At 69.8% G+C, this 115,343-nt stretch carries 82 protein-coding genes, 3 rRNA genes and 1 pseudogene (2 of these 86 running past the window's edge); 53 read left to right on the top strand and 33 right to left on the bottom strand.

Annotation, left to right across the window (positions count from 1 at the left end; all coding sequences use genetic code 11):
• From O7601_RS05775 to O7601_RS05745, 7 genes are all read right to left on the bottom strand, one after another.
• A protein-coding gene (locus tag O7601_RS05775) for a roadblock/LC7 domain-containing protein (protein ID WP_093410703.1) crosses the window boundary here: on the bottom strand, positions 1–204 show its 5' portion. The gene continues 207 nt to the left of window position 1, outside the view; 204 of the gene's 411 nt are visible here — the first part of the coding sequence; it begins with the start codon at positions 202–204; the stop codon falls past the left edge of the window.
• 17 nt (positions 205–221) lie between these two features.
• Positions 222–2,612: a nitrate- and nitrite sensing domain-containing protein gene (locus O7601_RS05770; protein ID WP_281565200.1), complete on the bottom strand. Its 2,391-nt coding sequence runs from the start codon at positions 2,610–2,612 to the stop codon at positions 222–224.
• Between the two features lie 186 nt (positions 2,613–2,798).
• A complete protein-coding gene (locus O7601_RS05765; RefSeq protein WP_281565199.1) occupies positions 2,799–4,394 on the bottom strand; it encodes a prenyltransferase/squalene oxidase repeat-containing protein in 1,596 nt (531 codons plus the stop codon).
• Complete coding sequence (locus tag O7601_RS05760) at positions 4,391–5,290, bottom strand: terpene synthase family protein (protein ID WP_281565198.1); 900 nt, start codon at positions 5,288–5,290, stop codon at positions 4,391–4,393. The genes O7601_RS05765 and O7601_RS05760 overlap by 4 nt, the downstream gene beginning before the upstream one ends.
• A complete protein-coding gene (locus O7601_RS05755; RefSeq protein WP_281566807.1) occupies positions 5,290–6,642 on the bottom strand; it encodes a cytochrome P450 in 1,353 nt (450 codons plus the stop codon). Before O7601_RS05755 ends, O7601_RS05760 begins: the two co-directional genes overlap by 1 nt.
• 232 nt (positions 6,643–6,874) lie before the next feature.
• Positions 6,875–7,747, bottom strand: coding sequence for a trypsin-like peptidase domain-containing protein (locus O7601_RS05750; protein ID WP_281565197.1), 873 nt, complete (start codon positions 7,745–7,747; stop codon positions 6,875–6,877).
• Between the two features lie 294 nt (positions 7,748–8,041).
• Entirely contained in the window at positions 8,042–8,215 is a 174-nt protein-coding gene (locus O7601_RS05745; protein WP_281565196.1) for a hypothetical protein, read from the bottom strand.
• A gap of 21 nt (positions 8,216–8,236) precedes the next feature.
• Between O7601_RS05745 and O7601_RS05740 the strand changes: the two genes are divergently transcribed.
• From O7601_RS05740 to O7601_RS05715, 6 genes are all read left to right on the top strand, one after another.
• Positions 8,237–8,947 carry an alpha/beta hydrolase gene (locus O7601_RS05740; RefSeq protein ID WP_281565195.1) on the top strand — a complete coding sequence of 237 codons (711 nt, stop codon included), beginning with the start codon at positions 8,237–8,239 and terminating at the stop codon, positions 8,945–8,947.
• A gap of 301 nt (positions 8,948–9,248) precedes the next feature.
• Complete coding sequence (locus O7601_RS05735; protein WP_281565194.1) at positions 9,249–10,145, top strand: hypothetical protein; 897 nt, start codon at positions 9,249–9,251, stop codon at positions 10,143–10,145.
• A gap of 107 nt (positions 10,146–10,252) precedes the next feature.
• Positions 10,253–10,804, top strand: a complete 552-nt coding sequence (locus O7601_RS05730; protein ID WP_281566806.1) for a hypothetical protein — start codon at positions 10,253–10,255, stop codon at positions 10,802–10,804.
• A gap of 202 nt (positions 10,805–11,006) precedes the next feature.
• The gene (locus O7601_RS05725; RefSeq protein WP_281565193.1) at positions 11,007–11,192 is read left to right on the top strand and encodes a hypothetical protein; all 186 of its coding nucleotides are present in this window, start codon (positions 11,007–11,009) and stop codon (positions 11,190–11,192) included.
• A 175-nt stretch (positions 11,193–11,367) separates the two neighbouring features.
• On the top strand, positions 11,368–13,155 hold the full coding sequence (locus O7601_RS05720; RefSeq protein WP_281566805.1) for a glycoside hydrolase family 15 protein: 1,788 nt from the start codon (positions 11,368–11,370) through the stop codon (positions 13,153–13,155).
• Between the two features lie 99 nt (positions 13,156–13,254).
• Positions 13,255–14,034 (top strand): SDR family oxidoreductase, encoded by a 780-nt coding sequence (locus tag O7601_RS05715; protein ID WP_093411377.1) that lies wholly within the window; start codon positions 13,255–13,257, stop codon positions 14,032–14,034.
• A 249-nt stretch (positions 14,035–14,283) separates the two neighbouring features.
• Here the strand turns inward: O7601_RS05715 and O7601_RS05710 are convergent, their stop codons facing one another.
• Together O7601_RS05710 and O7601_RS05705 are read right to left on the bottom strand one after the other, a co-directional pair.
• Positions 14,284–14,949, bottom strand: a complete 666-nt coding sequence (locus O7601_RS05710; protein ID WP_281565192.1) for a response regulator transcription factor — start codon at positions 14,947–14,949, stop codon at positions 14,284–14,286.
• Positions 14,946–16,121 (bottom strand): sensor histidine kinase, encoded by a 1,176-nt coding sequence (locus O7601_RS05705; protein ID WP_281565191.1) that lies wholly within the window; start codon positions 16,119–16,121, stop codon positions 14,946–14,948. Before O7601_RS05705 ends, O7601_RS05710 begins: the two co-directional genes overlap by 4 nt.
• 200 nt (positions 16,122–16,321) lie before the next feature.
• Here O7601_RS05705 and O7601_RS05700 point away from each other — a divergent pair.
• The 12 genes and pseudogenes from O7601_RS05700 (at position 16,322) to O7601_RS05645 (ending at position 29,251) form a co-directional block, all read left to right on the top strand.
• Positions 16,322–17,337, top strand: a pseudogene (locus tag O7601_RS05700) (NAD(P)-dependent alcohol dehydrogenase).
• A gap of 44 nt (positions 17,338–17,381) precedes the next feature.
• The gene (locus tag O7601_RS05695; protein WP_093411352.1) at positions 17,382–17,753 is read left to right on the top strand and encodes a metalloregulator ArsR/SmtB family transcription factor; all 372 of its coding nucleotides are present in this window, start codon (positions 17,382–17,384) and stop codon (positions 17,751–17,753) included.
• Between the two features lie 265 nt (positions 17,754–18,018).
• Complete coding sequence (locus O7601_RS05690) at positions 18,019–19,290, top strand: CehA/McbA family metallohydrolase (protein WP_281565190.1); 1,272 nt, start codon at positions 18,019–18,021, stop codon at positions 19,288–19,290.
• A 421-nt stretch (positions 19,291–19,711) separates the two neighbouring features.
• On the top strand, positions 19,712–19,837 hold the full coding sequence (locus O7601_RS05685) for a hypothetical protein (protein WP_281565189.1): 126 nt from the start codon (positions 19,712–19,714) through the stop codon (positions 19,835–19,837).
• On the top strand, positions 19,834–19,923 hold the full coding sequence (kdpF, locus tag O7601_RS05680; RefSeq protein WP_281565188.1) for a K(+)-transporting ATPase subunit F: 90 nt from the start codon (positions 19,834–19,836) through the stop codon (positions 19,921–19,923). The genes O7601_RS05685 and kdpF overlap by 4 nt, the downstream gene beginning before the upstream one ends.
• The gene (kdpA, locus tag O7601_RS05675) at positions 19,923–21,578 is read left to right on the top strand and encodes a potassium-transporting ATPase subunit KdpA (RefSeq protein WP_281565187.1); all 1,656 of its coding nucleotides are present in this window, start codon (positions 19,923–19,925) and stop codon (positions 21,576–21,578) included. The genes kdpF and kdpA overlap by 1 nt, the downstream gene beginning before the upstream one ends.
• Before the next feature lie 20 nt (positions 21,579–21,598).
• Positions 21,599–23,791 carry a potassium-transporting ATPase subunit KdpB gene (gene kdpB / locus O7601_RS05670; protein ID WP_281566804.1) on the top strand — a complete coding sequence of 731 codons (2,193 nt, stop codon included), beginning with the start codon at positions 21,599–21,601 and terminating at the stop codon, positions 23,789–23,791.
• On the top strand, positions 23,791–24,672 hold the full coding sequence (locus O7601_RS05665) for a potassium-transporting ATPase subunit C (RefSeq protein WP_281565186.1): 882 nt from the start codon (positions 23,791–23,793) through the stop codon (positions 24,670–24,672). The genes kdpB and O7601_RS05665 overlap by 1 nt, the downstream gene beginning before the upstream one ends.
• A gap of 72 nt (positions 24,673–24,744) precedes the next feature.
• Complete coding sequence (locus O7601_RS05660) at positions 24,745–27,300, top strand: DUF4118 domain-containing protein (RefSeq protein WP_281565185.1); 2,556 nt, start codon at positions 24,745–24,747, stop codon at positions 27,298–27,300.
• Entirely contained in the window at positions 27,297–27,977 is a 681-nt protein-coding gene (locus tag O7601_RS05655; RefSeq protein ID WP_281565184.1) for a response regulator, read from the top strand. Before O7601_RS05660 ends, O7601_RS05655 begins: the two co-directional genes overlap by 4 nt.
• A gap of 125 nt (positions 27,978–28,102) precedes the next feature.
• Entirely contained in the window at positions 28,103–28,774 is a 672-nt protein-coding gene (locus O7601_RS05650) for a lytic polysaccharide monooxygenase (protein ID WP_281565183.1), read from the top strand.
• Between the two features lie 144 nt (positions 28,775–28,918).
• Entirely contained in the window at positions 28,919–29,251 is a 333-nt protein-coding gene (locus tag O7601_RS05645) for a hypothetical protein (RefSeq protein WP_281565182.1), read from the top strand.
• A gap of 34 nt (positions 29,252–29,285) precedes the next feature.
• Here O7601_RS05645 and O7601_RS05640 read toward each other — a convergent pair whose 3' ends face one another.
• Both O7601_RS05640 and O7601_RS05635 read right to left on the bottom strand, forming a co-directional pair.
• A complete protein-coding gene (locus O7601_RS05640) occupies positions 29,286–29,801 on the bottom strand; it encodes a YetF domain-containing protein (protein ID WP_281565181.1) in 516 nt (171 codons plus the stop codon).
• Positions 29,802–29,859: 58 nt separating this feature from the next.
• Entirely contained in the window at positions 29,860–30,135 is a 276-nt protein-coding gene (locus O7601_RS05635; protein ID WP_281565180.1) for a BON domain-containing protein, read from the bottom strand.
• Positions 30,136–30,503: 368 nt separating this feature from the next.
• On the opposite strand from O7601_RS05635, the gene O7601_RS05630 reads away from it, so the two are divergent.
• Together O7601_RS05630 and O7601_RS05625 are read left to right on the top strand one after the other, a co-directional pair.
• On the top strand, positions 30,504–30,740 hold the full coding sequence (locus O7601_RS05630; RefSeq protein ID WP_281565179.1) for a hypothetical protein: 237 nt from the start codon (positions 30,504–30,506) through the stop codon (positions 30,738–30,740).
• Positions 30,737–31,927 (top strand): DUF2254 domain-containing protein, encoded by a 1,191-nt coding sequence (locus O7601_RS05625; RefSeq protein WP_281565178.1) that lies wholly within the window; start codon positions 30,737–30,739, stop codon positions 31,925–31,927. Before O7601_RS05630 ends, O7601_RS05625 begins: the two co-directional genes overlap by 4 nt.
• Before the next feature lie 130 nt (positions 31,928–32,057).
• On the opposite strand, the gene O7601_RS05620 is transcribed toward O7601_RS05625, so the two are convergent.
• The gene (locus tag O7601_RS05620) at positions 32,058–32,927 is read right to left on the bottom strand and encodes an NAD(P)H-binding protein (protein WP_281565177.1); all 870 of its coding nucleotides are present in this window, start codon (positions 32,925–32,927) and stop codon (positions 32,058–32,060) included.
• Between the two features lie 84 nt (positions 32,928–33,011).
• Between O7601_RS05620 and O7601_RS05615 the strand changes: the two genes are divergently transcribed.
• The 3 genes from O7601_RS05615 (at position 33,012) to O7601_RS05605 (ending at position 36,774) form a co-directional block, all read left to right on the top strand.
• Positions 33,012–33,428: a MarR family transcriptional regulator gene (locus tag O7601_RS05615; RefSeq protein ID WP_281565176.1), complete on the top strand. Its 417-nt coding sequence runs from the start codon at positions 33,012–33,014 to the stop codon at positions 33,426–33,428.
• A gap of 512 nt (positions 33,429–33,940) precedes the next feature.
• Entirely contained in the window at positions 33,941–35,470 is a 1,530-nt protein-coding gene (locus O7601_RS05610) for a non-reducing end alpha-L-arabinofuranosidase family hydrolase (protein WP_281565175.1), read from the top strand.
• Between the two features lie 158 nt (positions 35,471–35,628).
• Positions 35,629–36,774: a glutamate--cysteine ligase gene (locus O7601_RS05605; RefSeq protein WP_281566803.1), complete on the top strand. Its 1,146-nt coding sequence runs from the start codon at positions 35,629–35,631 to the stop codon at positions 36,772–36,774.
• Positions 36,775–36,786: 12 nt separating this feature from the next.
• Here O7601_RS05605 and O7601_RS05600 read toward each other — a convergent pair whose 3' ends face one another.
• The gene (locus O7601_RS05600) at positions 36,787–38,571 is read right to left on the bottom strand and encodes an N-acetylglutaminylglutamine amidotransferase (protein ID WP_281565174.1); all 1,785 of its coding nucleotides are present in this window, start codon (positions 38,569–38,571) and stop codon (positions 36,787–36,789) included.
• Positions 38,572–38,791: 220 nt separating this feature from the next.
• Positions 38,792–39,604, bottom strand: coding sequence for a pyridoxamine 5'-phosphate oxidase family protein (locus tag O7601_RS05595; protein ID WP_281565173.1), 813 nt, complete (start codon positions 39,602–39,604; stop codon positions 38,792–38,794).
• A 110-nt stretch (positions 39,605–39,714) separates the two neighbouring features.
• Between O7601_RS05595 and O7601_RS05590 the strand changes: the two genes are divergently transcribed.
• Together O7601_RS05590 and O7601_RS05585 are read left to right on the top strand one after the other, a co-directional pair.
• Positions 39,715–41,535 (top strand): carbon starvation protein A, encoded by a 1,821-nt coding sequence (locus tag O7601_RS05590; protein ID WP_281565172.1) that lies wholly within the window; start codon positions 39,715–39,717, stop codon positions 41,533–41,535.
• Positions 41,535–41,987, top strand: coding sequence for a hypothetical protein (locus O7601_RS05585; protein WP_281565171.1), 453 nt, complete (start codon positions 41,535–41,537; stop codon positions 41,985–41,987). Before O7601_RS05590 ends, O7601_RS05585 begins: the two co-directional genes overlap by 1 nt.
• Here O7601_RS05585 and O7601_RS05580 read toward each other — a convergent pair.
• Positions 41,953–43,359, bottom strand: a complete 1,407-nt coding sequence (locus tag O7601_RS05580) for an NAD(P)-binding domain-containing protein (RefSeq protein WP_281565170.1) — start codon at positions 43,357–43,359, stop codon at positions 41,953–41,955. The genes O7601_RS05585 and O7601_RS05580 overlap by 35 nt on opposite strands.
• Before the next feature lie 145 nt (positions 43,360–43,504).
• On the opposite strand from O7601_RS05580, the gene O7601_RS05575 reads away from it, so the two are divergent.
• Together O7601_RS05575 and O7601_RS05570 are read left to right on the top strand one after the other, a co-directional pair.
• A complete protein-coding gene (locus O7601_RS05575; protein ID WP_281565169.1) occupies positions 43,505–43,897 on the top strand; it encodes a metalloregulator ArsR/SmtB family transcription factor in 393 nt (130 codons plus the stop codon).
• A 130-nt stretch (positions 43,898–44,027) separates the two neighbouring features.
• Positions 44,028–44,150, top strand: a complete 123-nt coding sequence (locus tag O7601_RS05570; RefSeq protein ID WP_099848783.1) for a 50S ribosomal protein L36 — start codon at positions 44,028–44,030, stop codon at positions 44,148–44,150.
• Here the strand turns inward: O7601_RS05570 and O7601_RS05565 are convergent.
• Positions 44,110–45,114: a DUF817 domain-containing protein gene (locus O7601_RS05565; protein ID WP_348650229.1), complete on the bottom strand. Its 1,005-nt coding sequence runs from the start codon at positions 45,112–45,114 to the stop codon at positions 44,110–44,112. The genes O7601_RS05570 and O7601_RS05565 overlap by 41 nt on opposite strands.
• A 138-nt stretch (positions 45,115–45,252) precedes the next feature.
• On the opposite strand from O7601_RS05565, the gene O7601_RS05560 reads away from it, so the two are divergent.
• From O7601_RS05560 to O7601_RS05540, 5 genes are all read left to right on the top strand, one after another.
• Positions 45,253–46,419 (top strand): low temperature requirement protein A, encoded by a 1,167-nt coding sequence (locus O7601_RS05560; RefSeq protein WP_281565168.1) that lies wholly within the window; start codon positions 45,253–45,255, stop codon positions 46,417–46,419.
• 248 nt (positions 46,420–46,667) lie between these two features.
• Positions 46,668–47,246: a GNAT family N-acetyltransferase gene (locus O7601_RS05555; RefSeq protein ID WP_281565167.1), complete on the top strand. Its 579-nt coding sequence runs from the start codon at positions 46,668–46,670 to the stop codon at positions 47,244–47,246.
• A gap of 109 nt (positions 47,247–47,355) precedes the next feature.
• Positions 47,356–47,691 (top strand): YciI family protein, encoded by a 336-nt coding sequence (locus tag O7601_RS05550; RefSeq protein ID WP_281565166.1) that lies wholly within the window; start codon positions 47,356–47,358, stop codon positions 47,689–47,691.
• Positions 47,688–49,013, top strand: a complete 1,326-nt coding sequence (locus O7601_RS05545) for a sigma-70 family RNA polymerase sigma factor (RefSeq protein WP_281565165.1) — start codon at positions 47,688–47,690, stop codon at positions 49,011–49,013. The genes O7601_RS05550 and O7601_RS05545 overlap by 4 nt, the downstream gene beginning before the upstream one ends.
• 63 nt (positions 49,014–49,076) lie before the next feature.
• Positions 49,077–49,436, top strand: coding sequence for a hypothetical protein (locus tag O7601_RS05540; protein ID WP_281565164.1), 360 nt, complete (start codon positions 49,077–49,079; stop codon positions 49,434–49,436).
• Between the two features lie 66 nt (positions 49,437–49,502).
• On the opposite strand, the gene O7601_RS05535 is transcribed toward O7601_RS05540, so the two are convergent.
• Positions 49,503–50,429: an SDR family NAD(P)-dependent oxidoreductase gene (locus O7601_RS05535; RefSeq protein WP_281565163.1), complete on the bottom strand. Its 927-nt coding sequence runs from the start codon at positions 50,427–50,429 to the stop codon at positions 49,503–49,505.
• A gap of 110 nt (positions 50,430–50,539) precedes the next feature.
• Between O7601_RS05535 and O7601_RS05530 the strand changes: the two genes are divergently transcribed.
• From O7601_RS05530 to O7601_RS05520, 3 genes are all read left to right on the top strand, one after another.
• Positions 50,540–51,103 carry a TetR/AcrR family transcriptional regulator gene (locus tag O7601_RS05530; RefSeq protein ID WP_281565162.1) on the top strand — a complete coding sequence of 188 codons (564 nt, stop codon included), beginning with the start codon at positions 50,540–50,542 and terminating at the stop codon, positions 51,101–51,103.
• A gap of 137 nt (positions 51,104–51,240) precedes the next feature.
• Positions 51,241–52,899: an FAD-dependent oxidoreductase gene (locus O7601_RS05525; RefSeq protein WP_281565161.1), complete on the top strand. Its 1,659-nt coding sequence runs from the start codon at positions 51,241–51,243 to the stop codon at positions 52,897–52,899.
• Positions 52,896–54,347 (top strand): ATP-binding protein, encoded by a 1,452-nt coding sequence (locus O7601_RS05520; protein ID WP_281565160.1) that lies wholly within the window; start codon positions 52,896–52,898, stop codon positions 54,345–54,347. Before O7601_RS05525 ends, O7601_RS05520 begins: the two co-directional genes overlap by 4 nt.
• A gap of 34 nt (positions 54,348–54,381) precedes the next feature.
• Here O7601_RS05520 and O7601_RS05515 read toward each other — a convergent pair whose 3' ends face one another.
• From O7601_RS05515 to O7601_RS05495, 5 genes are all read right to left on the bottom strand, one after another.
• The gene (locus tag O7601_RS05515; protein WP_281565159.1) at positions 54,382–55,782 is read right to left on the bottom strand and encodes an MBL fold metallo-hydrolase; all 1,401 of its coding nucleotides are present in this window, start codon (positions 55,780–55,782) and stop codon (positions 54,382–54,384) included.
• Positions 55,783–55,979: 197 nt separating this feature from the next.
• A complete protein-coding gene (locus O7601_RS05510; protein WP_281565158.1) occupies positions 55,980–60,353 on the bottom strand; it encodes an ExeM/NucH family extracellular endonuclease in 4,374 nt (1,457 codons plus the stop codon).
• Positions 60,354–60,576: 223 nt separating this feature from the next.
• Positions 60,577–61,269: a hypothetical protein gene (locus O7601_RS05505; RefSeq protein ID WP_281565157.1), complete on the bottom strand. Its 693-nt coding sequence runs from the start codon at positions 61,267–61,269 to the stop codon at positions 60,577–60,579.
• The gene (eccE, locus tag O7601_RS05500; RefSeq protein ID WP_281565156.1) at positions 61,266–62,747 is read right to left on the bottom strand and encodes a type VII secretion protein EccE; all 1,482 of its coding nucleotides are present in this window, start codon (positions 62,745–62,747) and stop codon (positions 61,266–61,268) included. Before eccE ends, O7601_RS05505 begins: the two co-directional genes overlap by 4 nt.
• 31 nt (positions 62,748–62,778) lie before the next feature.
• Complete coding sequence (locus tag O7601_RS05495) at positions 62,779–64,458, bottom strand: right-handed parallel beta-helix repeat-containing protein (protein WP_281565155.1); 1,680 nt, start codon at positions 64,456–64,458, stop codon at positions 62,779–62,781.
• A 188-nt stretch (positions 64,459–64,646) separates the two neighbouring features.
• Between O7601_RS05495 and O7601_RS05490 the strand changes: the two genes are divergently transcribed.
• Genes O7601_RS05490 through O7601_RS05480 form a run of 3 tightly spaced genes read left to right on the top strand, consistent with a single transcriptional unit; the run spans position 64,647 to position 66,765 of the window.
• Entirely contained in the window at positions 64,647–65,030 is a 384-nt protein-coding gene (locus O7601_RS05490) for a YwqJ-related putative deaminase (RefSeq protein WP_281565154.1), read from the top strand.
• The gene (locus O7601_RS05485) at positions 65,027–65,512 is read left to right on the top strand and encodes an SUKH-3 domain-containing protein (protein WP_281565153.1); all 486 of its coding nucleotides are present in this window, start codon (positions 65,027–65,029) and stop codon (positions 65,510–65,512) included. Before O7601_RS05490 ends, O7601_RS05485 begins: the two co-directional genes overlap by 4 nt.
• A complete protein-coding gene (locus O7601_RS05480; protein ID WP_348650256.1) occupies positions 65,506–66,765 on the top strand; it encodes an SseB family protein in 1,260 nt (419 codons plus the stop codon). Before O7601_RS05485 ends, O7601_RS05480 begins: the two co-directional genes overlap by 7 nt.
• A gap of 44 nt (positions 66,766–66,809) precedes the next feature.
• On the opposite strand, the gene O7601_RS05475 is transcribed toward O7601_RS05480, so the two are convergent.
• The 5 genes from O7601_RS05475 to eccCa form a co-directional block, all read right to left on the bottom strand.
• On the bottom strand, positions 66,810–67,316 hold the full coding sequence (locus O7601_RS05475; protein ID WP_281565151.1) for a hypothetical protein: 507 nt from the start codon (positions 67,314–67,316) through the stop codon (positions 66,810–66,812).
• A gap of 24 nt (positions 67,317–67,340) precedes the next feature.
• Positions 67,341–68,633, bottom strand: a complete 1,293-nt coding sequence (gene mycP, locus O7601_RS05470; protein ID WP_281565150.1) for a type VII secretion-associated serine protease mycosin — start codon at positions 68,631–68,633, stop codon at positions 67,341–67,343.
• Between the two features lie 106 nt (positions 68,634–68,739).
• Positions 68,740–70,485: a hypothetical protein gene (locus O7601_RS05465; protein ID WP_281565149.1), complete on the bottom strand. Its 1,746-nt coding sequence runs from the start codon at positions 70,483–70,485 to the stop codon at positions 68,740–68,742.
• Between the two features lie 31 nt (positions 70,486–70,516).
• Complete coding sequence (locus tag O7601_RS05460) at positions 70,517–71,137, bottom strand: hypothetical protein (protein WP_281565148.1); 621 nt, start codon at positions 71,135–71,137, stop codon at positions 70,517–70,519.
• 131 nt (positions 71,138–71,268) lie between these two features.
• Entirely contained in the window at positions 71,269–75,231 is a 3,963-nt protein-coding gene (eccCa, locus tag O7601_RS05455) for a type VII secretion protein EccCa (RefSeq protein WP_281565147.1), read from the bottom strand.
• A gap of 140 nt (positions 75,232–75,371) precedes the next feature.
• Here eccCa and eccD point away from each other — a divergent pair, with 140 nt between their 5' ends.
• Positions 75,372–76,760 carry a type VII secretion integral membrane protein EccD gene (gene eccD, locus O7601_RS05450; RefSeq protein ID WP_281565146.1) on the top strand — a complete coding sequence of 463 codons (1,389 nt, stop codon included), beginning with the start codon at positions 75,372–75,374 and terminating at the stop codon, positions 76,758–76,760.
• 8 nt (positions 76,761–76,768) lie between these two features.
• Here the strand turns inward: eccD and O7601_RS05445 are convergent, their stop codons facing one another.
• Complete coding sequence (locus O7601_RS05445) at positions 76,769–77,509, bottom strand: SUKH-3 domain-containing protein (protein ID WP_281565145.1); 741 nt, start codon at positions 77,507–77,509, stop codon at positions 76,769–76,771.
• 141 nt (positions 77,510–77,650) lie between these two features.
• On the opposite strand from O7601_RS05445, the gene eccB reads away from it, so the two are divergent.
• From eccB to O7601_RS05430, 3 genes are all read left to right on the top strand, one after another.
• The gene (gene eccB / locus O7601_RS05440; RefSeq protein ID WP_281565144.1) at positions 77,651–79,078 is read left to right on the top strand and encodes a type VII secretion protein EccB; all 1,428 of its coding nucleotides are present in this window, start codon (positions 77,651–77,653) and stop codon (positions 79,076–79,078) included.
• A gap of 156 nt (positions 79,079–79,234) precedes the next feature.
• Positions 79,235–79,564, top strand: coding sequence for a WXG100 family type VII secretion target (locus O7601_RS05435; RefSeq protein ID WP_093411131.1), 330 nt, complete (start codon positions 79,235–79,237; stop codon positions 79,562–79,564).
• Positions 79,565–79,578: 14 nt separating this feature from the next.
• Positions 79,579–79,869 (top strand): WXG100 family type VII secretion target, encoded by a 291-nt coding sequence (locus tag O7601_RS05430; RefSeq protein ID WP_281565143.1) that lies wholly within the window; start codon positions 79,579–79,581, stop codon positions 79,867–79,869.
• A gap of 98 nt (positions 79,870–79,967) precedes the next feature.
• On the opposite strand, the gene mycP (O7601_RS05425) is transcribed toward O7601_RS05430, so the two are convergent.
• Positions 79,968–81,230 carry a type VII secretion-associated serine protease mycosin gene (gene mycP, locus O7601_RS05425; RefSeq protein WP_281565142.1) on the bottom strand — a complete coding sequence of 421 codons (1,263 nt, stop codon included), beginning with the start codon at positions 81,228–81,230 and terminating at the stop codon, positions 79,968–79,970.
• Between the two features lie 186 nt (positions 81,231–81,416).
• Here mycP (O7601_RS05425) and O7601_RS05420 point away from each other — a divergent pair, with 186 nt between their 5' ends.
• Genes O7601_RS05420 through O7601_RS05400 form a run of 5 tightly spaced genes read left to right on the top strand, consistent with a single transcriptional unit; the run spans position 81,417 to position 100,897 of the window.
• On the top strand, positions 81,417–81,809 hold the full coding sequence (locus tag O7601_RS05420) for a YbaB/EbfC family nucleoid-associated protein (protein ID WP_281565141.1): 393 nt from the start codon (positions 81,417–81,419) through the stop codon (positions 81,807–81,809).
• Positions 81,806–82,147, top strand: a complete 342-nt coding sequence (locus O7601_RS05415) for a hypothetical protein (protein WP_281565140.1) — start codon at positions 81,806–81,808, stop codon at positions 82,145–82,147. Before O7601_RS05420 ends, O7601_RS05415 begins: the two co-directional genes overlap by 4 nt.
• A 45-nt stretch (positions 82,148–82,192) precedes the next feature.
• Positions 82,193–99,148 carry a toxin glutamine deamidase domain-containing protein gene (locus O7601_RS05410; RefSeq protein ID WP_281565139.1) on the top strand — a complete coding sequence of 5,652 codons (16,956 nt, stop codon included), beginning with the start codon at positions 82,193–82,195 and terminating at the stop codon, positions 99,146–99,148.
• A 31-nt stretch (positions 99,149–99,179) separates the two neighbouring features.
• Positions 99,180–100,022 (top strand): DUF6406 domain-containing protein, encoded by an 843-nt coding sequence (locus tag O7601_RS05405; RefSeq protein WP_281565138.1) that lies wholly within the window; start codon positions 99,180–99,182, stop codon positions 100,020–100,022.
• A gap of 47 nt (positions 100,023–100,069) precedes the next feature.
• Positions 100,070–100,897: a DUF6406 domain-containing protein gene (locus tag O7601_RS05400; RefSeq protein WP_281565137.1), complete on the top strand. Its 828-nt coding sequence runs from the start codon at positions 100,070–100,072 to the stop codon at positions 100,895–100,897.
• Between the two features lie 35 nt (positions 100,898–100,932).
• Here the strand turns inward: O7601_RS05400 and O7601_RS05395 are convergent, their stop codons facing one another.
• Complete coding sequence (locus O7601_RS05395; RefSeq protein ID WP_281565136.1) at positions 100,933–101,475, bottom strand: hypothetical protein; 543 nt, start codon at positions 101,473–101,475, stop codon at positions 100,933–100,935.
• 1,021 nt (positions 101,476–102,496) lie between these two features.
• On the opposite strand from O7601_RS05395, the gene O7601_RS05390 reads away from it, so the two are divergent.
• From O7601_RS05390 to O7601_RS05375, 4 genes are all read left to right on the top strand, one after another.
• Positions 102,497–104,011, top strand: a 16S ribosomal RNA gene (locus O7601_RS05390).
• A gap of 373 nt (positions 104,012–104,384) precedes the next feature.
• Positions 104,385–107,495, top strand: a 23S ribosomal RNA gene (locus O7601_RS05385).
• Between the two features lie 101 nt (positions 107,496–107,596).
• Positions 107,597–107,713 (top strand): 5S ribosomal RNA (gene rrf, locus O7601_RS05380).
• The 16S, 23S and 5S rRNA genes sit together here, the layout of an rRNA operon.
• Before the next feature lie 102 nt (positions 107,714–107,815).
• Positions 107,816–108,085 carry a hypothetical protein gene (locus tag O7601_RS05375; protein WP_281565135.1) on the top strand — a complete coding sequence of 90 codons (270 nt, stop codon included), beginning with the start codon at positions 107,816–107,818 and terminating at the stop codon, positions 108,083–108,085.
• A gap of 71 nt (positions 108,086–108,156) precedes the next feature.
• Here the strand turns inward: O7601_RS05375 and O7601_RS05370 are convergent, their stop codons facing one another.
• The gene (locus O7601_RS05370; protein WP_281565134.1) at positions 108,157–109,971 is read right to left on the bottom strand and encodes a VanW family protein; all 1,815 of its coding nucleotides are present in this window, start codon (positions 109,969–109,971) and stop codon (positions 108,157–108,159) included.
• Positions 109,972–110,150: 179 nt separating this feature from the next.
• Positions 110,151–111,401, bottom strand: coding sequence for a polysaccharide biosynthesis protein (locus tag O7601_RS05365; protein WP_281565133.1), 1,251 nt, complete (start codon positions 111,399–111,401; stop codon positions 110,151–110,153).
• A 173-nt stretch (positions 111,402–111,574) separates the two neighbouring features.
• On the opposite strand from O7601_RS05365, the gene O7601_RS05360 reads away from it, so the two are divergent.
• Complete coding sequence (locus O7601_RS05360) at positions 111,575–112,330, top strand: FkbM family methyltransferase (RefSeq protein ID WP_281565132.1); 756 nt, start codon at positions 111,575–111,577, stop codon at positions 112,328–112,330.
• A 72-nt stretch (positions 112,331–112,402) separates the two neighbouring features.
• On the opposite strand, the gene O7601_RS05355 is transcribed toward O7601_RS05360, so the two are convergent.
• Positions 112,403–114,751: a hypothetical protein gene (locus O7601_RS05355; RefSeq protein WP_281565131.1), complete on the bottom strand. Its 2,349-nt coding sequence runs from the start codon at positions 114,749–114,751 to the stop codon at positions 112,403–112,405.
• 236 nt (positions 114,752–114,987) lie between these two features.
• Here O7601_RS05355 and O7601_RS05350 point away from each other — a divergent pair, with 236 nt between their 5' ends.
• A protein-coding gene (locus O7601_RS05350; RefSeq protein WP_281565130.1) for a hypothetical protein crosses the window boundary here: on the top strand, positions 114,988–115,343 show its beginning. It continues 1,363 nt past the right edge of the window; 356 of the gene's 1,719 nt are visible here — the first part of the coding sequence; its start codon is at positions 114,988–114,990; the stop codon falls past the right edge of the window.

Raw genomic sequence — 115,343 nt, 5'->3', positions numbered from 1 at the left:
GAACCTCTTGCTGGCACCTTTCGCGAGGCTCTGGATGCCCGATGCCATCGCGGCCAGATGTTCCGCGTCGTCTCGGCTGAGCTGGGCGGAGGAAGCCATGAGCAGTCCGTCAGCGGAGAGCACGATGGCATGCTCAGCCTGTTTGACGCGCCCGACCAGGTCGTCGAGCAGCCAGGCCAGATCGCCCGTGGAATTCTGCTGCACTTGCCCGTTCCTCTTTCTTACCGGTCGGTTTCGGCCGCGGACGTGTTGTCGGCGGCGTTGCGTGGCTCGTCATCGTCGGCGTCGACGAGACGTGCGGCGTCATCGCGCCCTCGGCGTGTGCCGGACTGGTACGAGGCCATCATCCGGCGAATGTCATCCGGGGATCGCCCCGCCTCGTCGTCGTCCGGCGGCTGTGTTTCGCCTGGTGACGAGTCGCGTAGTTGTCGCGCGATGTTGGCCTGACGGACTCTCATCGGCAGGCCGTGCTCAGTGTGCTCGGTGTGTTCGGCAGCAGGCTCGGGCCGTTGCCGTACGCTCGGCGCGCTCTTGACCGGTCCTTCGGCGACGGTCGCGGCGGCGTCAGCGGCCGCGCGCAGTGGGCGCACTGCCGGCAGTTCCATCGTTTCGCCGTGCACAGGTGCGGGCTCGGCGACGGCCAGTGCGGCCGGCCGCGTGGTGGTGACGCGCTGGGCGTCACCGGCGGCAACTGCGTCCCTGGACATGCCCGCTGTCGGTGACGACGTCGCGCCGATCGGGTCGGCGGTGGTGACCAGGTCCTTGGGAATGAGCACGACTGCCGTCGTTCCGCCGTACGGTGACGGCTTCAGCCGCACCGCGAGGTGGTGTTTCGCGGCCAGCCTGCTGACGACGAACAGGCCCAGCTTCTTGGCATCGGCGAGGTTGAACTCGGCGGCGGTGGCGAGATCGGCGTTGGCGGCGGCGAGATCGTCCTCGGCCATGCCGAGACCTCTGTCCTCGATCTCGATGGCGAAGCCGTTTGCGACGAGTTGCCCACGCACTTCGACGGGGGTGCTCTTCGGCGAGAAGGTCAGGGCGTTCTCGATGAGTTCGGCGAGCAGATGGATGATGTCACCGGCGGCCCGACCGGCTAGCGCGACCGACCCGAATGGCATCACCTTCACCCGCGTGTAGTCCTCCACCTCCTGCACGGCGGCGCGGGCAACGTCGACCATGGGCACGTTGCGGCGCCAGCCACGGCCGGGCGTCGCACCCGAGAGAACGATGAGGTTCTCGGCGTTTCGCCGCATCCGGGTGGCGAGGTGGTCGACGCGGAAGAGGTCTTCGAGCTCGTCGGCATCCTCCTGCCGGCGCTCCATCTCGTCCAGGAGGGTCACCTGCCGGTGGACGAGGGCCTGGGTACGCCGAGCCAGGTTCAGGAATACGTCGCGTACGTTGCGGCGTAGCTCTGCCTGCTCGACGGCCGTACGGACAGCCGTCTCCTGGACCGCGTTGAAAGCCTGGCCGACCTGCCCGATCTCGTCGGCGCCGAAGTCGAGCGGCGGTGCCTCGGCGGCGACGTCCACCTTCTCACCGCGCTGTAGGCGCTCCACCACTGCGGGGAGCCGTTCGTCGGCGAGCTTGTGGGCCGCATCACGGAGTCGCTGTAGCTGAGCCACGAGAGCACGCGCGGTGGTGATGGAGACGACGATCGACGCGATGACCGCCAGCAGACCGAGGCCAGCGGCCAGGACCAGCCGAAGGATCACCCCGACCACGACAGGCACGGCGCGTTGCACCAGACTGTCACCGCTGCCGAGGACCATCTCCTGCAGATGGGTCAACGCCGCGGGTGCGACCTCGTTCCATTCCTCGGCGGTGACATCCGGACGGGCGGATCCCCGAGTGCTGATCACCCGGTCCTCAAGCTGGCGCAGGCTCCGGAACGCATCCCCGTTGAGGACCTGGTTGAAAGCGGCCTGGTCGGAATCGTTCAGCTGGGTGCGATCCGCGACGAAGCGTTGCGCGATGACCAACTCGGTGAACCGGAACTGTTCACCGGCGGTGATCCGTTCGGCGGCGAGAGCGCCGGTGAGCAGGGCGTCCTCCTGCGAGATGAGTTCGCGGAGCCGGTACAGCTCGATCAGATTCCGGGTGTCCTGCTGAATCTCCGGATCATCGAGCGTGCCGACGACATCGTAGACGGCGAACATCGACTCGACGAGGTCGCTGTAGGTGCCGATGGTGCTTGCCCGGTCGACCGACCGATCGTCGATGGACTCACGGACTTCCGGCAGTCGATCGAGCTCGGCGATCGCCTCACTCACGCGTTGTTCGGCCTCGCTACTGGAGGCCACACGGGCTAGCCAGCTACGCGCGGTGGACTTGAAGGCGGTGGCGTTCTTGTCGACAGCCAGCCGGGCGTCGTCGAGGGCGTCCTTCCGGTCGGCACTGGGATCAGCGAGGTAGACCACGGCCAGGCGTCGTTCGACCTGGAGGTCCAGCAGCAGCGGCTCACTCGGAGAGACGATCTGGCTGTCGATCGCTTGAACGCCAAGGAGGTCCACACCGTCTCGGAGGGTAACCCAGGCGGCGAATGCCCAGAGGGCGACGAGTGAGGCGAGGAGCGCGATGACCTTGGTGCGCAGATTGGCGCTGCGAGACCGCATTGAACCGTCCGATGCCGTGCAGAGGAACTTGTCGGCAGAGGCATGCCGACCAAGCCGCCGGTGTAGGCAGACCGACGCACGCTAGCAGTTGTCTGACTATTGACTCAAGACCGTCACTAAGTGTCACGTCCACAAGGGACTGTGTTTGTTCCGAGTCGAATGCTGTCGGTCATGACCACCGGGCAGCTACGCGCATTCGGACCGGAAGGTAAGCAGACTCCCGGCACTGTGCTGGGCTGCCAGAACTGTGGCGCGGACGATCAGGGTGGGCTGATACAGATCCTTGTCATGCCACAGCGCCGGCCCGGTCGTGCCGTCGTGTCGACACAGGTAGGCGTACCCGCGCCGGACCGCGTCAATTACCTTGGGTGTCCGGGTACCGCCGGCCACCAGGATGTGCAGTGCGTAGGCCGTCTCCTCCGCGGTGGCTGACCAGGTGCCCCAGGCCCCGTCGGTCCGTTGGGCGGCAAGTGCCCACTCGACCGCGCGGTTCAGCGGTCTTGCCACCGTCGCCGGGTCACCGAACTCTGCCAGGGCCTGCACACAGCAGGCAGTCGCGTAGTAGTGGGACGCATGCCACCTGTCGGCCCAGCTCCCCTGGAGTTCCTGACGATCCAGCAGGGCCGTCACCAGCCGTCGGACAGCAGCGCGATGGCGCGGCTGTGCGCCGGGCTGGTCCGCCAGTCGCTGGCCGAAAGCATCGAGCACGTGGGCGTTGGTCGTGGTGCTGAAGCCATCCTCACCGGGCCACGTGGCGAATCCCTCGGGTGTCTCGTATGACCACAGACAGTCGGTTGACGCCGAGACGCCGAGGTGACCGAGCGCGGTCAGGGTCACTGCCGTGGTGTCAGCGTCGGTCGGTAGCCCAGGGCCGGTCGGCGTGCCAGTCGCGCCCAGGTCGGCGGTCAGACTCTCCACCAGCCCCGGGGGGCCGGTCAGATCGATGCCGGCGCGAGCCAGGATGGTGGTCACCCAGGCCCGTTCGAAGACGGTGATCGGGGCTGCGCACGGCACGGGGCCGCCGTAGCGACCGACGGTGCCTTCCAGGTATGCCAACGCATCGTGGCCGCCGGGACGGTCGGGCCCGCCGAGCCACGCGGCGGTGGCTGCCGGCGAGGCACCCACCGTGCCGGAGGCGTTCGGTGTGACGCCGCCGGCTGCGGGGGCGAGGTCGGCCACGACCTCCAGCGCGTGCAGCAGCTTGTCGGGGATTGGTGCGCCGGTGGACACCAGGTGACGTACGGCGGTGAGTCGCCTCCGGGTCACGCCACGTGGCAGGCCCAATGAAGTGGAGTGTCGCCACCGCTCCGAACCGGCCGGCGGCGACCCGGTCGGGCGGTGAAGGTGGTCATTGATGCGGTCCGTGAGCGCGGGGACGATCATGTCGAGAGCCGGGGTGTCGGGTAGCGCACCGGTGTCGCTCACGAGCCCGGTCAGGGCGCGCAGAGCACGATCGACGGCGTGCACGAGCCGCGCCTGATCCGCCGGCGGATCGGACCGTAGGACCGTCAGCAGTGCCTCTGTCGCGCTCAGGGTGGGCACGAGACCGTAGCCCCCAGGAGGACCCCAGCCGCCGTCCGGCCGCTGGGCGTCGAGCAGGTAACGCACCCGGTCGCGGTGTCCGATCAGCCAGGGGGCGAGGCTCACCAGCCGGGCGGTCTCGTACGGTGAGGGCGACGTACGGCCAGCCGGATCGCGCATCATCTCCGCGACGAGGTCGCGGACCTGCTCGCGTACGCCTGCGGTCTTGCCGGTCGGTCTCCGTCCGTCGACGGTTGTCACCGGGACGCCCAGAAGTCGGTCCCGTGGTAGAAGCCGGCCGTGAATCCGAGCACGCGCCGTAGGTATGTCACCTGCTGCGGGCTTACCTCGGCCAGCGGGTCGAGCAGCTTCTGGCAGCGGTCGGCCAGGTCGCCAGCCTGCTGGCGCACCTCGTGTTCGTCGACGCCCAACATCAGGATGTTCAGATCGCCGGCCTTTACGTCCCGGTGGTAGCTGGCCAGGTCGTTGACCAGCCGCACAACCTTCTCCACCTCGTGGCTCGCGGTAACCAGCGCGGCCAGGTGCTCCTCGGTGTCCACCGCCTCCGTGGCGATCCAGTGGGAGAGGTTGACCCAGGTGGCGCCGTAGCCGGCGGCGTTGGCCAGATAGTCACCGGCAGACGGAAGGTCGGCCAGCTTCGTGTTCCGGTCCGTCCTCCACTGCCACTCCCGCAGCTCAGCGTCGAGCATGCGGCGCAACTCGTCCCGCCACAGGTGACCCAGGCGTGGGAACAGCGGCGTAGCTGCGAGATCGTCGCGGATATCGGCCAGGAACTGGGTGAGTTGGTCACCGTCGACTGGCGCGGAGCCCGCTGCCACCGCGATACAGGCGGTCACGGTGGCGCTGGCTTCCTCCAGGGAGCTGATCTCCGAGTCGATCCGCCAATCCTCTGCCGTCACCCACAGCGATGTGCGGTTCGCGGTACGAAGTTCGGCGGCGGTGCACCACGGGGCGATGAATGCGGTGGACAACGCCAGAGCGCTCAGCATGGCGGCATCGACGGGCGGGTCGGGAAAGAGAGCGGGATAGGTGGCGACCCGGTCCTGTAGGTCGCGTTGCCCTCGCGCGGCCACGGAGCAGACTCGTCCCTGCTCGGCGCTCTGTTCAAGCGTGGCGGCAAGGGTGTCTGGCGGCATCAGTGGCTCCTGCTGGCGACGGAGTGCTCGCGACGCGACGGGATCAGCTCGACTCGCCGCCGGGGGCGCAGCGACGCGGCGACTCGCGGTGCGGGCACTGTGGGATCAGTGAGTGTGAAGCGGAACTTACTGATCAAGGTCGCCACGATCAACAGAGCCTCCACGTTGAACAGATGTTCCCCGAGGCATCTGTGCATGCCGAGCCCGAAAGGGTAGTAGGCCTGGTGGCGACGCGGGTCCGCCTCGGCGCGGCCGGGTGCGAAGCGATCCGGGTCGAAGGATTCAGCGGTGGAACCCCAGTAAGTCCTCATCCGCTGGGTGGCGTACGGAGACAGGATGATGGTGGCGCCCGGGTCTATCCGCACCCCACCGAGCACGTCGGCGGCCAACGCGCGCCGGGGGACGATCCAACCCGCAGGGTACAAGCGAAGGAGTTCGTTGAGCACCATCTGGGTGTAGGTGAGCTGAGGCAGGTGCTCTGCCCGCACCGGCCCGGCACCGACAACCTGATCGACCTCCGCCCGGAGCCGATCCGCGACGTCGGTGTGGTTGGCGAGGACCGGCCAGAGCCACGTCAACACCACGTAGCTCGTCTCCGTGGTGACAGCCACCATCGACACCAGGTCGTCGCGCATCTGCCGCTCGGACAGCGGCTGGCCGTCACGTTTGGCCCGAGCCAGAGTCGACAACACGTCGTCGCCGTCGCCGGGCTGACGCACCGCAGCACGGAGGACCGGCAGCAGGATGTCGTCGATGGTCTGCACGGAGCGGCGGAAGCGGCGGTCTCCCGGCATCGGGACCCACCACGGTGCGAAGGGAGCGAGCAGACGCGGTGCCATGGAGGTGACGATGTCCTCCTGGGCCGCCATGATGCGCAGCGCGTCGTCAACCGAGACCCGGGAGTCGAAGAACACCCGCATGATGGCGGCGCAGACGAGGCGGGACAGTTCTGTGCCGATGTCGACGACGGTCCCCGCCGCCGCCGCCGTATCCAGCCGATCGGTCGCCTCGTCGATGGCCTGTGCCATTGTGTCGACAAGCGCGTCGAGGCGGCCTCGCCGGAAGAGCGGGGCCAGTGTCCTACGTGACGCCAGCCAGGTGTCGCCCTCGGCGAGGATTCCGTCGCCGACCAGTTTGCGGACCGAGCGCCAGAGTGCGGTGTCATCGCCTCGGGGGTAGTTGGCAGCCCGGTCCTGCAACACCTGCCGAACGTGATCGGGATGGGTCACCAGGTACGGACTGGAAACTCCGAGCCCGAGACGTACGACCTCGCCGCCGGCGGCCTCGCCGGCATCCACCAGGGACTGATGTGCGTCGCGGAGGAAGCCGGGCAACGCCTTCCAGGCCGGCACAGACATGGGTTTGCCGGTGGCTCCTGCCTTCGGTGCCCCCATCGTGGACCCCTCCCTGTGGCTCGCCTCGAAGTTGCCAAGCACGCAACTTCCAGGACTTAATGCAGCCTCAGTGTGCAATTTGTGAAGGCGGTCTCGCAACGGGTGACCGGGTTTGTCACTCGGCCTTGCGTCATCGCATCCGGTCTGTAGCCTCGCTGGGGTTGTGCCATAGCGCTCAGGGCGTGCTCGGTCAGCGGGTGGCGGCGGTCGGTACGACCCGGATCTGCCGGGTGTCGCCGTCGCGCAGGTAGGTCACCGACAGGGGCTGGCCGGGCTCGACCGACCGCAACGCGCCGATGAACGCCTCCAGCGTGTCGGTGCGCTCATCGGCCACCTGCGTGACGATGTCCCCCGGGCGCAGGCCGGCCGCGGCCGACGGACCGTTGCCGTCGACATCGCGAACCAGGACCCCCCGGTCGGTGCCGGCATTCAGCGACTGGGCGATCTGCGGGGTCAGGCGCGCCACCGCCACCCCGAGGTACGGCTGGGTGACCCGCCCGTCGTCGAGGAGGTCGTCGGCGATGTCCAGGGCGGTGGCGGCGGGGATCGCGAAGCCGATGGACACCGCGCCGGTCTGCGGCGGCAGGTAGGCGTCGTTGATGCCGATCACACGGCCCGAGTGATCGACGAGCGCGCCGCCTGAGTTGCCGGGCGAGATCGCCGCATCGGTCTGGATCAGGTCCACCAGAGCGTTGCCCTGCCCCGCCGAACCGGGGATCTCCCGACCGACGCCGGAGACGATGCCGGCGGTGACGCTGTTGAGGAAGCCCAGCGGGCTGCCGAGAGCGAGGACGGGCTCCCCCGGGGCGGGAAGCTCGGTGCGGAACGGCGCGGGCGGTAGGTCGGCGCGCTCGGCGCGGAGTACGGCGAGGTCGGTGACGGCGTCGGCGGCGACCACCCGGGCCGACACGCGGGTGCCGTCGGCGAGGGCGACCTCCACGTTCTCCTGCTCGCCCACGACGTGCTCGTTGGTGAGGATCAGCCCGCTACCCGAACCTCCCGCCGGCAAACCCCGGACCGCCACCGAGGTCGGAACGTCACGGTGCCGGGCAGCAACCGTCATCCATTCGTCGTGCCGACCGCCGAGCACTCGGCGATTCGCGCGGTTCGGAGTCGGCTCGGCCACGACGTGTCGCGCCCGGTGACGGTACGCGCGGTGCGCGTTGCGCGTGATCGGGGCGGACTCGGCGTGCTGCCGGGCCCGCCCGATCTGTTGGTTGCGTGGGTGGTGTTGGTTATGCGAGGGGTGCGAGTCGTGCGAGCGAGCGGCGTGCTCGGATGGGCAGTCCCAGTCTTCGGAGACGTGCACCAGAGCGCGGGTCAAGAAGGGTTCGGCGCCGGGCAGGACGGGGTGCAACTACTCCATGAGCCAGGCGAAGGCGTAGCCGGCGGTGTACGGGACGCTGAACCAGGGGCGCGGGGACCCGGTCTCGTCGGACATCCGGTCGCGCTGCTGGGCCTGCCGGCCGGTTTCACCGTTGCCTGGCGGGTATTCAGGCCCACCGTCGAGGCCGGCGGTGGACAACGTCACGGAGTGAGGGAGCACAGCGTCATGGCCGATTCTCAGCCCACCATCGTCCTCGTGCACGGCGCGTTCGCCGAGTCGGCGAGTTGGAACGGCGTGATCGAGCGGCTCGGCGCCGCCTACGACGTGGTGGCGGTCGCCAATCCGCTGCGGAGCGTCGCGGGCGACGCCGCGTACGTGCGAGACGTGATGCGGGGGATCGGCGGGCCGGTCATTCTCGTCGGCCACTCGTACGGCGGGATGGTGATCACGCAGGCTGCCGCTGACGAGACGTCGGTGCGTGCCCTCGTGTACGTCAACGCCTTCGCTCCGGAAACCGGTGAGTCGGCGCTGTCGCTGTCCGGAAAGTTCCCGGGTAGCACGCTCGCCGACACGCTGGTGCAGTACCCGGTGTCGACCGGCGGTAACGAGGTGTCGATCGGCCAGGACGCCTACCACGCGCAGTTCGCCGCCGACGTGCCGCCCGATCTTGCCGCGCTCATGGCCCGGACCCAGCGGCCGATCACCGAACAGGCCCTGGGCGACGGGCTTTCCGGAGCCGCCGCCTGGCGATCGCTGCCCAGCTGGTTCGTGTTCGGGGACGCCGACCGGAACATCCCGGTCGCCGCGCACCGGTTCATGGCCGAGCGAGCCGAGCCACGGGGCCAGCGGGAGATCGTCGGCGGCTCGCACGCGATGGCGGTGGCCCAGCCGGGCGAGATCGCCGAGACGATCATCGAGGCGGTCCGCGGGTCGTGAACCGATCCTGCTGCTGATCGAACGCCTCTGTCCGTAGAGGAGTATGCCGATCTCGTCGGACAGGTCCCTGGTGGGCATCCGGTCTCGGACGATCTGCTCAAGCGCCAGCAATGGCTCCGGGCTGAAATCCAACTCGTCATGGCGGCCGGTGGCGGCGGACCACTCGGCAAACCACGGGCCGGTGTCGGTGCCCTATACGCCAGATGTGCGGGGATTGTGCGGGTACCGCCGTATGGTTCGGCGGTCCGGATTCCTATCCGAGTGCCCGCCTGCGGCGCATGATCTGGAGGATCTGTCCCCCATGCCTAAATCCATCGCGGCTGCCGCGACGGCGTTGACCGTTCTCGCGACCGGCCTCGCTGTCGCCGGAGTCGTCGGGTCAGCCCGGCCGGCTGACGCGGCGCTCAGTGACGTCCCGGCGGACTGCAGTGCCTTCACCGCGGCGTACCGCTCCGACGGGCAGCGTCTGAGCTATGGCTACTCAGGCGGCGAGACCAGCACCGAGGCCTACACCGACGACGTTCTCGGCTGGGTGCCGTTGGCCCACCAGCAGCTTGGCGGCTCCGGTGACGACACCACCTTCCGCAGCACCGAATACGCCGTTCACCCGACCGACGGCTGGCTCTACCTGGTCCGACGCCAGGGTGAGCTGATCGACGGTGAGTGGCGAGTCACGGCGAAGAGCGCCACCCGCTTCAAGAGCGGGTTCGCCGACACCCGCATCCTGGCGACGGCGTCGCCGTATCTCTACCGGATGGCGGGCAAGGCGCTCTACCGCTACACCGAGACCTACGTGGACGGTGAGTTCACGCTTTCGGCTCCGGTGAAGCTCGCCAGCACCGGCTGGCACACCATCAACACTCTTGTCTACGAGCGCAGCGGCGGCACCGGCAACGCCGCGGTGGACGTCCTGATCGGCACCAAGAACAACGGAGAGCTGAAGGAGTGGCGCGTCAACCGGGCCACCCCGACGACAATCAGCTCGAAGGTGCTGCGGTCGGTTGGTTGGGCGCCCTTCACCAGTCTCAGCACGGGCTACTGTGCGGAGCACCCCAATGGTCGGCCGCTGCTCGGGATCAAGGCCGACGGTTCGGTTTCCGTGCACTTCGACGCCAACAAGACCGACGGAGTCGGCACGGACATCAGTGGCGGTCCGATCGGTTCGCTCGGCTGGACCGAGAAGGCCTACGGTCAGTAGACGTTGATCCTCCGCGAGTCCGTCCGATGCGCAGCTGCGCATCGGACGGACTCGTCCGGAGCCTGGCTCCGGTGCGTACCGAGCGCGGCCGCGGGTACCCAGCGCTCATGGCACGGTATACAAAGCCTGAGCTGCGAGAACAGCTCAAGGAAGAGATCAAGGCGTCCGACCGGGGCGGCCGTCCCGGACAGTGGTCGGCGCGCAAGTCGCAGCTGCTCACCAAGGAGTACCAGAAACGCGGTGGCGGCTATCAGGGCCCGAAGGACGAGCGGCAGAAGTCGTTGCAGCAGTGGGGCGACCAGAAGTGGCGGACCAGGGAGGGCGGCACGCGGGCGCGGCATGGTGGCGAGACCGACCGTTACCTGCCTGACCAGGCTTGGAACCAGCTCTCCGCGGAGGAGCGACGCGCGACCGACGCGAAGAAGCGGAAGGCGTCGAAGTCCGGCAAGCAGTATGTCGCCAATACCGGCCCGGCCAAGCGCGCGCGCCGGAACGCCGCGTCGTCCGTGTCGCTCACCGAACTGCCGGTCGCCGAGGCGACCCGACAGGTTCGTGACCTCGACACCGGTCAGCTCAAGGCGGCACTCCGCGAAGAACGCGCCGGCAAGGGCCGCAAGACGCTCATCCAACGGCTACAGTCGGCGCTCGACCGCCGCTGACCGTCGCCAGCAGGCGGGCGGATCGGGTTGGGATCCGTCCCGGGAGAGTGCGGACGCCGGAGGCGGTACTGTCGATGCTGGCGGACGTCGGTCCGCGACCGGGAGGCCGCAGTCCGGCTCGTGACGGACGTCGGATTTTACGACGTCGCCCCTCCGGTTCATCTCGCGCTGTGAATGCGCTCCGCTCCCACGAAGGAATTGCATGGCATCGAAGGGCAAGCCCGGTTCGGCGCTGTTTCTCGCCGCACCCACCCTCGACGGATCCGACGATTCGGGCACCCGTGTCGACGGCAGTGAAGAAGCGATGCGGCGGCTCCGCCACCCGTTCGCCGTGGGTTCGCCCCCGGCACCGGGGCGCACGGAAACCTCGGGCGAGTGCCCGGAGTAGCGCCACCGACCGTCCTCGGCGACGAACAACGGCGGCACCGGCGGCCCGGGAGCCGGCCAGTGCGCCCAGGCCGAGGGTGACGTTCGACCTCGAACGATCTGCGCGCCGCTCGGACGGCTCGGCGAGAGCAGTCCGGAAGATGGCGTATCGGGCATCACCCTGGGTACGCGCGGGTGTGGCTGTGATCAGCGACTACGCCTTGCTCGGCGACTGTCAGGGTGCCGCATTGGTCTCCTCGGACGGGTCCGTGGACTGGTGGTGCCCGCCCAGATTCGACGCGCCGAGTGTCTTCACGCGTCTGCTCGGTGCTACCGGTGGCCACTGGTCGATCCGGCCGGTCGGGCCGTACACGACCGTCCGGCAGTACCTGGACGGGACGATGGTGCTGGGTACGGAGTTCCACACCCAGGACGGTGTGCTGCGGGTGACGGATGCCCTCGGTCTCGGCTTCGGCGAACGCGGGCACGGAATCGGCTTCACGTCCCCACACGTCCTGCTGCGGCAACTCGAGACAGTCGGCGGCACGGTGGAGGTGGCGATCGAGGTCGCGGCCCGCCCAGAGTACGGGCTGATAAGTCCCTCGATCGCCGAGACGCCGGCGGGGATCGAGATATCCGGCGGAGCCGACCGGCTGGTGTTGACCAGCGATCGTGATCTGGTGATCGACGGTCCGCTGGTGACCGGACGATTCACGCTGGCCGAGGGCGACAGCGCGCTGTTCGCGCTGCACCACCGCCGCGCCGCCGACCAGCAGATCGTGCCGCTGGACGGCCGTGTCGCCCTACGCGACACCATCGAGGCCTGGCAGTCGTGGGATCGCATCCACCAGGGCTATCAGGGGCCCTACCGCGAGCAGGTCCGGCGTAGCGCCCTGGTGTTGCAGGCGTTGACCTACCAGCCGACCGGTGCCGTGGTCGCCGCGGCCACCACCTCGTTGCCGGAGGAGGTCGGTGGCGCGGCGAACTGGGACTACCGGTTCGCCTGGCTGCGCGACGGCAGCTTCACGCTCAAGGCGCTGTGGGTAGCCGCCTGTCCCGACGAGGCACGCAGGTTCTTCGACTGGATGGCCGCGTCGATGGGGTCGGTCAGCGGGGACGACCACGTGCCGATCATGTTCGGCGCTGCCGGCGAGCGTGATCTGACCGAACACACCCTGGAACACCTGGCGGGCCACCGCGGCAGCCGGCCGGTGCGGATCGGGAACGACGCCTGGCAGCAGAAGCAGCTCGACGTCCTCGGCGAGGTGCTGGAATCCGCGTGGGTCCTGCGGGACCAGATGGCGGATCTGTCGCCCGCTGCCGCGGACCTGCTTCGATCACTGGCCGACCGGGCTGCCGACACATGGCGGCAGCCGGATGCGGGCATCTGGGAAGGTCGCGAGGGCGAGCGGCACTACCTGACCTCGAAGCTGGCGTGTTGGGTGGCCCTGGATCGGGCCGTCAAGCTGGGGCGGGAGCTTGACGCCGAGGCGGCGGTCCCGCGATGGTCGAAGGCCAGAGATGAGGTACGGGCGGCAATTCTCGACGAGGGTTGGCACGCGTCGAGCGAGGCGTTCACCGGCGCGTTCGGGTCCGACCACCTCGATGCCAGCGTGCTCGGCATGCCGATCCTCGGGTTCCTGCCCGGCGACGACGAGCGGGTTCTCGCCACGGTGCGAGCCATCGAACGTGACCTGACCCGGGACGGTCTGGTGCAACGCTGGACGGGAGCGGGCGATGAGGGCGCCTTCATCACCTGCTCGTACTGGTTGGTCGAGGCATTGGCGCTGGCCGGGCGGATCGACGCGGCCCGGCAGATCTTCGACAGCGTGACCGACCGGGCAAACGATCTCGGCCTGCTCTCGGAGGAGATCGACCGCAGCGACGGCAGCCAGATCGGGAATTTCCCCCAGGCGCTGTCCCACATCGGTCTCATCAACGCCGCCTGGGTCATCGACCAGGTGGAGAACGGGACCGCACCGTAGCGACCGGAGGCCGGCACGTACCCCGCCGGCTGCCAGCCCGCTCGCTTAGGAGCGGGGCAGGCGGGTAAGCCGCGAGCGGCAGCGAGGGAGGGAGCCCTGATGACCGGACGACTGGCAGGTAGGACCGCCCTGATCACCGGCTCGGACTCGGGCATCGGACAAGCCACCGCGATCGAGTTCGGCCGCGAAGGCGCCGACGTCGTGGTGCACTACCTGCACGATCACGCGGGCGCGAACCACACGAAGGCCGAGATCGAGAAGGCCGGTCGGCGGGCCGTCGTGGTCCAGGGTGACATCAGCGTCGAGCATCAGGTCGAGGCGATGTTCGACGAGGCCCTCGCGGAGTTCGACCGGCTGGACATCCTGATGAACGATGCGGGTGTCGACGCCTCCGGCATCCCGGTCGCCGACCTGGACACCGAGACCTGGGACCGGGCGATTCGGACCAACCTGTACGGGATGTTCTTCTGCTGTCGACGTTTCATTCGACACCGCCGCGACCAGGGCGGACACGGCAAGATCATCAACATCACCTCGGTACATCAGGAAGTGGCCCGGGCCGGCGGCTCCGACTACGACGCCAGCAAGGGCGGCATGCTCGAGCTGGCCAAGAGCATCGCCCTGGAGGTCGCTCCGATGCACATGAACGTGAACAACATCGGGCCGGGCATGGTGCTCACCCCGTTCAACCAGCAGGCGATCGACGACCCGAAATTCCTGGAGGAGCAGGTGCAGTCGATCCCGTGGAAGCGGGCCGCGCAGCCGGAGGAGATCGCCAAGCTCGCCGTCTTCCTGGCCAGCGACGACGCCGACTACGTGACCGGGTCGACGTACTTCATGGACGGTGGCCTGATGCAGAACCAGGGACAGGGCGCGTAGCCGCCACGCCCGACCCCGCCGACGTGGGTCGAGTGGCCCGGCACACTAGGTTCGGTCGGCGGCCGAGGAGCTGCTGGGTGAGAAGGTGATGCAGGCTGTTGAGGTGGATGCCCAGATCGGACGCCGATCCGTCATCGATGGCGATCATCGCGATCCAGCCCTGCCGGGCCTCGACGACGCGCCGCCCCAGCCGGTCGGGTCGACAACGATCGACATTGTCGGGTGTCGGCCCGTCGACCGGGTTCGAAGTCAGGGCAACCAGCCGGGTCGGACCAGACCGGCCTCGTACGCGAACACCACCAACTGGGCGCGGTCCCGAGCACCGAGTTTGACCATCGCCCGGGACACGTGCGTCTTGGCGGTGGCCGGACTGACCACCAGCCGCGCGGCGATCTCGTCGTTGGACAGCCCGGTGCCGACCAGCGCCACCACCTCCCGCTCCCGCTCGGTCAGCTCGGCCAACCGCCGAGGTGCGGCCGGCGTGGCGGTGCCGGCGGCGAACTGCTCGATCACCCGCCGGGTCACACTCGGCGACAGCAGCCCGTCGCCGGCGGCCACCACCCGTACCCCCTGGATCAGTTCGGCCGGTTGGGTGTTCTTGACCAGGAACCCGGCGGCACCGGCGCGCAGCGCCTCACCGACGTACTCGTCCAGCTCGAAGGTGGTGAGTACGACGATCCGTACCCCGGAAAGCTCGGGGTCGGCGGTGATCTGCCGGGTGGCGGCCAACCCGTCCACCCCAGGCATCCGGATGTCCATCAGGACCACGTCGGGGACGGTCTGCCGGGTCAGCCGCACCGCCTGCGCACCGTCGCCGGCCTCGCCGACGACGGTGATGTCCGGCTCGGCGTCCAGCAGCGCGCGAAAACCGGCCCGGACCAGCACCTGATCGTCGACGAGCAGAACCCGGATCACGCTGTCGCCTCCCGCGTCTGGTCCCGCCCCAGGGGCAGGGTGGCGCGTACCCGCCAGCCGCCGCTACCGTCCGGCGCTGGCCCGGCGGTCAGCTCACCGCCCAACGCGGCAGCTCGCTCCCGCATCCCGGTGATCCCGTTCCCCGTAGGCGCCGGGCCCGGGTGCCGCACACCGCCGCCATCGTCGTCGACCTCGACCACCAACGCATCCTGCCGGTACCCGATGGTGACGGTGGCGGCGGCACCCGTCCCGGCATGCCGGCGGATGTTGGTCAATCCCTCCTGCACGATCCGGTACGCGGCCCGGTCCACGGCCGCGGGCAGCGGCCGGACGGTACCGTCGATCACGGTCCGGGTCGGCAGCGCGGCGTCCTCGGTCAGCTCGGCGAGCCGGTCCAGCCCGGGCGCGGGGGTTCGCGGGGCGGCCTCGCCGGTCGGGTAGAGCGTGTTGAGCACCGCCTGAACCTCGCGCAGCGCCTCCGCGCTGGACTGCGCTATCGCGTCGAGCGCCGCCCGGGCCTGCTCCGGGTCGCGATCCATCAGGTGCAGACCGACGCCGGCCCGCATGTTGATCAGCGAGAGGTGGTGACCGAGCACGTCGTGCAGTTCGGCGGCGATCAGCAGCCGCTGCTCGCTGGCGCGGCGGCGTTGCCGCTCCTCGGACAGCCGGCGCTGCTCCGCGATGCCGTTGCGGACCTCGGCGGCGACCAGGATGCCAATCTCGGTCACCAGGCCGGCCCCGGCGATCAGCGCCAACGCTGCCAACGCCTGGCTCCGGGTGGCCCCACTGGCCAGCACCCAGATGACGTACGACCCGACGGCCGCCGTCGCCACCAGCCACCGGTGACCGGCGACCATGGCCACCGCCGCACCGATCATCGGTGCCAGCAGACTCACCCCGACCGGCCGATCCAGCAGGTGGTACGCCAGGGTGGCGGCGACCACGATCAGGAAGTTCCGCCGCGGGAACCGGTGCCGGTCGGCCAGCGCCAACCCGCTGAACACCAGCAACACATATCCGACGACCCCGACACTGGCGTGCTGCCAACCGGCGACGATCGCGGTGCCGACCGGCTGGGCGAGTGCGGTCAGCACTGCCAGGCCCGGCCCTGGCCGTGACTTCGGCCGTTCGTCGGGGGATGCCACGTCGGCATTGGGGCTCGACCGGCTCATGGTCGCACTGTAGGCCGATCGGCGTAGCCGTCGGCAGCCCTGACGGTGGCAGCCCGGCGTACTCCCCGGGGAGTAGCACGGTCCTCCCGCTGCCGCGCGGGGAGTAGCGGCGGTGCCGCCGGCACGCCGACGCATCGCCCGACCCGTGCCGACAGGCTCTGTGGCAGAGCATTCGACACGCGACGGCGAGGAGACTTCCGATGAAGGCGATCGTGCAGCACCGGTACGGTTCACCCGACGTTCTGCGGCTGCGTGAGGTGGACGTCCCGAAGCCCGGCGACGACGAGGTGCTGGTCCGGGTGCGGGCGAGTTCGGTGAACGCGTACGACTGGCACGCCATGCGGGGCGACCCGTATCTGTCCCGACTGACGTTCGGGCTCCGCCGGCCCACCGCGCCGGTTCGGGGCCAGGACTTCGCCGGCCGGGTCGAGGCGGTCGGCCGGGCGGTGACCCGCTTCCGGCCCGGCGACGAGGTGTACGGCGAGGCCGGCCCCGCCGGTGGCGCGTTCGCCGAGTACGTGTGCCTGGCCGAGAACCTGGTGGAGGCGAAGCCGGCGAACCTGAGCTTCGAGCAGGCGGCGGCGATCCCGCTGGCTGCCACCACCGCGCTGGTCTGCCTCCGCGACGCCGCCGAGCTGCGGGCCGGGCAGCATGTCCTGATCAACGGGGCGTCCGGCGGGGTGGGCACCTTCGCGGTGCAGCTGGCCAAGGCGTACGGCGCGCAGGTGACCGCGGTGTGCCGGACCCGCAACGTCGACCTGTCCGGTCACTCGGTGCGGATCATGTCGTCGACTACACCAGGGAGGACTTCACCCGGACCGACGCGGTGCGCGCCGGCCGCCGCTACGAGGTACTGCTCGATCTGGTCGGCAACCGGTCGTTGCCCGACTGTCGGCGGGTGCTCACCCCGGACGGGATACTGCTGCTGTCCGGCGGTGGCGTCTTCACCGGCGGCAGTGTCTTCGGGCCGATGGGCCTGCTGATCCGGGGGCCGCTGGTGGGGCGTCTCGTCCGGCACCGCATCGTCGCGCCGTTCGCGGCGGCAGGCCGGGGGCACCTCGCGACGCTGCGGGAGTTGGCCGAGTCCGGCAAGTTGACCCCGGTCATCGACCGCACCTACCGGCTGGACGAGGTACCCGACGCGATCCGCTACGTCGAGACCGAGCACGCCCGCGCCAAGGTCGTCATCAGCACTTTCTCGGACAACTCACGGTGATCCAGCCCTCGTTTCACCACCGATCGGTGCTTGTTGCTGCAACGATGCAAGGCGTGGGAACTGCGAAGACTACGACGCCCGCCATCTCGCCCCTCACCGGCGAGCCGATCAAACCTGCCGATGCCGAGCGCCTCGCGGGAGTGCTGAAGGCATTTGCCGACCCGGCGCGGCTGCGGCTGCTCAGCCTGATCCAGTCGTCTCCGACGGGGGAAGCGTCCGTGAGTGACCTCACCGCGCCGCTCGGACTTTCCCAGCCGACCGTGAGTCATCATCTTCGGATCCTGACCGAGGCTGGCCTGCTGGAGCGGGACAAGCGTGGCGTCTGGGCGTACTACCGTCTGGTGCCGTCCGCGATCGCCGCGATCGCCGACCTGCTGACGCCACCCCGTAAGCGGGCGGCGAAGAAGAGCCGCTGACGGGGCCGTCGAAGACCGGTCGCCGATCCGGCTGAACCGGCGCCTGTCCTGCGGCACGTCACTGAGCCGATGGCCGTTCTCCTGGCCATCGGCCAGTCGGCGTTTCCAGTCGACGGCGGATGGCTCCCCTGGCTGTGAGCTGCCGGGCTGCTCGCATGCTGCCAGGCGTCGGTCGGGGCCGGGGAAGCTCTGTACGGCAGGTGTTCGCCTGAACGATGACCCAGCTTGGTGGCATCGTCTAGTAGAGACATGTTCATGTTTGCCTATGAGCGGACATCACCCCCATCACTGTCACCACGACCACCGACCCACCGGCGAGGTGCCGTACGGTCAGGTCAACGTCGCGCCGATGCTTGGCCGACGGGCGCTGCTGGCCGGCACCGGCGGCGCGCTGATGCTGGCCGCGCTGCCGACCCCGGCCCGGGCGGCCAGCACGACGATGGCCAACGCCCCGACCGCGGCGGCCGGCGCCGCTCGGACCTCCCTGGTCACCCAGGGCACGATGCTGGTCCACGCCGACATGCACAACCACACCGTCGCGTCGGACGGCGACGGCAGCCCCGAGGCCGCGTTCGCCTCGATGCGCGAGGCCGGTCTGGACGTCGCCGCGCTGACCGACCACGCCACGCTCTTCGCCATCGACGGGATCAGTTCCTCCGAGTGGCGGACCACCGGTGACCTCGCCAACGCTGCGAACGACCCGGGCCAGTTCACCGCGATCCGCGGATTCGAGTGGTCCCATCCGTTGCAGGGGCACATCAACGTGTGGAACACCGCCGACTTCGCCGACCTGTGGCGGGCCGGCAGCACCGGCAGCCTGTACCGCTGGCTGACGGGTCGGCCGGGCGGGCTGGCCAGCTTCAACCACCCCGGCCGTGAGCTGGGCCGGTTCGACAACTTCTCGTTCAACGCCGCGGCCCGGGACCAGCTGGTGGGGTTGGAGATGTTCAATCGCACCGACGACTACCTGTTCGAAGGCTGGTCGTCCGGGATGACGTCGCCGCTGGTGGCCTGCCTCAACGCCGGCTGGCGGCCGGGCCTCACGGGCGTCACCGACGAGCACGGCACCACCTGGGGTTTCCACGAGGGTAAGGGGCGCAGCGGCCTGTGGGTCACCGAGAACACCCGGGCCGGGGTGTTCGAGGCGATGGCGGCCCGTCGTTCCTTCGCCACCCGCGTCTCCGGCCTGCGGGTGGATGCCACGGCCAACGGCGTACGCATGGGTGGCGTGCTGAACGTGACCTCCGGCGACGTACGGTTCCTGCTGGACCTCGACCGCGGCTCGGCCTGGGACGGAAAGCCGCTACGGATCCAGGTCCTGCGACCCGGTACCTCCGCGCCGACCGTCGTCGACGTCGTCGACACGGTAAACGGTCGGGTCACCGACTTCACGGTGCCACTCAACGTCGCCGACGGCGACTGGGTGGTGCTCCGGATCTCCGATCCGTCCCTGCCCAACGGCACTCCCGGGCCGGCTGGTCACCCGTGCAACGACTTCGGAGTGGCGTACACCAGCCCGTGGTGGCTACGCCCCTGAACGCAACCGTCCCTCCGGTCACGCGCGTGGGCCGACGGCGGACGTCGCCGGCCCACCATGCCCGCTCGTCAGCGAACCCGCAGCCGCTGAGGTGCTCCCTGCCCGATGTGGATGACCCGGCCGGCCACGGCAGTCAGCTAAATCGAATTAGCCTCGGCAGGGTGGCCGGGCTCACCTCCGGGGGTCAAGAGTGTTGCGGCGGTGTTACGTGATCAATCGCTCCTGGTCGCGGCCCGACACCGGGGACGGCCGGCGGGCCGGCGCGGCCACCGGTCCGGCAGCGGTGTCCGTTGTGTCCCGGACCACCCGATCGGGTGGTGGCGTGAAAAGGGCGTTAAGAAACGCCGGTCCCCCGTGATGGTCGCGTTATAGCCCCTGTCGTCTAGGGGCGAGTGGCGTTGTGATTGCCCGGCGCGGCCGGATGGCGGTCGCGCGGGACCTGTTCCGGAATGAGGAGTCAGACGTGTCTGACGTGGTGTTCGTGCTGGTGACGGTCGCGCTGTTCGCGGCGCTCGCCCTGGTGGTGAGGAGCGTGGAGAAGCTGTGAGCGCCGTCAACACCGTCGGTCTGGTGCTGGCGATCGGTCTGGCCGTGTTCCTGGTGGTCGCCCTGCTCTTCCCAGAGCGCTTCTGATGACCGTGACCACAGCCGGCGTGCTGTTCATCCTCTCGCTGGTGGTGGCGCTGGCCGCCGTCCACCGGCCGCTCGGCGACTACCTGTTTCGGGTGGTGTCCGGGACCCGGCACACCCGGGTCGAGCGGATCGCCTACCGGATGGTCGGGGTCAATCCGGCCGCCGAGCAGACCTGGGGTGTGTACGCCCGTGCCGTGCTCGCCTTCTCCGCCATCTCGATCCTGTTCCTGTACGGGTTCATGCGGCTGCAGAACCACCTGTGGCTGTCGCTCGGCCTCGACCCGGTGTTGGCGCACGGTGCGTGGAACACGGCGGTGTCGTTCGTGACCAACACGAACTGGCAGTGGTACTCGGGCGAGTCGACAATGGGTCACCTGGTACAGATGGCCGGTCTGGCGGTACAGAACTTCGTCTCCGCCGCCGTGGGCATCGCGGTGGCGGTGGCTCTGGTCCGGGGCTTCGCCCGCAGCCGGACCGGCGATCTGGGCAACTTCTGGGTCGACCTGACCCGGATCACGCTGCGGATCCTGCTGCCGATCTCGGTGCTCGGCGCGATCGTGTTGATGGCCGGCGGGGTGGTGCAGAACCTGTCAGCGGGCACCGAGATCACCACCCTGACCGGCGGGAGCCAGACCATCACCGGTGGGCCGGTGGCCAGCCAGGAGGTCATCAAGGAGCTGGGCACCAACGGTGGCGGTTTCTACAACGTCAACAGCGCCCACCCGTTCGAGAACCCGACCACCTGGACGAACTGGCTGGAAGTCTTCCTGCTGTTGGTGATCCCGTTCTCCCTGCCCCGGGTCTTCGGCCGGATGGTCGGCCAGGTGCGGCAGGGCTACGCGATCGTCGCGGTGATGGCAATCCTGGCGATCGCCAGTGTCGCTCTGACCAATGTCTTCGAGCTGACCGGCGACGGCACGGTTCCGCAGGCGGTTGGCGCGGCCCTCGAAGGCAAGGAGGTCCGGTTCGACGTGTCGAACTCGGCCACCTTCGCCGCCGCGACCACGCTTACCTCGACCGGCGCGGTCAACTCGTTCCACGACTCGTACACCGCGCTGGGCGGGATGATGCCACTGGTCAACATGATGCTCGGCGAGGTGGCGCCCGGTGGGGTGGGCGCCGGCCTGTACGGCCTGCTGATCCTGGCGGTGATCACCGTGTTCGTCGCCGGGCTGATGGTCGGCCGGACTCCGGAGTACGTCGGCAAGAAGATCGGCTCGCGGGAGATCAAGCTCGCCTCGCTCTACTTCCTGATCACTCCCGCACTGGTGCTTGTCGGCTCGGCTGCGGCGTTTGCCACCGGCAACAACTCGACGGCGCTCAACGTCGGGCCGCACGCCCTGTCCGAGGTGCTCTACGCGTTCACCTCGGCGAGCAACAACAACGGCTCCGCGTTCGCCGGTATCACCGTGAGCACGCCGTGGTGGAACACGGCGCTGGGACTGTGCATGCTGCTCGGCCGGTTCTTGCCGATCATCCTCGTGCTCGCCCTGGCCGGCTCCCTCGCGCGCCAGCAACCCACCCCCGCCTCCGAGGGCACCCTGCCCACGCACCGGCCGCTGTTCGTCGGGCTGGTCGTCGGAGTCACGGTGATCCTCGTCGCGCTGACCTTCCTTCCCGCCCTCGCGCTCGGCCCGCTGGCCGAAGGGCTGTGACCATCATGAGAAAGCAGGACATGACCACCTCCACGCCGGCGCCACACGGCACCGCCGACGCGGCGACCGCCGGCACCCCGGCCACCCAGGGCAACCGGGTCGGCGGCGGCCTGCTCGACCCGAAGCAGATGCTCAAGGCGCTGCCGGACGCGCTGCGCAAGCTGGATCCGCGCACCCTCTGGCGCAACCCGGTCATGCTGATCGTCGAGATCGGGGCGCTCTTCACCACCGTTCTCACGGTGGCGGACCCATCGGTGTTCGCGGTCGCGATCACCGGGTGGCTGTGGCTGACCGTCATCTTCGCCAACCTGGCCGAAGCCGTGGCCGAGGGGCGGGGCAGGGCGCAGGCCGCCGCCCTGCGCAAGGCGAAGACCGACACCGTCGCCACCCGCGCCCTCGGTTGGACCCCGGGCGCCGCCCCCGGCACCTACCGCACCGAGTCGGTGCCCGCTCCACAGCTGAAGCAGGGCGACATCGTCGTGATCGAGGCTGGCGAGATCATCCCCGGCGACGGGGACGTGGTGGAGGGCATCGCAAGCGTCGACGAGTCGGCCATCACCGGTGAGTCCGCCCCGGTGATCCGGGAGTCCGGCGGCGACCGCAGCGCGGTCACCGGTGGCACGAAGGTGCTCTCCGATCGGATCGTCGTGACGATCACGCAGAAGCCGGGAGAGAGCTTCATCGACCGGATGATCAACCTGGTCGAGGGCGCGAACCGGCAGAAGACCCCGAACGAGATCGCGCTCAACATCCTGCTCGCCGCGCTTACGATCATCTTCCTGCTGGCCGTCGTCACCCTCCAGCCGCTGGCCATCTTCGCCAAGGAATTCCAGGCCGCCGCCGCGGACACCGGCGCGATCACCGACGCCGGAGTCAGCGGGATCGTGCTGGTGTCGCTGCTGGTCTGCCTGATCCCGACCACGATCGGGGCGCTGCTGTCGGCGATCGGCATCGCCGGCATGGACCGGCTCGTGCAACGCAACGTGCTCGCCGTGAGCGGCCGGGCGGTCGAGGCCGCCGGTGACGTGAACACACTGCTGCTGGACAAGACCGGCACCATCACCCTGGGCAACCGGCAGGCTGCCGAGTTCGTCCCGGTCGAGGGGGTGCCGTCGGAGACCGTCGCCGACGCCGCGCAGCTGTCCAGCCTCGCCGACGAGACCCCCGAGGGCCGCTCGGTGGTGGTGCTGGCCAAGAACGAGTTCGGTCTGCGCGAGCGGAAGCCGGGACTGATCCCGCAGGCCACCTTCGTGCCCTTCACCGCGCAGACCCGGATGAGCGGCGTCGACCTCGGAACGGCGGACAGCGGCGGCAGCCGCCGCATCCGCAAGGGCGCCGCCGCCGCGGTCATGAAGTGGGTACGCGAGAACGGCGGTCACCCCACCGAACAGGTCGGCCAGATCGTCGACGAGATCAGCGGCCTCGGCGGTACCCCGCTGGTCGTCGCCGAGCACGTCGACGGCGAACCTGCCCGCGCCCTGGGTGTCATCCACCTCAAGGACGTGGTGAAGGCCGGCATGAGGGAGCGGTTCGACGAGATGCGCGCGATGGGCATCCGGACCGTGATGATCACCGGTGACAACCCGCGCACCGCCAAGGCCATCGCCGACGAGGCGGGGGTCGACGACTACCTCTCCGAGGCCACTCCGGAGGACAAGCTCGCCCTGATCCGTAAGGAGCAGCAGGGCGGCCGGCTGGTCGCGATGACCGGCGACGGCACCAACGACGCTCCGGCGCTCGCCCAGGCCGACGTCGGTGTCGCCATGAACACCGGTACGTCGGCCGCCAAGGAGGCCGGCAACATGGTCGACCTCGACTCGGACCCGACCAAGCTGATCGAGATCGTGGAGATCGGCAAACAACTGCTGATCACGCGCGGGGCGTTGACCACGTTCAGCATCTCCAACGACATCGCGAAGTACTTCGCGATCATCCCGGCCATGTTCGCCGGCATCTACCCCAGTCTGGACGCCCTCAACATCATGCGGCTGTCCAGCCCCGAGTCGGCGATCCTCGCGGCGGTCGTCTTCAACGCGATCATCATCGTCGCGTTGATCCCACTCGCTCTGCGCGGCGTGCGTTACCGGCCGGCCGCCGCGTCGAAGCTGCTCGGCCGCAACCTGCTGGTCTACGGACTCGGCGGCATCGTGGTGCCGTTCGTCGGCATCAAACTCATCGACCTGCTCATCCAGCTCATCCCAGGGATCTCGTGATGCGCCTGCCCACCTGGCTCGCCCGACACCTCGCCGCGCTGCGCGCGTTACTCGTCTTCACCATCCTGCTCGGCTTCGCCTACCCCCTCGCGCTCGTCGCCGTCGGTCGGCTACCCGGCCTCGCCGACCGAGCGGACGGATCGCTGCTGACCGCCGACGGGCGGACCGTCGGCAGCGCGCTGATCGGGCAGTCCTTCACCGACCCGGACGGCAACCCCGTCCCGCGCTACTTCCAGTCCCGTCCGTCCGCCGCCGGTGACGGCTACGACCCCACCGCGACCGCTGCCAGCAACCTCGGCCCGGAAAGTGTGGTCGACACCATCGCCGCGGACCCCGAGGAGTCGACGCAGAGCCTGCTCACCCAGGTCTGTGAGCGCAGCAGGGCGGTCGGCGAACTGGAACGAGTGGACGGACGCCGCCCCTACTGCACTGTCGACGGGGTCGGCGCGGTGCTCGCGGTGTTCCGCGCAGACGGACTGAGCGGGCCGGTGACCCGGGTGGTCAGCGTCAACCAGGTGGCGCCGGCCACCCCGTTTCTCACCAGCTACGAGGGCGTGCCGGTGGAACTGGCCCAGCCCGGTGAGGACTACGTCGCCGCCGGTGGGTTGGCCACCCCGATCCGGGGTGACGCTCCGGCCGACCCCGCGGTCCCCACCGACGCCGTCACGGCCAGCGGCAGCGGACTCGACCCACACATCTCCCCGGCGTACGCCGAGTTGCAGGTGAGTCGGGTGGCGCGCGAGCGCGCCGCGGACCCCGCCGCGGTCGGTCGTCTGGTGGCGGAACACACCACCGGCAGGTCGCTCGGCTTCCTGGGCGAGCCCGGGGTCAACGTGCTGGAACTCAACCTGGCGCTCGACCGGGAGTTCCCCGCCCGCTGAGCTGTCCGGCAGGGCCCCTTGCGGTACAAATGGCGATGGCAGGGGCCCTTTCTTCGAGCGAGGAGGGGTGCGGTGGCGCGAGGTGAACTGCGCATCTATCTCGGCGCCGCACCCGGCGTCGGGAAGACGTACGCGATGCTGGAGGAGGCGCACCGCCGCGCCGAGCGGGGCACCGACGTGGTTGTCGGGCTCGTCGAGACCCACGGCCGTACGCACACCGCTGCAATGATCGGCGATCTCGAACAGGTGCCCCGGCGCGCGATGACCTACCGGGAAGCCGAGTTCACCGAGATGGACCTGGACGCGGTGCTCGCCCGGCGGCCCGAGGTGGCCGTAGTCGACGAACTGGCCCACACCAACGTTCCCGGGTCCCGCAACGAGAAGCGCTGGCAGGACGTGCAGCAACTGCTCGCCGCCGGGATCACGGTGCTCACCACCGTCAACATTCAGCACCTGGAGTCGCTCAACGACGTTGTCGCCCAGATCACCGGCGCCATCCAACGGGAAACGGTGCCCGACGCCGTGGTGCGCGCCGCCGAACAGGTAGAACTCGTCGACATGACTCCCGAGGCGCTACGTCGTCGGATGGCCCACGGCAACATCTACCGCCCGGACAAGATCGACGCTGCGCTCGGCAACTACTTCCGGCTCGGCAACCTCACCGCCCTGCGCGAACTCGCGCTGCTCTGGCTCGCCGACAAGGTAGACGAGCAGCTCGACGCGTACCGGGCGCAACAAGGCATCTCCGCCACCTGGGAGGCGCGTGAACGGGTTGTCGTCGCGCTGACCGGTGGGCCGGAGGGGGAGACGATGATCCGGCGCGCGGCCCGCGTCGCCGCTCGCGGCAAGGGCGCCGACCTGCTCGCCGTGCACGTCGCCCGCAGCGACGGGCTCGCCGGCGCCGACCCCGCACAGCTCGCCCGGCAACGGGTGCTGGTGGAGAGCCTGGGCGGCACGTACCACGAGGTGCTCGGCACCGACATCCCCGGCGCGCTGCTGGATTTCGCCCGCGGCGTCAACGCCACCCAACTGGTGCTCGGTGCCAGCCGCCGGGGGCGCTTCGCGCAGCTGTTTTCCCGAGGGGTCGGAGTCACCGCGACCGCGCTGTCCGGTCCGATCGACGTACACCTGGTCACCCACGCCGAGGCCGGTCGTGGCCGACGCGGTCCGACGGTGCCCGCCGCGCTGTCCCGGCGGCGCCGGCTGTACGGGTTCGCGCTCACCATCCTGGGCATGCCCGCCCTGACCGCACTGCTCAAGGCGCTGCCCAACCTCAACCTGACCAACGACATCCTGATCTTTCTCGCTGCGGTCGTCGGCGTCGCGCTCGTCGGTGGACTCTGGCCGGCACTGCTCGCCGCGCTCGGCGGGTCCCTGCTGCTGAACTGGTTCTTCACCTCGCCCTTCTACACGTTGACCATCGCCGAGGCGGACAATCTCCTCGCCCTTGGCGTCTTCGTCGGGGTCGCCGTCGCGGTGAGCTGGGTGGTCGACGTGGCGGCCCGGCGGACCCGCGAGGCGGCTCGTGCCTCCGCCGACGCGCAGACCCTCGCCACCGTCGCCGGCAGCGTCCTGCGCGGGCAGCGCCCTCTTCCGGCGTTGCTGGAACGTCTCCGGGAGACCTTCGCGCTGCGCGCGGTCAGCGTCCTGGAACTGACCGCCGAGGCGGCCGGACACCCGGCTCGGGATCGGGCAGAGAACGCCTGGCGGGTCGTTGCCAGCGTGGGTGAGGCGCCAGCCTGCACCCCGAGTGCCGGCGAGACGGCCGTACCCGTGGACGACCGGCTCACCGTCGTGCTCTGCGGCCGACGGCTGGAGGCCGCCGACCGGCGCATCGTCGAGGCGTTCGCCGCGCAGGCCGCCGTCGCGCTCCGGCAGGAGCGCCTCGCCGAGGAGGCCGCGACCGCCCGGCCGCTGGCCGAGGCCGACCGGATGCGCACCGCGCTGCTCGCCGCCGTCAGCCACGACCTGCGTACCCCCCTCGCCTCGGCGAAGGCCGCCGTGTCCAGCCTGCGCAGTCCGGACGTGGAGTTCGATCCAGAGGACCGGGACGAACTGCTGGCCACCGCCGACGAGTCGCTCGACCGGCTCGGCCGGTTGGTGGCAAATCTGCTCGACATGAGCCGCCTACAGGCCGGGGCACTCGGTATCACCGTCGCGTCGATCGGCCTGGAGGACGTCGTACCCCGGGCGCTGGACGAACTCGGTCCACCCGCCGTCGACGTCGGCACCGACATCCCCACCGATCTGCCCGCCGTCACCGCCGATCCGGGCCTGCTGGAGCGGGTGCTGGTCAACCTCGTCGCGAACGCGTTGCGCCACAGCCCACCAGGACAGGCACCCACCATCACCGCCAGCGCCCACTCCGGTCAGGTCGAACTCCGTGTCATCGACACCGGCCCCGGCATCCCTCAGGATCAGTGGGACCACGTGTTCCTGCCGTTCCAGCGTCTCGGTGACCGTGACACCACCACGGGCGTCGGCCTCGGGCTGGCGCTGTCCCGGGGGCTCGCCGAGGCCATGGGCGGCAGCATCAATCCCGAGACCACCCCCGGCGGCGGTCTCACGATGGTGCTGAGACTGCCTGCCGCGACCCCGACCGCAGTCACGGAGGGTCCGCAGGAATGACCCGGATCCTCGTCGTCGACGACGAACCTCAGATCCTGCGTGCCCTGCGCATCAATCTGCGCGCCCGCGGCTACGACGTCGACGTCGCCGCCACCGGCACCGCCGCGCTCAAGGCGGCCGGAAGCCACCCACCCGATCTCGTCGTGCTCGACCTCGGCCTGCCCGACCTCGACGGCGTCGACGTCATCCGTGGGCTTCGCGGCTGGACGACCGTACCCATCATCGTGCTGTCCGGTCGAGCCGGCAGCGACGACAAGGTCACCGCCCTCGACGCCGGCGCTGACGACTACGTCACCAAGCCCTTCGGCGTCGACGAACTCCTTGCCCGCATCCGCGCCGTGACCCGCCGGCACACGACGGTCGATACCGCCAGCCCCACCGTCCAGCTCGGGCGGCATACCGTCGACCTCGCCGCCCGCACCGTCATCCGTGACGACGGCTCCGAGATCAAACTGACCCCTACGCAGTGGGGAGTCCTCGAAACGCTGCTGCGTAATCCGGGCAAGCTGATCAGTCAACGTCAACTGCTCCGTGACGTGTGGGGGCCGGGTTACGAGACCGAAACCGGCTATCTGCGCCAGTACCTGGCCCAGCTGCGCCGCAAACTCGAACCGGACCCCACCCGGCCGCGTCACCTGATCACCGAACCCGGCATGGGCTACCGCTACCAGCCATGATCCAGACGAAAGCACACATCCGATATGAATAGACGATCATTGATATCTTGTCCGATTGGTGTGATACTCGCTGGAAGCGCTCCCAAACCCGTCCCGGTGAGCGCGTCAGAAATGGAGGATGCACCGTGCGTTCACACCATCCCCACCAATCCGGCCGGCAATCCCGGCCCGCCGTCCGGGTGCTTGTCCTGGCTCTCGCCGTGGTGGCCGCCATGCTGCCCTGGACGGGTGCCGCCCAGGCCCACGGCACTGTGATCAACCCGGCGACCCGCGCTTACCAGTGTTGGCAGAACTGGGGCCACCGGCACATGGATCCGGCGCTGCAGACGCAGGACCCGATGTGCTACCGGGCGTTCCAGGCCAACCCCGACACCATGTGGAACTGGATGAGCCAGCTGCGGGACGGCCTCGGCGGGCAGTACCAGGCCCGTACGCCCGACGGACAGCTCTGCAGCAACGCCCTTTCCAGGAACGACACCGTGAACCAGCCGGGGGCCTGGAAGGCGACGAACGTCAGCCGCAACTTCACGCTCCGGTTCTACGACCAGGCCAGCCACGGTGCTGACTTCTTCCGGGTCTACGTCACCAAACAGGGCTTCAATCCGAACTCGCAGCGCGTCGGTTGGGGAAACATCGACCAGATCCTGCAGACCGGGCGCTACGCGCCGACGCAGAACATCTCGTTCAACGTCTCGATCCCGTCCGGGCGTAGCGGCCAGCACGTTCTCTTCGTGATCTGGAAGGCGTCGCACATGGACCAGACCTACATGTGGTGCAGCGACATCAACATCGTCTGATCCAGCCGACCGCCAGGCGCAGCTCGGCTCCGGCCCGGGACGACCGGGTCGGAGCCGAGGGCTGTCGGAGCTGGGTGGTCGGGCCTGCCCGGTGACGTCCTCGTAGGCTGCACCACCGGCAGGCGGCGGGGTAGCCTCGGGTGGGTGCGGATCGTCGCGTTTCTGGCCGTCGCCGTCGTCGTGCTGACCGCCGTCCTGCTGGTTTCCGTGGTCCTGACGGGCGGTGCCCGACGCCGACGTCATGCCGCGCAGATGTCCGCCCGCTGGGCGGTGCGCCACTACGCCATCCCGGGGCGCGGGCACACCGTCGTCGGTGTCACCCTGACCGACGCGGACGGGCGGGTACACGGCGAGCACGTGGTCGCCCGCATCCCGGACGACGCTGAGGACTGGCAGCGCGACTTCGTCGCGGCGCGTCAGGAGGCCGAGGAGCGCGCATTCCACCTCAACATCGACCGACCACCGATCGAGGGCTGACGCCGGCTCTGCGGCGGAGCCGACGCTCGGCCGGCTACCGTCCCTCGTCGCGCACGTCAACGAGGGTGCTGCCGTCACCGAGTCGTTCGCGGGTGATGATGCTCAGGCTGCCGTCAGTCTCCAGGACGACGGCGGCAAGGTCATGGAGGTCGCCCGCGCCCTGGCTGCGGGCGGCCTGCCGGATCTCGCTCTCCGCCACCCGGTTGGACCGCAACGTCGCAATTCGTAGCTGCCCGTCCCGGAGCAGCATGGTGGGCCGGGCCTTGAGCACCTTCTGCGACGGTGGCCAGCGTACGGCGAGCAGCGCGACCGCGTACTGCAAGGTCACCAGCAGGATCAGGGCGAGGATTCCCTCCACCAGCGATACGTCCCGCGAGAGCAGGATCGTCGCCAGCGTCGAGCCCAGCGCGACCGTGACCACGAAGTCGAAGGCGTTCAGCTTGGACAACGTCCGCTTGCCGGAAACCCGCAGGATCACCACCAGCGCCGGGTAGATGATCGCCGCGATCACGAGCAGGCGGACCAGATCGGCAGGGTTGTTCAGCACCATCGTGGCGACATACCCGGATGCGGGATTCGCAAAAGAACGAGAGCTGGCCCGGTCCGGGTCACTCGCCCAGGAGGCGGAGCCGGTTGCTGACGTCGTGTACTCCCGGTGTGCGCCAGGCGAGGGCGTGCGCCTCGGCGCTCACCTCGGCCGTGCTCACCGTGCCGTCAAGCACCACCACCCGGTTCTGCACCTCGATGCAGATGCGTTCGTGGCGCAGGCGTGAATCCTGCTGCATGCTCGTGAGCAGCTGACAGGCCAGTCGGGTGTCTTCGTCTGTGGGCTCGGCGTTGAACAGCGGCGGCAGGTCGTGGGGAAAGAACCAGGGGTGGGTCATGGCCGACTCCTTCAGGGGATCGTCTGTTAGGACTGCCCTACCCGGCGGCCACGGCGGCCAACACGACGAACCGATGACGGTCTCTGCCCGTGACTGTGACGGTCGGCGGAGATCGGCAGCACGACGTTTGTCGCCGAGGATTTCGGGTAGCGGTCCAGCCAGGCCGCCGACCACGGCTTCGCCGCACGACCGCCGGGAGGACCGCATCGTGACCCGCCGATCGTTCCGACACGGCATCACGAGCCAGCGCGCGCGGGCGACGTGCCGGTGAACGGGCGGCACCGGTCGGGCCACAGTGACACCGGCCGCCGACATCCGGTCGAGCCGTCGGAGCCAATCCCCGGCCGGATCGCCCGGTCGGCGCGGCGATGAGCCCGCCCAGCGACGGCGAGCGGGCGCCTGAGGACGCGGTACTGCACGGCGTCGCCCGACGGCTCGACAAGCCGATGGGTGCCCTGGGCGTGCTCTTCGTGCTGATCGTGCTCGCCCAGGTCGTCGAACTGGTACCTGCGATCTACTCGATGGTCGTGTTCGGCACCCTGGCCGGGGCCTTCGGCGCTCTCTTCCTCAGCGCCGATCGAGAGCGCAAGGCCACGGCGACGTGAGCCGGCCCCGTACGGCCGCCGCCCGGCTCGCCGAGATACGGCAGAGCTTCTGGCTCATCCCGGCGCTCTTCGCAGTGAGTGCCGTCGTGGTGGCCATCGGGCTGTCCGTGCTGGAGCTGCGGCTGCGGCTGCCGGTCGAGACCATCCTGCCCAGCGGGCCCGCCGGTGCCCGATCTCTGCTTTCGTCGATCATCACGGCGATGATCTCGTTCACGGCGCTGGTCTTCTCCATCACGGTCGTGGCGCTGCAACTGGCCAGCAGCCAGTACTCGCCGCGGGTGCTGCGCACGTTCCTTCAGGACCGGGTCATCCAGTCGACGCTCGGCACGTTCGTCGCGACGTTCCTCTTCGCGATGGTGGTGCTGGCCGCGCTGCCGGCCCGCGACAGCGAGCGGCTGCCCGAACTCTCGCTCGCCGTGTCGATGTCGCTCGTGCTGGCCAGCACCGCGATGTTCATCTACTACCTGCACCACATCACCACGGTGATGCGGGTGGGGCACATCATCGTCGCGATCGGCGCGCAGACCCGACGCACGATCGATCGGCACGTGCCGGACCGCGAGGAGCCGGCCTGGATCGCGGGTGAGGTGGTGCAGGTCGTGCCGGCCGCAGCGGCGGGTCTGGTCACCAGCGCCGACCTCGCCCTGCTGGCCCGGCTGGCTCGGGAGCACGACTGCGCGATCACCGTCGTACCGGCGCCGGGAGATTTCGTGGTCGCCGGGGCGCCATTGCTGCACTGTCATCGACTGCCCAGCGGAAAGCCCCGCACACTGCCCGCGGAAAGCGTCGCCAACTCGGTCACCATCGACGTCGAGCGCACACCGGGCCAGGACGTGGGGTTCGGTCTGCGTCAACTGGCGGACATCGCCACGCGTGCGCTGTCTCCCGCGTCCAACGACGTCACCACCGCCGTACGTGCCGTTCAGGAGGCGCATGACCTGCTCCGCCGGCTCGCGACACGGCCCGATCCGGTCGGGATCGTACGGGACGACGACGGCACGGTGCGGGTCCTGGCGAATCGTCCCGCCTTCGACACCTATCTTGCGATGATCATCGACGAGCTGCGGAACACCGCCGACGGGCAACCACGGATCGACCGGCTGCTCGACACCGTCGTCACCGACCTGGACTCCGTGGCACTGGCTACCCACCGGCCGGCGATCCGGCGGCGGATGCCGACGAGTTGACGGCGGGGCCCGCCAGCCGTCGACAGGGCAACGACATGACCGAGACCCGGCCCGACCGCACGCTCGACGCCCGCGACCACCCGGTCGCTGCACATGGTCGAGCAGACTTTCCGGCATGTTGGCCGAGGTGTCAGGTCGCCTGCCCGAACGGCGGACCGGCGTCGGCCAGGAAATCCCGCAGAGACCGCGCGGGTCGTCCGGTCACCCGCTCGACGGAGTCGGTGACCTGCGCGAAGCTGCCAGCCCGTACGCGTTGGAAGGTCAGTGTGAACAGTTCCCGCTCGAAGCCGGTGGTCCCGTCCACGGCCTCGTCGATCGTCATCTCGCGCACGGTCACGGTACGACCCGCCGCAGCGGAGATCAGTTCTGCGGTGCGAGGGAGGGATAGCGCCTCGGGGCCGGTGAGCTCGTACACCCGGCCGGCGTGTTCCTCGTTCCGCAGCGCCCGCTCGGCCACCGCGGCGATGTCCCGGGCGTCGATCCAGGCCAGGCTGGCACCACCGCTGGAGAACGACAACTCCCCGTCGGTGATCGGGTCACGGTAGAAGCGCGGGTCGGTGAAGACCTGCATGAACCAGCTGGGCCGCAGGATCGTCCAGGCGTGGCCGCTGTCGCGTACCGCCCGCTCGGCCCGCGGTGCCCATCCGTCGGTGCCCATGTAGTCGGCGTCCTGCTCGGACAGCAGGACGATTCGGGTACCGGCGGGCGTCTCGTCGAGGAGCGCGCCGATGAGGTCCGGCGCGTCCGCACGGTCGGGCCGGACGATGTAAACGGCGTCCACGCCCTCGGTCGCCGCCTTCCACCCGGACGGGTCATCCCAGGAAAAGGCGATCGGGCGCACGCCGTCGATGTCGACCGAGCCCGGGTTGCTGCTGCCGCCGAGTACGTCAGCGCCCTCCTGCCTGACAAGTAGCCTGGCCAACGGCAATCCCGTCTTGCCGCGTACTCCGGTCACCAGCACTCGGGGCCCGCCGGCCCCCATCGAACTCGGACTCTTCACGTGGCACCACCTATTGGTTGATTCACTAAAGCTTCCCGGCCCACTAAAGCAGCGTTACCTGAGCGAGTCAACTAATCTGAGCTGATGACCGAGGTGGCGGACGCCCTTGCCCGGCAGGTGTGGGATCTCGTCTTCGCCTACGACGCAGCCTACGACCGCGCTGCGCAGGCCGCCGGGCTTAGTGCCGCACAGGCATGCCTGCTCGAACACCTCTCCCGAGACAGCCGCCCGATGGGGGAGCTCGCCTCGGAGCTGCGGTGCGACGCCTCGAACGTCACCCAGCTCGTCTCCCGAATGGAGGCCCGTGGCCTGGTCGCCCGGGTGCCCGACCTGGAGGATAGGCGGATCAAGCGCGTGTCGATCACCCCGGCCGGGCGTGAGGTGCGCCGCGTCGTCCGGGGCGCGTTCGAGTTCCCGGCCGAGCGGCTGGCGCTGCTCACCGACCAGGAGCAGCGTCAGCTTCACGGCCTGCTGGGGAAAATGTTGGACGCCGCTTCGTAGGACCGTGCCGGTTGAGCCCGGACCACCGCCTCGGGCCTCGAACCCGCCCGGCCGGGTTCGGCATGCCTCTGGGGGGGCCGCCGGTTGGCGTACGCGTCCGTTGGCGGCACTCCAACGAATGGCTAACCATCGATGTTAGCGTAACCATGCAGGCGGTCATGGGTGCTCGGCGGAAAGCTCGGCCGCTCGGGGCGGCCTGGGGCGCCACAGGTGGTCCGTGAGTGGTTGCGCCGAGGTGGCGGCAGGCCGGTGTCTGATAGTTCCGCGATGTCGCTACCTTGTGATTCCGGGACATTACGTCTTGACGAACGGCATGTTATCGCCCACAGTCGATGGTCAAGGACGGCGATGCCTACGGCTTACCGGGCAAGCCTGCTTCGTCGGGCCAGTGGACGAGGCGCGCGTGGGGACGCCCCGACATTCATGTTAGCGATAACACGAACCGCGCAGATGCTCGGCGGTGTGCCCATCCTCGGGTGGACCGGCCGGCTCTCGGTCATTGAAGGAGGAACATGTCTGCCTTTGGTAGGTCTCCAGCTATCCCGCCGCCCTCGCGGCAGCGTAGGTGGTTGCTGCGGGTCGCCGCAGCGGGCGTGACGGCGGTGGTGGCCGGTAGCGCCGCCGCAGTGGCGGTCTCGACACCCGCCGCAGCCGCGACGGTCGACACCAACGCCTGGTACGTGTTGGTCAACCGCAACAGCGGCAAGGCCCTCGACGTGTACAACCTCGCCACGAACGACGGTGCCCGGATCACCCAGTGGTCGCGGAACAACGGCAACCAGCAGCAGTGGCAGTTCGTGGACTCGGGCGGTGGCTACTACCGGTTGAAGTCGCGGCTGTCGAACAAGGTGCTGGACGTCTACAACTGGTCGACCGCCAATGGTGCCAGCATCGTCCAGTGGGCCGACCACAACGGGGCGAACCAGCAGTTCCGGCTGGCCGACTCCGATGGCGGCCACGTCCGGTTGATCAACCGGAACAGCAACAAGGTGCTGGAGGTGCAGGGCGCCTCGACCGCCGACGGCGGGAACATCGTGCAGTACGACGATTGGAACGGCGCCAACCAGCAGTGGCAGCTCGTCCGGGTGGATGGTGGCGGAAACCCGACGCCGACCACGCCGCCGCCGTCGGGTACGTGCAACCTGCCGTCGTCGTACCGGTGGTCGTCGACTGGAGCGCTGGCGCAGCCGCGGTCGGGTTGGGTGTCGTTGAAGGACTTCACGCACGCGCCGTACAACGGTCAGCACCTGGTCTACGGGACCACGCACGACACGGGTACGTCGTGGGGTTCGATGAACTTCGGGCTGTTCTCGAACTGGAACCAGATGGGTTCGGCCAGCCAGAACCAGATGCCGTTCTCGGCGGTCGCTCCCTCGCTGTTCTACTTCGCCCCGCGTAACGTCTGGGTGCTGGCGTACCAGTGGGGTGGGCCGGCGTTCTCGTACCGCACTTCGACGAACCCCACCAATGTCAACAGCTGGTCGGCGCACCAGACGCTGTTCACCGGAAGCATCTCCAACTCGAACACCGGCCCGATCGACCAGGCGCTCATCGGTGACGAGCAGAACATGTACCTGTTCTTCGCTGGCGACAACGGCCGCATCTACCGGGCGAGCATGCCGATCGGGAACTTCCCGGGCAGTTTCGGGTCGAACTACACCACGATCATGACCGACACGACGAACAACCTCTTCGAAGGCGTCCAGGTCTACAAGCTCCAGGGCCAGCAGCGGTACCTGATGATCGTCGAGGCGATCGGCTCCCAGGGCCGTTACTTCCGGTCCTTCACCGCCACCAGCCTCGGCGGCAACTGGACCCCCCAGGCCACCAGCGAGAGCAACCCGTTCGCCGGCAAGGCCAACAGCGGCGCCACCTGGACCAACGACATCAGCCACGGTGAGTTGATCCGAACCAACGCCGACCAGACCATGACCATCGACCCCTGCAACCTACAACTGCTCTACCAAGGCCGTGACCCCAACTCCGGCGGCGACTACGGCCTGCTGCCCTACCGGCCGGGAGTACTGACCCTGCAACGCTGACGGCATGCAGGTCCGGCTTGGGCACAGCCGGAGCGGGCGGGCTCGGTGCAGACCGAGCCCGCCCGGTCATTCGGTGGCTGCCGTTTGCCGGAGCTCTGGTGGGGAAGTCGCGCGAGTGCGGCGGCGGTGACCGTCGCCGGCAGGAGGGTACGCCGACGATGACGAACCAGCCGTCCATCGCACCGTCCCTGAGTGCCGTGGACGCGCCAGCGCGCCTGACCCTCGGGGTGGAGGAAGAGTTCCTGCTACTGGACCCGCAGACGGGGGAGAGTCTGCCGGTCGCCGACCGGGTGCTGACGGCCCTGCTCGGTGCGGCCCGCAACCAGAGCCGGCAGGAGTTCCGGCACAGCATGGTGGAGATGGTCACCCCGGTCTGTGCCGACCTGGCCGATCTCCGGGCGCACCTGATCACCTTGCGACGTGCCGCGGCGGAGGCGGCGCGGTCGGCGGGAGCGCAGCTGGTCGCGGTCGGAGCCACTCCGGTGCACGAACCGCACCGGACAGTTCCGGATGAACCTCGCTATCGTGCCATGTCCCGCCGTTTCGGTCCGGTCGCGCACGATCCGGCCGTGTGCGGCTGCCACGTGCACGTCGGCCTGCCGGACCGGGAACTGGCGGTGCAGGTCTGCAACCACCTGCGTCCGTGGCTGCCGGTGGTGCAGGCGCTCACTGCCAACTCGCCACTGCACGACGGCGCGGACACCGGCCACGCGAGCTGGCGTTCCATGCAGCTGGAGCGCTGGCCGAGCATCGGGCCCACCCCGTACTTCGCCTCGTTCGCCGACTACGCCGCGACGGTGGCGGAACTCGTCGACGCGGGCATCATGCTCGACGCGGCGATGGTCTACTGGTACGCCCGTCCGTCCGCCAGCTACCCCACCGTGGAGATCCGGGTCGGCGACGTCTGCCCGGGGGTGGACGACACGGTGTTGGTCGCGGCTCTGGTGCGAGCCCTGGTCGCCACCATGGCCGATAAGGTGCGTGCCGGCGTTCCGGCACCCCGCCTGCGGAGTTGCCTGCTCGCGGCGGCTCACTGGCGAGCTGCTCACGAGGGGCTCGACGGCCGGCTGATCGATCTGCGCGGTGGCGGTGCGCGTCCGGCGTGGGACCTGGTGGAGGAGCTGTTCAGCACGGTGACCTCCGCGCTGATCCGGCACGGCGACTTGCCGTACGTCCAGCAGCAGTTGGCCCGGCTGCGCCGCGACGGCACCGGCGCGGCCCGACAGCGCCGGGTCATCGCACGCACCGGTGGGGATGTGCGGGCGGTCCTCGACCACCTCGCCGCCGAGACCACCGCGGGCTGAACCGGCCTGCGGTCAGCGGATGTCGTGGGTCTGGAGCCAAAGTTCGAGCAGGCCCAACTGCCACAGCTTGTTGCTGCCCGCAGCGGCCTGCGCCTGCTCGGGGTCGGCGAGCAGCGCGTCCACGTACGCCTGCCGGAACAGTCCACGCTCGCGCGCTGCCGGCGCCCGCAACGCCGCCACCACGAGGTCACGGACCGGGCCGTCGACGTTGCGTAGCGCGGGCACCGGAAAGTAGCCCTTCGGCCGGTCGATCACCTCGGCGGGCAGCACCTCGCGGGCAACCTCCTTGAGCACGCCTTTGCCGCCCTGGGCAACCTTGTGCTCGGGTGGACAGGCTGCCGCGAGGGCAACCAGGTCCTGGTCGAGGAACGGAGTACGCACCTCCAACCCCCACGCCATGCTCATGCTGTCGACCCGTTTGACCGGATCGTCGGGAAGCATCAGGTGGGTGTCCAGGCGCAGCACCGCGTCCAGGGCGGTCTCCGCGCCCGGTGCGTTCAGCTCCGCTATCACCAACTCCCGGCTGGCGTCGGCGTCGACGGCGTGGGCCGGACCGACCACCCGGAGCAGCTCGGCATGGTCGCGGTCGAAGAAGGCGGCGGTGAAGGTCCGCGCCGCCTCGGCCCGGACCACCTGGGTCAGGGGCTGGTGGTAGCCGTATCCGGCGAACACCTCGTCGGCGCCCTGCCCGGACTGCGCCACCTTCACGTGCGCGGCCACCTGCTCGGAGAGCAGATGGAAGGCGACCACGTCGTGACTGCCCATCGGCTCGGTCATCGCCGCTACCGTCCGGCGGACGGCCGGCACCAGGTCGTCGTTGGCGAGTTGGATGCGGAGGTGGTCGGTGCCGTACGCGCGGGCGACCAGATCGGAGTAGTGGAACTCGTCGCCGGCCTCGCCGTGCCGGCTGTCGAAGCCGATGCTGAAGGTGCGGAGGTGCTGCTGACCGGCCTCGGCGAGCAGAGCCACGATGAGACTCGAGTCGAGTCCGCCGGAGAGCAGCACGCCGACCGGCACGTCGGCGACGAGCCGTCGTCGTACGGCGGTGCGCAGCGCGTCGCCGGTCGCGGCCCGCCAGTCCCGGTCGTCCCAGCCGGCGTGGGTCGGATCCCGGACGTAATCGGGCTGCCAGTAGCGGCGATCGCGGCTGCGTCCGTCGGCCTCGACGACCCGCACGGTCGCCGGTGGCAGCTTCCGGACTCCGCGCAGGATGGTGCGGGGCGCGGGCACGATCGAGTGCCACGACAGGTAGTGGTGCAGCGCCACCGGGTCCACGCTGGTGTCCACATCGCCCGCCTTGAGCAGCGCCGGCAGCGTGGAGGCGAACCGCAACCGGCCCGGCGTCTCGGCGAGGTAGAGGGGCTTGATGCCGAGTCGGTCGCGGGCCAGCACGAGCCGACGCCGGACGCGGTCGATCAGGCCCACCGCGAACATGCCGACCAGGTGGTCGACGAAGTACTCACCCCACTGTGCGTACGCCACCAGAATCACCTCGGTGTCACTGGTGGAGTGGAAGGTGTGCCCGGCGGCGCGCAGCTCTTCGCGCAGCTCGGGATAGTTGTAGACGCACCCGTTGAAGACCAGGGCGAGGCCGAGATCCTCGCGCACCATGGGCTGGCCGCCCGCGTCGGACAGGTCGATGACGGTCAGCCGACGGTGCCCGAGGGTCACCCAGCCATCGCTCCACAGTCCCTCGCCGTCCGGGCCCCGGGACCGCATCGCCTCGGTCATCCGGGTCACCGCGTCGGCGTCGGGGGTGCTGCCGTCGAACCTCGCCTCACCGCTGATGCCGCACATCACGTTCCGTCCCTCGTCCGCCATCAGGCGTTTCGGGATGGCCGGTCTGCCACGACGCTACGTGGCGGATGTTCCCGGCGAGGCCGGATCGCGGAAGGCGAACCGTAGATTTTCCTTGCGAAGGAGCAGCGTGGGGACGCTGGTCGAGGCCGTCAACAGGAGGTGGCCACCGGACGGTGCAGGAGCGGCTGCGCTCGTCGTCACCACTCGTGCGGACCGTCTAGGGGAGGGGGTGGTGGTGCCCGCCCTGGCCGTCGAGGGCGGCCCGGCAGGCCCGAGCGAGCCGGCGCTGGCGGATCAGCCGTCGCCACAGGCCGAGCGGCGGCGCGAGGGCGGCACGCGCAGGTGCCGCCGTCACGGCCAGGACGCCGTCGGTGAGCCCGCCCCGGATCGTCCACGGGGTCCACCGTTCGAGGTCGGGGGCGGAGAAGTCGTGCCCCAGCAGCACCGCCGGGCCGTTGGCGGGTGGCCGAGCCCCGAGGCTCCTCACTCGGACCGCCTCGCCTTCCTCGTGCTCGGGCCGGGTCACCGAGTCCACGTACAGCTCTCGATCGTCTCGGGCGACCGCCAGCACCTCGCCCGCCCCGCCGACGCGGGCGCCGACCGTGGTCGTCGTGACGACGTCCAGCGCCACGATCAGCCGGGGCAGGTACCACCAGTGCTCCCGGCGCAGCAGCGGCGAGTCGATCAGCGCGCGGGCCGGTGGGTACTTGCGCAGTTCCTGGTCGAGCAACTGTTCGGCGAACAGCGCGCCGTCGCGATCCTCGGTCAGCCGGGGCCGGCCGGTCACCGCGACCGGCCGCCAGCCACGCCCGGTGAGCCGGTCGTCGGAGACGACAAGCGCCACGACCGGCGCGGCGGCCAGCCCACGAGCGACGGGGGCCTCGGCGTACGGGAAGGCGACGGCCGGCCGCTCGCCGAGCAGCAGTGGCGTGACCGGCCGGGCCTGCGGTAGGCCGCCCCGGTCGAGCCAGGCCAACTCGCCGACGGTGGCGGCCTGGATCGCGCGGCGAACATCCGCATCCACGTTCATGTGATCCGAGCCGTTCGATTGACCTTGGAATGTGATCCCCGTTACATTACCGGCAGGTTTCGGGATCTGCACACGAGCGCCCGCCCCACGGGCCGCAAGGAGGCAGCCGTATGCCCGCCATCGTCGTCGTCATCGCGGTCATGGCGATGTTCGCCCTCGGCTACCGGTACTACTCGCGATACCTCGCCGACCGGGTGTACGGGTTGGACCCGGCCTACGTCACCCCGGCGCACCGGTTCTCCGACGGAGTCGACTTCGTCCCCACAAACAAGCATGTGCTCTTCGGTCACCACTTCACCTCCATCGCCGGAGCCGCCCCGATCGTCGGCCCGGCGATCGCGGTGTTCTGGGGATGGGGACCGGCGTTGGCCTGGGTGGTGTTCGGCACCATCTTCGCGGCGGGCGTACACGACTTCGGGGCGCTCGCGGTCTCGGTGCGACACCGGGCGCGCAACATCGGCACCCTGGCCGCGGACGTGATCAGCAAACGGGCCCGTACGCTCTTCCTGCTGATCATCTTCTTCCTGCTCACGCTGGTGAACGCGGTCTTCGCGGTGGTCATCGGCAACCTGCTCGTGGCGTACCCGGGCGCGGTCATCCCGATCTTCGTGGAGATTCCCCTGGCCATCGCGATCGGCCAGTACATCTACCGCACCCGCAGCGCGGCGCTGGTGCCGTCGCTCATCGGCGTGGCCGCGCTCTACTTCCTGATCTGGGTGGGCAACCTCTACCCGATCGAGATCACCGGGTTGGCCGACGCGCTCGGCTTCGAGCGGACGCGCGACCTGTGGGTGATCATCCTCTTCAGCTACGCGTTCATCGCCTCTCGGCTGCCCGTGTGGCTGCTGTTGCAGCCGCGCGACTACATCAACTCGCATCAGCTGTTCATCGCCATCGCGGTGATCTTCACCGGAGTGCTGGTCGGGATGGACCGGATCGTGGCGCCGATGTTCAACGACGTGCCAGCCGGGTCACCGAGCATCTTCCCGTTCCTGTTCATCACCGTCGCCTGCGGTGCGATATCCGGGTTCCATTCGCTGGTGGCCTCCGGCACCACCTCCAAACAGCTCGACAAGGAGACCGACGCCCGGTACGTCGGCTACGCAGGGGCGATCGGCGAGGGCAGCCTCGCTCTCGGGTCGATCATCGCGGTCACGGCCGGGGTCGCCGCCACCCGCGCCGAGTGGGAGGGGTTGTACGCCAGCTACGCCGCGGCGTCGGGCGGCGCCACCCGCAACTTCGTCAACGGCATCGCCAGCTTCGCCACAAACCTCGGTATCGAGTTCCAACTCGCGACCGTCTTCGCGGCAGTGGTGGTGATCTCGTTCGCGGCCACCACGATGGACACCGGTGTCCGGTTGCAGCGCTACATCGTGCAGGAGATTGCCGAGTTGGTCGGCTGGCGGCGGCTGTCCCGTCACCTCACCCTGGCCGGGCTGCTGGCGATCGCCGCACCACTGACGCTCGCCCTGCTGCCGGGCGGTGGGGACGCCGGCTACACCTTCGGGGTGCTGTGGCGACTCTTCGGCACCACCAACCAGCTCACCGCCGGGCTAGCCCTCGCCGTCATCGCGGTCTGGGTGATGCGTCGTCGACGCAACCCGGTCGCGGTAATCGTGCCGCTGGTCTTCCTGCTGGTGATGACGACCTGGGCACTCATCGTCCAACTGCGCGAGTTCGTGGCTGCCGACGAGTGGGTGCTGGCACCCCTGGACGCCATCATCTTCGTCCTCGCGCTCTGGCTGATCGTGGAGGCGGTGCTCGCCCTGCGCCGCGCCAGTGGCCAGCCCGTCGAGGCGGAACCGGATTCCGGGCCACCTCCGGACAGTGACGATGCGGGCACCACCGAGCCCGAGCCGGCCGACCGGTCGCAGCGGGCGGTCGGTGCCGAATCAGCAGCCGGTGCCGGTGCCACCGACGATCCCCGCTGATGGCCCGGCACCGGGTTCTGCTGATCCGACCATGGGATGCGCCCGGGGCCGGCTCCGGCTGCTGCACCGGCGCGGCCGACATCTGCGTCGAGGGCCGGCACGAGGATCCCACGTTGACGCGGCAACGGGCCGACCAGCGGCCGTTGGGTGAGGTCTACCAGGCGGTACGTGCCGGTCTGCCAGCCGAGATCGCGGTGGAGATCGTCGACCCCCGTAACACGCTGTTCCTGCTGCCGGCGATCGTGCGCGACGGTCGCCGGCACCGGCGGCACTGGCGGGCCCTGCTGCGAGACCTGGTCCGGGGTACCGGCTACGCGGCGATCATCGTGGACGGCCGGGTGGTCAGCGGGTCCGGCCTACCCCCGGCGGAACAGGCTCTACGCATCGTCCGCCAGGCGCTCGAATCGTCGGCCGCCCTCAGCTGCCGCAACAGCCGCCGGCCCGGTCGGTAGCCGGCGCGTCGGTGCTCAGCAGATCCAGCGGTGCGGCGAGCAGGCCCCCGCTGACGCCGGTGGCAAGGCCCTTGCCGGTCCGCTCGGGAGCCGGGCCGCAGCAGTCGTCACCGGCGACCGAGTCGGCCGGGTTGCTGCGGCAGACACCGGTTTCGGGCAGTTCGAGCCGTACGTCGCGAGCGGCCTCCCAGTCGCCGGCGAGGGCGGCGACCACGGATCGGGTCTGTTCGTAGCCGGTGGCCAAGAGGAAGGTGGGTGCCCGGCCGTAACTCTTCATGCCGACCGCGTAGTAGCCGGGTTCCGGGTGGGCGAGTTCGTCGACGCCGTGCGGTGGGACGGTGCCGCAGGAGTGTTCGTTGGGGTCGATGAGCGGAGCGAGGGCGCGGGTGGCGCCCATGATCGGATCAAGATCCAGGCGCAGCTCCGCGGCGATCGTGTGATCGGGCCGGAAGCCGGTGGCGGCCACGATCCGGTCCACCGTGACCTGCTCTTGCGTGTCGCCGCGCCGGACCATCACCGTGACCCGGCCGCCGTCGGGAGTGATGGCGTGGACGGAGAATCCGGTCAGCAGGCGGATGCGGCCGGTGTCGACGTGCGCCCGCAGCCGCGAGCCGAGCGCGCCCCGAGCGGGTAGCGCGTCGGCGTCGCCGCCGCCGTAGGTACGCGTCGGTGACAGCGATCGGATGGCCCAGGTCACCTCGGTGCCGGGTACGGCGGCGGCGAGCTCGGCGAGCGAGAGCAGGGTGTTGGCGGCGGAGTGGCCGGCACCGACGACAAGTGTGTGCCGACCGGCGAAGCGGATCCGGTCGACGCCGAGGACGTCGGGCAGCGCGTGCTCCAGGTGACCGGCAGCGCCCGTCTCGCCCTGAGCGGGCAGGCCGGAGGCACCGAGCACGTTCGGGGTGTCCCAGGTCCCGGTGGCGTCGATTACGGCCCGGGCGAGGATCTCCCGGCCGTCGGTGAGGCGGAGCAGGAAGGGAGCCGACTCCCGACCGGTGGTGCGCAGCCGGTCGTAGCCGAGCCGGCTGATCGCCGCCACCCGGGCGCGGTAGCGCAGCTGCGGCTTGAGCTGCGGCAGGTTCGCGAGGGGCTGAAGATAGTGGGCGACGAGGTCCGCGCCGGTCGGCAGGGCGTCCAGATCGGGTGCCACCCAGCCGGCCTCGTCCAGCAGGCGGCGGGCGGCCGGATCGATGTTGTACCGCCAGGGTGAGAAGACGCGGACGTGGGCCCACTGCCGGACGGCGGCGCCAGCACCGTCGCCGGCCTCCAGGACGGTGTATGGCAGCGCACGCTCGTGCAGGTGGGCGGCGGCGGCGAGGCCGACGGGGCCGGCGCCGATGACGGCGACGGGCAGCTGGTCCAGGTCGCTCATCAGTAACTCCTCAGGTTTGATGGATGTCGAAACAGCTTGCCGTGTCGGTCCCTCCTGTGCGGATGGGGATGGTGTCGACTGGCTGTCTCGACGTTCTTCGAATCAGAGAGTTGCACGTTGATTAGACGGGTGTCAACCTAGAGGCATGTCGAAGCAGGCGGCGCCATTTTCCCTCGATCTGACCGCCGTCCCCTGCTGCCCACCGCTGGCGCAGCAGCGGGTGTCAGGTGAGGCCGCCGCGCTGCTGGCACCCGCGTTCAAGGCTCTCGGCGACCCGGTTCGGCTGCAACTGATGTCGATGATCGCCTCGGCCGAGGGCGGCGAGGTGTGCGTCTGCGACCTGACCCCGGCCTTCGACCTGAGCGGTCCGACGATCTCGCACCACCTGCGGGCACTGCGCGAGGCGGGTCTGGTCGATTCCGAACGGCGGGGAACCTGGGTTTACTACCGCGCCCGGCCCCAGCTTCTGCGACAACTCGCCGCCCTGCTGGCGGTCGAACCGACATCCCCGGCCGACCTTCAGAGCGACCGGCAATAGGGCGGTGGAGGCGAGGCGGGTCCCTGTCGATGGCGGCACGGGCGATCCTGCCCGGTGCCGGGAATCCCACCCTCAGGGTCGGCGTTTCTCCGTGCGTACGAGATGAGACCCGAGCCGAGGAGAAACGGACATGAAGGTACGTAGTTCCCTCCGGTCGCTGAAGCGGAAGCCGGGTTCGACGGTGGTACGCCGCCGCGGTCGGGTGGTCGTGGTCAACCGGCTGAACCCGCAGTGGAAGAGCCGCCAGGGCTGACCTGCTGGTCGAGAGGCGATCGGTGCCGCTCCCGCTGGCCGACCGGCAGCCCACCAGGCGCGGTCTCATCGGTGCCACGGGGTGGCTGTCGGTCGTCGTCGGGCGGCTGCGGCGGTGCGATCCAGGTGACAAGCACCACCGAAATGATCATCAAGAGGAACCACGACGTCAGCTTCGTCAGTGACACCGGATGCCAACCGTCCGCCTGGCTCGGATAGAGCCAAGCATTCGACCAGGTGGCGATGTTCTCCGCGAGCCAGATGAAGAAGGCGACGAGGACGAAGGCCAGCAGCAGCGGCATGCGCAACCTGGCCCGGAATATCCGGAAGTGCATGACGCAGGGACCGAACACCAGCGCGACGGCCGCGACGAGCAGCCACCGTACGTCCGGCAGGTAGTGGTTGGCGAAGAAGTTGAGATAGATGGCGACTGCCAGCACGGCCGTCGACCAGCGAGGCGGGTAGCGCGTGAAGCGCAGGTCGAACAGCCGGTTCACCCGGACGAGGTAGGAGCCGACAGCGGCGTACATGAAGCCGCTGAACAGGGGCACCCCGCCGAGCCGGAGCACGCCGTCGGGCTCGTACGTCCACGAGCCGACGTGCGTCTTGAACAGCTCCATGACCGTGCCGACGAGGTGGAACAGGACTATCACCCGTAGTTCGCGCAGGCTCTCCAACCGCCCGGTGACCATGGCGACCTGGATGGCGACCGCGGCCACGGTGAGGGCGTCGTTACGGGCGAACGCGGCGTCGTCCGGGTACCAGAGGTGCGCCGCGCAGATGATCGCCAGCATGGCGGCACCGAACACGCACGCCCAGGCCTGCTTGAGCCCGAAGACCACGAACTCGGTGAACCACCCGGCCGGCCCGTGACGCGGTAGCCGGGCCAGCCCGGCGCGGAACCGGGCATCGATCGCGCGTTCGGCCGTGGTGAGGTTGGCCCGTCGATCGGGGGTGTGCTGCATCGCTCCGAGGTTAGTTCGCGCCCGGTGGCGCGGACCGGGGGTACGGCAGCGCGCGCTGACCTCGCTGTTTCCGGTCGCAGCGGGACGGCGCGGTGGTACGACTGGGGTGCGATCACCGGCGACGCGCGGAGGGCGACGATGTCCAGTGGGCTGCCGGCGCGGCTGCTGCGACGGCGCGAGATCTCCCGGCGGGCATCGTTCCTGGAACTCTTCTTCGACCTGGCCTTCATCCTCGCGCTGAACCGATTGTCACGTGCTCTTGAGGACGACCTCAGCGTGGGCGGGGCATTCCGCACGGCGCTGCTGCTGGCCGCCATCTGGTGGGTCTGGTTCGTGACCGCCTGGTCGACCGACTGGTTCGAACCGCGCACGCCGCTGATCAGCGGCCTGCTGCTCTGGGTGATGTTCGGCGGGATGCTGATGGCCGCTGCGGCACCGACCGCGTACGCCGGACACGCGCTGGTGTTCGCCGGTGCGTACGTGGCGATCCATCTGGGCCGGGCCGCCCTGCTGCTGCCGGCACTGCACGGGCATCCGCTGCAGCTGCGGACCCTGCGGGTGGCGATCTGGTTCGCCGTCTCCGGGGTGCTCTGGCTCGCCGGTGCCCTCGTCGGGCCGGCCCAGGTGGTCCTCTGGACGGTGGCGGTGGTGCTGGACTACTCGATGGCGCGACTGCGGTGGCCGACACCGGCGCTCGGTCGCAGCAGTTGGGAGAACCTTCAGATCATCGGAGAGCATCTCTCCGAGCGATACCAGCAGATCTTCATCATCGCCCTGGGCGAGCTGATCCTGACCGCTGGCATCACGTTCAGCCAACGCGGGTTCGACCTGGGCCGCAGTGTGGCGTTCGCGCTGATGTTCGTCAACGCGGTAAGTCTCGGCCGGCTGTACCTGGTGCCCGGCGGGATGCGACTGGGCGCCGCGATCGAGGCCCTGGGACCGCCAGGTAGCAGGCTGGGACTGCTCGCCGGCTACCTGCACCTGGTGATGGTCGCCGGCGTCCTGGCGACCGGGGTCGGAGCGCGGTTGATGATCATGGAACCGTTCTCCCATGGGCTGGCCGCCGCCGTGACGATGGCGGCGGGACCGGTGCTCTTTCTCACCGGCTGGATCCTGTTGGCGCTGGCCGTGCACGGCCGGTTCTCCTGGCAACGGCTGATCGGCATGGCTGCCATTCTGATCGCCGCCGTAGCGGGCCACGAACAGTCGTTGCTGGTCAACTCGGCGATCATCACCGGCCTGCTGATCCTGATCGCCCACGGCGACACGCTGGCCACGCGGGTACGCCGACGCAGGCGGTCCTGACTTTCGGTCGACGTGCGACGGGCAGGCCCGGCGCCTTAGTCACAGGCCCAGTCCGTCGAGCAAGCGGGCAAGACCGAACTCGAACCAGTTGTCCGACTCGACCTCCGGATCCCTGACCTCGGCCAGCCAGGGGTGCCGCCGGCTGCGTCCGGTGCAAGTCAGCAGCGCCGAGGTCTGCGCTGACCAGGTCTGCCAGGTCGCGCCTCCCGTTACGCGCTCGGCGCGTTCAGCCGCCGGCAGCAGCGCCAGTGCTCGTGTCCGCCTATGCCGCCGCGTTCGCCGACGAGGCCGTGCTGTGTTGGGTGATGCCGGATCCAGTGGACCGGGCCGTACGCGGGCCCCAGCTCGTCCACGAACTGTTGATCGAGGTGGCCGGCAGTGCCGAGGCCATCGTCGGTGAACTGCCCGACGGTGTCCTTGCCGGGGTGTCGCTCTGGCTGTATCCGGCCGAGGCCCCCAGGTTGGCCCCGGCCGTGCTGCCGCCGACACCCGACCCCGACCCCGACGCCGCGAGGGTCGCGCGACGCCTGGCTGTGGTTCAGGAGTTGGTGGTCGCCAACCGTCCGGGAATCCCCCATGTCTACCTGGCGTCGATGGGCGTGCTGCCGGACCTTCGTGGCCAGGGCATCGGTGGCCAGCTCCTGGCGAATGGGCTGGCCGGAGCGGACGCACGGGACCTACCGACGTACCTTGAGGCATCCACCGAACTGAGTCGTCGGCTCTACCTACGACACGGCTTCCACGACCACGGGCGACCGGTGGCACTGCCCGACGGCGGACCGGTGCTGCGGCCGATGTGGCGACCGAGTCCGACCGAACGTTCCTGACCGTGAATTCGAGCGAAAGATTGAACCCTTCGGTGGTCCGGAAGCCGGGGTCGCCGTTCGTCATGTCGGTGGAACCACCGCTACTGACGATTCGACGGAAGGCACTGACGTGAAGTACATGATGCTGGTCTGCACCGATCCGGCGCCGGACCCGGAGCCGAACAACCACCCCGACGTCGAGGCGTGGGTGGCGGAGCACGACGCGTCCGGCCGACGCCTCCAGGGCGCCCAGCTGGCGCCGGCGTCGGCCGCCACCACGGTACGGGTGCGCAATGGCCAACTGCTGGTGACCGACGGGCCGTTCGCCGAGGTCAAGGAAATGATCGTCGGCTTCGACCTGCTGGAGTGCGCCGATCTGGACGAGGCGATCGAGGTGGCCCGGGCGCATCCGATGGCCTGGGCCGGGCGGCTCGAACTCCGCCCGTTCGCCGACTTCGAGCAGTGACGGATCCGGCCGCCGAGGACGCGGTGCCGCGGGCGTCGACCGACGACGGCGGCGCGGTGCCGCAGCGGCGTGCCGACAACGGGGGTACGGCGGCCGGTCGAGCCGCGGCGGCGCAGGCCGTCGCGGCCACTGCCGTCGAGGCGTACCCGCGGATCGTGGCGGCCCTGATCCGGATCACCGGTGACTGGACGCTGGCCGAGGACTGCACGCAGGAGGCGCTGGCCCGGGCGCTGGACCGCTGGCCGTTGGACGGGGTGCCGGCCAACCCGGCGGGCTGGCTGATGGCGGTCGCCCGTAACCGGCTGCTCGATGTGCTACGGCGGGCCTCGGTCGAACGGCGCAAGCTGCGGGACGTGGCGGTGCTGGCGCTCACGGCCGCCACCGCCGAACCGGTGCCGGACGAGGAGGTGGTGGACGATCGGCTGCGGCTCATCTTCACCTGCTGCCATCCGGCCCTCGCGCCGCAGGCACGGATCGCGCTGACCCTCCGGACCATCTGCGCGGTGCCGACCGCCGACATCGCCCGGGCATTCCTGGTCAGCGAGTCCACCATGACGCGGCGGCTGACCCGGGCCAAGGCGAGGATCGCCGAGGCCGGTATCCCGTACCGGGTGCCGCGTGGGCACGCCCTGACCGAGCGGCTGCCCGGGGTGCTGGGCGTGCTCTATGTGCTGTTCACGCAGGGCTACGACGCGGACGGCGAGCCGGCCTTCGCCGAGGAGGCGATCCGGTTGGCCCGGTTGCTGGTCCGCCTCATGCCGGAGCAGGAGGAGGCGACGGCGTTGCTGGCGCTGTGCCTGTTGCAGCACTCCCGTCGTACCGCCCGGCGGGACACCGACGGCAACCTGATCCCGCTCGATCGACAGGACCGGTCCCGCTGGGACCACGCGGCGATCGCCGAGGCCGACCGCCTGCTCGCCGGGTTGACCGAACCCGGCCCGTACGCCTGGCAGGCCCGGATCGCGGCGTGCCACGCCACCGCGCCCAGCGCCGACGCCACCGACTGGCGACGGATCGCCGACTGCTACGACCAGCTCGTCCAGGCGCAGCCCACGCCGGTGGTGGCGTTGAACCGAGCCGTCGCGCACGGGTACGCGTACGGGCCGGCGGTCGGGCTGGCTTTGCTCACCGAGGCGCGTGCCGGCGGTGGGCTCGACGACTATCCGTTGACCCTGGCGGTGGAGGCGGATCTCGTCGCGCGACAGGGCGACAAGCGGCGGGCAGCGGCGCTGTTCCGCGCGGCGGCGGACCGGGTGCACGGCGATGCCGAGCGACGGGCACTGATCGAGCGGGCGCGTGGGGCTGCCGGACCCGGGTCGTAGCAATCGAGCCGCAGTATCCGGCCGGGCGGTGCTGCGCGGAAGACTCTTCCGCTCGATCCTGCGGTGTGCATAGGAGTTCTGCTCGCGTCGAGCGTGGCGGCCTGTGACGATCCGCCGCCGGACGCCGCGCCGACGGTACCCGCGCCGGTGTCGCCGGCACCGGCGGCGACCTCCGCAGGATGGACGGCTCCGCCGCTGCGGCTGCCCACCGTCGGGCCCGGCGACGCCTGCCCGGTCGCCGAGCCCCGGCCCTGGTCCGACAGCGACCGGGCGCACCGGGTGCTCGGGCCCGGCCCGCTGTACCCGGTCGCCGACTACTTCGTCACCACCGTGGATGGGCCGGGCTGCTACGCCTACCAGGTCGACGGGAAGACGTTCAGCGTGACGATCGTGTTCCGCGCCGTCCCGGCCGGTCCATCCTGACCGGCGGAGGGCAAGTCGACGGTGCCGACCGTCCCGCGCTTCGATGGCGACGCACCGCCCGGCGGCTCAGGACCGTAGTTCGACGGTCGGGCTCAGATAACTCACGCCGGTCGCGGCCTCGGAGACCTGCCAGAGCCGGTAGGCGAGGGCACGGTCGTCGCCCGGCGCGACGATCGGCCGGGCATGCACCCGGTCGTCCCACTTACGCAGCGAGGGGCCGAGGAGGACGCCCGTCTGCGCGGTCGGGCTCGTGGCGGCGTAGAGCAGCGGGATGGTGCCGCGTGTCGCGCTGCGGGCCACCAGGAGACCCTGAAGGCGCGTCACCGCCCGCTCGACCCGGCCCTCGACCTGGGCCGGCATCGACGTACGGGCCATCCCGGGATGAGCCAGGAAGCTGCGTACCGGGCTGCCGGCGTGCCGCAGCCTGCGGTCCAGTTCGGTGCCGAACAGGACGTTCGCCTGCTTGGAGCGGATGTACCGCTCGATCCGCGAGAGTGCCGGATCGCCGGCGAGGTCGTCCAGGTCCGGCCCGCCGCGGAGCAGGCGGTAGTAGGCGGAAGTGACGGTCACCACCCGTGGATCGCCATCCGCTCGAAAGAGGTCCAGGAGCAGTCCGGTGAGGGCGAAGTGGCCGAGGTGATTGGTGGCGAGGACCCGCTCGTACCCCTGCGGGGAGTGCGCGTGCGGGACGGCGCCGACCCCGGCGTTGTTGAGCAGCAGGTCGATCCGGCGACCCTCGTCGCGCAACTGCCCGGCGAAGGCCCGGACCGAGTCGAGGTCGGCCAGGTCGAGCCGCCGTACCTCCAGGTTGCCGGTCATGCCGGAGCGGGCCAGTTCGCTCTTGGCCGGGTCACGGACTGCCATGATCACAGTCGCGCCGTGGGCGGCGAGGTGTTCGGCGGCGACCAGGCCGAGGCCGCTGCTGGCGCCGGTGACGACGGCGGTGCGGCCGGTCTGATCGGGTATCTCGTCGAGCGTCCAGGCAACGGGCATGGCACGCCTCCAGTCGGTCAGGAGCGGATCAACTATCCGCTCTCAGCTGACGACCGTAGCATGTCGGCGGATAAATAATCCGCTAAGGGCGGATGGATTATCCTCGTACCGTGACGGGTGGGCCGAGGACGAACACCGAGTCCCTCCGGGCGGACTCGGCCAGGGTGCGTGCCCGGATGCTGCGGGCCGCCCGCGACCGGGTCGCCGCCGGCGACCTGGACCTGCCGATGAATGCGGTCGCCAAGGCTGCCGGGGTCGGTGTCGGCACCGTCTACCGGCACTTTCCCAGCCGGCAGGCGCTGCTGGAGTCGCTGGCCGCCGAACGGTTCGCCCTGCTGGTGCAGGCGGCCGAGCAGGCACTGGCCTGTCCCGACGTCGCCACCGGCCTGGCCCGCCTGCTCCGGGCCGCGCTGGAACACCAGCGTGACGACCCCGCGCTCGCGGTCGTGCTGGCCACCCCCGACAGCGCCGGCCCGCAGACGACGGAGCTGGCCAGAGCGCTCGCTGAGGCCGTCGACCGGCTGCTGGAGCGGGCCCGCGAGGCCGGGGCCATCCGGCCGGAGATCACCGCGGATGACGTCCGGGCGTTGTTCTGCGGATTGCAGCGCACGGTGCAGGTCGGGGGCGACACCGAGCTGTACATCGACATCCTACTTCGCGGCATCCGCAGGTAGTGCGGCGGCCAGAAGCGTTCACCGGATCGCGACCACGACCGGCGGCGTTGGAGTCGGAGCCGGGTGTGGCACGCCGCTCGACGGTCCCGGCTGTCGTCGGCAACGGCGACGGAACACCGGCGTGGTTTCATGAGCCCATGGCGAACCCGGTGATTCTCTCCGTCGACGACGACCCGGCGGTCTCCCGGGCGGTCGCGCGGGACATCCGGCGTCGCTACGGCGACCGGTACCGGGTGGTCCGGGCCACCTCCGGGCCGGAAGCGTTGGAGGCGCTGCGCGAGATCAAGCTGCGTGGTGAGCAGGTGGCGTTGCTGCTGGCCGACTACCGCATGCCGGAAATGACCGGCATCGAGTTCCTGGAAGCGGCGATGGACCTGTTCCCCGCCGCGCGCCGGGTGCTGCTGACCGCGTACGCGGACACCAGTGCGGCGATCGACGCGATCAACCTGGTGGACCTCGACCACTACCTGCTCAAACCCTGGCACCCGCCGGAGGAGAAGCTCTACCCGGTGGTCGACTCGCTGCTGGAGGCGTGGGCGGCCAGTCCGGCCGCCGGGGAGAGCGAGATCCGGGTGGTCGGGCACCGCTGGTCCGCCGAGTCGTTCACGGTGCGGGACTTCCTGGCCCGCAACCTGGTCCCGTACCGGTGGTTGCTTAGCGACGACCCCGAGGGTGGCCGGCTGCTCACCGCGGCCGGGGTCACTGCGGCCGACGTTCCGTTGGTGGTCACCACCGACGGCAAGGCGCTGGTGGCACCCTCCGAGGCGGAACTGGCCGGACTGGTGGGACTGGAGGTCACCCCCACCGCGGACTTCTACGACCTGGTGGTGGTCGGCGGCGGGCCGGCCGGTCTGGGCGCCGCCGTGTACGGGGCGTCGGAAGGGCTGCGCACCATCCTGGTGGAGCGGCTGGCCACCGGCGGGCAGGCGGGGCAGAGCAGCCGGATCGAGAACTACCTCGGCTTCCCGGACGGGGTTTCCGGAGCGCAGCTCACCGACCGGGCCCGCCGGCAGGCGTTGAAGTTCGGCGCGGAGCTGCTCAGCACTCGGGAGGTGGTGGGCCTGGCGGAGGCCGGGTCGGCGCGGCTGCTGCGGTTCAGCGACGGGCAGACCCTCGCCGCCCACTCGGTCGTGCTGGCGACCGGCGTGTCGTACCGGATGCTCGACGCGCCCGGCCTGGCCGACTTCACCGGCCGAGGTGTCTTCTACGGTTCGGCGGCCAGCGAGGCGCCGAGCTGTGTGGGCGAGGACGTCTACATCGTGGGCGGGGCGAACTCGGCAGGGCAGGCCGCGGTCTACTTCTCCCGGTACGCGAAGCGGGTGCACCTGTTGATCCGGGGCGCGGACCTGACCGCGTCGATGTCCCGATACCTCATCGACCAACTGGGCCGTGTCGACCAGGTGATCGTGCACCCGTACAGCGAGGTGGTGGGTGCCGCCGGTGACGAGCACCTGCAACGGCTGACCCTGCGGGACAACCGGACCGGCGAACAGCGGGAGGTGGAGACGTCATGGCTGTTCGTCTTCATCGGTGCCGAGCCCCGCACCGGATGGTTGGACGGCACGCTGGTCCGCGACGAGCGGGGTTTCGTGGTGACCGGACCGGACCTGGTCACCGGGGGACGCCGACCGTCGGGCTGGTCGCTGCCACGTGAGCCGTACCACCTCGAATCGAGCGTGCCCGGGGTGTTCGCCGCCGGTGACGTACGCGCGGCCTCGGTGAAGCGGGTGGCCTCGGCCGTCGGCGAGGGCGCCATGGCCGTGTCGCTGGTGCACCGGTACCTGGAGGCACAGTGACCAGCGGGGATCCGGGCAGCGGCCCGCTGCGGCGGCTGACCGCTGACGACCTGCGGACGCTGTTCCTCTTCGAGTCGCTCGACGACGCGCAGTTGACCTGGCTGGCCGATCAGGGCCGGGTCGAGCGGCGGGACGAAGGGGCCCTGGTCTACGCCGAGGGCGATCCGGCGGAGTGCTTCTTCGTCCTGCTCGACGGCACGGTACGGCTCTGCCGCACGGTGCACGGTGACCAGGTGGAGATCAGCCGCACCGCCCAACGCGGCGTGTACGGCGGGGCCACCCAGGCATACCTGGGCGAGGACCGGCAGTACCGCAACAGCATGTGGGCGCTGACCGACGCCGAGTTCTTCGTGCTGCCGGCGGAGCAGTTCGCCCACGCGGTGCGTACCTGGTTTCCGATGGCGATGCACCTGCTGGAGGGCATGTTCATCGGGATGCGGGACACGCAGACGCTTATCGGCGAGCGTGAGCGGCTGCTGGCGTTGGGCTCCCTGTCGGCGGGCCTGACCCACGAGCTGAACAATCCGGCGAGCGCGGCGGTGCGGGCCACCACCAGTCTGCGCGAGCGGATCGCCGGGATGCGGCACAAGCTCGCCATGATCGCCGACGGCCGGCTCGACGGCCGGCGGCTGCATGCCCTGGTGGGTCTCCAGGAGGAGGCGGTCGAGCGGGTGGCCAAGGCGCCGACGCTGTCACCGTTGGCGACAAGTGACGCCGAGGACGAGTTGACCGACTGGCTGGACGACCGGGGCCTGACCGCCGGTTGGGAGCTGGCGTCGACGCTGGTCAGCGCAGGGCTGGACGTCGACTGGCTGGAGCGGGTCCGCGGGTCGGTCGGCGAGGAGGACCTGGAAGCGGCGGTGCGCTGGCTGACCTACACGGTCGAGACCGAACTGCTCATGCGGGAGATCGCGGACGCCGCCACCCGGATCTCCACCCTGGTCGGTGCCGCCAAGCAGTACTCCCAGCTGGACCGGGCGCCGTACCAGGTGGTGGACGTGCACGAGCTGCTCGACGCCACGTTGGTGATGTTCAAGGGGAAGATCGCCGCCGGGGTCCGGCTGGTCCGCGAGTACGACCGGGGCCTGCCGCCCATTCCGGCGTACGCCGCCGAGCTGAACCAGGTGTGGAGCAACCTGATCGACAACGCGCTGGGTGCGATGGGTGCCGACGGGTTGCTCACCGTCCGCACTCTTCGCCAGGACGACTGGTTGATCGTTGAGATCGTCGACACCGGGCCGGGTATCCCGGACGACGTCCGGCCCCGGATCTTCGAGCCGTTCTTCACCACCAAGCCGGTAGGTGAGGGCACCGGCCTCGGTCTGGACATCTCCTACCGGATCGTGGTCAACAAGCACCACGGGGACATCCGGGTGACGAGCATGCCCGGTAGCACCCTGTTCCGGGTTCTGCTGCCGATAAGTCCGCCGGAACCGCCGGCCGGGTGACCCGGCCACCGGCAGCGATCGGGCCGGCCAGCGGTCAGGCGCTGCGGTTCAGTCGTACGCCGGCCTGCTCGGCGTGGTCGAAGAGGTCGTTGACGAGCACCACGTCGCGGCCGGCATTGGCCAGCAGGGAGGCGGCGAGGGCGGCCCGGTAGCCGGACCCGCAGTGCACCCAGACGGTGCCGGCCGGGATGTCGGCCAGTCGGCGGGGCAGCTCGGGCAACGGTACGTGCACGGCATCCTCGACATGGCCGTCCCGCCACTCGTTGCCCAGCCGCACGTCGAGGACGACCTGCGGGGCGGGCAGCCCGGCCGGCGGCTTCCCGCGCTGCGTGGCGGCCAGCGCCGGGAAGTCCCCGACCAGCAGTTCGCGCAGCTCGGTGGGCTCGTCGGCCCACTGCCGGGGAGCACCGGTCGCCTGGGCGGCCGGCCGATCGATACCGATCCGGACCAGTTCGCGCTGGGCGTCGGCGACCTGCTCCGGCGTCTCGGCCAGCAGCGTGACCGGGGTGCCCCAGTCGATGAGCCAGCCGAGCCAGGTCGACATGGGGCCGTCGAGGCCGAGACTCACCGTGCCGGCCAGATGCGAGACCGCGTACGCCTTGCGGTGTCGCAGGTCGACCACCCACTCCCCGGCGGCGATGCGTTCCCGCAGCTGCGAGGCGTCGGCCCGGGTCACCGGAGTGAGGTCCACCGGCGCCGGACCGCCGGTGTTGGCCACCCCCATGTGCGCGTAGTACGCCGGGTAGGCGTCCAGACCGGCCAGGGTTTCGGTGACGAACTCGGTCGCGGCCAGCCGGAAGACCGGGTTGACCTGCTTTTCCCGGCCGATCGTCGAGTCCGGGGCGTCGGCCTGGCTGGCCGAGCAGAAGCTGCCGAAGCCGTGGGTCGGCCACACCTGCGCCCCGTCGGGCAGCAGGTCGGCGAGCCGTTTCGCCGAGCTGTGCTGACGCTTGGCCAACTCGTGTGCGTGCTCGGCACCGAGCAGGTCGGTGCGGCCGGTGGTGCCGAACAGCAGCGATCCTCCGGTGAAGACCCCCGCCGGGGTCCAGCCACCGCCGGTGTCCTCTTCGAGTACGTACGACAGGTGGTGGAAGGTGTGGCCCGGGGTGGCCACGGCCCGGAGCCGCAGCGCCTCGGAGACCTCGATGACGTCGCCGTCGCCGACCGGTAGCCGGTCGAAGCCAACCTCGTCGTCGGCGGCCACCAGGTAACGCGCCCCGGTCAGCCGGGTCAGGTCCAGCCCGCCGGAGACGTAGTCGTTGTGCAGGTGCGTCTCGACCACGTGGGTGATCCGCACGCCGGCCGCGCCGGCGAGGTACAGCACCCGGTCGATGTCCCGTTGTGGGTCCACCACGACCGCTACCCGGCCGTCGGCGGCCAGGTAGCTGCGGTCGCCGAGGGACGACGTCGTGATGACCGAAACCTGCACCGTCATGCCAACTCCTCGGTTGCTCGTCTCCAGGGAGTGCTTACCCGGCGGGGGTGCGGAGATGCCGCCCCGATCGGGTAGCCGATTCCGAATATACCCCGGGGGGTATGCGTTGACCACTCCAACGGGCCGTCCGGAACGAACCGGGCACCGGTCCGCGGTCGAAGCAACTCCGACCGCGGACCGGCGTGGTCACCTACCGGTCACAGGCGTGCGCACTGACCCGCCGCCGGGCCCCGCACCGTGTTCGGCCGACCCTCGTTCACCGGGGCGGGCGTGTTGCCCGAGCAGGCCAGCGGGCCGCTGATGGTGTTGGCGGCGACGACCACCGGCTGGCTGCCGGAGTTGCCCGTCACCACCACCGGGCCGCTGACGGTGGCCCCGTCGACCCGTACCCCGCCGAGGTTGGCCACCAGCGTCACCGGCCCGTTGATCCGGGTCTCGCTGATCTTGAGGTCACCGGTGGCGCCAGCCACCGTGACCGGGCCGGAGACCTTCGTGGCCGACAGTTCGAACAGCACCGGCCGGGTGGCGGAGACCGGGCCGTTGATGCTGCCGCCGGTCACCCGCAGGGAAGCCCCCGCAGCGATCGACACCGGACCGGCGATCGTAGCGTTCTCCACGCAGGTCAGGCCGGTGGTCACGAGCAGCGGCCGGGAGTGCTTGCCGGTGATCGTGGTGGTGCACTCCGGCCCGCCCTGCCCGATCGCCGACCGGGGTTCGGTGTCCGCGGTCACCGGTGAGTTGGCGGCGAAGTAGCTCACCAGCATGGTGAGGTCGTTGTCGCCGGTGGTCACCGGGTCGGTGCCGCCGCCGAGGGTGGTGAAGTTGTCCCCGCCGGCGGCGAGGAAGGAGTTCACCGTGACCCGGTAGCTGCCCGCCGGGTCGATCGGCGTGCCGTTCAGGCTCATCGAGGTGATCCGCGAGCCCGGTGCGGCCTCCGGGTCGTAGGTGTAGCTGAAGCCCTCCGACACGCCGAGCCACAGCACCGGGCGAGACGCGCCCGCCGGTTGCCACTGCTGCTCCAGCACCTGCTTGATCTCGGCACCGGTGTAGGTCTTGGTGACCACGTCGTTGGCGAACGGCTGGACGGCGAAGGCCTCGGCGTAGGTCACCGTGCCGTCCTCGCCATACAGCAGGTCGGCCCGCAGACCCCCAGGGTTCATGAACGCGATCTGCGCCCCACCCCGGCCGGCGTCACGGGTGCCGGCGAGCTGCACGTCGGCGATGAAGTTGCCAAGCGCCGACTCCTTGCCCCGATCCTCGTTGCCGTCGGTGTAGGCCCGCCGGATGTCGGTGGTGATCTCACCGAGCTTGCGCTGACCCAACTCCTGCGCCCGGACCTTCGCGGCGGCCACGATCTCCGCCACCGCCGGGTCCTGCGGTGCGCCGACGACGTCCACCAGGGACGCTTCTGCGGCGGTGATGGTGCCCGTCTGCGGGTCGAAGGTCAGAGTGACCTTGCCCAGCCGCTTGCCGTAGTCCTCGGCCTGCACGATCGGCCGCAGCTTGTCGGTGCCGGGGACCGGCACCTCGAAGGCGTACGGCTGATGGGTGTGCCCACTGAAGATGACGTCGACGGTGGCGTCGGCGCGGGTGAACTCACCGAAGACCGGGTCGTTAGCCAGCGCCGCCGGGGAGTCGATGTTCTCGGTCGCGGCCCCCTCGTGCGCGAGCAGCACCACCACGTCCGCCTCGCCGTTGTCCAGGTTGCCGTCCTTGAGCTGGCCGGCGACCAGGTTGGCCTCGGCGACCGGATCGCGGAAGGTGATGCCGGCGATGCCGTCCGGGCTGACCAGCGAGGCGGTCTGCTCGGTGACCACGCCGATGAAGCCGACCCGGACGCCGTCGATGGTGTTCACCGCGTACGCCGGCAGCGCCCGGGTGTCACCCCGGTACACGTTGGCGCCCAGGTAGGGGAAGTCGGCCCGGTCGGTCACCCGGCCGGTCAGGTCCGCCATGCCCTTGTCGAACTCGTGGTTGCCCACCGCCGAGACGAGCAGGCCGGCCTGGTTCAACGCGTCGATCGTCGGGTTGTCGTCGTCGATCGCCGAGATGAAGGTGGAGGCGCCGATGTTGTCTCCGGCGGAGACGAACGCGGTGTTCGGGTTCTCCGCCCGCAACTGGTTCACCAGACCGGCCACCTGAGCCGCACCGCCGACCGGCTGACCCCCCACGCTCGCCGGTGACTCCAGTCGGCCGTGGAAGTCGTTGATGCTCAGCAGCTGGAGGTCGACCGGGCCGGTCTCCGCTCCGGTCTCGATGCCCACCACCAGCGGGTTGTGGTCGCTGGCCCGATACGGGTCCGGGGCGAAGAACGCGGCCAGGCCGTCGTACTGGAAGGCGTACGACTCGACCGCGTTGATCTGCCAGACGTCGACCCCGGTGACCCGCGACGCCAGCGACGGCGAGGCGAGAGCGTGGTCGAGCGAGCCCGACTCGCCGTTGAAGACGTAGCTGGTCTTTCCGGTGTCGTTCAGATTGCGGTAGTCCTCGTGGTAGAGGACCTGCATCGGGTCCTCCTGGGTGTACGCGTTGAAGTCACCCAGCAGCAGCACGTCGTCGGTTCCGCTGTCCGCCTTGACCTGATCCACGAAGGCGGCCAGCGCCCCGGCCTGGCGGACCCGGTCGCCGTTCCAACCGCCCTGGCCGTCCCCGGCATCCGCGTTGTCGCCGGTGCCGGCACCGCTCTTGGACTTGAAGTGGTTGGCCACCACGATGAAGTCCACCGAGCCGGCGGTGAACGTCTGCGCGATCGGCTCGCGGGCGTTGAACCACACCGTCTCGTCGTTCACCGACCGTGACGGACCCTTTGGCTGCGCCTTGGCCGGCTTGAAGATGATCGCCGTGGTGATGACGTCCTGCTCGGCCGCGCCCGGCAGCTCGGCCGGAGCACGCACGTAGTCCCAGGTGCCCGCGCCGTCCTCGCTGTTCAGGGCGGTTACCAGACGCTTGAGAGCCTGCTGCGGGTCCTCGGCGTCGAACCGGACCGAGTTCTCGATCTCCTCCAGCGCCACCACGTCGGCGTTGAGCGCGGTGATCGCTGAAACGATCTTCGCCTCCTGCTTGGCCAGCGCCGCCTCGTCGGCGGCACCCCGGGCGTCGCCGCCGAAGTGGACGAAGTAGTTCAACACGTTGAAGCTGGCCACCCGCAGGTCGCCGCCGACGTCTACCGGTCCGGCGGTACGCGGGTTGGTGGTCTTGAACGTGGTCCGGGCGGCCGGTGCGGTGTCCGCGTCGACCGGGCGGGTCGGCTGTAGACGCCACTCGTCGAAGCCGTACGACAGCACCGACGGACCGAACGCCTCCACCTGGTCGCCGACCCGCAACGGGCTGGCCGGCGAGACGTACGGCGGTAGCAGCCCGGCGGTGGCCAGGTTGGTCGTCCGGCCGTCGTCCACGAGCAGGCGACGCCGCTTGTTCTCGGCGGCCAGCGCCTGCGCGGTGGCCGAGCCGGGACGGGCCACGTCGGTGGGCGTCCGGGCCGGCTGGTCACCGGCGGTGAGCGCCACCTCGCCGTACCGGTTGGTGTTGTACACCTCCGACACGGCGTACGCGCCGACCGGCGCCACCAACATCGACTCGACCGACTCGCGAGCCGCTTCGTCCAGCGGCAGCTCGACCGGGACCGGTGTGGGCAGCGGTGCGCCCTGCGCGCAGACCTGGACGTCGGTTCGGGCCGCGATGGTCAACTGGGTGAGGCCGTTGAACTCGCTCGCCGTGCCGCTGACCCGTACCCGGTCGCCGATCGCGACCGGCGGGTGGTTCGCGGTGTTGGTGGTGAGGTACACGAAGATGCCGTCCGAGGCGGCTCCGGCGGCGACCGGGCGCTCGGCGCCGCTGCCCGCCGTCTGCACGTACACCCCGTTGTAACCACCGGCGCGGTGGTCGGCGGTGACGATGCCCTCCACGGTCACCCGGCTGCCGGCCACCGGCGTGGCCGTACCGGTGCCCTGCACCTCGGCGATCGTGTGGTCGACCGTGACGGTGCAGCCGGTCGGGTCTGGGTCAGGGTCCGGGTCCGACGCGGCGTTGCGGACCCCGAAGGTGCTGGCGGCGGGTGCCTGCCAACTGCCGTCGATCCTCTGGAGCGAGTGGTCCGCCGGGGTCGACGCGGTCTCCTGCACGCCGATGTCGACGCCGTCCCGGCCGTCCGCCGGCCCGCCGACCGCGCTGAAGGTGCCCTCGTAGGTCAGGAACTCGGCGACCTCACCGTCGGGTGCGACGAGTGCGACGCCGTCGGGTGAGCCGTTCTGGATGCCGTTCGACGGGTACGACTCGACGATTACGCCGGCGGTCGGCACCACGCCGCTCAGCGTTCTGGTGTCGTACGCCGCGCCGTTGGCGCCGTTGTACAGGACGATCTGCCAGCCGGTCAGGTCGAAGCCGACCGGCCCCTCGACCTCGATCGCCTCGCCGGCGTCCGTGCCCGCGTTGTCGTAGTGGATCTCACTGATGAACGGCGTGGTGGGCGCCGGATCCGCGAAGGCGGTGGTGCCACCGGAGAGGATGAGCGTGGTGGCGGTGGCCAGTACGCCCGGGATTGTGAGTAGTCGCGTACTTCTTGCGCGCTGCATGTATGCGGCCTCCGAAGGGAGTAGACCGTCGGAGGATAAGCGGCACCGGTGTCCATGCGGGAGCCACCAGGTGTACCAATGCGGCAAAGACCGGTCAGCTCAGCCGCCCTGGGCGGCGATACCGGTCAGCTCAGCCGCCCTGGGCGGCGATACCGGTCAGCTCAGCCGCCCTGGGCGGCGATACCGGTCAGCTCAGCCGCCCTGGGCGGCGATACCGGTCAGCTCAGCCGCCCCGGGCGACCGGGCCGATCAGCTGCCGCTCGGTTCCGGTCATGCTGAGCATCACCCACTGCACCTTGCCCTTGGTGATCAGGCCGACCATCTCCGGATGCAGCTGGGTGAACCAGCTCTGCACGCTGGCCAGACCGAGGGCGCTCGCCGCGGTGGCCGCCTCGGCCTCGGCGAGCCGCTGAAGCACCACGATGTCGCTGCGGACCAGGACCTCGACGTCCCAGCCGGCCAGGTCGTCGCGAACCACCAGGGTGGCCCGCCAGGGTGCGCTGAGATTGGTGTCCGGCCCGGTCACCGGCCCGGTGTCGATCACTACGAGCTGTGGTTCGGTAGGTGTGGCCGGCACCGGCGGAGCGACACCGGGCGGCAGGAACGAGGCGATTTCCCGGCCGATGACGCAGCGCCGCAGGAAGGCGTCCCACTCCTGCTCCCGAGCGGTTTGCACGAACAGTCGGGCACCGAGCGCCAGGGACCGGAAGGCGAGCAGTTCGGCTGCGCGTACCCCGCCGGTGAGCATCAGCCGGGTCGGCTCGGCCCGGAACACTCGCAGCCCCACCGGCTCCTGCTGACGGTTGCGGCCGACGACCAGCCCGCCGCCACCGGCGACCAGCCGTAGCCCGGCGACGGAGGCACCGGACGCGACGTGCAGCCCCATCCGACTGCCAGGAAAGGCGACACCGTTCATCGCAGGAAGCCTCCCAACGGCAGGGTGGCGGCCACGCCGTGGGCGTGCTCGCCGTCGAGTCTCTGCAGACGACCACCGTGATCGCGGATCGCCTGTTCGAGTGCACGATCGGCGGTGGCCAGCGCGGCCGGGTCGGCGCCGATGAGCCGGAACGCCACCTCCACCAGAGCGTCGTCGTCACCAGGGCGGTCGTTCTCCCGGGCCACCGCGATGGACACCACGCCTGCCGCGGCGGGTAGTCCGCGTAGCAGCGGGTCGATCTGCCACGCCCGGCCGGGCCAGGCGAGCAGTCGATGACAGCTCTGCGGGACTCCCTGAGCCGTCCAGCTCCGCCAGCCCTCCCGGGCCAGCGGGCGGTCGGTGCCGCCGGTCGCGCCTCCGGTCAGATGGGTCAGCTGGGCGACCGCGGCGAGCACCTCGTCCCGGTTCAGCAGCCGGGCCGTCGCCCGTTCCTGCCGCAGCTGACGCCGGGTGCGCCGGATCGCCGCGGTGAGCGCCGGCCGCAGGTCGCGGTCGGCGTGGAAATCGGGGGTACGCGGCGCGTGGAGCACCACCCACGCCTGCCGGCTGGCCGGCACGCCACCGTTCGTCAGTTCGCGGTACGCGCGGTCGACCGCCGCCGCGCGGGCGCGTGGTGCCGGGGTCACCTGGATCAGCACCTGCACCGTCACCACCGGCGTCTTCGGGTCGGCTGCTGGCAGCAACGCCACAGGTGAGGGCAGAGCCTGCGGTGCCCCCATGAGCAGCGCGCCCTCGGTCGGATCGACCTCCAGCACCGCGCTGAGCCCGCCCCGGTGAGTCAGCAGCACGGCCGGCTGATCGTCAATTTCGACCTGATCCAGCTCGACGGTGCCCTCCAGGTGGCGCAGCAGCCGCCATGGGCCGTCGGAACCGGCATCGACAAGTTGTCGGCTCCGCCCCCGGTACGCCCACCACACCGTCAGCCACTGGTGAAGCCATCGGCCTCGGTGGCGCACCATAGTCGGCGCGAGCGCCAGCACCACGACGGCGGCAACGGCAACGGTCAGCGGCAGGCCGTGCGGCGTGGCCGCCAGCACCGCCGCCGCACCGGCCTGCCAGGCCACGAGTTGGGCCACCTGGATTCCACCGACGCGCGGCTGCCGCCGGTGTGGGCGTACGACCGGAATCGCCGCGGCGTCCCCGGCCGCGCCTTCGGCGGCGGCCTGTCCCGTGGCGGCGGCCGTGGCCTGCGTTGCGGCCCGGCTCTCGGGCGTCCGGGCGGCGGGCGCGGCGACAGCGGCCGGTGCGGCGGCCCGACTGGTGTACGCGGTACCGACCGTGGCCCGCCCCTGCCCACGCTGAGTCGCCCAGGTGTGGCCGGGTCCGGTACCGCCCAGCGTCGGTGCCGGCGCTGCGCCCTGCTGCTGGGGCGTGCGCTGCTGTGGCGGCGGTGCCGCCACCCCCGGGTGATGCTGCCAACCCGGCTCGCCCGGCTGAGCCGCACCCGGATGCGTCACCGCACGTCCCTCCCTGACCGGCGCGGCATCGTCATCGCCCGATCGCGGCGCGTACGTCGGCCACGGTCACGGTCCGCAGCTCGTCGAGGCTCGGACGCTGCCCGGACTGGCGCAACCGCTGAGCCTGTGCCTTGCGTACCCCCTCGAAGAGCTTGCGCGCCTCCCGCGCGTTGCCGAAATTCTGGTCCCGTTCGATGGTGCCGAAGTGCTCCCGGAGCACCTCGGACACGCCATCGGCGAGCAGGTACTCATCGCCGCCGGCCATCCGCTCCACGATGACCACCAACTGCTCCGGGGAGTAGTTGCCAAACTCGACAGTCTTGGCGAAGCGGGAGGCCAGACCGGGGTTGGCGTCGAGGAACTGGAGCATCTCGCCGGTGTAGCCGGCCGCGATCACAGCGATCTCGTCGCGGTGATCCTCCATGAGCTTGACCAGCGTGTCGATGGCCTCCTGCCCGAAGTCGCCGCCGGTGCCCGACGACCGGGACAGGGTGTACGCCTCATCGATGAAGAGCACGCCCCCGCGCGCCAGTTCGAACGCGGCGGCGGTCTTCTCGGCGGTGTGGCCGATGTACTGGCCGACCAGGTCACGTCGGGAGACCTCGCGGAAGGCGCCGCCGGGCAGCGCGCCCAGCGCCGCCAGCAGGTCACCGTAGATGCGCGCCACCGTGGTCTTACCGGTGCCGGGGGCACCCGCGAAGATCAGGTGATGGCTGACCGCGCCGACGGGTAGCCCGGCGCTGCGCCGCCACTCGTTGACCTGGATCTCGTCGATGAGGGCGCGGACCTCCTCCTTCACCGATTCCAGGCCGACCATGGCCGCCAGCTCGGCCAGCAGCTTCTCCACCCGGGCGGCGTCCTGACCGGTGGTGGCGCGGGCGGCGTCGGCGCCGAACGTGGCCTTACGGTTGACGGTGCCCTCGACGATGGTCGGGTCGGCACCCTCGGCGATCTCGATCGCCGGCTGGCCGGTGTTCTCTGTGGTGCACTCCTCCACACTGCCGCGACAGCCCCGGGCGAAGGAGACCGCCGGCCCACGGGTGTCGCGGATCCGGCAGCGACGCAGCACCGGGGCGCTCTGATGGACCACCGCCACGCCGGCCTGCCCGGTCTGGGAGATCTCGCAGGTCTCGATGATCGGTCGGCCGTACTGGTAGATGTAGATGCCCCGGTTGCCGCAGCGGGTCACTGTGCTGGTACGGATGGTCGGGGCCGCCCCGATCCGCACGATGATGCCGTCCTCGCTGAGATCAGTGAACTCGCACCCCTCGACGCTGCCGTCGGAATCCTCCACCACCAGGCCGTACCGTCCGCCGGTCACCCGGCAGCGGGTGAGCGTGAACTCCGAACGGCCGGCCACCTGGATCGCCGCGCCGAAGCCGGCGCTCAGCTCGCACCCGGTCATGGTCAGCCTCGCGCGGTCGGCCACCACCACCGGCGCGTCACCGGCCTTCAGGACCAGGTCGCGCAACTCCAACCGGCCGGAGTTGCAGGACACCGTCGGATAGGTCCCGGAGGACGCGTCGATGGTGACCGTGCCCGAACCCTGCGCGGCGACCACGCTGATGCCACGGTCGTTGACGAACAGGGCCTCGTGGTAGGTGCCGGGGCTGACCGAGACGACGGTGTCGTCGCTGGCCACCGCCAGCGCCTCCCCGATGGACGGGTAGGCACCGGGCTGATCCGGGGAGACGAGAAGGGTGCGCGTCATGGCTCCGGCTCTGGACGGCGAAGAGGGGGGCGGAACCGACGATATCCCAGGCGGTCGACGCGGTGTGAGCCCCTCGATGCCAGTGGTGCCCGGACGCCACCCCCGTCGGACGGACGGTGACGGTTAGGCTCGCTGGCGGGCCGGGCGAACCCTCGCCGGGAATCCCCTGTCGACTACCGGGAGGACGGATGGCGCAGCCACGGATGCTGCCGCTGGCGGCCGGTGCGCTGCTGGCCGACGGCACCGTCCACACGCACACCTCGGTACGCGGAGATCTGACCCCTGACCTGCATCCGGTGGTCCGGCGCTTCCTGCACGGGCTGCCGGTCGACCAGCGCGAGCGCTACGCCGGCTGGTGCGCCGAGGCGGTGCTGATCTCCGACCGGCTCTACGCCGCCGAGGCCGGCGGGCCACCACTGGACGCCGCCCGCTCCCGCGCGCTGCTCTGGGGCGCGAAAGTCCGGGTCACCCGGGTCCGCGAGGAGGGCGACCCGCGCCACGGCGAGGTTGCGCCGCCCTGTCGCTCCTGCGCCGCCCTGCTGGACTGGTTCGGCGTGGAGGCGCTGACATGAGCGAGCGCTTTCCGCCCCTGGTGGCGCAGACCCTCGCCGCCGCTGGCTGGTCGCCCGACCGCTCCGACGAGAGCCGGGGCCGCGAGTGGGGACTGCGGATCGCCGCTCACGCCACACCCGGCGGTCGCCAGCACACCGTGACCGCCCGGGCGATCGAGGCGTACGCCGAGTTCGGCGGGTTGCGGGTGCGCCCGCAGGGGGAGGGCGAACAGGTCGCGCCGAGCGAATTCCACCTCGACCCGTTCCTGGTGCGGCACTCGGTGGAAACCCTCGCCGAGCTGGCCGAGGCGATCGGCGTGTCACTGAGCCCGCTCGGCGAAGAAGGCGACGGCGCCGGGATCCTGGCGGTCGACGAGCACGGTCGGGTGTTCGTGCTGGACCACACCGGGGACTGGTTCCTCGGCGCTGATGTCGACGAGGCGCTCAGCACGCTGGTGCTCGGTCGTCGTCCCCAGCGGGTACGCACGGACGGCACCTGGTGACCGGCTGGCAGCCCACCACGGCCACCGAACGCGCATTGCTGGCCGCCGCCGAGGCCGACGACCGGGAAGGGTTCCTCACCGAACTCGTCGCCGGACCGCTGTTACTCCCCGTGTCGCCCGCCGCGGCCGCCGGACGGGAGACGATGGCGTGGCCGACCGCGCAGCACGAGGGTGTCACCCACGTGCTCGCGTACACCTCACCGGCGGCGATCGCCGCCGGCATGCCCGGACGCTCGGTGAGCTACCGGGTGTCGGGACTTGTCGACATCGTCGTCGACTGGCCCCACGACGAATGGGTGCTGGCGGTCGACGCCGGGTTGCCGATCGGCGTGCGACTGACCGCTGACGAGCTTCGGGCCCTGAGCGCGCCGGTGGTGGAGGCCGAGCGACCGCTCCGTGAGGCGATCCGGCTTCAGGACCCGAACGCCCTGATGTCCGCCCTGCTCCGGGCCGAGCTGGTGCTGCCGGTGGACCCGGAGGGTTCGGCGACGCGGGACCTGTCCGATCCGGACTTTCCGTGGTGGACCGTCTCCGACGACCAGGGCCGGCCAAGTCTGCCGGTGTTCAGCTCGGAGGGTCGCCTGCGGCAGGCGCTCGGTGAGCGGGATCTGGTGGTGGTCAGCAGCCTCCAGCTCACCGACCACTGGCCGGATCACTCCTGGCAGCTGCTGCTCAACCCGGAGACGCCACTGGCGGCGGCGCTGCCCGGGGAGGCGGTGGTGACGCTGCGCGACTGGCTCGGCGAGTTGCGACAGGTGATCCACGAGGCGGCCGAACAGGAGCAGCAACGGCGCGACACGGCCCGGTACGCCGACCCGTCGACGGTTGGCGTGCCGGTGCCCCGCCCGGCGCCGGAATCCACCGCCGACGACGACCCCGACCCCGACGCGCCGCTGCTGCTGCAACTGGTCATTCCGCACCGCTATCTGACGTCCTACCTGGACGACGGGTACGACCGGGCGGCCGGGTTGGTGCACGCCTGGCACGGACCGGGGCGGGACACCCCGATCCGGCTGTACCGACGGCTGGGGCTGCTCGGTGCGGGCTCTCCGTTCGAGGAGTCGGACGAATGGGTGGCGGTGCTGCGCTGGCCTCCCGGCGAGGCGACGCCCGAGGATTGGGGACAGGGGCAGCCACGAATGGAGTCGCTGGTCATCCCGGACGGCACCGAGCTGCACTGCCTGCACGCCGACGGCCGTGACGAGCTGCTGGCTCGGTTCGACGCCGCCGGCCGCCGCTGGTCTCCGGTCTGACCCACGGTGCGCCGACCGCCGGCTCGTGCTGCCCCCGGCGGTCCTCAGCGGCTGCGGCCGGCGAACCAGGCCCGCGCTGGCGGGCTCTTGAGCAGGGTGAGCGAGACACCGGCCAGCCCACCCACCACAAGCGGCGTGACCATCGTCGGGTGATAACTGAGCTTGCCCTGCGCCAGCAGCGTGACGATGACCACCACGAAGAGTCCGAAGGTGAATCCGGCCGGCACGGCCAGGCCGGCCGCGTTGTCGCCCCTCCAGGCCAGCACGATTCCCATGGACGCGAGAAGCACCACCAGCAGCGCGATCGCCAGTATGCCGGCACCGATGCCCACCACCAGGAACCTGCCCAGCCCGTCGCCCTCGGCGCGCAGCATAGCCAGGAAGAAGGCGACCCCGGCGATCAGCCAGACGACGATCGAGGGCACCATCAGCAGGGCGGCGAGGGTGACGACAACGGGTCGCCGACCTCGCGTCGGCCTCGCATCGCCAGGAGGCGTACCAGGTGACGGGCCGAGGTTCGGGGACTCGCCGGCTGGCGCGGCGAACGACATGGATGCCTCCTCGGGACGACGGGGTCAGCCGGGCGGGCGTTGCCAGACCGTGTCGTCGATTCTGTCCACCGGCTGATCGGCGTCGCCGGCCGGCGGCACCGGGCCTCCTGCCGCAGACGCAACAGATCGAGACGCCGCGGACTCATCCGACGGATCCTCGTCGGCCGGCTCCGTCTGCAGTTGGCGTGCGCGGCCCCGCAGCAGCATTACGGTGGCCACGACCCCGCCGACGATGAGCAGGAGGACGGCGATGATCACCGCCCACACGAAGACCAGGATGCCGTCCTCGCGCTCGCGCGGGTCGGCCTGCCACGGCTCCAGGCCGTAGTCGCCCGCTGCTGACGCGGAGGGGCGGGTGCCCCGGCCGTCCGGCTCACCGGTCAACGCCTGCCGGATGTCAAGCGCGCCCCACCCGTAGTGCAGGTCGTGGCCGGGCTCGCCCTCATCACGAGTGGTCTCCAGCAGGCGCTGGAACATCTCGTAGCCGTTCAGGTCCGGATATTCGGCCTTCACCAACGCGAGCGCGCCGGAGACGAGGGCCGTGCTGAGGCTGCTGCCGAACCCGGCGTCGTACCGGTTGCCCGGGACGGCGTGCACGATGTCCTCGCCCGGCGCGGCTATGTCGACCTGCTCGGCCGGTAGCGCGGCCTCTTCGCTGATCGTGCCGCTGCGGTCGGTGCCGTTGACGGCCATGGCGCTCTGGTGGGAGGCCGGGCTGGCGATGATCGAATCCTGACGATTGCCGACGGCCGCTACCACGATGACGTTCCGCTGGTAGGCCCGTTCGACGGCTTGATTCAGCTCCTCGTTGAAGCTGCTCGACAGCGAGACGTTGATAATGTCCGCGCCGTGGTCGACCGCCCAGTTGATTCCTGCGGCGATGGCGGTCGGCTGGATCAGCGGGCTCCGCTTGCTCTTGATGGTCACCGGGAGGATCTTGGCCTTCGGGGCGATGCCGAGCACGCCATCGCGGTTGCCCCGCCCGTGGCCGTGGCCGGCAATCAACGAGGCGATGGCGGTGCCATGGCCCACCCGGTCGACCCGGCCCCTGGCATCCTCGTCGTAGAAGTCCACTCCGGGCAGGACGTTGTCCTTGAGATCCTGGTGCTTCGCGTCCACCCCGGTGTCGATCACCGCCACCACGACACCGTCCCCCTGAGCGATCTTGTGCAACTCGGGTATCTCCAGGGCCTTCAGATGCCACGATTCGCGCCTGGTGGAATCGGCCAGCGCGGGGGCGGCAGGCAGTCCCAGAGGTGCCAGGACACTCGCGGCGGCGATCGCCAAGACGGCCGCCGATCGGGCGAGGACACGCATGCCCGTCTACCTTCCACTGGGGGCCACAGCCGGAACGGCCGGGGTTGGACGGTCACTGCATGGTACGGGTCGGCCACCCAGTGTTGGGTGACCGACCCGAATCACATCAGCCCTGGCCGAGGGCCTTGCCCTGCTCTCGGGGGCGGTGCTCCGTCGGAGCCTCCACGACGCCGACGGCCGACGACTCGGTGGCCCACAGCTCGTCGTCGCCGTCGCCGTACTCCCAGGTCTCCTGGTCCCCGTCGTGCGGCGCACCCTTACGCGCAGCCGGGGTGGTCGGCCCACCGCGTCGGCCGCCCAGCGAGGGCGCCGGACCCGTGGTCGGCGCGGGCCGGCCGGTGCCCGCCCCGGCGCGTCCGCTCAGATCGGGCCGGGCACCGGCGGTGCTCCCGCCGGTCACCGGTTTGCCAGCCGTGGGCTTGCCGCTCAACGGCGAACCAGCTCTGGGCGGCCCGCCCGGGGTGGCACCACGCTGGCCGCCGAGGCTCGGCGGAGGTGCGGCGGGACGCCCGGGGGCGGTGCCGCGCTGACCAGGGCGGGCGGTGGAGCCGGGCAGGCGCGGGCTCGACGGCGGTGGGGTGGCCGCAGCGCCCGGCCGGCTGCCCAGGCCCGGCCGACCTCGGCCACCGCCGGGAGCACCGCCGCCGGTGTTACCGGGCAGCGTCGGACGGTTCGGTGCGGGACCACGCTTGCCGCCGGGCGGCGCACCGGATCCGCTGCCCGGGCCACCCGCCCCGGGAAGTGTCGGACGGTTCGGTGCGGGACCGCGGCCGTTGCCGGGGGTGCCGGGGCCGCCCGAGCCGGGCAGCGTGGTGCGTGGAGCGTTCGGCCGGTTCCCCGAGTTCGGCGAGAGCCCGGGATTGTTCGGGCGCAGCCCGGGGCCGGTGACCGGCGGTGCGACCGGCCCGGGCGTCGTGGGGACGCCCGGCGTGGTGACCGGCGGCGTGGCGGGTGGTGGCCCGGCTGGCGCGGTGGGCGCCGTGGTGCCGGCGAGCGTGACGCCGTCAGGCACGCCGGGCGGCGGTGTACCGGCCGGATCGGCCGGCCGGTCGCCGAGGTCTGGACGAGTCGGCATGTCGGGCCGATTCGGCGCGGGCCCGGGCGTTCCGGGTGCTGCCGGCGGCGCTCCCGGTGCTCCCGGAGCGCCAGGGCGGGGCACGTTCGACGGAGTGGTGATGACCGCGTCCGTCGGGCCCTTGAACTTCCCACCCCGGGAGATGTTGGAGATGTAGACGTCGATGTAGAGGTCGGCCAGCGGCTTGGCGATGCCCTTGGCGCGCTGGTGGTACTCGTTCTGCACGTCCTCGTACGACTTGGCGTCGTTACCGGTGACGCCGGGAATCCAGTCGACGAGGTCGACGGCCTGGAAGCCCTCGTCGTTCGAGCGGCGCTCGCCCTGCCGGGTCTGCTCGGCCTGGTACTCCTGCCAGAGTGTCCTCATTTCCCGCTGGGCGGTTTCGATCTTGCTGGCGAGCTGGTCCAGGCCGGTGGCGTTGTTGCTGGCCACCTCTTTCCACTCGTCGAGTGAGTGCAGCGTGGCACCAACGCGGGACATGAAGACCCGTGCCGCTGGCGACTGCCAGCGGGCGTCCAGCGAGTCGGCGTGGCGCTTGAGGTTGTCCCGCGTGGACTGCAGCAGGCTGGCCGCCCGCCGCCACATGTCGGCGAGCGCCGTCGTCCGCTCGTCGCTCTCCTTGCGGACGTACTCCCACATCTGCTCGATGTTCACCGAATCCCACGCCGTTGGCTCGTACGGCGTGGCCTGGGCGGCCCGCTCGGCCGCGTAGTCGTCCGACACACCGGAGTACATCGGGTAGCTGACCGGCTGCCAGCCGTAGTAGTCGTCGCTCATCCCCGCTCCTCGGGCCTCGCCTGTGCCACCGTCACCGGAGATCCGACTGATCCAGCCGGAGATCTTCGCCGTGCATGCGCTCGCCGTCACCGTGGATCACATAGCTGCCGGAGCCCTCACCGACGACCTCGGCCCGCGCCCACTCCGGGGTCTCCTCGCGCTGCTCACCGGTCGGGCAGGAGTCCAGCCCGTAGTAGGGGTTCATCGGCTCCGGGTTCAGGGCCGTCTCCGGCACCGAGTCCGCCGGGTTCTCCGTGCCCTCCTGCCACCGGCCGCTGAGAGTGTCCTGGCCGTCGACGGCGGAGAAGGCGTTGTAGACGTCCTCGTTTGTGGCCTGGGCCAGCGCGTCCCCGGTCAGGTACTCCGCCGAGATGGACACGGCGGCCACGCTCAGGGCGGTGAGTCCCTTCATCACGTCGCCCATCAGATTGGAGATCGCCATCCGGCTCTCGTCGTGCCGACCCCGGAAGAACGCCGCTTCCTTGAGCCCGCCGCCGCCGAACGGTGCCTGCACCGTGAGCATGGGACGCAGACCGTTGTCGAAGCTGGGCTGGAAGTTGGTCTCCATCTCCTTCTGGATGGCCAGCGCGAAGTCCTTCAGCTGCTGGATGTCGACGTCGATCTGTTCGTCGACGAGCCACTCGTCGCCCATGTTCCCTCCCCCGTCCGCTCACACGATGCCGGCGCGACTGCTTCCCGCACCGACGTGTCGGGGGTCTGTAGCCGCGCACCGTGAGTCCACTCTGGCCGACAGTAGCCTGATCGGGCAACCCCGTACCGGGCTCACGCGCGAGGCGGAAGGTGCACCAGCTGCACCAACCGGGTACCACCACGCCGGGACACCAGCCAGCCCCGCCCCGGCGGCAGCGGCCCGGGCCGGACGGTGCCGAGCAGGACGCCCTCGTCCCGGTTGCCGGACATCACGATGCCCGGCGTGCTGATCTCCCGGAGCCGCATCAACACCGGCTCGTAGAGCGCCCGACCGGCGCCGCCGGTCCGCCGGGCGATGACCACGTGCAGGCCGATGTCGCGAGCCTGCGGCAGGAAATCCAACAGCGGTGTCAACGGATTGCTGCCCGCGCCGGCCACCAGGTCGTAGTCGTCGACAAGCACGTACAGGTCGGGACCCTTCCACCAGTCGCGTGCCCGCAGCCGTTCGGCGTTGATGTCCGGCGGTGGCAGCCGGTCGCGCATCACCGCAGCCACCTCGGCGACGATGCTCTCGGTGACCTGCGCGGTCGAGCCGTACCCGATCAGGTGCGGCGTGTCGATGTCGCCGAGCAGGCTGCGCCGGTAGTCGACGATGACCAGCCGAGCCTCGGTCAGGTCGTTGCGATCGACGATGGTCTGCGCCAGCGCCCGGAGGAAGGTGCTCTTGCCCGACTCGCCGTCACCGAACAGGATGAAGTGCGGGTCGGCGGCGAAGTCCACCTGCACCGGCTGAAGGTCCACCTCGGCGATGCCGATGGGGATTCCCGGGCGGCCGGTGTTCGGCAGGCTGCCGTACGGCACCACGGGCGGCAGCAACCGGATCGGCGGCGCTCCCGGCCCCTGCCAGGCGGCGGCCAGATCGGTCACCAGCTTCCGCGCGCCCTCGGGCAGGGTCTCCGCCTCCTGCGCGCTGTCCGCTCGGGGTAGCGCCGCCAGGAACTGCTGCCCGTCCGGGGTGATGCCCCGGCCCGGTGACTTCTCCGGCACGTTCATCGCCGCGCGCCGGTCCAGGTTGGAGTCGCTGGCGTCGGCCAGCCGCAGCTCCAGCCGGGTGCCGAAGACGTCCCGGACAGCCGGTCGCAGGTCCATCCACCGACTCGCGGTCACGATCAGATGGATACCGAAGGACAGCCCCCGGTTGGCGATGTCGTTGATCGTCGGTTCCAGGTCCTCGAACTCCGCCCGCAACGTCGCCCAACCGTCGATGACCAGGAACACGTCGCCGAACAGGTCGTCGTCGTGCTGGCCGTGCCGGCGGGCCCGCCGGTACTCGGCCATGGAGTCCACCCCGCGCTCGGCGAACCGCCGCTCCCGCTCGCCCATCAGCAGTTGCAGTTCGGCCACGGTGCGCCGGACCAGGCCGGAGTCGAGGCGGGTGGCCACCGAGCCCACATGGGGCAGGTCACGCAGCGACGACAGGGCGCTGCTGCCCAGGTCCAGGCAGTAGACCTGGGCCTCGCGCGGAGTGTGGGTCAGCGCCAGGGCGGTGACGACCGTACGCAGCAGGGTGCTCTTGCCGCTCTGCGGACCGCCGACGATTACCGCGTGACCGGCCGAGCCGGCCAGGTCGAACCACAGCACGTCACGGCGCTGCTCGAAGGGCTTGTCGACGATGCCGACCGCCACCTGCAACTCGCCGAGCAGGCCGGCGTGCGCGACGGTGATGCCACGGGCGGGATCCGCGCTCATCGGAGGCAGCAACTGATCCAGCGTCGGCGGCTCGGCCAGCGGAGGAAGCCACACCTGGTGGGCGGGCTTGCCTCGCCCGGCGAGTCGACCGACCAGGATGTCCAGCACGCTCTCGCCAATCCCGTCGGTCGGCTCGGGCGCGGTCTCCTCCCTGGGCGTACGGGTCACCGGCGGTGCGACGTAGGAGGTGGTGTACTCGCGTACCCGGTCCTCGCCGTCGCCGGCCGCTACCGCCGCCGCGGTCTTGCTGCGGTAGGTGCCGGAGACGTACGCGGCCTTGAACCGCACCAGCGGCTCGGTGCCGAAACGCAGGTAGCCGTGCCCCGGCGACCGGGGCAGCTCGTACGCGTCGGTGGCCCCCAGCACCACCCGGGACTCCATCGCCGAGAAGGTCCGCAGACCGATCCGGTACGACAGGTGGGTGTCGAGTCCCCGCAGCCGACCCTCCTCCAGACGTTGGCTGGCCAGCAGCAGGTGCACGCCGAGCGAGCGGCCGACGCGGCCGATCTGCACGAACATGTCGATGAAGTCCGGCTTGGCGGTCAGCAGCTCGGAGAACTCGTCACAGATGATGAGCAGGCTCGGCAGCGGAGACAGCGGTGCGCCGGCAGCCCGGGCCTTCTCGTAGTCACGCTGCGAGGCGTAGTTGCCGGCCGCGCGGAGCAATTCCTGCCGACGGACCAGCTCGCCGTTGATGGAGTCGGTCATCCGGTCCACCAGAGGCAGCTCGTCGGCCAGGTTGGTGATCACCGCACTGGTGTGCGGTAGGCCGTCCAGCCGGGTGAAGGTGGCACCACCCTTGAAGTCGACAAGCACGAAGTTGAGGCTCTCCGAGGAGTGCGTGGCCGCCAGCGCCAGCACCAGGGTGCGCAGCAGCTCCGACTTGCCGGAGCCGGTCGCGCCGATGAGCAGCCCGTGCGGGCCCATGCCGTCCTGCGCCGACTCCTTCAGGTCCAGCTCCACCGGCCCGCCGTCGGCACCCACCCCGATCGGCACCCGCAGCTTGTCGCGGTTGGGTCGCGGCTGCCACGCCCGATCCACGTCGAACTCGTAGGGGTCGCCGATGTCGAGCAGCTCGGCCAGGCCCAGCTCCGTGGTGAGTGGCGTGTCGCCGCTGCCCCGGGAGGCGGCGGAGAGGCGGAGCGGGGCCAGTTGCATGGCCAATGCCTCAAGCTCGACTGCCCGGCAGTCGTCGGCTCGGCCGATCTCAGCCGGACCGTCCACCGTGATGCTGTGCAGCCGGCGCTCCGCCGACACCTCCAGCACCAGCCGCGCCCGGTCGAGCAGGCGAGGCGCCGGAGTGGACAGGTCGAGCAGGGTGACACCCTCCACCCCACCATCGGTCATCAGGTGATCCGACCCGGCGGTGTCGCCACCGTCGATGACCACCAGCACGTGCGGTCCGGCGACCTGGGGCGTACCGCCACTGGCGTTGAACCGGGGCCGGCTGGCCAGCACGTCGTCGAGCATCGCCTCCAGACCGGTCACCGACGGTGCCACCAGGCGCAGTTGGCCGAGTGCGTCGGTGCGCGACGGGTGCAGGGCGTGCGGCAGCCACTTCGTCCATTCCCAGTCGGCCCGCCGGTCCGGCGCTACGCAGATCGCGATGAGCATGTCGTCGGGGGCGTGGAACGCGGCGGCCTGCGCGAGCACCGCCCGGACCATGCCCCGGGCCGCCTCGGTGTCGCCGCGCAGATGCACCCGGGCGAATCCGTTAAGCGCCATCGTCACCGGCAGGTCCGGCACCTCGCCGTAGGTGGTGAGGAACCGGCGCAGCGCGAGCGCGCACATCGGCTCCAGCTTCTCCAACGACGTGGCCGGCGGCGGCACCAACGGCGTCGCCAGCTCCTGCGGCCCGAGGCCGATGCGTACGGTGGCGAAATCCACGTCGCCACGTCGACGCTCCCACAGCCGAGGTCCCAACGGCAGGGACCAGAGCACGTCCGGGTCTGGATGCCGGTAGAACGCCGCCTCCCGCTGCCTACGAATCGTCTTGAGTACGCGACGCCGCTGACGGGACAGGTGGGTCATGTACTCGCGGCGTTTCTGCAGCATCTCCTGCTTGCCCGGGCCGCCGGAGTTGTTTGTCAGCTGTGACCCGAGCATGCCGATGGCGGAGAGTCCGAACAGGCCACCTGTCACGTAGCCGAGGGTCGAGCCACCTCGACCGGCGAACATCAGGGCCATCGCGAACGAGCCGGCGAGCATCGGCAGCAGCATCAGCATCTGCCCCCACGCCTTACCACTCGGCGCGGGCACCTCGGGCGGCGCGTCCAGCAGCACCTCGCCGGAGGGATACTCCGGCTCTGGCTGGCGGGCGGGTCGTTTGACGACCACCGTGCTCACGTGACAGACCTCCGTCGCCTCTCCTGGGTCTGGTGCGCCGCGGTGAACCGCCCCCCGCGTCACCGGCACATGGTAGGTAGCCTTTGCCCGTCAGGACAGCCGCGGGCCGCCGGCCCGCTCCTCGTACCGAGGGGTCGTTAGTGGTCACCCAGGCCGGAACCGGACTCGCGCGCATCGCCGTCGTCGCACCCAACCGACGGTTGGACCTCGCCCTGCCCGAGCACCTGCCGCTCGTCGGGCTGCTGCCCGCCGTGCTGCGGCAGGCCGACGAGGAGCCGTCGGACGGCACCAGCCACGGCGGCTGGATGCTGCGGCGCAGCGACGGCAGCCCGGTCGACCTGACCCGTACGCTGGCCGCGCAGAACGTCCGTGACGGCGAGACGCTGCACCTGGTGCCCCGGCGCACCGAGTGGCCGGAGCTGGCGTACGACGACCTGATGGAGGCCGTCGCCGACGGTGCCCGACGACGCGGGGTGGTCTGGAGCCCGTTCGCGACCCGGCTGACCGGTCTGATCGTGGCCGGCGTGCTGTTGCTGCTCGGCCTCGTCGTGATCGTGACGTCCGACGAGCCCGGCTGGCTCGGTGGTGCGGTTGCCCTCGGCGCGGCCGGGCTGCTGCTGGTCTGCGGCATCGTGCTCTCCCGGGCGATGGCCGACTCCCTCGCCGGCGCGGTGGTCGCCGCCGCCGGCCTGCCCTACGCCTTCGTCGGCGGTGTGCTGGTGATCGGCACCGGCGAGTCGGTCTGGGCGCTGGGAGCGCCGCACGTGCTGCTCGGCTCCGCTGTGCTGCTGCTCTCCGGGCTGCTCGGGCTGCTCGGTGTGGGCGACGCGACGAGAGTCTTCGTGGCCGCGGTCTTCGTCGGCTTCTGGGGCATGGTCGGCGGACTGATCGCGCTCGGTGCCATGGACGCCGCACAGGGCACCGCGATCGTGGTCGGTGCGGTGGCGTTGCTGCTGCCGGCGATGCCGCTGCTCTCCGTACGGCTCGGGAAGATGCCGATGCCGGCGTTGCCGCGTACCGCCGCGGACCTGCTGCGCGACGAGCCGCAGCCGAAGCGCGAAGTCATCTACCAGGCCACCGCTCGGGCCGACGAGGTCTTCACCGGCATGGTCTTCGGGGCGTTCGTCGTCACCATCGCCGGCCTGATCGTGCTCACCGCGACCGGCACGCTCTCCGCGCTGCTGCTCGCCGGCATCATCTCGCTGGGCTACCTGCTGCGGGCCCGGCTGGTGTCCACGGTCCGGCATCGGGTGCCGATGCTCGCCGTCGGACTGGTGGGCCTGGGGCTGCTGCCCCTGGTCGGTGCGACCGACGCGTCGACCGGCGCCCGGGTGCTGGCCGTCCTGCCGGTGGCCCTGGTCGCGGCCGGGCTGTCGGCCGCCGCCGGGCTCGCCTACAGCCGGCGTGCCCCGTCGCCCCGACTGGCCCGGCTCGGCGATGTGTTCGACATCCTGCTCCAGCTGGCGGTGGTCCCGGTCGCGTGCAGCGTGCTCGGCCTGTACGCGTTCATGCGCGCCATCAACGGCTGACGGCTCCGTCACCAGTCGCGGTCGTGCGCTTCTGACATGGGACCACCGCGGATCAGCTTGACGATGGCGGAATCGATGTCCGGGCCGACGAAGAAGTCGTCGGCCCAGTGCAGCATGAATACCCGCCCCTGCGCGTCGGCGACCAGTTCGGACGGTCCGTCCTCGTTGTTTCCGATCGGGTAGACCGGGTTGTCGAACTCTTCCGCGAAGTCGCGGGCAGCCTCCGTAACCACACCACCTCGAGTGGGATGGATGAAGCTCATGAACCCGCCGCCCGGTCGGCCGCTCCGACCGAACTGAGGCAGTCTCAGGCCGCCGAACTCGATTAATGCCGCCCTGACGATCGAAGGGCACTCCAACCCGGCCAATTCATCGGCGAAGCGGACCATCCAGTGGTCGACTGCCGCGCTGAAGTCACGTCCCGGGAACCAGCCGGCCTGCTCCAGCACGTACCGGACGTCGGGCGGGAAGCGTCCCTCGGCGGCGCGGCGCTGCGCGTACCGCTCGGCGATGGTTTGCCACGGCAGCGATGGCCACTGGGAAACCTCGCCGCTCTCCCTGTCGATGACGGCCCGGGGGTACCCGGTGGCCGGGGGTGGCAGGGGCGGACCGTCGGTCGCGGCGGCGGCTGGCTCAACGAGGCAGGCGACGTAGCCGAGGTCGAACTCGAACAGGGTCACGTCGAATGTCGTCCGGCGGTCGTCGGCCCATTCGCGGGCTATGGCCAGGGCCTCGTCGCGGCTGATCACTGAAGGACTCCTCGGGATGCCGTCTTCGGTTTCGCCGGCCGACGCCGAATGCGGGCACCGGTCGGCTCGACGCCGTGCCTATGGTAGGCACCGCGGTCCGGAGTGCGTGACCGTGCCGGCGTACGCCAGGGAAGGGGTGCCATGCCGTCGCGGCGGGACCAGGTTCAGTCGTACCAGTTCTTCGTCCAGCGGATGACCTCCGCGCTGGTGGCGCGCGAGCCCGATCCGGAGGCGGCACCGTTCCGCCGGCTCGGCGGTGCCGGCTTCGCCAGCGTGATGGTGGCCGTGCTCTGCCTGGCCGCGGTGGGGGTCTACGGCCTGCTGCGTCCCGGTGGCGCGACCAAGTGGAAGGAGGGCGGCGCGGTCATCCTGGAGAAGGAGACCGGCACCCGCTACCTGTACCGGGAGGGTCGGCTGCATCCGGTGCTCAACTACGCGTCCGCCCTGCTGGCCATGGAAACTGCGGCGCCGACCATCTCGGTCTCCCGCAATTCGCTCGTCGGCACCCCACGTGGCCCACGCATCGGCATCCCGTTCGCCCCGGACGCGCTACCCCCGGCCGGCCGCATCCTGGAGGGACCCTGGACCCTCTGCACCCAGCCGGCGCGCAACGCGGCCGGCGGTGTCGTCGCCACCACCGTGCTCACCGTTGGACGGGCACCCGGCGGCGGGCGGGAACCGGGCGACAGCGCACTGCTGGTGCGCGACCGCAAGACCGACCGGCTGCATCTGGTCTGGCGCGACCATCGGTACGAGATCCGCAGCGAGAAGATCGTGTTGGAGGGTCTCACCATGAGCGCCGAGCCGGTGGTGGAGGTGGGCGGGGCGTGGCTGAACGCCTTGCCGGCCGGGGAGCCGATCGCGCCTCGACGGGTGGTCGACCGGGGGGCAACCTCCACGGCTTTGCCGGACGCCCGGGTCGGGCAGGTCTTCGTGGTGGAGAGCCAAGGCGGCAGCCGCCAGTACTACCTCGCCGAACGGACGAGGCTGGTGCCGATCACACCTGTCCAGGCGGATGTGGTGATGGCCGACGGGGAGACCCAGTTGGCGTACCCGGGAGAGGCGAGGCCCTACCCGATCGAACTGGCCGCCGGTACCGCTGCTGCGGCGCCCAAGGCAGCCGCGCCGGCCCAGGGGCGGCATCGCGCGCCGGAGCAGCGGCCGGAGATCGCCCGGTTGGCCGGCGACCAGCCGGCGATCTGCGCGGCCTACCAGCCTGGCACGGATGAGCCGACGCTACTGCTCGACGCGCAGGTCCAACCGGTGCGTGAGCCGGTACGCACCGGCGAGCAGACCGGCGACGGGATCCCGCTCGCCGATCGGGTCGTCATCGAGCCGGGTCACGGCGTCCTGGTCGCCGCCGTTTCCTCCCCCGACCAGGAGACGGGCACCCTGAATCTGGTCACCGACCTGGGTCACCGCTACCCGCTGGCCTCCGAGGGCGTCCCCGCCATTCTCGGCTACGCGAAGGTGCAACCGGTACGGCTGCCCGCCAGCCTGGTGGTTCGCCTGCCTGAGGGTCCGGTACTGGATCCGACGACGGCGAAACTCGCACTCGACCCGGAGTGACCTGACCAGCCACAATGGAGATGCGTGACGGGCAACGGTCTAGCGCGGGCTGGACACGACCGGTTACCGTTCGTACGACGATGGTGCGCGAGCACCGACTGACAGGACGCCCCGGTGAGTCGGGGCGATCATTTGAGGACGGGGGTGACTTCCGTCATGTCGATGAACACCGACACCGGCTTGATGCTGAAGACCGAAGGCGACGTCGATGCCGTCGCCGATCGGCTCACCGGCAATCTCAACTCGCTGATGGACCAGCTCGCGCCGCTGTACGACCAGTGGAAGGGCGCTGGTGCCGGTTCCTTCCAGCAGGTGCGTGAGCGGTTCGACCAGGACATGGCCCGACTCAACGTCGCGCTGCGGGCGATCGCCGAGGCGGTCGGGTCTGCCGGTAAGGACTACGACGTCAGTGACGAGGAGATCCGGGCCGACATGGACGGCGCGGGTGCCACCGCCGGTCAGATCACCGCGGCGCTGAAGCTCTGACGGGGGAGAGACTCATGACGGAGATTCGGTACAACTTCGCCGGGCTGAACGCCGCGGCCGACAGCTGCAGCGGTGCGGTCCGCAACATGACCGGAGAGCTCGACGGGCTCAAGTCCGGCATCGCGCCGCTGCTGGCCACCTGGGACGGCGACGCCCGAGAGGCGTACTTCCAGCGGCAGACTGAGTGGGAGTCGGCCGCCAACGACCTTCGTGACCTGCTCGGTCGCATCGAGAAGGCGCTTCGTGAGTCGGCCGGGAAGATGCAGGCCCGCGAGGCGGCGAACCGCGCGAAGTTCGGCGGCTGAAACCGAGGACGCAGCACCGATGGCCCGGCCCGCGCCGGGCCATCACCGTCTGCGCCGCAGCAGCACTTGCCAACCGGTGACCTGCGGCGACGCCGCGCTCATCCGCGCGGCATCGAGTTTGGCACCCGGAAGAAGATCTCCTCGGGTTCGTCGATCTCGGGCTCGGTCCGGGGCGGTGCCGACGGGCGGGTGGGCCGCCAACGGGTGCGACGGCCGCGCGGCAGCAGCGTGGCCAGCACCGCGACGCCGACCGCGACCGTGGCCAGCGCGAGGCCTATCCAGAGGGCCAGCCGGCCAAAGACCGCCCAGCGGTCCGCGCGGGCCTGTGCCGCTGCGTCGTGTGGCACGTCGGGCAGCGGCGGTTGAGTGACCGGGGCTCCGGTGGTCAGTCGCTCGGTGACGGCCCGGTACGGGTTGACCACGCCGCTGCCGTAGCCGCGTGCCGCGTCGCCCCGGGCCGGATCGGCGGTGGCCAGAAGGCGTCGAGTGACCTCCCGGGCCGACAGGTTCGGCTCCGCCGCGCGGATCAGTGCGGCGGTCGCACTCACCATCGGAGCGGCGAAACTCGTTCCGTCGTAGGTGTTGTGTCCGACCAGCCTGGTAGCCGCCACCACCGCGCCGCCCGGAGCGCTGATGTCCACATACGGCCCGATCTGGGACTGCCGGATCCGGGCGCCGTACTGGTCGATGGCGCCGACGCCGATCACGCCGTCGTAGGCCGCCGGGTAGGGCACCGGGTCGGGGCGGGCACCGTCCTGATGCTGATTGCCGGCGGCAGCGACCAGCACCACGTCCTTTTCCAGCGCGTACCGGACGGCCTGCTCAACGTCAGGGTCCGGCTGGTACAGCGTCACGGACAGGTTGATGACGTCGGCACCGTCGTCCACCGCGCGTCGGATGGCCTGCGCAAAGACGGCTCCGGTGACGGTGTCACCGCCAGCGCCCGGACCCTCATTGGCGTTGCGTTCACTGACTCTGACCGGCACGATCGTGACATCCGGCGCCAGACCATGGAAGCCGACCCCGTCCTGCTGGCGGGCGGCGATGATGCTGGCCACGGCGGTGCCGTGGGACACGCAGTCCACGTCGCCTCCGGGGGTGCCGCGCAGGGCGTCGAAGCCGGTGGTCACCCGACCGGCCAACTGCGGGTGACTGCTGTCGGTACCGGAATCGACGACCGCGACCCGTACTCCCGCGCCAGTGCTGAACGGCCACACCCGCTGCGGAGCGAGCCACCGCTGATGCCAGGGCGTCTCGGTGTTGACCTCTCCCGGATCGCTCGGATTATCGCAAATCGCCGGTGCGGCAGCCGCCGGGCTCGCGACGGGAATCGTCAGAGCTGCGGCCAGCAGCGTTCCCATCAGCGCAAACGTCGCCACAGGACGGTCCCGGAACATGTCTGCACGCCTCCCGTCAACCGGTCCCGCTGCATCCTAGCGGCGGGCCGCTGTCAGACCGGGCACGCCGAAGTCGTGCCCATTCAGTATGGTCGAGTTGTCACGCCCGGGCGTGAGCGGCGGTCGGGACTGCGCGGGGAGGAACACGCCATGGACGTACAGGCGCTGCGCGCCCGTGCCGACGAGCTGATGGCGCAGTTCGAGCGGATGCGCTCCGGCGTCGGTGACCTGCAACAACAGCTCAAGGCGGTGAAGGCGACCGTCACCTCCGAAGACGGCTTGGTCACCGTCACGGTCGGCCCTCGTGGTCAGGTGACGAAGGTCGAGTTCGATCCGCGTATCTACCGCCGGCCCAACTCGAAGGAGCTCTCCGCCACGGTCACCGAGACTATTCGGCGGGCTACCGAGCAGGCCATGGCCGAGGTCGAGAAGCTGGTCCGACCGTTCGTACCGGACAGTCAGTTCCAGGCATACATCGATCACGACCTCGACGGCATTTTCCGTCAGTTGGACAGCGACCTGCCCGGGGAGGAAAAGCGGTGAGTGAGTTGCGCGAGACCTTCGTCAAGCCCGACGCAGCCCTGGAGGGCGCCAACGAACTCGGTGCGGCCGGTGCTCGGCTCGCCACAACCTGGCAGAACCTCGCCGCGACCATCGGAGGGCTGAACAGCGACCGGCCCTGGGGTGACGACGAGCCGGGCAACGAGTTCAACAAGAACTACCTCGGTGGCGACGATCAGCCGGCGCAGCGGGTCCTCGACCTCGCTGCGGATCTGGTGCCGCTGGTCGAGGTGCTGGGGCCCACCGTCAAGGGTGCGGTCGAGGGCACCGTCGACACCGACGACATGGTGAAGACGCTGTTCGGCGGCGACGACAAGTAGCAGCTCAGTCGCTACGGGTCGACATCGGGCAGAGGGGCTTCAGGGGTGGCGATACCCAATCCCAGGAACACGTTCGGCGAGTACACGTGGGTCTGGGACGCCATCTGCTGGGTGAGCGCCGGGGAGGCCTGGCCCAGCGGCGACGAGGATCGCATGCGGGAGTTGGCCGACGCGTGGCAGGCGCTGGCCGACACGGTAAGCGAGACGCTCGGCCAGGCCGATCCTGCGGTCATGAGGATCCTGCAGAGCTGGGGCGGTGGTGCCGGCGAGGCGTTCGGCGGGTTGTGGAACCAGATCGGTGTGGACCCGAACACCGGCCTGCCACTGATTCAGGAGATCTCCGCCGCGTACGCCGCCGGCTGTGACCAGGCCGCTCTCGAAATCGAGTACGCGAAGCTGACCGTGCTGATCGCGGTCATCATCACCGTCATCGCGGTCTTCGTCGCGCTCCTGATGGCCTGGTTGGGTGGGGTGTCCGCCGGCGCTATCCCCGGCATCCTGGCTGGCGGTCGGCAGGCGGTGACGATCGCCTTCCGACGGTTGATCGCCCAGATGGGTCGGCAACTGTTGACCCGGGCGGGAATGCGAGCCGCGCTGCGGCTCGCCGGCACCCGGCTCGGCCAGATGGCCACCAGCCAGAGCTTCCGGCGAGGCCTCAATCGCCTCGGCCGCGAGTTGGTGGAGGAGATCGGCGAGGAGCTGATCATCGACGTCGGTGCCCAGGCGTACCAGATGCACACCGGCACGCGGCGGCAGTGGGACGGCAACCGGACCCTCACCGCTGGCGTGGGTGGTGCCTACGGCGCGGTACTCGGCACCGGAATGAACTGGGCCGGCCGGCGAGCGGCACCCCGAATGCCGTTCTCGTTCAGCCCTTCCCAGCTCTCCTTCCGAGGCAGCGGCGTGGTCCGCTGGGGCAGCACGAGCCTCGCCTCCGGTGCGCAGAACGCCGTCATCTCGCCAGCTGCCAGTGTGCTCGCCAACGGCACGATCAACGGGCAGTGGGCCATGCCGGGAGCTGACGCCTTCCTGGGCGGCTTCACCAGTGGCGCCGGCCGCACCGGCGCCACCCTCGCCGGTGGTGCCACCGGCAACCTGATGGCGCGGGGCACGAACGCGCTCCTCGGCAGGCCGGGGCTCGACGTCGCGCCGAATGCCGGCCCCGTCGGCGGGGCCGATCCCGGCGTCGGTGTCGGAGACGCAGGAGGTCTCGGCGACCTCGGTGAAGGTGCCAACGGTGCCGGCGCCGGCTCGACCGGCGGTGGCTCCACGTCGGGTGCCGGCGCGACCGGTGGCGGCACGGGCTCGGCGTCGGACGGCGGCTCGGCCGGATCCGGTGCCAACTCTGGGGCGAGCGTCGGCGGAACCGGTTCGGACGCCGCTGGCACGTCCAACGGTGCGGGCGGGACCACCGGTGCCGGGGCGACCGACACAGGCAACGGCGCGGCCCAGAACGGCGCCGGTACGGTCCCCGACAGCGGAGCGGGCTCGATCAGCCTGGCGCCTCCGTCGGCGGACGGTTCGGTGGCGCCGACGAACGATGGTTCCGGTGCATCAGTGGTGGACGGCGGTGTGCCGACCGGGGACACGGCCACGGTCGCCGACCCGTCGCGAGTCGACGGCTCCACCGGGATCCCGGTGGGTGTGCCCGGTGACGTGGCTGCCACGACGCCGGACGGGACTCCGGCTGTCAGCGACGGCGTTGGTGACGGTGCCACCGTCTCCAACGACCAGACAGGCGGACCGGAGGGCCGAGGTGCGCCGGTCACCGAATCACCTGGCACCGACGGGACCAACACGAACACCGACACCGGCGTCAACGGCCGGGCGACGAGCGATGCGCCGGTTCAGACCGACGGTGGGCCGGTCGCGGGCAGACCAGCGGACGTCACCGTCGCCCCACCCGGCGACGGTTCGACCGGGTCCGGCCGAACGGTGACCGACAGCCCGGTGTCCGGCGTGACCGACGGCGGGCCGGTCGACACCGCCCCGTCGGTCACTGCGGACGTTGCACCCAGCGTGCTACCGGGAACGACGACGGCCCCCGTGACGGCGTCGCCGACCGCGCCGGCGGTAGGGACACCTCCTTCCGCCACGGTCACGCCCACGGGCCCGACCGTCGCGACGAACCCGACGCCCACCACCGGCACTCCCGCCACGACCAACCCGCAGGTGGCGAGCACTCCCAACGCCTCGACACCGACCACGGCCGGCACACCGACCACGGGCACGAGCACCCAGCAGCCCGCCGGCAACACCGCCACACAACCGACGCCCGGCCGGGGCACGCCGGTTGGACCGGTGGTCAATCCGGCAGCGGCGCACACGGCAGGTTCGATATCCCTCACACCCGCCGCAGGCCCGACCACGACCAACCCGGTTCAGCCCACCGGGTCCACGCCGCAGGTCGCATCTCCACAACAGCCGGGTACCGCCCCACAGGCCACCCCGGCGCAACCCGCGCAGCCCACGCCTCGGCCGGACACGACAGCTGCGCCAGCCAACCCGCTCGCACCTTCGGTGCCGGCGCAAACGGCGGGCATCGAGTCGACGACGCCCTCCCTCGACGCCACTCCCACTGCCGATCCGGAGACGAATCCGAACCCCGATCGCACCGATCCGGCTCAGCGGACCACCGACGGGCCGGTCGTGGTCCCGGTGCCGACCAGCAGCGGCACCCTCCAGGGCGGGCCGACGAATCCCGGCCCCGAGACAGCGACCGGCCCGGTGGACCCGCAGACCCTCAAGCGGTCGGAGGGACCGACCGGCCGTGGTACCCACAGCTGGCAGCTGGCTCCGACGTCGGTGGACCCCAACAGTCCCGAAGCGGAACGTGCTCTGATCGAGGCTTCCCGGACGCTGGCCGAGACCGTCCGGCGAGAGGTGAAGGCCGGCACGATATCCAAGGGTAAGCAGCCCGGCATGGCGGGCGCGTTGCTGATGCCCGACGGCAGCATCACCACCCACACCAGCATGACCGCCGACAGGGGCACGAAGCCACCGACACAGCCCCGGGTGCATCCGCTCGCGCAGGCCGCGCTGGACCGGATAGCGGCAACACTTGTCGACGGCGTGGGCGGCGGACATGGCAAATGCGCCGAGGTCGCCCTGGTGTCTGATCAGCTATACCTACTGGAACAGCAATGGCGGAATGCAGGGGAACCCGGCACCTTCGAGCAGTACGCCTCGGACTCCCTGCAGGGCGCTAAGATCGTCACCCATCAGGTCAAGCCAGCTAGATCAGACGGTGTCACCTATGAACTCGGACATTATCGTCCGCCGTGTCGATCATGCGCTCATTTCCTGCCGCAGTTCAATGTAGAGCCCATAACGGACTCGGATCGGGACGTCAGCGGCTACCAGCCATCAGTAGCAGGCACGGTGGGCAATGGCCCTCCACTCAGTGGCAGCCGTCCCTACGGGCAGCCCGAGGGTCTAGTTCCGCCTGACCCGAGGGACCAGCAGGCGTTGGAAGATGCTGTCCCAAGCGATGAGGCGACCGGGCGACCACTGGTGCACCCCGATCCACGTGGCCCGTGGACAGGGCTGATCAACGATGGCGGGCCCACTGTGCCTGGCCGAGACACAAACTGCGCCGATGTCGGACTTTCCGTCTTGTCTACCTGGTTCGGTCGGCCCGAGGTGGCGGCTCCAACTGCGCCGTCTACCGCCGTGGAAGCGGGCAGTACCGCCCGGCAGGAGCAGGCGCTCGGCGCTTCCTTCGCCCATCAGGGCACTGGAGCAACCGCGCTTGACGCGGTGGCGGAGGCACTTCGGGCGGCAGGTCCGGGATCCGCGGCTTTGATCGTCACGAGTTGGAATGACGGAACTGGGGCGCACACCTGGAACGCCGTCAACCACAACGGCACCATCATCTGGCTTGACGGCCAGAATCAGATGATCTCTGACACTAGCCCGCTACACGCCGGGCGAGTAGATGGCGTCTGGTCGATCGTGCTGGATGCCGAGGGTGATCCGGTCAGTAACGCCGTGCCCGAAGTCAGTGTGCCGGCACCGGTCCCGCCGGCCTCGACCGCCGACGTGCCGACGGACAGCCGGAACCAGAACACCACCCCGACCGGCCGGCCCGGCGCCGTCGCCGACCCGAGTAACCCGGACCGTACGCCGGGCGACCCGAACAAGACCGACGAGACACCGGCCGCCCCGAACAACCCGGCGGACGTCCCAGCAGGACCGAATGATTCCGACGCGATGCCGGCCGATTCGAGTGACTCGGATATGACACCGGGCGGCCCCGACCCCGAGAACGATCCCGGCCCGGGTGCCGAGAGCGTGCCGGATGCGAACGCCGATGTAAACCCAGCTCCGGCTGCCTGGCCGGACATGCAGGGCTGGCCGATGCCCGACACGCGGCAGTTCGGGCCGGAGCAGCTGGCACCACTGGAGGATCCGCAGTATCAGGACGATGTCGAGGGCAGCCTGCGTACGCTGGATGGCTACGAGGTCTTCGCCGACCCTTCGACCCATCCGTACGGTCAGTTGATCAACGACGGCGGGCCGGATCAGCCCGGTAGGGCCAACAACTGTGTCGACACCATCCTCGCGGCGCTGGCCAGCTTCTACGGCGATCCGCAGGTTTCGTACCCGCGGTGGCCGGACCAGCTCGACGACGGCACCGTCGAAACGGCACTCGGTGAACTGGACGGCTTCGGCCGGATCGAAAGTTGGATCGGCGGCGAGTGGACCGGCGACAACGACGCCCTACCGGGTACGCCCGCCGAGCGGTCGGCCGCGTTGGCTGACCAGTTCGAGCAGCTCTACCAGCGTGTTCGTGACGCCGGCCCGGGCGCGGCGGCGGTCGTCGCCGTCGACTGGATCCAGTTCGACGAGAATACCGGCGACCCGCTGCTCGACGCCGAGGGCAACACGCAGGCGGCCGGTGAGCACGTCTTCCTGCTCGTCTATCCGCAGGGCGCGGACGGGCCGGTGTGGTGGGATCCCCAGTTCGGCAGCACCACCACCGATCCGCTGCCCGGCGACTATGTTGGACTGACGCACAACCTGTGGTCGATGGAGGTGCAGCCCGCCCATGCCGATGAGCAGGGAGGAAGCCCGGCAACTGATGACCACGCTGCTGGGGACGGACAACCCGGTAGCGGTGTTCCCGTTCGAGTTCGGCTGGGCAGCCCAGGAGACGCTCTCCCCGCAGCAGCGGACACAGGGCCGGCAACTGGGCCAGGGGGTCTTCATCATCGACCAGACGGGAGTGGTGACCGTGCATCCCAGCCTGCCACCACCGTTGATCATGAAACGGTACGCGGCGGCCCGACGGGAGGGCCGGATCACCGGCCGGCAGGTCTGGCCGGTCCCGGATCCGACGGGCTGAACGACGCTGGCTCCGCACCGGACGGCGATCCGGCCGCAAGCCCCTACCTGGACGGGCTGCCGGACACCGACCAGGCCACTCTGCTCGACGCCCTGACCGACGCGCAGACCGATGCCGACCAGATCCTGGCCGACCTGCACAGCCTCAACGCCGAGGTCAACGCGCAGCTCGGGCTTACCGGCGCCGACGCCCTCAGCACGCTCGGCGAGCAGCACCGCGTCAAGAGCGCCGAGTCCCTGGCCCGCAAGTTCCGCACCGAGCTGGAGCCACTCGGGTACGACATCGGCTCGGCGCTGGACACGGTCAACGACGTGGTGCGGTTCTCGGTGCGGGGGCCGGAGTCCGAGGCGTACGGGCCGGCGGTGGCTGCGCTCCTCGCCTCGCTGGAGGCCCAGGACTACCAGGTCACCGACCTGAAGAACTTCTGGCACCCAGGTAACCGCTTCTTCGGCCTGAACTGCACGCTCACGGCACCGTCCGGGCGTACCTTCGAGCTGCAGTTCCCGACCGACACCAGCTACAACGTCGGCAAGCAGACCCATGACCAGTACGAGGTGATGCGTGACCCGGCGCAGTCGCCCGCCGCCCGCGTACACGCGTTCCTCGACATCCTGGCCGTCAACAAGGCCAACGGCATCGCGGCGAGCATGCCGGGGGGCATGGACAGCGCCCGGTTCGACACACCGAAGGACACCAGCTTCGCCAAGTGGATGGCGTCGCCCCGGCAGGCGAGTATCCGGGAGTCGTATCTCGACTGGCTCGGACAGCAGGGCCTGACGTTCGCCGACGTGCTCGCCGCGCGAGGATTGGCCGCGTCCGACCTGCCGGGTCTGGACCCTGACCTGATGGGGGGCGTGCATGGCACCACTGACGTTCGGCTACTTCCTCCTCCGGAGACCGGAAGATCCGGGCGGCCCGCCGGTAAACCTGATCGCGGAGGCGGACAGCACCGGGCCGACCCAGGCGGTGATCTGGGATCGGCCGAAGCGAGCGTGGACGTTCCGGCCCGACGTGGCAGCGGCGATCCTGTGGGCGAATCCGGAACGCCACGAGATCCAGCAGGTCGACCGGGCGACGGCCGAGCGCCAGGTGGCGCACTTCGCGACGGTGCCGTTGCCGACGGAGGACGAGCTGACGGAGATCTGCCGCTCGGAGGGCTGACCGCAGAGGTTCCAGGTGCTCGGAACGGCCCGGAAGTGCTGGGCGACGCCGGCCCAGGTTCGCCGGAGGCGCCAGGGGTCGCGTCGTCGGTGCCGCTCGACACCGACCACGGGTTGGCGCAGACCCGGCGGCTCGGGCCGGGTGAGCTGGCACCGTTGGAGGATCCGGGTCACCAGTGGGACGTCGAGCAGAGCCTGCGTACGCCGGACGGGTACGTCCTGTTCGCGGACCCATCCACCCACCCGTACGGACAGTTGGTCAACGACGGCGGTCCGAGCCAGCCGGGGCGGGCCAACAACTGCCTGGACTCCGCACTCTCGGCGCTGTCCAGCTTCTTCGGAGACCCCCGGGTGTCCTTCCCCCGCTGGCCGGACGTCCGCCCGGACGGTTCGATCGAGACCGTCACCGGCGAGGCGAGTGGGCTGGACCGAGCCGAGGAATGGCTCGGCGTCGACTGGTCCGGCGGGTCGGAGGGGCTGCCCACGAACCCGGCCGAGCACGCGGCGGCGGTCGCCGAGCAGTACGCGCAGCTTCATCAGCGTGTCGCGGCGGCCGGTCCGGGTGCGGCGGCCCTCGTCGTGGCCGAATGGGTCAGGACGGATTCCCGCACGGGTGAACTCGTCCTCGACCGGGGGCAGGTACAGGTTCAGGACTCGCACGCCTTCGTCGTGGTGTTCCCGGAGGGTGCCGACGGGCCAATCTGGTGGGATCCGCAACGAGGGACGACCTGGCCGCTGCCCCCGGCCGCGTACCTGTCGCAAACGTATGCGTTGTGGTCGATGGAGACCACGGCGGAAAGGGTTTCGGATGACGGAGGACGAGGCGCTGACGCTGATCAGACGCCTGCTGGGCACGGCGAACGAGATCGAGCTGCATCCGTTCGAGTTCGGCTGGCTGGCGAAGGAGCAGCTGTCACCACCGGAACGGGCGGAGGGCAGGCAACTGGGCCACGGGAGCTACATCATCGACCGGACGGGAGTGATCACAGTCCAGATGAGTCTGCCGGTACCGCTGCTGATCACGGAGTACACGCAGGCCCGCCGAGAGGGCCGGATGACGGGTCGACAGGTCTGGCCGACGGAGGAAGCGACGGCCTGACGCCGCCGGTCGGAACGGCCGGGGACGCCGCGCCATCAGGCGTGGACGGTCCGCCGCTGCCGCCCGGCGACTCCAGGCCCGCAACCGACCCTGATGGCCCCGACCTGTGGCGTGCGGCAGCCGGTACGACCTTTGGTGGCGGGCTGCTCGACGCCGACCCGGGGCGCACCGCGATCGCCGTCGAGGCGGCCCTCACCACCGGGCCGCTGCCGGACGGGGCCAGTGCCGATCCGGCCACCGCGACGGTCACCCTGACCACCCTCGATGGCCCCTATCCGGTACGCGTCGAGCTGACCCCGGTCGCGTCGGCCGCGTCGGTCGCGCCGGTGGCCGCGATCCGCTACACCACCGACGGGGCCGTGGTACAGGTGTCGACGAGCGCCCACCCGGATCACGTCCGGCGGGCGGTGGCAGCGGTGCTCGCCGAAGTGGACACGATCGCCCAGCAACGGGCCGAAGGGCTGCGGCTGGACGCCACCACCGCACTCGCCGAGGGGGCGCGACCGGAGGGCGACGGCACCCGCGTGCTGACCGCGGGTGACATCGGCCGGCTGGCTGAGCTGCGGGTGGTGCTCGCCGACAGCTCCGCTGCCACCGATCCGGGAGCCGCCGGTCAACTCCGCGCCGAGGCGCTGAGCCTGCTCGTCGCCTCCGGCCTCCTCGAACAGGAACCGGCGCACCTCGTGCACGGGCTCGGCAGCAACACGCCGGTCGTCGGGCCGGAGGCGGCCCGCGCCCGCCTCGATTTGATCCACCACCACCTGGGCCCACTCGCCGCCGAGGTGGAAAGCCTGATCGGGCTCGCGCAGAGCGACGGGCGGCAGCTCGTGGCGGACATCAGGGCGGCCCAGTCGGCCATCCGCGCCGAGGCGCGTGCCTGGGCGCAACAGGCCACCGAGCTGCGTGATCAGGCCGACCTCGCGTTGACCGCCAGGGTGGACGCCACCCTGGGCGTGGCCCCCGACCACGTCTTCGACCGGCTCGTCATCGGTGGTGGCTGGGCCGCGACCGCAGACTTCGTCACCATGGGGGCCGCTGCGGACGCCGGCCACGGCCTACCGCCGGTGCTCTGCATCTCGCAGGGACACGACCCGTGGGCGGAACGCCAGGCGCTGCTGATGGGACAGATCCCGTCGGAGCTGGAGCTGCCCGGCCTGCCGTTCCAGCCGGGCGACCTGGCCGAGGAGGGCACCCAGTTCACCCCCTCCGACGTCTTCGCCGACGCGGTCGGCGCGGCGCGGGCGCTCTCCGGCATGCCGACCTACCAGGGCACCGCCACCTCGATCGCGCCCCGCCCGGCCGACGCCACCGGCTGGCCCGACGGCGCCAACTTCCGGGTGACCGTCAACGGCCGGGACATCTACACCACCTCCGTCGACATCGCCAGTGGGCCGGGACCGTCCCGGGTACCGAGCGTGCCGGCCGACGTGACCGGCAGGTACGTCGACCCCACCACCGGCTACCGGGTCGACCGCTCCGCAAGCGCAGCGCTGTTCCAGGACCCGGACGGTAACCCGATCGCGCCGGAGCGCCTGCCGCCGCCCGTCCGAGCCGTGCTCGGTGGTCCCGGCACCAGCCGGTCGGATCTGCCGCTGCTCGCGGATCTGACCGGACGACCCACCGATCCGCTGGTGGTCGACCCGACGTCTGGCTACGCCGTGGACGTCACCACCGGTCAGGTTCTCGACCCGGACGGTACGCAGGTGGACGCCGGCGCCGTGCCGGCCGAGGTCGGGGCCCGGCTGGGTTTCGCTCCGGACGGGTCCTTCAGTGATCCCCGGCCGTCCGTTCCGCCTGTTGACTTCGGTGGGCAGAACCTTGCCGACGCCTACCGCCCCGGTGACCGGGTGCTGGTCTTCGGCGCGGGCGCCTCCGGCGCCTGGGACATCGAACAGGCGGTGGCGTCGGCCGCCGCGAGCGTCGACTGGTCGGCCCGCGCCATGGACCCGCCGCCCGACCAGCTCACCGGTGATCCGGTCCAGGACGCGGAGGCACGCCTGCGGCACAGCTTCGGTGGCGGCTACAACCGGCGGAACACGCTGCCCGATATCGGTGCCTACTCCGACACCGTGCAGAGCCAGGTCGACCGATCGCTGCGGGAGATCGTCAGCCTTCGGCACACCGTCGAGGGTGGCTTCCTGGTGGAGTTCACCGACGGCAGCCGACAGACGTACGACCGGGTGGTGCTCTCGATCGGCCAGGCGGCCGAGTTCCCGGGAGGCGTCGCCGGCCTGCTGCCCGACCTCGCCCTCGCCCCTATCGAAGGGCCAGCGACCGATCCGCTAGGCGTCGCCGACGTGCTGGGATTTCACGACGGCACTGGCCAGCTGCGCGTTCTCGGAGCGGCGAGTGTGGCTGGCCCAGTGCTCGGCAGGGTCGACGAAACGGTGGAGGACGCGATCCGTCGCCAGGCCGGGGCTCTGCCGGCTGACTCTCGGGGTATCGCGCCCAGCATCCGGTTCCATGCGCAACGGATCGCCGAGGCCAACCGGCCGGCGCCGGCCACACCAGGTGACGGTTCGACCACACCCGGTTCCCCGTCCGGGCCGGACGCCTCACACCTCCTCCCAACCGACACCGAGCCAGCGCCATCCCCATTGGACGTCGAGCCAGGGCAGAGCTCCGTACCGGGCGATCAGTTCCTGCCCGAGCGGGGGCATCTCGACGGACGTGGGCTTGCCGTCGATGTCCTGTCCGTGGCCCCGGGCGGTGACCTCGACGGGGTTACGTCGCAGGTCGACGTAGCGCAGAGCGGGAAGGTTACGGGTGGCGGCCAGGGCCTCGGCCCCAGCCCGACCGATGCCGCAGCGCGCCAGACCCAACCAGCGGAGCCGACGCAGGTGCGGCGAGTCGACGAGGATGGCGAGCCCGTCGTCGCCGATCGGATTCCCCCGCAGGTCGAGGGCGACCAGGCGGTCGAGGTAGCCGACCTGGGCGACGTCCGACATGAGTCCGGTGGCCTCGACCAGGACCAGGTGGCGGACGGGATGACGCGCCCAGATCTCCCCGCCGTGGGCGACGAAGGTGCGGGCGGTCATGGTGACGGACTCGATCAGACCGTTGCGGATCTGCCAGTCGACGAGCAGGTGGTCGACGCCGGCGGCGAGCCGCTGACGAACCCGCCGGTGCAGGAGCATCGCCTCCCGGGTGTTGCGGACCCCGGCGAGGTCGAGGCGGATCAGCTCGGCGTGCTCGGGGTCGATGGTCTCGATGGTGTCGGCGTAGCGTCGCCGCAGGTCGAGGTCGTCGGGGTCGGCGAGGATGGCGGCGTAGAGGTCGGCGGACGTGGCCATGACGGCAGCGTATCGACGGACGGCGCGGTCACCACCACCCCCGCCCCGTCATTGCCGGAGAGCCGACGGTTCGGCCCGGCTGAGCTGGCGCCGCTGGAGGATCCACGCTTCCAGGACGATCTCGCGGCGAGCCTAGAGACCCCGCAGGGGTACGCGATCTTCGCGGACCCGTCGACCCATCCGTACGGGCGACTGATCAACGACGGTGGGCCGGAGCAGCCTGGCCGCTCGAACAACTGCATCGACTCGTCGCTGGCGGCACTGGCCAGCTTCCACGGCAACCCGCAGGTGTCGGTACCGCGATGGGCGGACCAGTTCGACGATGGCTTGATCGACCGCGTCACCGGGGAGCGGGGCGGGCCGGAACGTGCCGAAGCGTGGATCGGCGGGCAGTGGATCGGGGGTCCCGGCAACCTGCCGACGGACCCACCCGCCCGTACGGACGCGGTCGCCGCCCAGTACGCGGATCTCTATCAGCAGGTGGCGAACGCAGGCCCCGGAGCGTCGGCGCTGGTGGTGGCGGACTGGCTACTCCTCGATGCTGCCGGGAACGTCATGCTCGACGGCACCGGTCGGCCCGAGGTCGACAGCTCGCACGCCTTCGTGATCGTCTTCCCGGCGGGCGCCGACGCGCCGGTGTGGTGGGATCCGCAGACCGGGACGACGTCGGTGGAGATGCCGGCCGCCGATGTGCGGGAAACCCACGCCCTCTGGGCGATGATGGTGCCTGACGGAGAGGGGCGAGTTGACCGAGGACGAGGCGCTGACGCTGATCAGCCGACTGCTGCGGACCGGGAATCCGATCACGCTTTGGGAGTTCGAGTTCGGCTGGCTGGCCCGGGAGAGACTCTCGGAGCAGGAGCGGACCTCGGGGATGCACGTGGGCCAGGGCAGCTACATCATCGACCAGTCGGGAGTGATCACAGTGCACTCCAGCCTGCCGCCCCGTCGGCTGATGGAGGAGTACGCGCAGGCACGACGCGAGGGCAGGATCAAGGGCCGGCAGGTGTGGCCCGAGGCGGACCCGACCGCCTGACGCAACCGGACGAAGCGGCTGGGGACGTTGCGCTGCCAGACGACTCGCGGGGCATCCCGCCCAGCATCCGTTTTCATGCCCAACGGATCGCAGAGGCGAACCGTGGCGTCCCACCCCGACTCCCGGGGACCGTAGGACCTGGTCAGGTAGAGACGGATCAACTCGGCGCGTTCCGGGTCGGTGGCCTCGATGGCGTCGGCGTAACGTCACCGCAGGTCGAGGTCGTCAGGGTCGGCGAGGATGGCGGCGTAGAGGTCGGCGGACGTGGCCATGACGCCAGCGTATCGACGGGTGACTCGATAACTGCCGGTGCCGTTCCGGGCTCCTCCTTCCATGGTCTGGGCCGCCCGGTCGCCGACCCGGCGGCGGTGCTGGATCTGGCCCGGTCAGTGCTGCCGCAAGTGGCGCCGTACGCCCAGGTGGACGCGGTGGTCGCGGTCGGACCGGAGCTGTTCGAGATCCGCTCCGCCGGGCAGCACCCGCTTACCGTACGACTGACAAGTGAACCGCTGGCGGACGGCCTGGTGGCCCGGTCGCACCGCGACCCGGACGGCGCTTTCACCGTCACCGTGTCCGACCGGGCCGCCGACCAGGTGGTGGCACGGGCGCTCGCGCACGAGGTCGCCGAGCTGGTGGCACTGCACGAGTCCGGCCGGGCGCTGGTCGGCCCGCTGGATCCGGGCAACATTCACGGCCCGATCGATCCGGCCGGACTGACCGCCCACGACCGAGGTCGGATGGCGGAGATTCGGCTGCTCGCCGCCACGTACGCCGCCGACCCGGTCGCCCGACCGGCCATGCGCGCCGAGATCGACGCTCTCGCCGGTCACCTTGGCCTGCGCGTCGGTGACCCGGACGTCCGGTCGCGGTGGGCGCTGCTGCCCCGGGATGTGCTGGCGCACCTGATGCAGCTCAGCGTGCCGTTGATCACGCCCGACGCGGTCTCCACGGTGCTGGCCGGTGCCGCCACCCTCACCGAGGTCGAGCGGATCAGGATGATCGACTACCGGGCCCGGCTGGCGCCGGACTTCCAGGTTCCGCAACAACCGGACCTGGACGCCCGGCTGCGGGATCTGGCGACCGAGGCCGAACACGCGCAGTCCGGCATGCCACGGATGCCCGCCTTCGCCGGCCAGATCGTCGGCATCCCGCAGGCACACCTCAACCGGATCCGGGCGGTGGATCCGCAACTCGCCGACCGGCTCGCCGCCGAGGGCATCTACGTCGACCTGACCGGTCGCTACGACCTCCGCCCGTACATGGTGCCCAGCGTGCCCGCCGTCGACCTCGGTGCCGCACGCCCGGCGTTCGACCTGACCACCGAGGCCGGGCGCCGCGCCCAACTGCACGAGGACCGGCAGCGGGCCCGGGCGGCGCTGCGCGGTCTGCGCGGTGACCAAGCCGCGGCCCTGCTCACCGGGCACGACTTCCACTACCAGGGAAGCGCCAGGTGGATGGGGCTGGTGCCGGACGTGCTGACCGAGGCACTGCGCAGCATCACCCCGGCACCGACGGCCACCGTGGAGAACTCCCCGGTGCAGCAGGCACCCGGGGAAATCCGGGTCGCGGCCGACCGGGTGACCCTGCCACCGGAGTCGGCTGGCCAGCCGGGCCCGGTCTACGGGCCGGCGTTGGATGCCCGTACCGGGCAACCGCCGCCGCTGTTCGACGGACCGCCGAAGCGGGAGGACGTGCAGCAGGGTGCGCTCGGCGACTGCGGCATGATCGCCGTGATCGGCTCGGTCGCCGGTCAACTGCCGGACACCGTCGCGCAGATGTTCCACCTGAACCCGGACGGCTCGGTCGACGTGCTGCTGCACGAGACCAGTGGACCCGACCGCGTGATCACACCGACCGGCCGACAGTTGCGGGTGACCGTCTTCCCGGACGTGCCGTTGCACCCGAACTCGAATGGTCACAGCGCGTACGCCGACCAGTCCGTGGTCGGGGCGTCCTGGGCGTCGCTGCTGGAAAAGGCGATCGCGGCGATCGACCGTAGCTGGACCCAGCAGCGCCACGACCAGTGGCAGCAGCAGTGGACCGCCCGACCGGGCGTGGACGCCGCGCAGGCCGCCCCGCTCGGCTACGCCCGGCTGGACAACGGAAGCAGCCGTCTGGTGCAGGCGGAGCTGCTCAGCCAGCTCACCGGGCTGCCGACCGGAGTCAGCGAACTGGATCCGACACCCGGCCGGGAGGCCGACGCCGAGGCACGACTGGCGGGCCTGCTCGCCGCCGGTAGCCCGCTGATCACCGGCACCCTGCCGGCCAGCGCCTACGCTGCCCAGCCGGGCGGCAAGCCACCGTACGGGCTGGTTGCGGGGCACGCGTACGAGATCGTGTCGGTGGCGAACGGCGAGGTGCAGCTGCGCAACCCGTGGAACTCCCGCCACCCGGCACCGATGCCACTTCGCGCCTTCCTCGACCTGATGAGCCCCTGGTACGCCCACGTCGAGCCGGCACGCAGCACGGTGGCCGCGTTGCCCGGCTCGGAGTTCCACGGCCAGGGACGTCCTGCCGCCGACGCCCCGGCCGTGCTGGACCGGAGTCGGACGGTGCTACCCGCCCTGGCGGAGACGGTCGGCGCGGACCAGATAGTGGCGGTTGGCCCCGACGTGTTCGAGCTGCGCACACCGGGCCTGGAGCCGCTGCGCGTGCGGGTCAGCGCCGCCGCGCTCGCCAGCGGCGTCGTGGCGCAGACCATCCGCAACCTGGACGGCACCTTCACCCTGACGGTCTCCGATCGTGCCTCGGATCCGGCGGTCGACCGCGCGGTGACGCACGAGGCCGCCGAACTGCTGGCCCGGCACGAGTCCGGCATTGCCCAGGTCGGGCTCTTCGACCAGGGCGCGGCGGAGGGACCGATCGATCCCGCCGGCCTTTCGGTCCGGGACCGGGGCCGGCTGGCCGAGCTGCGGCTGACGGCCGCCTGGTACGCGCAGGCCGATTCCGCCTCCCGGCTCGCCCTGCGAGCCGAGATCGACACCCTGGTCGACCGGCTGGGCCTCCGCTGGGGTACGCCCGACGCAGCGGCCCGGCTCGCGGTCCTCCCCGCCGATGTGTGGACCCAGGTGATGCAGCTGAGCCTGCCGATGATCACACCGGAGGCGGTGGCCGGTGCCCTGGCCGACAACCCCAACCAGACGCTGGTCGAGCGCTTCCGCGCGATCGACTACCGCAGCCGGCTCGATCCCGACCTCCAACCGCCACCCGCCGCCGACCTGGCCGCGAAGCTGCGCGAGTTGGCCGTACACGGGGAGCAGAGCCAATCCTCGCTGCCCCGGATGCCCGCCCTCGCCGGGCAGCTCATCGGTCTGCCACAGAACCTGCTCGACCAGGTCCGCCGAGTCGACCCAAGTCTCGCCGACCGGCTCGCCACCGAGGGCATCTACGTCGACCTGACCGGCCGCTTCGACCTGCGCCCGTACACCCTCGACGGGGCCCCCGAGTTCAACCTGGAGAGGTCGGCCCCCGCGTACGACCTGAACACTCCCGCCGGCCGGCACGCGCTGCTGACCGAGGACCGAGCGCGGGCCCATGCCGCCTTCAACGTTGAGTACGGATCGAATCCCGCCGCCATGGCGGTGCTCGCTACTCACAGCTTCCACTACCAGTCTGACGCCCGGCGGATGGCGCTGGTGCCGAGGGCGCTTACCGAGGCGCTGCGGGCGATGATGCCGCCCGAGCCATCTGTCGAGACCGAGGTCATCCCGACCGTGACCACCGGCGAGATCGCCTTGGTCGCCGACCGGGTGACCCTCCCCGACCCAGACCCCGAGTTTCCGGTCGAGTACGGTCGCGCGCTGTTGAGCGCGACGGGTAAGCCGGCACCGCTTCACGACGGAACGCCCCGACGGACGCAGGTGCAGCAGGGCGTGCTTGGCGACTGCGGGATGCTGGCCACGATGGCGGCCCTCGCCGGGCATCGACCGGAGAGCATTCCCCAGCTGTTCCAGCCGAGACCGGACGGCACGGTGGACGTCCTCTTGCATGAGAGCGTGTTGCGCGGGGATGAGTCGAGTGCGACCGGACGGCGTATTCGGATCAACGTGCGACCCGACGTACCGGTGCATGCCGGGAGTTCCTGGGCCGCGTACGCCGACCAGTCAGAAGTCGGCGTCGGGTGGGCGGCAGTATTGGAGAAGGCGCTCGCGGCGGTCGACCGAACCTGGACCACTGAGCGGCACGAGCATTGGCAGTGCGAGTGGCGCGGGTGGGAGAGCAAGGACGACCCACACCGTGCCGCACCTGTGGGCTACGCGCGGCTCAACGTCGGCAGCACTCCGTTGATGCAGGCCGAGCTGCTCACCCAGCTCACCGGCCTGCCGGCCCGGCAGACGCCGCTGGACACCAGGCCGGGTCGAGAGGCGGAGGCTGAGCGACACCTGGCGGCCCTGCTCGCGGCCGGCAGCCCGATCACCATCGCGACCTGGCCTAAGGAGAGCTATCCCGGGCTGGCCGTGGTGCCGTACGGGATGAAGGCGAAGCATGTCTATGAGATCGTCGCGGTGCAGAACGGCCACGTGCAGCTACGTAACCCGTGGAACACGGAGCATCCGTCGCCAATGCCGCTGCGAGCGATGCTGGACCTGATGGGTCCGTGGTGTGCGCACCTGGAACAGTCAGCGGCTGTCGCCCTGCCGTCACCTGCGGCGGACGGTGGGCCTGCAGCGAACGTCGAGCCACCCGTGCCGTCGCCCCGATCGTCTGACGAGCAGATCGTCGACCGGCCGCTGGCCGTTTCGAGCCCCGCCTCTCCGCTGATCAAGCAGCACGGTCCGCCGGCTAAGCCCGCGTCGCCGCGCACCCTTGGTCGCACACACCTCGATGACGAGCGGTACCTGATCAGCTACTTTGCGTTGCTCGCCGGGGGCGGTAGCGTGGCTGGCCTGATGGTGTCCGAGGTCGGCGGCCCGGGACGCTCGCTGCACTGGGCGGCCGGCGGCGTGGTGTCGGGGCAGGCCACGCCAGTGCCGGTGGGGCGTGCGGAGGCCGAACGGATCGCCCGCGACGTGCTCGGTTTCGTGCTTCCCGCCGAGCCGGCGTTGTACGACATGCTGAACACCTAATCGTGGCTGAGGGAACCGGGAGAGAGAGTTGGTGCGCTCGTTTACTCATGTGGCCGCCGTCCGGAACAACACGACGACGCCGGTGGGGCCGGCCCGGTTCGGGGTGCGCTGGGTCGATGTCGGGCCACCGGTGCGTGCCGAGATCATCGTTATGCCGTTCCAGCGCGACGAGAGTTTCGCTCACGAGGTCACGCTCGGTGAGACCTTTCCAGTAGGCGGGGAGACCTGGCGCTTCGCGGACCTGGACATGTCCAGTGCGGACGACTGGAAGGTCACCGTCCGTCGGGTGGACGAGAACGAGGTGATGGAGCCGCCGACCGGGCGGCTGTGGAAGCGGGCACGGCTGCGCCCCTACGGTCAGCTCGACGAGACCCATCTCCAGTCCTTGGAGGCGGCGCTCGGGGCGCAGCTGCCGCGGGGCTACCGCCTTTGGCTTAGTCGGACCAATGGCGCGCAACCCGAGGTGACGCACCATATCCCAGGCATGCCGATCGTCCTGTTTCCGACGGGTCCGATCTTCGGCGTCCACCCCGAATATCCCCCTTTCGATCTGGTGCACGCCCAACGCCGACACCGCGACCCCTGGCTGTCGCGAGCCTGGCTGGTAATCGCGAGTACGGCCAGTGGGCTGCTGGTTGTCTCGGCGGAGTTGGGTAACGAGAGCGTCTATTTTGTGAGTGAGCTCGACCTGGTCGGCCCACCCGACCAAGCCGCTGCGGCTGCGCGGGAACGGAAACTGAGGGCGGTGGCCTGGTCGATGTACGAGTTTATCGGGCGGTTGACCCCGATGGAGCTGGACCATCTTCCACCCGCAGAGATCCACCCACCCGGAACGTTCACGGACCCCGCCAACTACGAGAACGGGCAGCTCTGAGCAAGGTGCGGTCGGCCGTTCGTTGTTAGGAACCGGGAGAGAAGCTGATGCGCTCGTTCACTCATCTGGCCACGGTCGGGAACAATACGACAACGAGCGTCGGCCTGGCCAGGTTCGCGGTTGGCTGGGTCGACGTGGGGTCGCCGGTGCGGGCCGAAATCATCGTCATGCCCGTTACGAGCGGAGATGACTTCGCCCACGAGGTCACCCTTGGCGGGACCTTTCCGGTGGCTGAGGAGACCTGGCGCTTCGCGGATCTGGACATGGTCAGTGCGGACGAGTGGAAGGTGACCGTTCGTAGGGTTGACGAGCATGAGGTACCGGATCCGCCCACGGGCCGGCTCTGGAAGCCGGCCCGGCTATTGCCGTACGGCCAAGTGGAGGAGTCTCAACTCCAGGCGTTGGAGGCAGCTCTTGGTGTCCGGCTGCCGACGAGCTATCGCGGCTGGCTCGGCCGGACCAATGGGGCACAGCCTGAGACGGAACATCACATCCCAGGCTTGCCGTTCACCCTGTTGCCGGAGCGCCCGCTGTTCGGGGTCCACCCCGAGTGCCCGCCGATCGACCTGGTACACGGCCAACGTGTGCACCGGGATCCCTGGTTGTCGCCGGACTGGTTGGTGATCGCGAATCCGTCCGGCGGGCTGCTCGTGATCTCAGCCGGCAGGCCGGGCGATGAGGCGGTCTACTTCGTGCACGAGTTGGACTTGGTCGGCCCTGCCGGGCCAACCGCCTCGGGGGGGAGGGAACGCAGCCTGACTGCGGTGGCAGGGTCGATATGGGAGCTGATCGGTCGACTGACACCGACGGAGTACGCAGATCTGCCGCCGGCAGAGCTGATGCCGCCGGGAACCTTCACCGATCCTCGCAACTAAGAGGATGGGCCGAGGTAGCCGGCGAATCAGGTGCCTCAGCCGAGCCGGGAAAGCATGCCCGCGTACGCGTCGCGGACGGCGGTGAGGCGGTCGCGCCGGAACCGGCCCGGCTCGCGCTGGTGCAGCTGCCGGCCGCGATCGGTGGTAAAGGCGTCCGCCGGGACTACCGCCCCGTCCGGTGGGATGAACTTGCCGACCTCGTCAAGGGCGGCCACGGCCCGGGTCAGCGCGGCACGCGCTCGCTGACCGGCCTCGCCGCCCCCTGGGTCGGCCGGCACCTGACCGGCGTACGCGTCGGAGACCAGCAGCCATTCCCCCGGGTCGAGCAACTGGGAGGGTTCGTCCCCGCCGTAACGGAAACCGCCGCCGGCTGACGATGCCGTCGGCGGTAGCCGGAAGAGGAATTCCCGTTCCTGGCCGCAGCCGACGCAGGCGCCCGTGTAGCGGCTGGCCAGGTCACCGTCGTCGAGTGCTACCACCGCGCTCTGGCGAGAAAAGCGTGTCTCCCCGCAGCTGCACGGTTGTAGATCCATGTAGAGGTGCGCCTCCGCGTTGGTGCGGCTCGGCAGGGGGGTCATGCGATCCACCGTACCGATCGGACGCTTCCGCCGACGTCCCGGTCCGTCCGCTGGCATACTCGCCGACCATGGTGCTGTCACGTGGCTGGGCAGTGTTCCTCACCGGAGTGGGGATATGGACCTGGGTGATCTGGCCGAGGTTTGCGCTGGCCATTTGGAACGATCCGAGGTCGTGGGCGAGCGGAGTCGTCGGGTCTTGGCCGGCGACCGCCTTCCTGTGGGTGCACGCACTGCTCATCGCGGCGTCGTTGGCTATCGGCACGGCTGTGGGCCTGCTGGGCCTTCGCGGGTGGCGGGCGGCTCGACGCGGTACGCCTTGAGGCGCCGTCCGCGACGTCGCGCAGCTGTCCCTGTTGGTGTGCGCGGCGGTTGGGATGGACGCACTGGGGTAGCGGCATGGACGAGTGTGACGGGGACCGCTCCACGCCGATTTGACGATCAATCCGCCGGGCGCGTAACTTTCTCTCTGCCAACGCGGAACGGGCAAACAGGGTGAAAGCCCTGAGGGTCTGATTCCGGACGGCACCGGGTTCACGAGGACACTGTCCGCTGTGGACTCGGCCGGGTGGGGCTCGACCTGGCCGCCTAGGGGCGGATTTGGTGGGGCGGAACCGACCGGGTAAGGTTTACGACCGGCAGGGAACCGGGCGAGCGTGCGGGCAACCGCAGCGGCCGGCCTGCCAAATCCGACGATCGAGTCAAGCGGGTGACCGCTGCGCTCGATCGTGGATGCCGAACCACCTGAAGCGTGACGGACCGGGACAACCTGGTTTGACTCGCCGCAGACGGTGAGGTAACGTAGTAAAAGTGCCCGGCGCGGTTGTGGCGGGTGTGGTGCCCCGGATGGTGGCCCCTTTTGTGGGGTTGTTTGATGGTGTGTGGTTGTTCTTTGAGAACTCAACAGGGTGCTTGATAAGCCAGTGCCAAGTTTGTTTTTTCCCGGGCTGGCCAGGTTTTTCTGGTTGGTTTGGATTCCTTTGGCAACATTTTTTGTTGCTGGGATGGATTTTTCGACAGGTTTTTGTTGGAGAGTTTGATCCTGGCTCAGGACGAACGCTGGCGGCGTGCTTAACACATGCAAGTCGAGCGGAAAGGCCCTTCGGGGTACTCGAGCGGCGAACGGGTGAGTAACACGTGAGCAACCTGCCCTAGGCTTTGGGATAACCCCGGGAAACCGGGGCTAATACCGGATATTCACTTGCGGGCGCATGTTTGTGGGTGGAAAGTTTTTCGGCTTGGGATGGGCTCGCGGCCTATCAGCTTGTTGGTGGGGTGATGGCCTACCAAGGCGACGACGGGTAGCCGGCCTGAGAGGGCGACCGGCCACACTGGGACTGAGACACGGCCCAGACTCCTACGGGAGGCAGCAGTGGGGAATATTGCACAATGGGCGGAAGCCTGATGCAGCGACGCCGCGTGAGGGATGACGGCCTTCGGGTTGTAAACCTCTTTCAGCAGGGACGAAGCGTGAGTGACGGTACCTGCAGAAGAAGCGCCGGCCAACTACGTGCCAGCAGCCGCGGTAAGACGTAGGGCGCGAGCGTTGTCCGGATTTATTGGGCGTAAAGAGCTCGTAGGCGGCTTGTCGCGTCGACTGTGAAAACCCGTGGCTCAACTGCGGGCCTGCAGTCGATACGGGCAGGCTAGAGTTCGGTAGGGGAGACTGGAATTCCTGGTGTAGCGGTGAAATGCGCAGATATCAGGAGGAACACCGGTGGCGAAGGCGGGTCTCTGGGCCGATACTGACGCTGAGGAGCGAAAGCGTGGGGAGCGAACAGGATTAGATACCCTGGTAGTCCACGCTGTAAACGTTGGGCGCTAGGTGTGGGGGGCCTCTCCGGTTCTCTGTGCCGCAGCTAACGCATTAAGCGCCCCGCCTGGGGAGTACGGCCGCAAGGCTAAAACTCAAAGGAATTGACGGGGGCCCGCACAAGCGGCGGAGCATGCGGATTAATTCGATGCAACGCGAAGAACCTTACCTGGGTTTGACATCGCCGGAAATCTCGCAGAGATGTGGGGTCCTTCGGGGCCGGTGACAGGTGGTGCATGGCTGTCGTCAGCTCGTGTCGTGAGATGTTGGGTTAAGTCCCGCAACGAGCGCAACCCTCGTCCCATGTTGCCAGCAATTCGGTTGGGGACTCATGGGAGACTGCCGGGGTCAACTCGGAGGAAGGTGGGGATGACGTCAAGTCATCATGCCCCTTATGTCCAGGGCTTCACGCATGCTACAATGGCCGGTACAATGGGCTGCGATACCGTGAGGTGGAGCGAATCCCAAAAAGCCGGTCTCAGTTCGGATCGGGGTCTGCAACTCGACCCCGTGAAGTCGGAGTCGCTAGTAATCGCAGATCAGCAACGCTGCGGTGAATACGTTCCCGGGCCTTGTACACACCGCCCGTCACGTCACGAAAGTCGGCAACACCCGAAGCCGGTGGCCCAACCCTTGTGGAGGGAGCCGTCGAAGGTGGGGCTGGCGATTGGGACGAAGTCGTAACAAGGTAGCCGTACCGGAAGGTGCGGCTGGATCACCTCCTTTCTAAGGAGCACCATCCACCGAAAGGTGGTATGGAGCCCGCGGCCTGCGGATGTCGGGTCGGGGTGCTCGATTGGCGGAGACACTGGTGAGTTTTTCCTCGGCAACGGTCAGGGCGCTTAGTACAGCCGGCTTTCGGGTTGGTGGGAACGGTTGCTGTGGTGCGGCTGGGGAGGGATGTAAAGCACCCTGTTGGGTCCTGAAGGAACAACCTGTGTGGTTGTTGTTTCAGAGCCTTGAGGCGAGCGGGAGCTTGTCGAGGCGCCAGGCATGGCTTGGTTTCTCATACCGCCGGTGGTTGCCGGGCTGGTGGGAGACGGTGGGTTGTGGGTTGGTTGTTTGTTGAGAATTGCACAGTGGACGCGAGCATCTTTGTGGTCAAGTTGTCAAGGGCGAACGGTGGATGCCTTGGCACCAGGAGCCGATGAAGGACGTGGGAGGCCGCGATAGGCCTGGGGGAGCTGTCAACCGAGCTGTGATCCCAGGGTGTCCGAATGGGGTAACCCGGCATCAGTCATGTGGTGTCACCTGCACCTGAACTCATAGGGTGTGTGGAGGGAACGCGGGGAAGTGAAACATCTCAGTACCCGTAGGAAGAGAAAACAATAGTGATTCCGTGAGTAGTGGCGAGCGAAAGCGGATTGAGGCTAAACCGGTTGCGTGTGATACCTGTCAGGGGTTGCGTGGTCGGGGTTGTGGGACCCTGCTACACGAGCTGACACTCGTGTGAGGAGTGATAAAGCCAGTTGTTAGCTGAATGGTCTGGAAAGGCTGACCGTAGACGGTGATAGTCCGGTAGGTGAAAGCAGCTGGTCTTCTGTGGGTGTTCCCGAGTAGCGGCGGACTCCTGAAATCTGCCGTGAATCTGCCAGGACCACCTGGTAAGCCTAAATACTTCCTGGTGACCGATAGCGGACGAGTACCGTGAGGGAATGGTGAAAAGTACCCCGGGAGGGGAGTGAAATAGTACCTGAAACCGTTCGCCTACAATCCGTCGGAGCCTTGCGGGGTGACGGCGTGCCTTTTGAAGAATGAGCCTGCGAGTTAGTGGCATGTGGCGAGGTTAACCCGTGTGGGGGAGCCGTAGCGAAAGCGAGTCTGAAGAGGGCGTTTGAGTCGCATGTTCTAGACCCGAAGCGGAGTGATCTAGCCATGGGCAGGCTGAAGCGCGGGTAAGACCGTGTGGAGGGCCGAACCCACCAACGTTGAAAAGTTGGGGGATGACCTGTGGTTAGGGGTGAAAGGCCAATCAAACTCCGTGATAGCTGGTTCTCCCCGAAATGCATTTAGGTGCAGCGTCGTGTGTTTCTTGCCGGAGGTAGAGCACTGGATGGTCTAGGGGGCCTACAAGCTTACCGAAATCAGCCAAACTCCGAATGCCGGTAAGTGAGAGCGCGGCAGTGAGACTGCGGGGGATAAGCTTCGTAGTCGAGAGGGAAACAGCCCAGATCACCAGCTAAGGCCCCTAAGCGTGTGCTAAGTGGAAAAGGATGTGGGGTCGCATAGACAACCAGGAGGTTGGCTTAGAAGCAGCCACCCTTTAAAGAGTGCGTAATAGCTCACTGGTCAAGTGGTTCCGCGCCGACAATGTAGCGGGGCTCAAGCACACCGCCGAAGCTGTGGCATTCACACAATGACTTCGCGAGGTCCTTTGGGGTTTCGTGCAGGTGTGTGGGTGGGTAGGGGAGCGTCGTGCCGGGGGTGAAGCAGCGGGGTGACCTAGTTGTGGACGCGGCACGAGTGAGAATGCAGGCATGAGTAGCGAAAGAAGGGTGAGAAACCCTTCCGCCGGATGACCAAGGGTTCCAGGGCCAGGTTAATCCGCCCTGGGTGAGTCGGGACCTAAGGCGAGGCCGAGAGGCGTAGTCGATGGACAACGGGTTGATATTCCCGTACCCGCGAAGGAGCGTCCCTGATGAACCTCGTTGTGCTAACCATCCGAGCTAGCCGAGACCTTCGGGTCGAGGTTGGTGAGCGTGGGAACCTGGCGGGTAGTAGTCAAGCGATGGGGTGACGCAGGAAGGTAGCTGAGCCCGGCCGGTGGTTGTGCCGGGGTAAGCGTGTAGGCCGTGCCATAGGCAAATCCGTGGTGCACAGGGCTGAGACGTGATGCCGAGCCGATTCAGGTGAAGTCAGTGATCCTATGCTGCCGAGAAAAGCCTCTAGCGAGTTTCGAGCGGCCCGTACCCCAAACCGACACAGGTGGTCAGGTAGAGAATACCGAGGCGATCGGGCGAACTGTGGTTAAGGAACTCGGCAAATTGCCCCCGTAACTTAGGGAGAAGGGGGGCCGGAGACGTGAAGCCCCGCGCGGGTGGAGCGTTGTATGGCCGCAGAGAGCAGGGGGAAGCGACTGTTTACTAAAAACACAGGTCCATGCGAAGAAGTAATTCGATGTATATGGACTGACGCCTGCCCGGTGCTGGAACGTTAAGGGGACCTGTTAGCTCTTTTGGGGCGAAGCGGAGAACTTAAGCGCCAGTAAACGGCGGTGGTAACTATAACCATCCTAAGGTAGCGAAATTCCTTGTCGGGTAAGTTCCGACCTGCACGAATGGCGTAACGACTTCCCCACTGTCTCAACCACAGGCCCGGCGAAATTGCAGTACGAGTAAAGATGCTCGTTACGCGCGGCAGGACGGAAAGACCCCGGGACCTTTACTATAGCTTGACATTGGTATTTGAGTCGGCTTGTGTAGGATAGGTGGGAGCCGGTGAAGCTCATACGCCAGTATGGGTGGAGGCAATCTTGAAATACCACTCTGGTTGATTCGGGTATCTAACTTCGGACCGTTATCCGGTTCAGGGACAGTGTCTGGTGGGTAGTTTAACTGGGGCGGTTGCCTCCTAAAGGGTAACGGAGGCGCCCAAAGGTTCCCTCAGCCTGGTTGGCAATCAGGTGTTGAGTGCAAGTGCACAAGGGAGCTTGACTGTGAGACTGACGGGTCGAGCAGGGACGAAAGTCGGGACTAGTGATCCGGCACTTGCGTGTGGAAGCGGTGTCGCTCAACGGATAAAAGGTACCCCGGGGATAACAGGCTGATCTTCCCCAAGAGTCCATATCGACGGGATGGTTTGGCACCTCGATGTCGGCTCGTCGCATCCTGGGGCTGTAGCAGGTCCCAAGGGTTGGGCTGTTCGCCCATTAAAGCGGTACGCGAGCTGGGTTTAGAACGTCGTGAGACAGTTCGGTCCCTATCCGCCGTGCGCGTAGGATACTTGAGAAGGGCTGTCCCTAGTACGAGAGGACCGGGACGGACGAACCTCTGGTGTGCCAGTTGTCCCGCCAGGGGCACGGCTGGTTAGCTACGTTCGGAAGGGATAACCGCTGAAAGCATCTAAGCGGGAAGCCTGCTTCAAGATGAGGTATCCCATCCACCTTTGGTGGGGTAAGGCCCCCAGCTAGACGACTGGGTTGATAGGCCGGAAATGTAAGCCCGGTAACGGGTTCAGTTGACCGGTACTAATAGGCCGAGGACTTGACTATCAAAGTTGCTACGCGTCCACTGTGTAACTCACAACAAACAAACAACACTCCAACAAGGAAAACACTGTTGGTGTTGGTGTTGTTTGACATGTTGATAAGGTTACGGCGGTCATGGCGGAGGGGAAACGCCCGGTCTCATTCCGAACCCGGAAGCTAAGCCCTCCAGCGCCGATGGTACTGCACCCGGGAGGGTGTGGGAGAGTAGGACACCGCCGGACACACTTCCCGTTCAGGGCCACCCATGGGTGGCCCTGAACGCGTTTCGGGAGCATTGCCCTGCGCCAGTACGAGGAACGCCCGACCTGCCCTAGGCTTGCTTCGTGGCCGGTGTGCTGATGTTCCTGGTGGTCGTCGCCTGTCTGGCCGCGATCCTGGGCGTGCTCGCCTGGCTGGGAGGCCGTGTTCGTCGGCGCGGCATCGGCGGCGCGATTATGGGACCGTTCGAGGAGATCTGGCATCCGGCTGCCCATCGATCCCGCCTGGAGATCCGGGTGCAGGAGGAACGCATGGTTCCGAAGCCGTCCCCCGACGACTCGCTAAGCGGCGCCGTCGAGAAGCCGTCCAGGCGTAGCGGCGAAGCTCGACGGTAGAGCCTCGACAGGGAACAGCCCCGCCGGCGGAAGGCCGGCGGGGCCGTGGCGAAGCTCGGGGAGCGCGGGCGTCAGGCGGGCTTCCTGGCGCAGATGAAGCGGGGTTCCGCACTGTAGGTCCAGCTGAACTTCTCCCGCTTGACGACCTTGCCGTCCTTCTTGATGACCCGGAACGCGTCCTGGGTGAAGCCCTGGCTGCCGTTGGCGGGGATGCAGCTCGGGCCCGGTTCGAGGTAGACGGTCTTCGGCGAGGTTATGTTCCGCCGCGGGCCGTACTCGGTCTTCACGCTGTCCCAGATCTTCGTGCTCCACATCGACACCGTCACCGAGCTGCCGGTGTAGGAGGTGTCGATCAGCACGCCGTATTCGGTGTTGTTGCGGAACTTGAAGTCGAGGTTGGGCCAGAAGATGGTCGACTCGATGACCGCCGGGTACCGGCTGAAGTAGTACGAGTGCGGTTTGTGCTCGACGTCCTCCAGGCCGGCGTAGTAGGAGGCGTTGAAGAGGGTCGTGGTGAACTGCGAGGTGCCGCCGCCGACGCCCGGCACCAGCTTGCCGTCGAGGATCACCGGCGCGTCACGGTAGCCCTGGGCGTAGCCGCGTTCGCCGGTGTGACCGTTCAGCGAGAACGTCTCGCCGGGCAGGACCACGGTGCCCTTCACGTCGTTGGCGATCGTCACGATGTTCTGGCTGCGCGGCGAGGAGAGCCCGCCGGTGAAATTGGTGGTGAACGACGAGACCTTCTGCTTGATCCCCAGGCTGCGCAGCTTTGCGGCGGTGAGCTTCGGCTCGACCGGCTTCAGCTTGGCGGAGACCGTACGGTCCTCGTCGCGAGGAAGGACGGCGAGCAGGTCGGCGCCGAGGCCGCTGGTGTCGACCTGCTTGCCTGGTCGTCCGTCGCTCACCTTCGGTTTCCCGCCGGAGATGGTCATCGTCGCGTCCCTCGGGGCCACCTCGACGGTGTCGAGCTTGCCCCCGAGCGCGGCCTTCAGCTTCTTGACGTCCACGCTGGGCGTGAGCTTGCCGGACTTGTCGGCCTTGAAACGGAGGCCCTTCGCGATGGCCTCCGGTGGAATTGTGACCGAACCACGCTCGGTGTTCAGCTTGACCGGTGCCGCCACCGCCGGCTCGGCCAGCTCGGCGACCAACCGGTCCACCTCGTCGGCCGTTGTGGCCGGGTGGTTCTCGACCAGCGGAACAGTCACCGGTTGCCCACCCAACCAGCCTTGCTTGACGGCCTCGGCGGAGTGCGCCGGGTCGATGGTGAGGCTGGGCTTCGGGTAGCGCACCTTCGGCTTGGTGCCGGAGAAGGTGATCGCCGGCATGGTCATTTTTCGGCCCTGGTCGCCGACGAGCTTCGTCAGGGCGGTCTCCAGCTTCGGCACGTCGACCGAGACGACCGGCTCGACCTCGCGCGACCCGACCAGGCGGTCGACCGCGTGGGCGTTCGTTGCGGCGGCGGCGGCCACGGTGGCGTCCACGTCGACGGTGAGCCCCACCTCGGCGGGGTTGATCTCGGCTGTCCGCTCGCCGACCCGTACCTGAATGGGGGCCTGAAGTTCGGCGGCCCGACGGTCCAGTTGCGCCCGCAGCTCCCGCGCGGCCTCCGTCCGGCTGCGCCCACCGAGTTCGGTGCCGAGCACACTGGTGCCGCGCGGCACGTCGCCCGCGTACGCCCAGACGGCCACCGCGCCCACCGAAGCGAGCACGGCGGTGGCCACGCCGGAGGCGAGGAGCAGCCGGAACCGGCGGGACCGGGAGCGGTCACCGCCGGGCGGGACGGGTGCCGGCCGCGCCGGCTCCTCGATCGGCCAACTGACCGCAGCCACCTGCACCGTGGGCCGGTCGTCGGCCGGCGGGGGACGTTCTTCGCCGTACAGCGTCACAACTACCTCTTAGCGACATACCGCATGCGGAGCCGGGGTTCCTTCTCCGGAAGAGAACCACGGTAGCCAACCAAACCAGCGTCGGGGAGCCCGAGTCGGTACGGATCCCCAGTCACGCCCGTTAGGCGTGGTGTGTGTGCCGAATTATCACTCATGGTGACGGTTGGATGTCTCGCGTGTCAGTGCCGACCGCGTCCGAACACCAGCCAGACCATCACCGCGGCAGCCAGGGCGGCGACGACCAGCGAGCAGGTGAGCACTCCCGTCACGGTGCGTGGCGCGATCAAGGCGGCTGCCGCCGTCAACCCGGCCGTCGCCAGCCACAGCGGCGCGGCGGGCCATCGGGCGGCGGTCGCCACCCGATCGTTCACCAGCATGAACACCACCGCGTAGAGCGCCCCGACGGCCGCGAACATCGGCGCCGTCCCGGCCAGATGCAGGTAATCGGCACCGCCGACGAGCCGGAAGGCCAGCGAGCCGGCGACCGCCGAACTCACCACCAGGGACGCCCCACACGCCAGGATCAGCGCCAGTGCCACCAGCCGGGCCCGCCGATCGCCCTGGGCCAACCGGGGCAGCACCAGCAGCGTGACGACCTGCGGCGCCCAGAGGGCGCCCTTGGTGAGGACCGCGCCGACGGCGTACGCACCGGAGGCGGCTGCCGGTAGGAGTTGGCGGGCCAGGATCAGGTCCGCGTACGAGATGGTGAGCATCGCCAGCGTCGCTCCGCACGCCGTCATCACCTGGCTTGCCCCCAGTCTCGGCGTCGCGGTGCTCGGGGCAATGGGCGCCCCGGCCACCTCGACGGCAGGGGGGCCGGACGTCGCCGGGTCGGCTGGTCGCGGGGGGCCGGCGAGACGATTAAGAAGCGGCAGCGTGAGCAGGCCGGTCAGGGTGGTCAGGAGCAGGCACATTTCCGGTCCCCGGCCGAGCAGCAGCCCGGCGACCAGTCCCCCGTAGCGGCCGACAGCCACCGCGACCATCGCCGCGGCGAGCCGTAGGAAACGCTGCTGTCCCTGGAGTTCTCCGAGCCACCGGCCGCTGAGCACGGTGGCGAACGTGGTGGTCGCGAGCAGCAGTGTCAGTGCCAGCGGCAGCCGCAGCGCGATGGTCAGCACCGGTGCCGCGGCGACTGTCACCCCAGCCGTGAGGGCTGCGGTCCGCAAACCGAGGCGGGCGGTGTCACCGGTGCCGCTACGGGCCCGGTGAGCGGCCAGTGCGATCTGTAGACCGAAGCCGGGCACCGCCGCGATCGCGGCCAGCGCGAGCACCGTCGCCAGCGCGCCCAGATCGGCGGCGGTGAGCCGCCGAGCACCGAGCATCGGGACGACGTACGCCAGCGCGTTGGTGACCACGGTGGCGACGGTGACCGCGGCACCGGCGGCGCCGAGTCGCAACCGTGCGACGTCCCTGCTCGTGGTCTGGGCCATGCCACTCCGCGTCGTGTCGGTCGTCCGCGCGGACGACCCGGCGTTTCCGGGCGGTTGTCCGGGGTCGGGACGGCGGCCCGACCGGAAGACGGTACCGGCAGCTGGAACATCCCGACAGCCCTGCACCGGTGGCCCCTGCCCAGCGGGCCCGGAAACGTCTAGTGTGCTGCCCCATGGCGTCGACGAAGCTGGCCCCCGCCGCGACCTCCGGACTGGCGGCGCTGCTACCTGCCCGACTGCTGGCGGGAGCGATCCGCCGCGCCTACCCACGGGTGGAGCCGGAACTCGCCCGGCTCGCTGATTTCGTCCCGGCCGGCGGCACCGCTGTCGACGTCGGTGCCTGGTACGGGCCGTGGACGGCCCGACTGCTCCGACGGGCCGACCGGGTGGTTGCGGTGGAGCCGACCACGGCGCTCGCCGGGCAGCTCCGAGTGGCCTTCCCGGCCGTCGAGGTGGTCGAGGCGGCCGTCTCCGACCACGAGGGCACGGCGACCCTCTACCTGCCGGAGGGTGGGGCGATCGTCGGCACCTCGTCTCTGGAGGACGCGGCGCAGGGCCCGGGGGTGCCCGTCCGCCGGATCACGCTGGACTCGCTCGACCTGGCCGACGTGCGCTTCATCAAGCTCGACATCGAGGGGCACGAACTGCCAGCCCTGCGCGGTGCGGAGCGGACCGTCCGCCGGGACCGGCCGGTGCTGCTGATCGAGGTCGAGGAGCGGATCCAGCCGGTGGAGCCGCTGCTGGATCTGCTGACCGGCTGGGGCTATCGCGGGTATGTGCTGCCGGATCGGACGTGGGTGCCGTTGGCCGACTTCGACCTCGGTGGGCATCAGCGAGCGGCGATCGCCCGGGTGGGTCAGGGCTTCGCGCGTCGGGTCGTGTGGCCCCATCCCCGGTACGTCAACTCGGTGCTGTTCCGGCCCGAGTGACCGCGCTGTTCGGGCCCGGGTGACCGGGCGGGCGGCGGGACGCGGCTCGCCCCGCCGCCGACCGGCTCGGGCCTACTCGGGCTTGGGCGCCGGGTTGCCGATCGCGATCTCGTTGGTGCAGAACGACACGTCGCTACCGGCCACCGTCAGTTCTACCGCGTCTCCGCCGCCGACGATGCGGAAGAAGCGCTGGTTGAGGCCCTTTCTGACGGGGAACTCGGCGGTGCCGGTGCCGAACCGCAGGGTGGCCGTGCCGTCCGCCGAGCTGAGGTAACCGATGCGGGCCACCCAGTGCCAGTCGTCCCGGGGCTCGTTGAGCGGCATCCGTACCGTCTGCCCGCTGGCGATCAGGTAGCCGCAGCCTTCCTGCGGTCCCGGCTGGATGGTGCTGCCGACGATCGTGGCCACCTGGATCCGGCCGAGGGAGTCCAACACCGAGACATGGTCGGCCTCGTCCACGTACGTGGGACGGGTGCCGAAGGCGCGGAAGAAGCGGGACTGCAGGTTGTACGGCCAGGACAGGGTCGGTACGACGTTGTCCGGAACCGGAGCGTCGAAGAACACCGTGTCGGGTGGCGCGCTGGCCATCTCGATCCGAACAGTGTCGATGTACGACCGGCTCGACTTGACTGCCCACTCGTCGCTGTACCGGGACGTGGTCCACACCGTCCCCAGGCAGACGGCGACGAGCAGCAGGGCAAGCATGACGTTCACTGCTTCCCGGTAGCGCTCGGGCAGCGGGCCGAGCAGCCCGGGAGGGGGAGGTTCGAGTTGGTCGGACGAGGTGGCGGCCGGCGGCCGTCGGTCCGGTCCGGTCGGTCGATCGTCGGCGTCGCGTGGCGGTGGGGCGGAGGTCGAGGCTTCAGCGGGATCAGGAGGGCTGGTGGGGTGCGGATCGACGACCGGATCAGGGGCATGGACGGCGCCGGCCTCGGCATCCGGCACGCCGTCGGCGACCGATGCCGTCGGCGGGGTCCCGTCCGGCGCGGTCGCCGGTGCCGGGTCCGGCTCGGGGTCGACGGGGGCTTCGGCGTGGATGACGCCGAGCCGGGCCACCACCCGCGCGGGCCGTCCGGTCCGGATCGACTCGGCCAGCACCGGCGCGGTCGGGCCGGCCGGCGGTGTGGTCGGGTCCTCCGGCGGTGCTGCGGCGCTCGGCGCGGCCACGGTCCGCGGGAGGCCGCTGTCCGGGGTGCGGCCGTCTCTCGGTTCCGGAAGGGCCATGGGCGCCGCTTGAGACGGGTCGACGGCGGGCGGTTCGGTCGCGCCGGAGACGCGGCTCGGCCGGGCCAGCCCCACCACGGCGATGCCGAGACAGATGGCGGCCACCACGACGACGTCACTGACGTAGCGGGGAACGCCGCCAGCGACCCCACTGAAGGTCGAACCGAGCCGGGTCGCGGCCAGCATGCCCGCCACCAGCACCAGGTACGACCCGAGCAGCAGCCAGGCGCGGCCGGCGCGGCGGCGACGGCGTACGGTCGCCACGACAAGGGCCACGAAGATGGTCCAGGCCACCCAGATGCCGAGTTCCGGCGGTGCCGCGACCGGAGCGCCGTCCCCTGCGCCGAGCCACTGCCACGGCCCGCCGACCAGGCCCGGTACCACGGTGGACCCGAGCATCTGGGTGAGGAAGGTGAACACCTCGCCGACCGACGTCGGCCGCCGCAGCGAGGACTCCGAGTTGCTCAGGTACGCGGCGAGGAAGCCGAGCGACAACGCGGTCAGCAGCAGCCAGGACGGCCACCAGCGGCGGATGGTGGTCCAGATGGTGCGGAACAGGCCACCGTCGGCGTAGAGGGCGGCGGTGAGCAGGAAGACCAGCGCGACGGCCAGGATCGCCTTCTCGAAGAAGAGGAGGCCGAGCAGCACGGACAGGGTCAGCGTCACCAGGTGCCGCTTGCGCCCGGTCTGCACGTAACCGACCTGCGCGCTCATTGCGAGCACCATGGCGATCTGCATCGGCAGCATGTTGACCCCGACGGCCCACCACGACGTGGCCTCCAGGGTCAGCGGGCTGAACATCAGCGCGCCGAGCGGCAGGAGCAGCAGCCAGGACGGTCGCAGTAGCCGACGCAGCAGCCGAAAGAACGCCATGCCGAGGATCGCCTGGCCGAGCGCCATCAGCAGCACGTACGGCCAGTACACCATTCCGAGGTGTTCGGTGATCAGCCAGGTGATCAGCCGGCCGGCGGGCATGAGGTGGTTGTTGTAGAGGGTGAGCAGGTGCTCGATGGTCAGCTCGGACTCCGCCGCCTGCGTGATCATCACGTAGTCGTCGGCCGCCAGGAAGCCGCGCGAGGCCAGCTGGGCACGCCACAGCACGCTGATGGCGACGATGGCGAGCGCCGCTGTCCGGATCCGGTCCGTGGCCAGCCAACCGCCGGTGCCGGAGGACCCGGAGGCGCCGTCCGCGGTCATCGACGAACCCTCACCAACCCGGTCCGGACGTGGCGCGTCCGGATTGTCGGTCCGGTCGACCGCAAGGGGAGGCGGAGAGGGGTGCGCTGCCATGGCGGGAACACTGCCACACCGACCATCGCGCCTTGCATCAGGTCAACGGATGGTTCGATGGTCATCGGGCCGTTGACGGCCGCGTACAGTGGCCGCCACCAGCGCGGCCGATCGCCGCGCACCGGCAGTGGTGAGGTCGACGGATGCGGGAACGGCTGGTGCCACACGCGGTGGCCGCCGCCGTGGCGACGGTGGTGCTCGCGCCGCTGGCCCTGCCCGGGTACGTGCTGCGCTACGACATGGTCTTCGTGCCCCGGCCGGCGTTGAGCTGGGAGGTGGTCGCCCCGGCCACGGCCCTGCCCCGGGCCGTCCCGCAGGACGCCGTGGTGGCGCTGGCTTCCCAACTGTTCCCGGGGTGGCTGCTGCAACGACTGGTGCTGGTGGCGATTCTCTACCTGGCCGCCCTGGGTGCCGCGCGGCTGGTGCCGACGCAGCGGCTCGGGGTGCGGGTGGTGGCCGCCCTCGGGTACGCGTGGACGCCGTACCTGGCCGAGCGGTT

The sequence above is a fragment of the Verrucosispora sp. WMMD573 genome, assembly GCF_027497175.1.
Taxonomy (GTDB): Bacteria; Actinomycetota; Actinomycetes; order Mycobacteriales; family Micromonosporaceae; genus Micromonospora.
Note: the sequence above shows the minus strand (reverse complement) of the source record. Positions and strands in the feature narration are given on the sequence as shown.

Coding starts and splice junctions, on each gene's coding strand:
- O7601_RS05770 (WP_281565200.1), bottom strand. CDS start 2,612: ATGCGGTCTCGCAGCGCCAATCTGCGCACCAAGGTCATCGCGCTCCTC.
- O7601_RS05760 (WP_281565198.1), bottom strand. CDS start 5,290: ATGCCGCCAGACACCCTTGCCGCCACGCTTGAACAGAGCGCCGAGCAG.
- O7601_RS05750 (WP_281565197.1), bottom strand. CDS start 7,747: ATGACGGTTGCTGCCCGGCACCGTGACGTTCCGACCTCGGTGGCGGTC.
- O7601_RS05740 (WP_281565195.1), top strand. CDS start 8,237: ATGGCCGATTCTCAGCCCACCATCGTCCTCGTGCACGGCGCGTTCGCC.
- O7601_RS05735 (WP_281565194.1), top strand. CDS start 9,249: ATGCCTAAATCCATCGCGGCTGCCGCGACGGCGTTGACCGTTCTCGCG.
- O7601_RS05730 (WP_281566806.1), top strand. CDS start 10,253: ATGGCACGGTATACAAAGCCTGAGCTGCGAGAACAGCTCAAGGAAGAG.
- O7601_RS05725 (WP_281565193.1), top strand. CDS start 11,007: ATGGCATCGAAGGGCAAGCCCGGTTCGGCGCTGTTTCTCGCCGCACCC.
- O7601_RS05715 (WP_093411377.1), top strand. CDS start 13,255: ATGACCGGACGACTGGCAGGTAGGACCGCCCTGATCACCGGCTCGGAC.
- O7601_RS05705 (WP_281565191.1), bottom strand. CDS start 16,121: ATGAGCCGGTCGAGCCCCAATGCCGACGTGGCATCCCCCGACGAACGG.
- O7601_RS05695 (WP_093411352.1), top strand. CDS start 17,382: ATGCAAGGCGTGGGAACTGCGAAGACTACGACGCCCGCCATCTCGCCC.
- O7601_RS05690 (WP_281565190.1), top strand. CDS start 18,019: ATGAGCGGACATCACCCCCATCACTGTCACCACGACCACCGACCCACC.
- O7601_RS05685 (WP_281565189.1), top strand. CDS start 19,712: ATGGCGGTCGCGCGGGACCTGTTCCGGAATGAGGAGTCAGACGTGTCT.
- kdpA (WP_281565187.1), top strand. CDS start 19,923: ATGACCGTGACCACAGCCGGCGTGCTGTTCATCCTCTCGCTGGTGGTG.
- kdpB (WP_281566804.1), top strand. CDS start 21,599: ATGACCACCTCCACGCCGGCGCCACACGGCACCGCCGACGCGGCGACC.
- O7601_RS05665 (WP_281565186.1), top strand. CDS start 23,791: ATGCGCCTGCCCACCTGGCTCGCCCGACACCTCGCCGCGCTGCGCGCG.
- O7601_RS05655 (WP_281565184.1), top strand. CDS start 27,297: ATGACCCGGATCCTCGTCGTCGACGACGAACCTCAGATCCTGCGTGCC.
- O7601_RS05640 (WP_281565181.1), bottom strand. CDS start 29,801: ATGGTGCTGAACAACCCTGCCGATCTGGTCCGCCTGCTCGTGATCGCG.
- O7601_RS05635 (WP_281565180.1), bottom strand. CDS start 30,135: ATGACCCACCCCTGGTTCTTTCCCCACGACCTGCCGCCGCTGTTCAAC.
- O7601_RS05630 (WP_281565179.1), top strand. CDS start 30,504: ATGAGCCCGCCCAGCGACGGCGAGCGGGCGCCTGAGGACGCGGTACTG.
- O7601_RS05615 (WP_281565176.1), top strand. CDS start 33,012: ATGACCGAGGTGGCGGACGCCCTTGCCCGGCAGGTGTGGGATCTCGTC.
- O7601_RS05610 (WP_281565175.1), top strand. CDS start 33,941: ATGTCTGCCTTTGGTAGGTCTCCAGCTATCCCGCCGCCCTCGCGGCAG.
- O7601_RS05605 (WP_281566803.1), top strand. CDS start 35,629: ATGACGAACCAGCCGTCCATCGCACCGTCCCTGAGTGCCGTGGACGCG.
- O7601_RS05600 (WP_281565174.1), bottom strand. CDS start 38,571: ATGTGCGGCATCAGCGGTGAGGCGAGGTTCGACGGCAGCACCCCCGAC.
- O7601_RS05595 (WP_281565173.1), bottom strand. CDS start 39,604: ATGAACGTGGATGCGGATGTTCGCCGCGCGATCCAGGCCGCCACCGTC.
- O7601_RS05590 (WP_281565172.1), top strand. CDS start 39,715: ATGCCCGCCATCGTCGTCGTCATCGCGGTCATGGCGATGTTCGCCCTC.
- O7601_RS05585 (WP_281565171.1), top strand. CDS start 41,535: ATGGCCCGGCACCGGGTTCTGCTGATCCGACCATGGGATGCGCCCGGG.
- O7601_RS05580 (WP_281565170.1), bottom strand. CDS start 43,359: ATGAGCGACCTGGACCAGCTGCCCGTCGCCGTCATCGGCGCCGGCCCC.
- O7601_RS05575 (WP_281565169.1), top strand. CDS start 43,505: ATGTCGAAGCAGGCGGCGCCATTTTCCCTCGATCTGACCGCCGTCCCC.
- O7601_RS05570 (WP_099848783.1), top strand. CDS start 44,028: ATGAAGGTACGTAGTTCCCTCCGGTCGCTGAAGCGGAAGCCGGGTTCG.
- O7601_RS05565 (WP_348650229.1), bottom strand. CDS start 45,114: ATGCAGCACACCCCCGATCGACGGGCCAACCTCACCACGGCCGAACGC.
- O7601_RS05560 (WP_281565168.1), top strand. CDS start 45,253: ATGTCCAGTGGGCTGCCGGCGCGGCTGCTGCGACGGCGCGAGATCTCC.
- O7601_RS05535 (WP_281565163.1), bottom strand. CDS start 50,429: ATGCCCGTTGCCTGGACGCTCGACGAGATACCCGATCAGACCGGCCGC.
- O7601_RS05525 (WP_281565161.1), top strand. CDS start 51,241: ATGGCGAACCCGGTGATTCTCTCCGTCGACGACGACCCGGCGGTCTCC.
- O7601_RS05515 (WP_281565159.1), bottom strand. CDS start 55,782: ATGACGGTGCAGGTTTCGGTCATCACGACGTCGTCCCTCGGCGACCGC.
- O7601_RS05510 (WP_281565158.1), bottom strand. CDS start 60,353: ATGCAGCGCGCAAGAAGTACGCGACTACTCACAATCCCGGGCGTACTG.
- O7601_RS05505 (WP_281565157.1), bottom strand. CDS start 61,269: ATGAACGGTGTCGCCTTTCCTGGCAGTCGGATGGGGCTGCACGTCGCG.
- O7601_RS05495 (WP_281565155.1), bottom strand. CDS start 64,458: ATGACGCGCACCCTTCTCGTCTCCCCGGATCAGCCCGGTGCCTACCCG.
- O7601_RS05490 (WP_281565154.1), top strand. CDS start 64,647: ATGGCGCAGCCACGGATGCTGCCGCTGGCGGCCGGTGCGCTGCTGGCC.
- O7601_RS05485 (WP_281565153.1), top strand. CDS start 65,027: ATGAGCGAGCGCTTTCCGCCCCTGGTGGCGCAGACCCTCGCCGCCGCT.
- O7601_RS05475 (WP_281565151.1), bottom strand. CDS start 67,316: ATGTCGTTCGCCGCGCCAGCCGGCGAGTCCCCGAACCTCGGCCCGTCA.
- mycP (WP_281565150.1), bottom strand. CDS start 68,633: ATGCGTGTCCTCGCCCGATCGGCGGCCGTCTTGGCGATCGCCGCCGCG.
- O7601_RS05465 (WP_281565149.1), bottom strand. CDS start 70,485: ATGAGCGACGACTACTACGGCTGGCAGCCGGTCAGCTACCCGATGTAC.
- O7601_RS05460 (WP_281565148.1), bottom strand. CDS start 71,137: ATGGGCGACGAGTGGCTCGTCGACGAACAGATCGACGTCGACATCCAG.
- eccB (WP_281565144.1), top strand. CDS start 77,651: ATGCCGTCGCGGCGGGACCAGGTTCAGTCGTACCAGTTCTTCGTCCAG.
- O7601_RS05435 (WP_093411131.1), top strand. CDS start 79,235: ATGTCGATGAACACCGACACCGGCTTGATGCTGAAGACCGAAGGCGAC.
- O7601_RS05430 (WP_281565143.1), top strand. CDS start 79,579: ATGACGGAGATTCGGTACAACTTCGCCGGGCTGAACGCCGCGGCCGAC.
- mycP (WP_281565142.1), bottom strand. CDS start 81,230: ATGGGAACGCTGCTGGCCGCAGCTCTGACGATTCCCGTCGCGAGCCCG.
- O7601_RS05420 (WP_281565141.1), top strand. CDS start 81,417: ATGGACGTACAGGCGCTGCGCGCCCGTGCCGACGAGCTGATGGCGCAG.
- O7601_RS05400 (WP_281565137.1), top strand. CDS start 100,070: ATGCGCTCGTTCACTCATCTGGCCACGGTCGGGAACAATACGACAACG.
- O7601_RS05395 (WP_281565136.1), bottom strand. CDS start 101,475: ATGACCCCCCTGCCGAGCCGCACCAACGCGGAGGCGCACCTCTACATG.
- O7601_RS05365 (WP_281565133.1), bottom strand. CDS start 111,401: ATGGCCCAGACCACGAGCAGGGACGTCGCACGGTTGCGACTCGGCGCC.
- O7601_RS05360 (WP_281565132.1), top strand. CDS start 111,575: ATGGCGTCGACGAAGCTGGCCCCCGCCGCGACCTCCGGACTGGCGGCG.
- O7601_RS05355 (WP_281565131.1), bottom strand. CDS start 114,751: ATGACCGCGGACGGCGCCTCCGGGTCCTCCGGCACCGGCGGTTGGCTG.